Raw genomic sequence first — 111,785 nt, forward strand, 5'->3', positions numbered from 1 at the left:
TAGTCCAGCCCGGGCGGTGGTTGTCCCGGGGTAAGGGTGTAGGACGCAGGGTAGGCAAATCCGCCCTGCACGTAGTCTGAGACCTGATGCCGAGCCGATTGTGGTGAAGTGGATGATCCTATGCTGTCGAGAAAAGCCTCTAGCGAGTTTCATGGCGGCCCGTACCCTAAACCGACTCAGGTGGTCAGGTAGAGAATACCGAGGCGTTCGGGTGAACTATGGTTAAGGAACTCGGCAAAATGCCCCCGTAACTTCGGGAGAAGGGGGGCCATTCCTGGTGATCCGATTTACTCGGTGAGCTGGGGGTGGCCGCAGAGACCAGCGAGAAGCGACTGTTTACTAAAAACACAGGTCCGTGCGAAGCCGTAAGGCGATGTATACGGACTGACGCCTGCCCGGTGCTGGAACGTTAAGGGGACCGGTTAGTCAAGATTCGTCTTGGCGAAGCTGAGAACTTAAGCGCCAGTAAACGGCGGTGGTAACTATAACCATCCTAAGGTAGCGAAATTCCTTGTCGGGTAAGTTCCGACCTGCACGAATGGCGTAACGACTTCTCGACTGTCTCAACCATAGGCCCGGTGAAATTGCACTACGAGTAAAGATGCTCGTTTCGCGCAGCAGGACGGAAAGACCCCGGGACCTTTACTACAGTTTGATATTGGTGTTCGGTTCGGCTTGTGTAGGATAGCTGGGAGACTGTGAAGCAGGTACGCCAGTACTTGTGGAGTCGTCGTTGAAATACCAGTCTGGTCGTGCTGGATGTCTAACCTGGGTCCGTGATCCGGATCAGGGACAGTGTCTGATGGGTAGTTTAACTGGGGCGGTTGCCTCCTAAAGGGTAACGGAGGCGCCCAAAGGTTCCCTCAGCCTGGTTGGTAATCAGGTGTTGAGTGTAAGTGCACAAGGGAGCTTGACTGTGAGACCGACGGGTCGAGCAGGGACGAAAGTCGGGACTAGTGATCCGGCGGTGGCTTGTGGAAGCGCCGTCGCTCAACGGATAAAAGGTACCCCGGGGATAACAGGCTGATCTTCCCCAAGAGTCCATATCGACGGGATGGTTTGGCACCTCGATGTCGGCTCGTCGCATCCTGGGGCTGGAGTCGGTCCCAAGGGTTGGGCTGTTCGCCCATTAAAGCGGTACGCGAGCTGGGTTTAGAACGTCGTGAGACAGTTCGGTCCCTATCCGCTGTGCGCGTAGGAATATTGAGAAGGGCTGTCCCTAGTACGAGAGGACCGGGACGGACGAACCTCTGGTGTGCCAGTTGTTCTGCCAAGGGCATGGCTGGTTGGCTACGTTCGGGAGGGATAACCGCTGAAAGCATCTAAGCGGGAAGCCTGCTTCGAGATGAGTGTTCCCACCTCCTTGAGAGGGTAAGGCTCCCAGTAGACGACTGGGTTGATAGGCCAGATCTGGAAGCCCTGTAAGGGGTGGAGGTGACTGGTACTAATAGGCCGAGGGCTTGTCCTCAGTTGCTCGCGTCCACTGTGTTGGTTCTGAAACCATGAACAACCCCGTATGGCCACATGCGGTGCGGTTGATTGTTTCATAGTGTTTCGGTGGTTATAGCGTGAGGGAAACGCCCGGTTACATTCCGAACCCGGAAGCTAAGCCTCACAGCGCCGATGGTACTGCAGGGGGGACCCTGTGGGAGAGTAGGACGCCGCCGAACTCCTTTTAGAGCTCTGGCTCTTGGGCACACAAGCCCAAGAGCCAGAGCTTTTTTGCGTTGAGGTAGGGTCAGGGGGCATCGTTGGCTCATTTCCTACTGGAGGCCCCCGGGTGGAGGTCCAGGAGACCCGTGTCCAGACTGACCGGGTCCTCACCATCCCGAACATCCTCAGCATGGCCCGCCTCGTCGGCGTGCCGATCTTTCTGTGGTTGATTCTCAGGCCCGAGTTCGGGGGGCCGAAGAGTGACGGTTGGGCGTTTCTGGTGCTCGCGTTGAGCGGCATCAGCGACTATCTCGACGGCAAGCTGGCCCGTCGGTGGAACCAGATCAGCAGCCTCGGCCGGCTGCTCGATCCCGCGGCTGACCGGCTCTACATTCTCTCGACGCTCGTCGGCCTCACCTGGCGTGAGATTCTGCCGCTCTGGTTGACGGCTGTACTTCTTGCGCGAGAACTGGTTCTCCTGGTGATGGTGGGCATCCTCAGGCGGCACGGCTATCCGCCGCCGCAGGTGAACTTCCTGGGGAAGGCCGCGACCTTCAACTTGATGTACGCCTTCCCGCTGTTGTTGCTCAGTGACGGAAACGGCTGGCTCGCGTCACTCGCTGCGATTTTCGGATGGGCGTTCGCAGGGTGGGGTACAACGCTGTATTGGTGGGCAGGAGTCCTCTACGTGGTACAGGTCCGCCGCTTGGTCCGTGCGGACGCCATGGCCGACTGAGCCCGCCCGTCGGAGAGCGGTGGCTCGATGGCCCGCGGCGGAAAAGTGCGGGACAATCTGGACGGGTGAAGTCGGCTAGACCGTCGTCTCTTCAAGGAGGACGCTTCCGACATGAAGGCCGTCGTGATGGCCGGAGGCGAGGGCACACGCCTTCGCCCCATGACCTCAAGCATGCCCAAGCCGCTCCTGCCAGTGGCCAACAGGCCGATCATGGAGCACGTTCTGCGGCTGCTCAAAAGGCATGGTCTCAACGAGACCGTCGTTACTGTCCAGTTCCTGGCGTCACTGGTCAAGAACTACTTCGGTGACGGTGAAGAGCTCGGGATGGAGCTCAGCTATGCCAATGAGGAGAAGCCACTCGGTACCGCCGGAAGCGTCAAGAACGCCGAAGAGGCGTTGAAGGACGATGCTTTCCTCGTCATCTCCGGCGATGCGCTGACCGACTTCGACCTCACCGACCTCATCAGCTTCCACAAGGAGAAGGGGGCGCTGGTCACGGTCTGTCTGACCAGAGTCCCCAACCCGCTGGAATTCGGCATCACGATTGTCGACGAGGAGGGAAAGGTCGAGCGTTTCCTCGAAAAGCCGACCTGGGGGCAGGTCTTCTCCGACACGGTGAACACCGGCATCTATGTCATGGAGCCCGAGGTCTTCGACTATGTCGAGGCCGATGTGCCAGTGGACTGGTCCGGTGACGTCTTCCCGCAGCTGATGAAGGAGGGCAAGCCGGTTTACGGCTACATCGCCGAGGGCTACTGGGAGGACGTCGGCACGCACGAGAGCTATGTGAAGGCTCAGGCCGATGTACTCGAAGGCAAGGTCGACGTCGAGATCGACGGGTTCGAGATCTCGCCGGGTGTCTGGGTCGCCGAGGGCGCCGAGGTGCATCCGGACGCGGTGCTGCGGGGGCCGCTGTATATCGGGGACTACGCCAAGGTCGAGGCCGGCGCGGAAATCCGGGAGCACACGGTCGTCGGCTCGAATGTCGTCGTCAAGAGCGGGGCCTTTCTGCACAAGGCCGTTGTGCACGACAACGTGTATGTCGGGCAGCAGAGCAATCTGCGCGGGTGTGTGGTGGGGAAGAACACCGACATCATGCGGGCCGCGCGGATCGAGGACGGCGCGGTCATCGGGGACGAGTGTCTGATCGGCGAGGAGTCGATCGTCCAGGGGAACGTGCGGGTCTATCCGTTCAAGACGATCGAGGCCGGCGCGTTCGTCAACACCTCGGTGATCTGGGAGTCGCGCGGGCAGGCGCATCTCTTCGGGGCCCGGGGGGTGTCGGGGATCCTGAACGTCGAGATCACTCCCGAGCTGGCCGTGCGGCTGGCGGGCGCCTATGCGACGACGCTGAAGAAGGGGGCGACGGTCACCACGGCCCGTGATCACTCGCGCGGCGCGCGGGCGCTGAAGCGGGCGGTGATCTCGGCGTTGCAGGCCAGCGCCATCGACGTCCGGGACCTGGAGAACGTGCCGTTGCCTGTGGCGCGGCAGCAGACCGCGCGGGGGAGTGCGGGCGGGATCATGATCCGGACGTCTCCCGGGGTGCCGGACTCGGTGGACATCATGTTCTTCGACGGGCAGGGCGCGGATCTGTCGCAGGCGAGCCAGCGGAAGCTGGACCGGGTGTTCGCGCGGCAGGAGTACCGGCGGGCGTTCCCCGGGGAGATCGGGGACCTGCACTTCCCGGCGAGCGTGTTCGACTCGTACACCGGGTCGTTGCTGCGCAACGTCGACACGTCCGGGATCGCGGACTCCGGGCTGAAGGTCGTCGTGGACGCGTCGAACGGGAGCGCGGGGCTCGTGCTGCCCAGCCTGCTGGGGAAGCTCGGGGTGGACTCGCTGACCATCAACCCGGGGCTCGACGAGTCGCGGCCGACCGAGACGGGGGAGATGCGGCGCAGCGGGCTGGTGCGGCTCGGGGAGATCGTCGCGTCGTCGCGGGCGGCGTTCGGGGTGCGGTTCGACCCCGTCGGCGAGCGGCTGTCGCTGGTCGACGAGAAGGGGCGGATCATCGAGGACGACCGGGCGCTGCTGGTGATGCTCGACCTGGTGGCCGCCGAGCGGCGCAGCGGGCGGGTGGCGCTGCCGGTGACGACGACCAGGATCGCCGAGCAGGTGGCCGCCTACCACGGCACGCAGGTCGAGTGGACGACGACGTCACCGGACGACCTGACGCGGGTCGGGCGGGACGAGTCGACGATCTTCGGCGGGGACGGCAAGGGCGGTTTCATCGTCCCGGAGTTCAGCGGGGTGTTCGACGGGACGGCGGCGTTCGTACGACTGATCGGACTGGTGGCCCGGACTCAGCTGACGCTTAGTCAGATCGATGCGCGGATCCCGCGCGCGCACGTCCTGAAACGCGATGTGGCGACCCCGTGGGCCGTCAAGGGGCTCGTGATGCGCCGGGTCGTCGAAGAGGCCGGAGAGCGCTTCGTGGACACCACGGACGGCGTGCGGGTGGTGGAGACGGACGGGCGCTGGGTGATGGTGCTGCCCGACCCGGCCGAGGCCGTCACCCATCTGTGGGCCGAGGGGCCGGACGACGCCTCCGCGCAGGCCCTGCTGGACGAGTGGTCGTCGGTGGTGGACGGCGCCGGGCGCTGAGCGCCCGTGAGTTGAAACCGTCCCTCACGCGCGCGTGCCGGACAAGTGTCCCCAAGGGGGCCTGTCCGGCACGCCGGTGGGGCCGTTCGGAAGCAGCGCCCGCGACGTGCGACGATGTGCGGCATGCCGCAGCAGCCCCCCGTTCGGAGCACACCCGCGCGCGCGTCGCGTCCGGACGCCTCCATGTCGCTGCTCACCAACGTCATGGACCACAGCCTCGACGAGGGCTACGCCGAGGCCGCCGCGCGCAGGCGCGCTGAGGGAGCGGGCGGTCTGCCCAAGACGCTGCGGGCCAAACTGGGGCTCGCCGGAGGGCTGGTGCTCGCGGCGCTCGTCGTGACCGTGGGCGCGGCCCAGGCGCGCGTGTCGGCCCCCGTGGTGGCCAAGGAGCGCCAGGAGCTGATCGACCGGATCGACCGGGAGACCGAGGCGGCCGACAAGCTGGAGAAGACCGTCGACACCCTGCGGGACGACGTGAGCGCCCGGCAGCGGCAGGCCCTGGAGAACAGCGGCGGCAGCGGTCAGGCCGATCTGGTGGGCATCCTGTCGGGGGCCGTCGAGGTGCACGGGCCGGGCGTCAAGCTCGTCGTCGACGACGCCAAGGAGGCGACGTCGGGCGGCAACGGGAACCCGCGTGAGACGTCCGGTTTCTCGGACACCGGGCGGGTGCGCGACCGGGACATGCAGCGGGTCGTCAACGGTCTGTGGGAGTCCGGCGCGGAGGCCGTCTCCGTCAATGGGCAGCGGCTGACGGCGCTGTCGGCGATCAGGGCCGCGGGGGACGCGATACTGGTCGACAACAAACCGCTGGTGCCGCCGTACACGGTGCTCGCGGTGGGGGACGGGGACAAGCTGAGCACCCGGTTCCAGAACAGCGCCGACGGCCTGTACCTGAACGCGCTCCAGGAGAACTACGGCATTCGGACGGCCATCTCCACGGAGAAGGACCTGCGGTTGCCCGCGGCGCCGAGTGTGACCGTCCGAACCGCACAGCCGAGAAGTGAGAAAGGCACATCGTGATCGCCGTACTGGGCCTCGTCGTGGGAGTCGTGGCCGGCCTGTTGGTCCGGCCCGAGGTTCCGGCGGCCGTCGAGCCGTATCTGCCGATCGCCGTGGTGGCGGCGCTGGACGCCGTCTTCGGCGGGCTGCGGGCGATGCTGGACGGCATCTTCGACGACAAGGTCTTCGTGGTGTCGTTCCTGTCGAACGTGGTCGTCGCCGCGCTGATCGTGTTCCTGGGCGACAAGCTGGGAGTGGGCGCGCAGTTGTCGACGGGTGTCGTGGTGGTCCTGGGCATCCGGATCTTCTCGAACGCCGCGGCGATCCGCCGGCACGTCTTCCGGGCGTGACGCCGATGAGCGAGCAGGATCCGACGCCCGCGCGCGGGCTGCGCAGGGAGTTGCCGCAGGAGGTCGAGCAGGCGCCCGCGCGCGAGGCGGCCGAGCCGTCCGCCGGGCCGGAGCCGACGGGCCGTCAGCGGCTGGTGCAGGGGCTGTGGCCGCCGCGGGTGACGCGGGCCCAGCTGATCGTCGCCCTGCTGCTGTTCGGCCTCGGCTTCGGACTCGCCGTCCAGGTCGCCTCCAACAGCGACAGCGACAACGCGCTGCGCGGCGCGCGCCAGGAGGACCTGGTACGGATCCTCGATGAACTGGACGACCGCAGCCAGCGTCTTGAGGACGAGAAGACCGGGCTCGACAAGCAGCGTCAGGAGCTGGAGAACAGCTCCGACCAGGCCGAGGAGGCCCGGAAGCAGACGATCGAGAAGGAGAGGCAACTCGGCATCCTCGCGGGCACGGTGGCGGCCCAGGGGCCGGGTATCACGATGACCATCGACGACACGAAGGGGACGGTCGAGGCGGACATGCTGCTCGACGCGATCCAGGAGCTGCGCGCGGCCGGCGCGGAGGCGATCCAGGTGAACGGCGTACGCGTCGTCGCCGGGACGTACTTCACGGACGGCGACAACGGAGTGAGCGTGGACGGGAACCAGATCCGCACTCCGTATCGTTTCCAGGTCATCGGCAAGCCCGAGGATCTGGAACCGGCGCTCAACATCCCGGGAGGTGTGGTGCAGACCCTGGAGAAGGAGCAGGCCACCGTCACGGTGGAGCGATCCGACAAGATCGTCGTGGACGCCTTGCGGGCGGCGAAGCAGCCTGACTACGCTCGGTCGTCGTCCCGGTGAACCGGGGGTGCATGGGGGCCGTCCGGCAGGGGCATGAGGTTGCGGGGGGTCGGCGCACCGATCGGGTGGTCGGTGGTGGAAACTGTCTGGTGGATACGGACGTTGTGAAGGTGTCCGGGTCGGCCGGTCTATTGAGTCAGGGTTCGTCCTGCCCCACGGGCGGGTCTGTTTCGGTCAAGGGGAATCGCCCGTGAAGTTGTTTGCGAAGTTGTTCGGCAAGAGCGCGCGAGGAGAGGGCGGCGAGAACGCCACCGCCCGCCATCGCGCACAGCCAGGTGACGAAGGCCAGCGTCCGCTGTTCCGTGACCAGGTGGCTGGGGGTGACATTCCGGGTGGTCAGGGCGCGGCGTCTGTTGACCCTGCGCAGTCCGGCGACATAGGTTTCGGGCAACCGTCAACCTCAAGTGCGGGTGGAGGGTTTTCCCCTATGTCGGCCCTGGTGTGTTCGAGGTGCGGTAACCGCAACGCGGAGAACAGCCGCTTCTGTTCCAACTGCGGCGCTCCGCTGCGTCCGGGCGTGACACCCGAGCGCGCGTCGGAGACGACCTCCACCATCTCCATCTCCGGCCTTGAGGCGTACGACTCCGAGGTCACCGGTCAAACAGCGCTGCCGGCGCTGTCGCCCGAGGCGCAGGCCGCGGTCGAGGCACTGCCGCTGGGCTCGGCCCTGCTGGTGGTGCGCCGGGGCCCCAACTCGGGCAGCCGCTTCCTCCTGGACGGCGACCTGACGACGGCCGGCCGTCACCCGCAGAGCGACATCTTCCTGGACGACGTGACGGTCTCGCGCCGCCACGTGGAGTTCCGGCGCAATGCGGACGGCACCTTCAAGGTCGCCGACGTCGGCAGTCTGAACGGCACCTACGTCAACCGCGAGCGGATCGACGAGGTCGCGCTGAACAACGGCGACGAGGTGCAGATCGGCAAGTACCGCCTGGTCTTCTACGCGAGCCAGCGCGGTTACTGACCCGCCCCGGACTCGTCCGGGGATTTCCCAGGGAAGGTCCATGCTGAGAACACCGAGGGGCGGTGCCGGAGACGGCACCGCCGCCACGGAGGCCGGGCCGATGAGCATCGGTGCCGTGCTGAACGTGCTGCGGGACGAATTCCCCGAAGTCACCGTCTCCAAGATCCGCTTCCTGGAGTCGGAAGGGCTCGTCGAGCCCCAGCGGACCCCCTCCGGGTACCGCAAGTTCAGTCCGCAGGACGTCGAGCGCCTGGCTCGCATCCTGCGGCTCCAGCGGGACCACTACCTGCCGCTCAAGGTCATCAGGGAGCACCTGGAGGCCTTGGAGCGCGGCGAGGCCGTGCCGCTGCCGACCGTGGGCAGGCAGCGGGACGGGGAACCGGTTCCCGACCCCTCCGACGCGCCGACTGTCGCCCGTATCGGCCGGGCCGAGCTGCTGGCCGCCGCCGGGATCGACGAGCGGGAGCTGGCCGAGTGGGAGTCCTACGGCCTCGTCGCCCCTCTGGAGGAGGGCGTGTACGACGCCGAGGCGGTCACCGTGGCCGAGTTGGTCCTCGAACTCGGGCGGTTCGGGATCGAGCCGCGCCACCTTCGGGTGATGAAGGCGGCGGCCGACCGGGAGGCCGGGCTCGTCGATCAGGTGGTCGCTCCGCTGCGGCGCCACCGCAACCCCCAGACGCGGGTCCACGCGGAGGCCCGTACCAAGGAGCTCGCCGGGCTCACCGTCCGGCTGCACTCCGCGCTGGTGCAGACCGCGCTCGGGGTGCGGCTGCCCTGACACGGGCGTTCGCCCTGGGCGGATCGGCCGTCAGGCAGGGGCCCGACTACCCAAACGTCCCGGGCACGGCCTAGGGTTGCTGTGTGAACGAGCTCGATGTCGTAGGTGTCCGGGTCGAAATGCCCTCCAACCAACCGATCGTGCTCCTGCGTGAAGTGGGAGGCGACCGCTACCTCCCCATCTGGATCGGGCCGGGGGAGGCGACGGCGATCGCCTTCGCGCAGCAGGGCATGGCTCCCGCCCGGCCGCTGACCCACGACCTGTTCAAGGACGTGCTGGAGGCCGTCGGCCAGGAGCTGACCGAAGTGCGCATCACCGACCTCAGGGAGGGCGTGTTCTACGCCGAGCTGGTCTTCGCCAGCGGTGTCGAGGTCAGCGCCCGCCCGTCCGACGCCATAGCGCTCGCCCTGCGCACCGGTACGCCGATCTTCGGCAGCGACACGGTGCTCGACGACGCGGGCATCGCCATCCCGGACGAGCAGGAGGACGAGGTGGAGAAGTTCCGCGAGTTCCTCGACCAGATCTCGCCCGAGGACTTCGGCACCAGCAACCAGTGATCGGCACGCCGGACACCCGCCGGTTTCGAAGGTGTCTCGGTTCGGCAATTGCCAGCGGCCAGTGAGAGCGTCCTACGGGATCGGCTCAGCGCATTCGGCTAGCCTTTCCCCGCGGTGGGGTACGGGAAACCACTCCCAGGGTGATTATCACTCGGCGTGCCGAGTGTGGCGATCGTTGACGCACCCCTGGTGACTGCCTACCGTCGAGAAGGCAGGTCAAGGACGGAGGTCGGCGTGAGAAGCAGCGGCGACGGTACGGCTGGGGGTGCCCCCGAACGAGGGTTCGGGGGGAGTGGCCCGTACCGGCTTCACGGCAGCGCGGCCGACCACGCTCCGCAGCGCCCGGCGGTGGTGCCGGGCAGCAGCAAGGGGGCGGTGACGATGGCGTCCGAGGAGATCGGCTACCGGGGCCCGACGGCCTGTGCGGCGGCCGGCATCACGTATCGGCAACTGGACTACTGGGCCCGGACCGGGCTCGTCGAGCCCAGTGTGCGGCCCGCCTACGGGTCGGGGACCCAGCGTCTTTACAGCTTCCGGGACGTCGTCGTCCTGAAGATCGTGAAGCGCTTCCTCGACACCGGTGTGTCGCTGCAGAACATTCGCGGCGCGGTGCGGCATCTGAGGGACAGCGGGTTCCGTGATCTGGAGCGGATGACGCTGATGAGCGACGGCGCGACGGTGTACGAGTGCACCTCGCCGGACGAGGTCCACGCGCTGCTCCAGGGCGGGCAGGGGGTCTTCGGGATCGCCGTGGGCGTCGTGTGGCGGGACGTGGAGAGCGCGTTGTCCGAGCTGCACGGCGAGCGGGTCGACACCGGCGAGACGCTGATCGGGCACAACCCGACGGACGAGCTGGCGAGACGGCGGCATCGGGCGGTCTGAGGCGGTCTGAGGCACGCTGGGGCGGGTGTTTCGGGGTGTGCCGTCCGGGCCGTTGTCAGTGGCGTGGTGCAGCATCGGAGATGTGAGAAACGCGCCGACGGTCCTGCACCTCGACATGGACGCCTTCTTCGCCTCGGTGGAGCAGGCGGCCAAGCCGAGTCTGCGCGGGAAGGCCGTCGTGGTGGGCGGGCTCGGGCCGCGCGGGGTGGTGGCCACCGCGTCGTACGAGGCGCGGGTGTTCGGGGTGCACTCGGCGATGCCCATGGCACAGGCGCGCAGGCTGGCACCCAACGCCGCGTACCTCACACCGCGCTTCGGGGTCTACCGGGCGATCAGCGAGCAGGTGATGGGGCTGCTGCGGGCCCTGTCGCCGCTGGTGGAGCCGCTGAGCCTGGACGAGGCATTTGTGGACCTGGAGGCCGAGGGGGCGGCTTGGGACCGGGCGTCGGCCGAGGCGACGGGCAGCAGGCTGCGGGCGGACATACGGGCGGTCACGGGGCTGACCGGGTCGGTGGGGCTCGCCGCGTCCAAGATGCTCGCGAAGATCGCCTCCGAACGCGCCAAGCCGGACGGCCTGGTCCTGATCGAGCCGGGCACCGAGCGGGCGCTGCTCGGGCCGATGACGGTGCGCACGCTCCCCGGGGTCGGGCCGGCCACCGGGGACCACCTGCGGCGGGCCGGGATCACCACGGTCGACGAGATCGTCGAGGCCGGTGAGGACGAACTCGTCCGGCTGCTCGGCAAGGCGCACGGACACGGGCTGTACGCGATGGCGCTGGCGCGCGACGAGCGGCCCGTGGTGGCCGAGCGGGAGACCAAGTCGGTGTCCGTGGAGGACACCTACGACGTCGACATCCATGACCGGCTGCGGGTCGGGTTCGAGGTGCGGCGGCTCGCGGACCGGTGTGTGAGCCGGCTGCGGGCGGCCGGGCTGTCGGGGCGGACGATCGTGCTGAAGGTGCGGCGCTACGACTTCTCGACGCTGACCCGGTCCGAGACGCTGCGCGGGCCCACGGACGACCCCGCGGTGGTGCGGGAGGCGGCGGCGCGGCTGCTGGAGTCCGTGGACACCACGGGCGGGGTGCGGCTGCTGGGCGTCGGTGTGTCGGGGCTGGCGGACTTCACGCAGGAGGACCTGTTCGCGCAGGCCGCGGAGGAGATACGGGACGAGGAGGAGGTCGTGGAGGCGCCCGGGGAGGAGCCGGCCGACGTGGTGCCCGCCGAGCACCGGTGGCGGCCGGGGCAGGACGTGCGGCACGCCGAGTTCGGGCACGGGTGGGTGCAGGGCAGCGGGGTCGGGCGGGTGACCGTACGGTTCGAGACACCGGCGGACACCGTGCCGGGGCGGGTGCGGACGTTCCGGGTGGACGATGCCGGACTGGAGCCGGCGGAGGCGCTGCCGCTGGTGCCGGGGGAGGCGTGTGTCCAGGGCCTGTGCGGTACGTGAGCCTGAGAGATTCCGGAGCCTGGGCCTGGGGCGGGGGCTGGTGTTCAGGGGGTCGGGTCGTCGCCCGCGATGGTGCCGAAGTCGCGGTCCTCCGGTGGGGTGGGGGCGACGGTGTCCATGCCGTAGTGGTGGTAGAGCTGGAGTTCCTGGGCGGGGGAGAGGTGGCGGCCGACGCCGAAGTCGGGGGCGTCCTTGATGAGGGCGCGGTCGTAGGGGACGTGGAGGGTGCCTTCGACGAGTTCGCTGGTCTCCAGGGGGACGAAGGCGTCGCGGGTGAAGATGCCGGTCCTTATCGCGGCCCACTCGGGGACGCCGGTCGCGTCGTCGAGGTAGACCTCGTCGATCGTGCCGATCTTCGCGCCGTTGCGGTCGTACGCCTTGCGGCCGATCAGGTGGCGCGGATCGATGTCGGTCTGCACGGGCCCTCCAGTGGTCGCAAGTCGGCTGAGATTCGTCGTAAGGACTACAAAAGAACAGAACTGGTCGCGGGGCCACTCGAAGAAGGCGCCGTTGACCTCGCTGGTAGGCTGGAAATGGCTGTCGACCCTGTGCGGGAGAGTCCTCCGGAACATCGGGGGCGCCGAAGGAGCAACTCCTCCCCGGAATCTCTCAGGCTCACGTACCGCATGGACGAGGTCACTCTGGAAAGCAGAGCGGGTGTCGACGGCGTCCGCTCTCACCGACGGTGAAAGCCGGGCGCTCTCGGGCGGCCGGTGAAGCTCTCAGGTTGAGATGACAGAGGGGGAGGCCGTCCGGGCACCCCACAGCCGTGGTGCCCCCGAAGGTCGTCTTGGACCAGGAGGCCCCCCATGACAGCCCCCCGTACGCCGCTCCACGTCCTGGAACAGGGCGTTCCCTTCGAACAGCGCCATATCGGGCCCGACCGGGAGGCCCAGGACAAGATGCTCGCGCAGGTCGGCTACGGCTCGCTGGACGAGCTGACCGCCGCCGCCGTGCCGGACGCCATCAAGAACGTCGCCGCGCTCGCGCTGCCCGGGGCGCGGACCGAGGCCGAGGTGCTGGCCGAGCTGCGGGAGCTGGCCGGCCGCAACCAGGTGCTCGGATCGATGATCGGGCTCGGGTACCACGGGACGTTCACGCCGCCCGTGATCCTGCGCAACGTGATGGAGAACCCGGCCTGGTACACCGCGTACACGCCGTACCAGCCGGAGATCTCTCAAGGGCGGCTCGAAGCGCTGCTCAACTTCCAGACGATGGTGGCCGACCTGACCGGGCTGCCGACGTCCGGGGCCTCGCTGCTCGACGAGGGCACCGCCGCCGCCGAGGCGATGGCGCTGTCGCTGCGGATGGGCAAGAACAAGAAGGGGCTCTTCCTCGTCGACGCGGACGCGCTCCCGCAGACCGTCGCCGTGATCCGGACGCGGGCCGAGCCGACGGGTGTCGAGGTCGTCGTCGCCGATCTCGGCGAGGGGATTCCGGCCGAGGTCGCCGGGCGGGAGATCAACGGGGTGCTGGTCCAGTACCCGGGCGCCTCCGGCGTCGTCCGCGATCTCAAGCCGCTGATCGAACAGGCGCATGAGCTGGGCGCGTTGGTCACCGTGGCCGCCGATCTGCTCGCGTTGACGTTGCTGACGTCGCCCGGGGAGCTGGGGGCGGACATCGCCGTCGGGACCACGCAGCGGTTCGGGGTGCCGATGGGGTTCGGGGGGCCGCACGCCGGATACATGGCCGTGCACGAGAAGTTCGCGCGGAGTCTGCCCGGACGGCTCGTCGGGGTGTCCGTCGACGTGGACGGGAACCGGGCGTACCGGCTGGCGCTCCAGACGCGTGAGCAGCACATCCGGCGGGAGAAGGCGACCAGCAACATCTGTACGGCGCAGGTGCTGCTCGCGGTGATGGCCGGGATGTACGCCGTCTACCACGGGCCCGAGGGGCTGCGGCAGATCGCCTGGAAGACGCACCGGTACGCCACCGTCCTCGCGGAGGGGCTGCGCGGCGGGGGCGTCGAGATCGTCCACCGTTCCTACTTCGACACGGTGCTGGTGCGGGTGCCCGGGGACGCGGCTCGGGTTGTCGACGTCGCTCGGGACGGTGGGGTGAACCTGCGGCTCGTCGACGGTGACCATGTGTCCATCGCCTGCGACGAGACCACCACGCGGGAGCAACTGGCCGTCGTGTGGCGGGCGTTCGGGGTCGACGGGGACGTGGACGCGCTCGACGCGGGCGCCGGGGAGGTGCTGGGCGACGAGGTGCTGCGGCGGGACGAGATCCTGACGCACCCCGTGTTCCACCAGCACCGGTCCGAGACCGCGATGCTGCGGTACCTGCGCAAGCTCGCCGACCGGGACTACGCGCTCGACCGGGGGATGATTCCGCTCGGGTCGTGCACGATGAAGCTCAACGCGACGACCGAGATGGAGCCGGTGACCTGGCCCGAGTTCGGGCAGCTGCACCCCTTCGCGCCGATCGAGCAGGCCGGCGGGTACCTCACGCTCATCCGGGAGCTGGAGGAGCGGCTGGCCGAGGTCACCGGGTACGACAAGGTGTCGCTGCAGCCGAACGCCGGGTCGCAGGGGGAGTTGGCGGGGCTGCTCGCCGTCCGGGCGTACCACCGGGCCAACGGGGACCTCCAGCGGACCGTGTGTCTGATTCCGTCGTCGGCGCACGGGACCAACGCGGCGAGCGCGGTGATGGCCGGGATGAAGGTCGTCGTCGTCAAGACCTCCGAGGACGGGGAGGTCGACGTCGAGGATCTGCGGGGGAAGATCGGGCAGTACCGGGACGAGCTCGCGGTGCTGATGATCACGTATCCGTCGACGCACGGGGTGTTCGAGGAGCACGTGGGGGAGATCTGCGGGCTGGTGCACGAGGCCGGCGGGCAGGTCTACGTCGACGGGGCGAATCTGAACGCGCTCGTCGGGCTGGCCAAGCCCGGTCACTTCGGCGGGGACGTGTCGCACCTGAACCTGCACAAGACGTTCTGCATTCCGCACGGCGGGGGTGGGCCGGGGGTCGGGCCCGTGGCCGTGCGGGCCCATCTCGCGCCCTATCTGCCCAACCACCCCTTGCAGAGCGAGGCCGGGCCGGACACCGGCGTCGGGCCGGTCTCCGCGGCGCCCTGGGGGTCCGCCGGGATCCTGCCGATCTCCTGGGCCTATGTGCGGCTCATGGGCGGGGACGGGCTCAAGCGGGCCACCCAGGTCGCGGTGCTCTCCGCGAACTACGTCGCCAAGCGGCTTGAGCCGCACTACCCCGTGCTCTACACCGGGCCCGGGGGGCTTGTCGCGCACGAGTGCATCATCGATCTCCGGCCGCTGACCAAGGCGACAGGGGTGAGTGTGGACGATGTGGCCAAGCGGCTCATCGACTACGGGTTCCACGCGCCGACCATGTCGTTCCCGGTGGCCGGGACGCTCATGATCGAGCCGACCGAGTCTGAGGATCTTGCCGAGCTGGATCGGTTCTGTGCGGCGATGATCGCTATTCGGGGGGAGATCGAGAAGGTCGGGAACGGGGAGTGGAGTGGGGATGACAATCCGTTGCGCAATGCTCCGCATACGGCTGCCGCGGTGAGTGGGGAGTGGGAGCACGGCTATTCTCGGGAGACGGCTGTGTTTCCCGGTGGGGGGTCTGTCGCCGATAAGTACTGGCCGCCGGTTCGGCGGATCGACCAGGCGTTCGGGGACCGGAATCTGGTGTGTTCGTGCCCGCCGTTGGAGGCTTACGAGGCGTGAATGAGTGAGGGGCTTCTTGCTCCTGGGCCCTTTCCCTTCGGGGGAGGGGCCCTTTCCTTTTTCTATGCCGGGTAGGCGTGTGTCTGGGTTGCCTTCAGTGAGGCCCAGAGTTCGGTGCCGGGGTGGAGGTTCAGTTCTGCGGCGGCTGCTGTGGTCAGGTCGGCTGTCAGGGGGAGGTCGCCTTTCAGGTCGGCTCTGATCTGGTCGCCGTGGGATTCCATGCCGGCTACCTCGCAGTGCCAGAGGTTTCGGGCGCTGGAGGATTCCGGGCGGGTGCGGTGGAGGGTTACCGCGGAAGGGGGGAATGCTACGAATGTCTCGCCGGTGAGGTGTTCTGCCGTGGTGATTTTCTGGCCTGTGGAGAGGGTTACCTCTGTGCCGGTCGACTTTCCTCTGTAGAGGTTCAGGCCCACTAGTTGGGCTATGTACTCGGTTCTGGGGTGGCGGGCTATTTCTGTGGGGGTGCCCTCCTGGACCGTGCGGCCCTGTTCTATGACCACCAGGCGGTCGGCCAGGACCATCGCGTCCAGGGGGTCGTGGGTGACGATGATGGCCACGGCTTCGAACTCTGCCAAGTGGTGGCGGAGTTGGGCTCTTGTCTCCAGGCGGGTTCTCGCGTCCAGGGCCGCCAGGGGTTCGTCCAGGAGGAGTAGGCGGGGGTTGGTGGCCAGGGCTCTTGCCAGGGCTACGCGTTGGGCTTGGCCGCCGGAGAGGTGGCGGGGTTTCTTGTCGGCGTGGGCCGACAGGTTCATGCGGGTCAGCCAGGATTTCGCGGTGGCTCTGGATTGTTGTTTCGTCGCGCCTTGGCATCTTGGGCCGAAGGCGATGTTGTCCAGGGCGGTGAGGTGGGGGAAGAGGAGGTAGTCCTGGAATACGACGCCTACCGGGCGGGATTCCGGGGGGATGTTTTCGAGGGGGTGGCCGTCCAGGTGGAGGTGGCCGGTGGTGAGGGGGAGCAGGCCGGCGAGGGCTCTCAGGGCGGTGGTTTTGCCTGCGCCGTTGGGGCCTAGGAGGGCCAGTACTTCGCCGGGGGTGGCTTTGAGGGTGATGTCCAGGTGGAAGGTTGGGGGGTGGTGGACTGTCAGGTGGGCGTTCAGGCCGGGGTGGGTGGGCATGGGGTCCTGTGTGCGGGTTGGGGGTGGCCGGGGGTTTCCCACCCGCCCACCCGTGCGGGTTTTGTTGTCGGGTGCGGGTTTTACTTGTGGGGGGTTCGGTTGAGTGGCGGGTGCGGTTTTGTTGTGGCTAGGCGCGCAGTTCCCCGCGCCCCTGGGCGGCGATGGTGGTGCGTTTGTTTTTATGTGCCCTGCGTTTAGTTTGTTGCCGTCAGCCAGTTCTCCCTCAGGGCCGCCAGGACTGCTATGGAGACTGCCAGTAGGACCAGGCTCAGGGCCATTGCTGATTCTGGGTTGTTCTGCAAGGCCAGGTAGACGGCCAACGGCATTGTTTGGGTTTTGCCTGGGAAGTTGCCTGCGAAAGTTATCGTTGCGCCGAATTCGCCCAGGGCTCTTGCCCAGGCGAGGACCGCGCCGGCGGCTATTCCGGGGGCGATCAGGGGGAGGGTGATGCGGCGGAAGGCGGTGAAGCGGGTGGCGCCGAGGGTGGCTGCCGCTTCTTCGTAGCGGGGGTCGGCGGCTCGGAGGGTGCCTTCGACGCTGATGATCAGGAAGGGCATGGCTACGAAGGATTCGGCGAGGATGACGCCGGTGGTGGTGAAGGGGAGGGTGAGGCCGAACCACTGGTCCAGCCACTTGCCGACGATGCCGTTGCGACCCAGGGCCATGAGCAGGGCCACGCCGCCCACCACCGGGGGGAGGACCAGGGGGAGGGTGACCAGGGCTCTCAGGAGGGCGCGGCCGGGGAAGTCGACTCGGGCCAGGAGCCAGGCCAGGGGGACGCCCAGGAGGAGGCTCACGGCGGTGGCGGCCGTGGCGCAGAGGAGGGAGAGGCGGAGGGCGTCCCAGACCTCGGGGGTGGTGAGGAGGGCGGGGAGGCTGCGCCAGGGGGTGCGGACGAGGAGGGCGAGGAGGGGGAGGAGGAGGAAGGCCAGGCCGAGGAGGGCCGGGGTGAGGAGGGGGAGGGGGACGGTGGCTCCCCGGCGGGGCTTCACTGGGGGTTCTCCCTGGGGTGTGGCGGGGTCACGGCTGGAGGAAGCCCGCTTCCGTCAGTGTCGTGCGGCCCTCGGCCGAGCGCACCAGCGCGATGAACGCCCGGGCCGCCGTCGCGTTGGGGGCGTCCTTGAGGAGGGCGATCGGGTAGTCGTTGACGGCCTGGGAGGACTCGGGGAAGTCGATGCCCTGGACCTTGTCGCCGGCGGCGTGGACGTCGGTCTTGTAGACGAGGGCCGCGTCCACCTCCTTCAGCTCGACCTTGGTGAGGGCGGACTTGACGTCCTGCTCGTAGGAGACGGGGGTGACCTTGACCCCCGTCGTCGTGAGGATCTTGTCCGCCGCAGCGCCGCACGGCACCGACTTGTCGCACAGGGCGACCTTGAGGCCGGGCTTGGTGAGGTCCTTGAGGGCGGTGATCTTCTCGGGGTTGCCCGGCAGCGTGGCGATCTCCAGCTGGTTGCGGGCGAAGGTGACCGGCGCGGACGCGTTGGCCTTCTTGCCGGTCACCAGCGCCATGGTCTTGGCGCTGGCCGCGGCGAAGACGTCGGCGGGGGCACCACCCGTGATGCTCGCGGCGAGGCTGTCGCTGCCGGCGAAGCTGAAGGCGACCTTGGTGCCGGGGTGGGCCTTCTCGAACTGCTCGCCGAGGGCCGTGAAGCTCTCCTTGAGGGAGGCGGCGGCGAAGACGGTGACGGTGCCGGAGAGCTTGCCGGAGGCCGAGGGCGCCGAGTCCGGCGACGAGCCCGAGGAGTCCGATGAGCACGCGCCCAGCGTCAGCAGGGCGGCTGCTCCCGCGCCGGTCACCTGGAGCAACCGGCGGGTGCGGGGCGCGGGACGGGTCATCACGGGGACTCCTCGGGGACGGTCTGACGGCCGTGATGATGATACTGCCGCATGTGCTAGGCGTACGCCCCTGTTCTCCTCGCGTGAGCTGGCTTGATATGGGTGAATGGCGCGCAGATGCGAGCCTGATGCTTACGTCGTCAGATCGACATGCACATTCGTCGACTTCACCCGCGCCGTCGCTTCCATCCCCACCTCAAGGCCCAGCTCCTCCACCGCCTCCCTGGTCAGCAGTGAGACCAGTCGGTGCGGGCCCGCCTGGATCTCGACCTGGGCCGCGACGTCGCCGAGTTTCACGGCCGTGACGATGCCGGAGAAGGCGTTGCGGGCGGAGGTGTGCGACGGGGTCTCGTCGCCGTCCGACCTCGCGAGTTCGACGGAGAACGCGGCGAGGTCCGTGCCGTCCACGAGGCGCCGGCCGGTGTCGTCGCGGTGCGTGGTGAACCGGCCGGCGTCGGCCCAGCGGCGTGCGGTGTCGGGGCTGACGCCGAGGAGGCGGGCGGCCTGGCCGATGGTGTAGGAGTGCATGGCGTCACGATAGGGGCCGGGCGGGGTCAGCCCGTGTGGACCCTGGGACGGCGGGCGCGGTCGGGTTCGGCCTCGCGGAGGACTTCCCGGGTGACCGGGGCGACCTCGCCCTGGCCGAAGAGGAAGAAGCGGAGGAAGTTGGTGAAGGGGCCGCCCTCGGTCCACTCGAAGTAGATGTGCGGGGTGCGGTCGGTGGAGTCGCGGATGTGCAGGAGGAGGGCGGCGAGGGCGTTGGGGATGGAGGAGTGCTCCAGGGTCAGGACGCGGTAGCGGTTGTGCAGGACCTCGCCGCGCACGGTGAGGCTCGCCTCGAACTCGGAGGGGTCGGTGACGGTGACCTCGACGAAGACGTAGTCCTCCTGGCCGGGGATGTCGTTGTCCTCGCGGATCTGCTCGACCTTCTCGCGGTACTCGGCGATGTCGCGCCGGTCGGGCTCGTTGGCGATGAGGCGGATCTTGCGGCTCGCCATGTCCCGGACGAAACGTTCCGCCATCGGGTCGAGGGTGACGCTCGTGACGCGCAGCTCGAAGGCGCGGGCCAGCCGGGAGAGCAGGGAGAGCAGGATGATGCCCGCGATGAAGCAGGCGCCGATCTTGACGCCGTCCGGGCGTTCGATGACGTTGACGACCGTCGTGTAGAGGAAGACGGCCGAGATGACGGCGAAGCCGATCGTCCAGTTGCGCTGGCCCGCCTTGTGCGCGGCGATGGTCACGGCGATCGCGGCGGAGCTGATGAGGACGAGGACGCCGGTGGCGTAGGCGCCGCCCTGGGCGTCGACGTCGGCGTCGAAGATCCAGGTCACCAGGAAGGCGACCAGCGTGAAGACGATGACCATGGGGCGCACGGCGCGGGCCCAGTGCGGGGCCATGCCGTAGCGGGGCAGGTAGCGCGGCATCAGGTTGAGCAGGCCGGCCATCGCGGAGGCGCCGGCGAACCAGAGGATGGCGATGGTCGACACGTCGTAGACCGTGCCGAAGACGCCGCCGAGGTAGTCGTGGGCGAGGTAGGCGAGCGCGCGGCCGTTGGCCTGGCCGCCGGTCTTGAACTCGTCCTCGGGGATGAGGAGGGTGGTGATGAAGCTGGTCGCGATGAGGAAGCCGCTCATGATCAGCGCGGCGGTGGTGAGGAGCTTCTTGGTGTCGCGGATGCGGCCCGCGGGGTGTTCCTCGGTGTCGCCCGGGTCGCCCTTGACGTTGGGCATGACCGCGACGCCGGTCTCGAAGCCGGAGAGGCCGAGGGCGAGCTTGGGGAAGACGATCAGGGCGACGCCGACCATCGCGAAAACGTTTCCGTGCTCGGTGGTCAGCGCGCTGGACCAGTCGGTGATCACATGGCCGGCCGTGACGACGTGCCACAGGCCGACGGCGACGACCACGACGTTCAGCGCGAGGTAGACGCCGACCAGGACCACCGCGACGCCGATCGCCTCCAGGAACCCCTTGAGGAAGACCGCGCCGAGCAGCGCGACCAGGAACAGGGTGATCAGCATCTGGTGGTCGTGCAGGACGCCGGTGAGGTGGGGGTTCTCGACGAGGTGGGTGGAGGCGTCGGCGGCCGACAGGGTGATGGTGATGAGGAAGTCGGTCGCGGCGAAGCCCAGCAGGGTCAGGACGAAGAGCTTGCCCTGCCAGAAGGAGAGCAGCCGCTCCAGCATCGCGATCGAGCCCTCGCCGCGCGGGCTCTCCTCGGCGACCCGGCGGTAGACCGGGAGCGCGCCCGCGAGGGTGACGATCACGAGGACGATCGTCGCGATCGGGGAGAGCAGACCGGCGGCCAGGGCGGCGATGCCGGGCTGGTAGCCGAGGGTGGAGAAGTAGTCGACGCCGGTCAGGCACATGACGCGGTACCAGGGCTGGCCGTGGTGCGCCGGCTTCGCCGAAGCCGTCGGGCCGTCTGGGCTGGCTGGATTGTCGGGGTCCCCGGGGCCTCCGGAGTCGCCCGGCTTCCCGGTGGACGGCTGACCCTGGTGGCCCTTGCCCATGTCGGACAGGCCCTCCAGCATCCAGGCCCGCAGGCGGCTGGGGGCCGGTCGTTCGGTCGTGGCCATCGGCGTCTGCTCCAGGTGTGCGGCTCGGGGTGTGGCCATCGGGCGGACGGCGGCACCAGCGTAAGCAGAGAGTGACACGCGGGCCTGGGGTTCGGGGGTCGGTGAGCGTCAAGCTTGCGTTAAGACTGGCCTGGTCGGGGCGGGTGCCGGGCTCGTCGGGCGGATTGGGCCGGACGGGGGAGTGGCCACCCAGTGTCATGACGGGTGGAGCTGAGATTTCGTAAAGTTCGCCGCCTGAGCCGAATGTTTCGAACCGGTCTCGGTCGCCGTCCGTGGATCAGGGTGGGGAGCGTTCTCCAACTGGGCTTCTAATTGACCCCGTTCAAGGGGTTGCCTCTCTTCGGAGGCTGTCTCTAGGGTGCGGCATGCAGCGAAGCTTTCTGGATTAGCTCCGAAACTTTCGATCTACCGAGGAGAGCACAATGGGCGACCCGGCACTCTCCCGCCGCGGCTTCCTGGGAGCCTCCGCCGCGGCCGGCCTGGGCATGACGGCGTTGAGCGGTTGCGGCGGTGACTCGGACGGGGGATCGTCCGGGACGACCACCATCGAGTGGTGGAACATCTCCACGACCCAGCCCGCCAAGGACGTCTGGGCGGCGCTGGCCAAGAAGTTCGAGAGCCAGAACCCAGGCGTCAAGATCAAGATCGTTCAGCTGGAGAACGACGCCTACAAATCCAAGATGACGGCGCAGACCGCCTCCGGCAAGCTCCCCGACATCTTCCACACCTGGGGCGGCGGGGTCCTCAAGCAGCAGGTGGACGCCGGACTCGTCGAGGACCTGTCCGAGCGCACCAAGCCCTGGTCCGAGGGCCTGCTGCCGGTCGCGAAGGCGCCGTACCTCATCGACGAGAAGGTGTACGGGATCCCGTTCGACATCGGCATGATCGGGTTCTGGTACAACAAGGCACTGTTCAAGAAGGCCGGCATCGCGGCCCCGCCCACCACCTGGTCCGGATTCCTGGACGCCGTCCGCAAGCTCAAGGCCGCCGGCATCACCCCGCTCGCGCTCGCCGGCAAGGAGAGCTGGACCGGGATGTACTACTGGGCGTACCTCGCGATGCGCACCGCCGGGCTCGACGCGCTCAAGAAGGCCGACGCCGACAAGGACTTCACCGGCGACGGGTTCGTACAGGCCGGCCAGCACCTCCAGGAACTCGTCGACCTCCAGCCGTTCCAGAAGGGATTCCTCGGCGCCGCCTACTCCAGCCCGACCGGGCAGGCCGCGCACGTCGGCAACGCCAAGGCGGCGATGGAGCTGATGGGCCAGTGGGCGCCCACCGTCGAGGCCGACGCGGGCAAGGGCATCGGCGCCGACCTCGGGTTCTTCCCGTTCCCGGCGGTCGAGGGCGGCAAGGGCGCGATCACCGAGGTGTTCGGCGGGGGCGGCGGACACGCGCTGCGCAAGGGCGCCCCGCAGGCGGCCGTCGACTTCCTGAAGTTCTTCGCCTCCGAGGCCACCGACATCGAACTCGTCTCCAAGACCGGGGCGCTGCCGGTCGTGCCCGCCGCCGAGTCCGCGCTCAAGGACCCCAACCTCTCCGCCGTGCAGGCCCAGTTGAAGACCGCGACCGGGTTCCAGCTCTACCTCGACCAGGCGTACGCGCCCGCCGTCGGACAGCAGGTCAACGACAGCGTGGCCGGGCTCATCGCCGGGTCCAAGTCTCCGCAGCAGGTCACCCAGGCGATCACGAAGACCGCCAAGGACGAGCAGTGACCTCGACGTTCGTCAAGGACGACCGGAGCGCCGGGGCCGGTACGCCGTCCCCGGCGCCCGAAAAAGCCCGCGCCCGGCGGAAGTGGGGACACTGGTTCACCGCGTTCGCGTTCCAGGTGCCCGCGCTCGTGCTGTTCGGCGTGCTGGTGCTGCTGCCGATGCTGTTCGCGGTGTACGCGTCCTTCTTCCGCTGGGGCGGGTTCGGCTGGCCGTCCGAGGCGATCGGGTTCGACAACTACACACGGCTGCTGAAGGACGACGTCTTCCTCGGCGACCTGTGGCGCGGGGGCCTGCTGATCGGGCTCTCGGTCGGGCTGCAACTGCCGTTCGCGCTCGCCCTCGCCGTCGCGCTCAACCAGAAGCTGCGCGGGCGCGCCGTCTACCGGATGCTGTTCTTCGCGCCGTACATCCTCTCCGAGGCGATCACCGGCATCCTGTTCGGCATGCTGTTCGCGCCCGACGACGGGTTCGCGGACCAGGTCCTCAGCAATATCGGGCTGGGCGGGCTCGGTGGGAAGTGGTTCTCCGACACCTCCACCGTCCTCGCGACGCTGTTCCTCGTCATGATGTGGAAGTACTTCGGCTTCCACATGATGCTCTACCTCGCCGGACTCCAGTCCATCCCGGCCGAGTTGAAGGAGGCCGCGCTCATCGACGGGGCCGGGCCCTGGGAGCGGTTCCGCCACATCACGCTGCCGCTGCTCGCCCCGACCCTGAAGATCAGCGTGTTCCTGTCGGTGATCGGCGCGATCCAGCTCTTCGACCTGGTCTGGGTCACCACCAGCGGCGGGCCCGACCACCACTCCGAGACCATGGCCGTGACGCTGTTCCAGTACGGCTTCAAGCGCTACCAGGTGGGCTACGCCAGCGCGATCAGCGTCGCGATGTTCGTCATCAGCCTCGTTTTCGCCCTCGTCTACCAGCGCTACGTCCTGCGCCGTGACCTGGAGGGAGCCACCACGACCATGCGAGGAGGCGGCTCATGAAGAAGAACCTGCGCAATCTGCCGGTGCACGTCGTACTCGTCGTGGTCGGCGCCCTGATGGCCGTGCCGCTGCTGTACGCGGTGCTGTCCGGGTTCAAGACCACCGACGAACTCTCCCGCAACCCCGTCGGGCTGCCCGAGAAGTGGGTGACCTCCAACTACACCGACATCCTGGGCTCCAGCTCCTTCTGGCAGATGGTCGGCTCCAGCACCTTCATCGCGATCGTGACGGCCGTGGCGGTGGTCGGGGTGTCGGCGCTCGCCGCGTTCTCCTTCGCCCGGTTCGCCTTCCGGGGGCGCGAGGCGCTGTTCACGCTGTTCACGATGGGGCTGATGTTCCCCTTCGCGGTCGTCGCGCTGCCGCTGTTCCTGCTGCTGCGCTCGCTCGACCTGCTGGACAACCCGCTCGGGGTGATCCTGCCGCAGGCCGCGTTCGGGATCCCGGTGACCATCGTCATCCTGCGCGGCTTCTTCCGGGAGATCCCGGCGGAGCTGGAGGAGGCGGCCACCCTGGACGGCTGCGGGCCGCTCGGGTTCTTCTGGCGGGTGCTGCTGCCGATGGCGCGGCCTGCCCTCGGAACCGTCTCCGTCCTTGCCGTGGTGGGGAGTTGGAACAACTTCCTGCTGCCGCTGCTCGTCTTCACCGACCCCAGCTGGTGGACGATCCCCATCGGCGTCCAGCAGTTCCAGGGCCAGTACTCCGCCGAGTACGCCCGCGTCTTCGCGTACCTGGTCCTCGCCATGGTGCCCGCCCTGGTCTTCTACTCCGTCGCCGAGCGGCAGCTCGTCGGCGGGCTCGCCGCCGGTGCCACCAAAGGCTGACCGGCAACTCATGTACGGCTCACCCCCCTTGAGGAGTCGCACCATGCTTTCGAGCACCCGTCTCAGACTCGCCGGGGCCCTCGCCGCCGCCCTGGTCGCCACCGGGATCGCGAGCGGCCCCGCCGCCCAGGCCGGGGAGCAGCGCCACAAGGCCACCCTCGCCGACCTCGCCCAGCGGCACGGCCGTTACTTCGGCAGCGCCACCGACAACCCCGAACTCACCGACGTCCCCTACACGAAGATCCTCGGTCACGAGTTCGACTCGATCACGCCGGGCAACGGGATGAAGTGGTACGCCACCGAACCCCAGCAGGGCGTCTTCGACTTCACCGCCGGCGACGAGATCGTCAACCTCGCCCGCGCCAACCACCAGAAGGTGCGCGGCCACACCCTCGTCTGGCACAGCCAGTTGCCCGACTGGCTCACCGGCAAGGAGTGGGAGGCGGACGAGCTGCGGGCCGTCCTCAAGAACCACATCCAGACCGAAGTCCGCCACTACCGGGGGAAGTTGTACGCCTGGGACGTCGTCAACGAGGCGTTCAACGAGGACGGCACCTACCGGGAGACCGTCTTCTACAAGACGCTCGGCCCCGGCTACATCGCCGACGCGCTGCGCTGGGCGCGGCAGGCCGACCCGCGCGTGAAGCTGTACCTCAACGACTACAACATCGAGGCCATCGGCCCCAAGAGCGACGCCTACTACAAGCTCGCCAAGGAGCTGAAGGCGCAGGGCGTGCCGCTCGACGGGGTCGGCTTCCAGGCGCACCTCGCCCTCCAGTACGGCTATCCGACGACCCTGGAGGACAACCTCCGCCGCTTCTCCCGGCTGGGGCTCGACACCGCCCTCACCGAGGTCGACGTGCGGATGCTGCTGCCCGCGACCGAGGAGAAACTGGCCGAACAGGCCCAGTGGTACGCCGACATGACCGACGCGTGCCTCGCGGTGCGGCGGTGCGTCGGCATCACGATCTGGGACTACACGGACAAGTACTCGTGGATCCCGGCCGTCTTCCCCGGCGAGGGGGCCGCTCTCCCCTGGGATGAGCAACTGAAGCCGAAGCCCGCCTACTTCGCGCTCCGGAACGCGCTGAAGTAGGGGGGTTTCAGGAGCGGGCTGGTGGTGCGGTGCTGGACCGCACCACCAGTTCCGTGCCCAACTCGACGCGCGGCGCGTCGGGATGCTCGTCGTGCGCCAGGCGCAGGACCGTGCGGACGGCCAACTTGCCCATGTCGGCCAGGGGTTGGCGGACGGTCGTCAACGGTGGGGCGGACCAGCGGACTTCGGGAAGGTCGTCGAAGCCGACCACACTCACCTCCTCCGGGACACGCAGGCCCCGGCGGCGCAGCGCCTCGACCGCGCCGAGCGCCATGCGGTCGCTCGCGGCGAACACGGCCGTCGGCGGATCGGGCAGGTCCAGGAGGGCGTTGCAGCCCGTGAAGCCCGACTCCGACTGGAAGTCGCCCGGGACGACCAGGGACTCGTCCACGGGGACGCCCGCGGCCTCCAGGGCGGCGCGGTAGCCGTCGTAGCGGGCGCGGGAGCACAGGAGTCTCGGCGGGCCCGCGATCAGGCCGATCCTGCGGTGGCCCAGGGCCAGCAGATGCTCCGTCGCGGCGAGGCCGCCGGACCAGTTGGCGGCGCCGATGACGGGGACGCCGTCCGCGTACGTGCCCGTCGGGTCGACGACGACCAGGGGGACGCCGAGGATCCTCAACTGCTCGTGCAGCGTGGGGTCCAGGGCCGAGGTGACCAGGATGACGCCGTCCGAGGCGCGGGCGCGGAGGTTGCGCATCCACTCGCGGGCGTCGCCCGAGCGGCCGTGGATCGCGGAGACGACCGTGCCGACGCCGGCCTGGTGGGCGACCTCCTCCACGCCGCGGATGATCTCCACCGCCCAGGGGCTGCCGAGGTCGTTGAAGACGAGGTCCAGGAGGGCGGCGCTGCGGGTCGTGACGGCCGGGGGGCGTTTGCGGTAGCCGTGCAGGCGCAGCAGTTCCTCCACGCGGGCGCGGGTGGCCGGGGAGACGTCCGAGCGGCCGTTGACCACGCGGGAGACGGTGGGCACGGAGACGCCTGCCTGGCGGGCGATCTCGGTGATCGTCACCTTGCCGTGCGGCTCGGTGTGTCCTTCCGTGCCGGTGTCCTGTGGTGCCATGTCCCCGCCCTCGCTCTGCCTTCGTCTTCCGGTAGCCGAACCGAAACTTCCAGGAGTCTTCCGGAAAAAGGGCGGAGTGGGGAGGGGTGGGGGTGGGGCGGGTTCGGTGCGGCCGGGTGGGGCGCGCGCGTCGGGTCCGGGCGGGGGCGTGCGTCGGGGCCGGCACTCTTCGGTGGCCGGCCCCTCGGGGTGTGTCGGGTGTGCTTCGTCGTCAGGCCGCTGCCACCACCCGGTTGGGGCCCAGCGGGCGGTGCGGGGCGATGACGCTGCCGTCCGGCAGCAGCTCACCGGTGTCCTCGAAGAGGAGGACCCCGTTGCACAGCAGGCTCCAGCCCTGTTCCGGGTGGTGCGCCACGAGGCGGGCGCAGTCTCGGGAGGTGGAGTCGGCTGACGGGCACGGTGGCTGGTGCTGGCACATGGAAGGGATCTTTCGCTCTGTCGTGACGGATGAAGTGACCGGTGCGGTGTGTGGATCGCGTGTCGTGTCGTTCTCGCGGCGTGAAGTGTCGTTCATGGCCGCCCCCGTTGTGATAAGTCGGTCGGAACCCAGTGTTGCTCTACGGGCGTGGATCCGCAGGGATTTCGCGGTACCGCTACTCACAGGTTCATGACGCGTCACTCGCACGGGCGGTTCAGTGCTGCCGCACGGTCACTTCGGATGGTTCGCCCTGGTCACAACGGGCTAGTCCGACAGGGTGAGGTCATGCGGGTGAGCCCAACAGGGGCGCGGGGGGCACCCGGTGGGTGAGGACCGGAAGCAACTCCGCGACGCGGTGCGGGCGATGGGCCGCGATGCCGGGCGGCGCCGGGGCGAGCGGGATCAGGACGTCGGCCGCGGCGAGGTTGCCGCTCGTGCCGTCGGACTCGTGGTCGCCGTGCAGCCAGAGCGTCAGCATGTAGAGGCCGGGGACGGACAACAGGCGGGCCTGGACGGGGAGTTCGATGGACTCGGCCTGGCGCAGGGCGCGTTCGGTGGAGTCGATGTACGGGCCCTCGAAGAAGTGCGAGAACACCCAGCCGTCCGCCGTCAGCCGGGTCTCGGCCGCGGCCACGGCCCGGTCCTGGCAGCGGATCAGGAAGCGCCAGCCGGCCAGCCGGGTCCCGGGCGTGCCCGTGACGCGCTCCAGCACGTGCAGCGGGAGCGGGAGTTCGGGGACCGCCGGGCCCTCGGCGGCCCGCAGGGACGGGGTACGGGCCTCGCGGACGGCGGTCGGGGAACCGAGGGCGGTGAGGACGGAACGCAGGGCGGGCGCGGGAGCCGGGGGGACATGCAGCGGCATGGTGGGTCGCCTCTCATTCGACAGGCAGTGGCGCGAGGGCGGGGGCGGACGGCGCTGTCAGCTCTCGGTGCTCGGGGCATGTGCGGTGTGCTCGGGGCATGTGCGGTCGGAGAGGCAGTGCCGAGGCCGGTGCGTACCGGGGGTGTGAGTGGCCCGTCGTCCGCGGCCTGAACGACTGGGCCCTTCGACCGGGCGCCCACCTTCTCCGCCTGTCGCGGAGTTTATACGATGCGTGTTCGGAGTGGGTTTCGGCTACCCGATCCCTTTCCGCTCCGCAAGTATCCATTCGGTCGGCGATACGACTGAATCATCCCGATTCAGGGTGCCGTTCCCGTCGTTCACCTGGGAAAGTCGCGCCCTCGCGGTCGGCGTATTCCCATCGGTGTTTCTCACGAGTCGCCGAGTTCCGGAAAACCAGTTCCGCGCCCCGGCTGTCGAATGTGTCACCGGTCACTTATGGGGTACTTACGGGGGACGGTCACCAGCCTAGCGGGCCCGACCCGGCGCCGGGGGCGTTATCGATCGTTCCGCTGGGCATCATCCCCCCTGACCCGGGACGCCCGGCGGCCGGGAGACCGGTCCGCCCAGCCGAGGAGGGACACTTCGTATGGGGGAGAAGGTCGTGGCAGGCGCGTTCGACCTGTCCGATCGGCAGCACTACCGCGACAAGCTCCGCCAGTGCCTCGCGGGGCTGGAGCGGCTGCTGGCCGAGCAGCGCTTCGACCGCCCCAAGAACCTCATGGGGCTGGAGATCGAGCTGAATCTCGCGGGCGCCGACGGCGCGCCGAGAATGTTGAACGGGCAGGTTCTCGAACGTATCGCCAGCCGTGATTTCCAAACAGAACTCGCCATGTTCAATCTGGAAGTGAACATCGCGCCACACCGGTTGGGCGGGCGGGTATTCGACCGGCTCGCCGAAGAACTCCGCACGTCGCTGGCATATGCCCATCGAAAGGCCGTCGAAGTCGACGCCGGAATCGTGATGATCGGGATTCTGCCGACGCTCGGGCCCGACGACCTCGTCTCCGCGAACCTCTCCGAGGTCGACCGGTACACCCTTCTCAACGATCAGATCGTCGCCGCCCGGGGGGAGGACTTCACGCTCGACATCCACGGGGTCGAGCATCTGTCCTGCACCGCGAAGTCCATCACGCCGGAAGCCGCCTGCACCTCCGTGCAGCTGCATCTCCAGGTCACGCCCGGACGGTTCGCCGACGTCTGGAACGCCGCTCAGGCCGTCGCCGCCGCGCAGGTCGCCGTCGGGGCCAACTCGCCGTTCCTCTTCGGGCGGGAGCTGTGGCGGGAGTCCCGGCCGCCGCTCTTCCTCCAGTCCACGGACACGCGGCCGCCGGAGCTTCAGGCGCAGGGGGTGCGGCCCCGGACCTGGTTCGGGGAACGCTGGATCAGTTCCGCGTACGAGCTGTTCGAGGAGAATCTGCGGTTCTTTCCGGCGTTGCTGCCGATTCGTGACGACGAGGATCCGCTCGGGGTGATCGCCGCCGGGGGGACGCCGAAGTTGGCGGAGCTCGTGCTGCACAACGGGACCGTCTACCGGTGGAACCGGCCCGTGTACGGGGTCGCCGACGGGGTGCCGCATCTTCGGGTCGAGAACCGGGTGCTGCCCGCCGGGCCCACCATCACCGATGTGCTCGCCAATGCCGCGTTCTACTACGGGGTCGTGCGGGCGCTCGCCGAGGAGTCGCGGCCGATCTGGACTCGGCTGCCGTTCTCCGCCGCCGCGGCCAACTTCGACGTTGCCTGTCGGGACGGGATCGACGCGCGGTTCGTGTGGCCTCGGCGGGGGCGGCTGGGGGGAGTGGCCGAGGTGGACGCGGTGGCGCTCGTGCGGGATGAGTTGTTGCCGTTGGCTGCGGCGGGGTTGGACGCGTGGGGGGTTGAGGCCGTCGATCGGGACTTCTATCTCGGGGTGATCGAGGAGCGGTGCCGGTTGCGGGCCAATGGGGCTACCTGGCAGGTGGCGACGTTTCACCGGGGGGTGGAGGCGGGGTTGTCCCGGGAGGAGGCGTTGGCCGCGACCACTCGGAGGTATGGGGAGTTGATGCGGGTGGGGGAGCCGGTGCATTTGTGGCCTGTGGGGGTGGGGGAGGTGGTGGCTATGGGGTGAGGGTGGGTGTGGGTGTGGGCGCCGGAGGGTTTCTCGCCCCCGCCGCCCCTACCCGTCCCATCCCCCAGGGGCTCCGCCCCTTCAACCCCACCGGGGCTCCGCCCCTGGACCCCGAGGGGTGGGAGGTGGGGCGGGTGGCTTGTGGGTGGGGGAGGCGGTGGTGCGGGGAGGGTGGGGGTGGTGAGTTGGGGGTGAGCGGGAGTGAGTGGTGCGGGGTGAGGGTGGTGGGGTGACGCGGGGGTGGGTGTGGGTGGTGGGGAGGCGGCTGTGGGTGGGTGGGGATCGGCCCTGAAGGGGCCTCGTCCTCAAGCGCCGGACGGGCTGTAGGGGGCTGGGGGAGTGGGGAGGTGCGGGTCGTGGGTGGAGGCCGGCCCTGGACGGGCCTTGTCCTCAAGCGCCGGACGGGCTGGAAAATGCTGGCCGGTGTTCAGGAGTGAGCCTGCGCTGGATGTGTTCGCCAGGGTGAGTGCGTCGGCTTGCGCGCGTCCGTCTGGGCTGGATGAGGGGCTGTGGTGGGGGTGTTTGTTGGGGGGGGAGGGGGGTGCTTGGGGGTGGGGTGGGGGGAATGAGGCAAGCTGGGGGTGTCGTTGGTGGGTGGCTTCTTCGGTTAGGGGCGGAATGGGAATGGGTGGTGTTGTGGAGGGGGAGATGGAGCGGCGGAGGTTGCGGGATGAGACCTTGTTGGTGTTGGGGGTGTCGCTCGGGGCCAGTGGGGTGTCGGCGCTCATTAGTTTTGTGGGGTCCGTTACCAAGCCGGGGGGGCTTGAGGAGCAGACCGCGACGCTCAACGGGTCGGCGGCGCCTGGGCGGCCTTGGCTGGACCTGGCTTGGCAGTTGTTCGGGATTTCGACGGCGTTGGTGCCGGTGGTGTTGGTGGCGCATTTTCTGGTGCGGGAGCGGGCCTCGTTGGGGGTGTTGGGGTTTGACAGGAGGCGGCCTTGGTTCGATCTGGGGTGGGGGGCCGGGGTTGCGGCGGTGATCGGGAGTAGTGGTATCGCGTTCTATCTGGCGGCCCGGGGGTTGGGGTTCAATCTGACCGTCGTGCCGGAGGCGTTGCCGGACGTGTGGTGGAAGTACCCGGTGCTGGTGTTGTCCGCGTTGCAGAACGCGATCCTGGAAGAGGTGATCGTTCTGGGGTATCTGCTGCGGAGGCTGGGGCAGTTGGGGTGGACCCCCGTGGGCGCGCTGGTGGGGAGTTCGGTGCTCCGGGGGTCCTACCACCTGTATCAGGGGATCGGGGGGTTCATCGGGAACATGGTGATGGGGGTTGTGTTCGTTTATCTGTACCGGCGGTGGGGGCGGGTCGGGCCGCTTGTTGTCGCGCATTCGCTGTTGGACATCGGCGCTTTCGTGGGCTACGCCCTGCTCGCCGGGAAGGTCGACTGGCTGCCGACCGCCTGAGGTCAGGCCAGCAGCCGTCCCTCGATGACCGTCACCGCACGGCCCGTGAGGAGGGTGCGGGCGCCGCGCAGGCCCGTGCGGACGCGGCCGGAGCGGGGGGACGCCTGGAGGCCGGTGAGGTCGGCGGCGTCGAGACGCTGCGACCAGAAGGGGGCCAGCGCCGTGTGGGCGCTGCCGGTGACCGGATCCTCGTCGATGCCGACGTTGGGGAAGAAGCAGCGGGAGACGAAGTCGTAGCCGCGGGCGGGGTCCTCGGCGCGGGCGGTGGCGATGATGCCCCGCGAGGAGTAGGCGCCCAGCGCCTTGTGGTCGGGGCGCAGCGCGTGGACGGCCTTCTCGTCGGCCAGCTCCACCACCAGGTCACCGACGTTCGGCCCGGTGTCGAACGCGCTCAGCACCGGTGCCCCCAGCGCCTCGGCGACTCCGTCCGGCACCTCCACCCGGGTCAGCGGGGCCGTCGGGAAGTCCAGGGTGATCGAGCCGTCCTCGGCCGGCGTCGCGGTGAGGACCCCGCTGCGGGTCGCGAAGCGGACGGGACCCTCGTGGGCGCCCGTGGTGTGCAGGACATGGGCGGTCGCGAGCGTCGCGTGCCCGCACATCGCGACCTCGGCGACCGGGGTGAACCAGCGCAGCGCCCAGTCGGCCTCGGCGTCGTCCGCGAGGGGGTGCGCGTACGCGGTCTCCGCGTGGTTGACCTCCAGGGCGATGTTCTGGAGGCGGTCGTCGTCGGGGAAGGAGTCGAGGAGGACCACGCCGGCGGGGTTGCCGGAGAAGGGGCGGTCGGTGAAGGCGTCCACGATTCTGATCTGCATGGACGTGACAGTAGGGGGTCGTGGAGCCGGGGGACCAAGGCCAATGTCGGAGAACTGGACGGAGATCGGGGAACTGGCGGATGGGACCGGACGTTGTGGTGGTAACCGGGGCGAGTGGGTTCGTCGGGACGGCGGCGGTGCGGGCGCTGCTGGAGCGGGGAGCGCGGGTCCGGGCGTTGGTGAGACGAGTGCCGGAGGAGGTGGTCGAGGGCGTCGAATGGGTGGCCGGTGATCTGACCGAGCCGGGTGCGGTGCGGGGGCTGTGCGAGGGCGCGGGGGCCGTTGTCCACCTCGCCTCGTACATCGGGGACGACGAGGCGCTGTGCCGGGCCGTGAACGTGGGCGGGACGCGGGCCGTGATGGCGGAGGCCCGTGGCGCCGAGGTGCGGCGGGTGGTGCAGCTGTCGACGGCCGCCGTGTACGGGGCCGGGCCGCATCGCGGGATCGAGGTCGGTCAGGTGGAGCCCGTGCCGGTGTCCGCCGTCAGCCGCAGCAGGCTGGCCGGGGAGCGGTTCGCGCTGGAGGCGGGAGGCGTGGTGCTGCGGCCCGGACTGGTGCTGGGCGAGGGGGACCGGTGGGTGGTGCCGGGACTCCGTGAGCTGACTCGGCGGGTGCCGGCCCGGTGGGACGGCGGGCGGGCGCTGCTGTCCGTCGTCGACGTGGCGGACCTCGGGCGGCTGATCGCCGCCCTCGCCCTCCCGGAGCCGGGGCGCGTGATCCCGTCGGGGGTCTACCACGCGAGCCATCCGGTGCCGGTGCGGATCGGGGAGCTGATCGCCGGGCTCGTCGCGCGCGGGGAGCTGGCGCCGGTGCCCGAGGTCGACTGGCCGTGGGAGGTGTGTCTGGAGCGGTTCCGGGCGAGTGGAGGGCGGGCGAGCGAGCGGCAGTTCGCGCTGGTGGGGCGGGATCACTGGTACGTGAGCGAGGAGGTGTGGCGGGTCGCGGGGTGCGATCCGGGGGAGCGGCCGGGGTGAGTCGGGGCCGGGGGCCGGGGTGAGTCGGGGGCGAGCTGGGTGGTGGCCGGGCTGAGCCCAAGGGTGAGTTGAGGTGGGCGCGGGGCTGAGCCCAAGGGTGAGCTGGGGTGGGCGCGGGGCTGAGCCCAAGGGTGAGCTGGGGTGGACCCGGGTTGGGGTGTGGCTGAGGCCCCTGGGGCTCGTACGACGTCAGGGTGGTCGTACCGGCGCGGGCAGGGGCCCCTGCGTCAAGGGGTCATGCGCTCACGTACTCCGCCAGGTGTTCGCCCGTGAGGGTCGGGGCCTTGATGAGGTCGGCCGGGGTGCCTTCGAAGACGATGGTGCCGCCGTCGTGGCCGGCGCCGGGGCCGAGGTCGATGATCCAGTCGGCGTGGGCCATCACCGCCTGGTGGTGCTCGATGACGATGACCGACTTGCCGGAGTCGACGAGGCGGTCCAGGAGGGCGAGGAGTTGTTCGACGTCGGCGAGGTGGAGGCCGGCTGTGGGTTCGTCGAGGACGTAGACGCCGCCCTTGTCCGACATGTGCGTGGCGAGCTTCAGGCGCTGGCGTTCGCCGCCGGAGAGGGTGGTGAGGGGCTGGCCGAGGGTGAGGTAGCCGAGGCCGACGTCCGTGAGGTGGCCCAGGACGCGGCTCGCGGTGGGGACGCGGGACTCGCCGTCGGCGAAGAACTCCGCCGCCTCGGCGACCGGCATCGCCAGCACCTCGCTGATGTCCTTGCCGCCCAGGTGGTAGTCGAGGACGGCCACCTGGAACCGCTTGCCCTCGCAGTCGTCGCAGACCGTCGCCACGCCCGCCATCATCGCGAGGTCCGTGTAGACGACCCCGGCGCCGTTGCAGGTCGGGCAGGCGCCCTCCGAATTCGCGCTGAACAGCGCCGGCTTGACCCCGTTGGCCTTGGCGAACGCCTTGCGGACCGGCTCCAGCAGGCCCGTGTACGTCGCCGGGTTGCTGCGGCGCGAGCCCTTGATCGGGGCCTGGTCGACGGAGACGACGCCGGCGCCGGGCGGGACCGAACCGTGGATCAGGGAACTCTTGCCGGAGCCCGCGACGCCGGTGACGACGGTCAGGACGCCGAGGGGGACGTCGACGTCGACGTCGCGCAGGTTGTGCCGGTTCGCGCCCCGGATCTCCAGGGCGCCGGTGGGCTCGCGGACCGTGTCCTTCAGCCGGGCGCGGTCGTCGAGGTGGCGGCCGGTGAGGGTGTCCGCCTTGCGCAGGCCGGCGACCGTGCCCTCGTAGCAGACCGTGCCGCCCGCCGTGCCGGCGCCGGGGCCGAGGTCCACGACGTGGTCGGCGATCGCGATGACCTCCGGCTTGTGCTCGACCACGAGGACCGTGTTGCCCTTGTCGCGCAGGCGCAGCAGGAGGTCGTTCATCCGGCGGATGTCATGGGGGTGCAGGCCGGTCGTCGGCTCGTCGAACACGTACGTCACGTCGGTGAGGGACGAGCCGAGGTGGCGGATCATCTTGACGCGCTGGGCCTCGCCGCCGGAGAGGGTGCCCGAGGGGCGGTCCAGGGAGAGGTAGCCGAGGCCGATCTCGTCGAACGAGTCCAGGGTCTGGCCGAGGGCGGTCAGCAGCGGGGTCACCGAGGGGTCGTCGAGGGTCCGGACCCACTGGGCGAGGTCGCTGATCTGCATCGCGCAGGCGTCCGCGATGCTCACGCCGTCGATCTTCGAGGAGCGGGCGGCCTCCGTCAGGCGGGTGCCGTCGCAGTCGGGGCAGGTCGTGAACGTGATCGCGCGGTCCACGAACTCCCTGATGTGCGGCTGCATCGCCTCGCGGTCCTTGGCGAGCATCGACTTCTGGATGCGCGGGATCAGGCCCTCGTACGTCATGTTGATGCCCGCGATCTTCATGCGGGTCGGCTCCAGGCGCAGGAACGCGTGCAGCTCCTTCTTCGTGAACCTCTTGACCGGCTTGTCCGCCGGAAACAGGCCCGACTCGGAGTACATGCGGTAGCTCCAGCCGCCGGTCTTGTAGCCGGGGACCAGGAGCGCGCCGTCGTCGAGGGACTTCTCCTCGTCGAACAGCTGCGTCAGGTCGAAGTCCGTGACCGAACCCCGGCCCTCGCAGCGCGGGCACATGCCGCCCTGGATGCTGAACGAGCGGCGCTCCTTCACCGTCTGGCCGCCGCGCTCGATGGTCACCGCGCCCGCGCCGCTGATCGAGGCGACGTTGAACGAGAACGCCTTCGCCGGGCCGATGTACGGCTTGCCGAGGCGGCTGAAGAGGATCCGCAGCATCGCGTTGACGTCCGTGACGGTGCCGACCGTCGATCTCGGGTCGGCGCCGAGTCTCTGCTGGTCCACGATGATCGCCGTCGTCAGGCCCTCCAGGACGTCGACCTCGGGGCGGGCGTGGTTCGGCATGAAGCCCTGGACGAACGCGCTGTAGGTCTCGTTGATCAGGCGCTGCGACTCCGCCGCGACCGTGCCGAAGACCAGGGAGCTCTTGCCGGAGCCCGAGACGCCGGTGAACACCGTCAGGCGCCGCTTCGGGATCTCGACGCTGACGTCCTTCAGGTTGTTCACCCGCGCGCCGTGCACCCGGATCAGGTCGTGGCTGTCGGCGGCGTGCGGCTTCGTCATCGAGGCTCCCTCTGCGGCTGTGCGGTGGCTGTGGGGCCAGGCTAGGCGCGGGGTGGGGGTGGGCGCTTCTCGATTCCTGACCGGTGCGGGCCGGTTCAGCTCGGTTCAGCGGACGACGCGCTGGCGCAGGTAGACGACCCCCGAGACGAACGTCCGGGTCTCGACGAGTTCCAGGTTCACCTGGCGCTCGTTCCGGGCGTAGAACGGGGTGCCGCCGCCTACCAGGACGGGGTGGATCTTGGGCCGGTACTCGTCGATCAGGTCCGCCTCGGCCGCCGCTGCGGCGAGGTCCGCGCCGCCGAGCGCGATGGCACCCTCGCCGGGTTCGGCCCGCAGCCGCTCGATCTCCTCGGCGACGGTGCCGGTCGCCAGGCGGGCGTTGCCCTCCACGGCCGTGAGGGTGCGCGAGAACACCACCTTGGGCAGGGGCCGCCACAGCGCGATCCACTCCCGCGTCGCCTCGTCGGGGTCCGGGTCCCGGTCGGTCTCCCAGTACAGCATCGTCTCGTACAGCCGCCGGCCCATCAGGTGGACGCCGACGCCCCTGATCTGGTCGATCGCGAAGCGGAAGAGACCGTCGTCGGGGCCCGTCCACGCGAAGCCGCCGTCCGGGCCGACGATGTAGCCGTCGAGCGAGACGCCCATCGAATAGAACACGGTGCGCATGGCGGGCCTCCTTGATGCCGGGGTTCGAGAGTAGGACCGCCGGGCGGGGCGGAACTCATCGGTGGGCGTCGGCAGGCCGATGCGCAGGTGTTCGACGAGGCCGGGGGCGGCGGTGGCGGCCGGTGATCTCGTGGCACGGACCGGGGCCGGTGTTGAGTGGGTCGCTTTCGTTCGGCGTCTGTATGGCGCGGGCCTGTCCTGCCGGACCATTCTGGAGCTGATGCTGTGCCACGGCACGTGTTTGTCGCCGGGCCATTCGAGCCGCGACGGTGTGAAGGTGGGGGCTCATGGGGGCCGACATCGAGCGGTTGGCGGCGCAGGTGCGTGATCTGCATGTCGCGTTCGACAGTGGGGAGTGGAAGCCGAGCCCGGCTGAGTACGCCTGCGCCGTCCAGATTCTGGAGGCTGTTGCCACGGGGCCTCTGAGTGAGGCGATCGTTCAGGGGCTGGGGTTGGTGGCTTCTGGCGGGGGGCTGGCTGAGGAGTCTCGTTTTGGGCCTGCCGCGGTCACCTGTGCTGTCTGCCTTCGGCGTTCCGTCGACCCGAACTCCTTGGGCGGCAGGCAGGTTCGGGAGAGCTTCCTCGATCTGCTGCGGAAGATGACGGGTGGTCCGGGGGAAGGGGCGGCGGTCGTGGGGCGTCGGTAACGCGGAGCCGCTTTGGGTCGGGGGTTGTCATGCGATCGGTTCCGATATATCGTTGAAGGGTCGTGATCGGTTGATGGAGGGTTGCCGATCTGGATCGTGAATGGAGTGAGTGGTATGCGGATGCATGGATTTGAGCAGCGAGGGCATGGGGGCGGGTTTGAAGGGCGGCGGGCGGCCTTTGGGCCGTTCGGGCCCGGGGGGCCCGGGTTCGGGCCGGGGGGTGGGCCCTGGGGTGGACGGGGGCGTGGTGGGCCTCGGGGGAGGGCTCGGCGTGGGGACGTGCGGGCCTCGATCCTGGCGCTGCTGAAGGAGAGGGGGATGCACGGGTACGAGATGATCCAGGAGATCGCCGAGCGCAGTGGCGGGGCCTGGAAGCCGAGTCCCGGGTCCGTCTACCCGACCCTTCAGATGCTGGAGGACGAAGGGCTCATCGCCAGCGAGAGCGAGGGCGGCAAGAAGCTGTTCTCCCTCACCGAGGCCGGCCGGACGGCCGCCGAGGACGTGTCCGAGACGCCCTGGGAAGAGGCCACGCGTGGCGTCGACTGGGAGTCGCTGAACGAGATCCGGCAGGCGGGATCCGGGCTGTTCGAGGCGTTCGGGCAGGTCTGGCGGACCGGGAACAAGGAGCAGCGTGAGAAGGCTCTGGCTGTTGTCAACGATGCTCGGAAGAAGCTGTATCTGATCCTCGCCGACGAGGACTGAGTGGGCGGGCGCCCCGTGGGTTTCCGCGGGGCGCCTGTCCGTGTCCGGCGCTGGAAGGTGCGACGGCCCGGCGTTCAAGCCGTCAGCGCCGCCAGCTTCCGCAGGGACTCGTTCAGTGCCGCCGTCGCCGAGTCCTTCAGCTTGCCGGCCATGAGGGAGACCGCCGCGCCGGTGAACTCGCCGTCGATGCGGACGGTCGTGGCGTCGGTGCCGTCCGGGGTGAGGGTGTAGCGGGTGAGGAGGGCGACGGCCATGGGGCCCTTGCCGGTGATGGTGAACGACCGGGCGGGCGTCAACTCGTCGATGGTCCACTCGACTTCGGCGGGGAAGCCCATGAGCTTCATGTTCTCCTGGAAGGTTGCGCCCACCTCCAGTGAACCGGGGCCGCCCTGGGGGAAGTCCGTGTGCGTCGCGTTCCACTCGCCGTAGGCCGGCCAGTCCGTCAGCCGGGTCCAGATCCGCTCCGCCGGGGCCCCGATACGCGCCTCGGCGCTCACTTCGGCCATACGACCACCTCTTCGATTCGGCCAGGGTGCGCGGAACGTAGCCCCGGGGCCCTCAACTTGCAAGACACGGGCGGCCGTTCACCGCAGACGCCGGATCACCGCCGCGTCGAACACGTCCCACGCGCGCGGGTGCGGGCCCTCGTCGTGGCAGTGCCAGGCGGCCCAGAAGAGGTCGGCGGGCAGGGCGTCCTCGGGGGCGTAGACGCGGTACACGTACTGCATGTCGTCGATCGCGGGGAGGGCGACCAGCCAGCTCACGGTCACGAAACGGAACCTCCTCTCTCACTACTGTGACGTGCCGGCCCGGCCGGTGGTTGCCTGTGGGGCGTGCGGAGGCTTCCGCGCGCCCTCTGGGCGGGGCGTCCGTGATGTCCTCCGTAAGGAGGAGATTTCGCTCCGGGTTGTCCGCTCTGTGTGGGAGGCGAAGATGGTTCCTGCCGGGGATGACCCGAGGTGTCCCCCACTGATGGGGTGAGGGGGTGCAGCCCCGTAATTCCCGGCCGACGGTCCATGAACCCGTACCGCTCACCGTGGACGACGTCGCCGGGTTCAGCGCGGAACTGGCGGCGGCGGTCGCCGGTGCGCGGCGCCGGGCGCTGCGGGGGGCCGACCGGCAGATCGACAGCGCGCATCTGCTGCACTCCCTGCTGGAGTACGACCCCGAGGTGCGCGGTGCCTTCGGCGAGGGGGCCCGGGTGGCGCGGGTGCTCGGGTATCTCGTCCAGCGCAGCATCGGCTACGGACTGCGCTGGCAGGGCGGTGTCGAGGACTCCGGCCCGCTGCCCGTCGTCGACGGCGGTTCCGGCGCGCTGCCTGTCGGCGAGGGTTCCGGCCCCCTGCCCGTCGTCACCGTCGACGGGTTCTCGCCGCTGGCCGCCGTCGCGATGGGCGCGGCCCGGGAGCGGGCCCGGCGGCGGGGGGTGGCGCCGGCGCAGGGGGTCGATCTGCTGGCGGCGGTGCTGGCGGATCCGGGGTCGCGGGCCGTGGAGGTGCTGGCGCGGGCCGGGGTGGACGCGGGGGAGCTGCTGGACCGGGTGGAGAAGGGCGAGGTGGGGGACGGGGACGCGTGGGGGTGTTCATAGGGTGGGACAGGAGCTTGGCGGGGTGACGGTGCTGTCGGACGGTGTCATCATGGCCGCGTGGCAAAGGCGAATGGGCTCGGGCTGGGGCTGGCGGTCGTGTCGGCCGTCGCGTTCGGAGGGTCGGGGGTCGCGGCGAAACCCCTGATCGAAGGGGGACTTGAGCCGCTGCACGTGGTCTGGCTGCGGGTGGGGCTCGCCGCGCTCGTCATGCTGCCGGTCGCCTGGCGGTGCCGGGGACTCGTGCGACGGCGGCCCGGACTGCTGCTCGGCTTCGGGCTGCTCGGGGTCGCCGGGGTGCAGGCGTTCTACTTCGGGTCCATCTCCCGGCTGCCCGTCGGCGTCGCCCTGCTCCTCGAATATCTGGCGCCCGCGCTCGTGCTGGGGTGGGTGCGGTTCGTGCAGGGGCGGGCCGTCAGCCGGCGGGCCGTCGTCGGGGTGGTGCTCGCCGTCGGCGGGCTCGCCTGCGTCGTCGAGGCGTGGGCCGGGATGCGGTTCGACGCCCTCGGGGTGCTCCTCGCGCTCGGGGCGGCCTGCTGCCAGGTCGGCTACTTCGTGCTGTCCGACCGGGGCGCCGCCGGGGACGACGCCCCCGACCCGCTGGGCGTCATCGCCTACGGGCTCCTCGTCGGCGCCGCCGTGCTGACGGTCGTCGCCCGGCCCTGGAACCTCGACTGGGCCGTCCTCGGGCGCGCCGCCGAGATGGACGGCGACAGCGTGCCGGGGTGGCTGCTGCTCGGGTGGATCGTGCTGGTCGCGACGGTGCTGGCGTACGCGACCGGCGTCGTCTCGGTGCGGCGGCTGTCGCCGCAGGTCGCGACGGTCGTGTCGTGCTCGGAGGCGGTCGTCGCGACCGTGCTGGCGTGGGTGCTGCTCGGCGAGCGGCTGGGTGTCGCGCAGCTCGCGGGCGGCGCGGTGGTGCTGCTCGGGGCGTTCGTCGCGCAGTCGGCGACGCCCGCGAAGCCGGCTGGGGAACCGGTCGCGGGCGGGCTCCCCGAGCAGGGCTTGGCCGCGCGCGAGACCGCCGTATAGGGTCCCGGCATGCCTTCGACACTCGTTCTTCCGCCTCCGGCCGCCTGAGGCGGGCCCCGGAGAGAATCGCCCGACGCGCCCTGTGAGGCCGCCGGGCCGAACGGTGTTGCCCGCAGACGAAGTCCATGGGCCGCGACCCGGTGAACCCGGGGCGGTCCGCTTCGAATCTGCCGCGCCTCGTGCGCTTCTGCGGAGAAACGCGTGTCTTGTTTTGCTGTGCCCTTCTCGCCCGTCGGGCGTGGGCTGTTCTTCCTGATCGTCGCCGGGATCGCCTGGGGCACCGCCGGGGCCGCCGCCTCGCTGGTCTTCCGGGTCAGTGACCTGGGGGCGGTGGCGCTGTCGTTCTGGCGGTGCGTGATCGGACTCGTGCTGCTGCTCGCCGTGCGGGCGCTGCGCCCCCGGCCCGCCGCGCGCCGGGCGCGGGGTGCTCGGTGGTGGGCGGTGACCGTGGCCGGCGGGGTCGCGCTGGCCGTGTTCCAGACGGCGTACTTCGCGGCCGTCTCCGCGACCGGGCTCGCCGTCGGGACCGTCGTCACCCTCGGCGCCGGGCCCGTGTTCATCGCGCTCGGCGCGCGGCTGCTGCTGGGCGAGCGGCTGGGGGGTGCCGGGCTGCTCGCCGTGAGCGGCGCGCTCGCCGGGCTCGGGGTGCTGTTCGCCGACGGCGGGGGCGGTGCCGTACGGCCCTGGGGCGTGCTGCTCGGGCTGCTGTCCGCCGCCGGGTACTGCGTGATGACGCTGGTCACCCGGCGCTGGGGGAGCCCCGAGGACGCCTCCGGCACGACCGTCGGCGCCTTCGCGGTGACCTCGCTGTGCCTCCTGCCGTTCGCCGCCGGCGAGGGACTGCTGCCGCACACCGCCGAACTCGGGCGCGTGCTCTGGCTCATGGGGTACATCGCGGCCGTTCCCACCGCCCTCGCCTATGCCCTGTACTTCGCGGGCGCGGCCGTCGTGCGCTCGGCGACCGTCTCCGTCGTGATGCTCCTCGAACCGGTGGGCGCGGCGGCCTTGGCGGTCGTCGTCCTCGGGGAGCGGGTCACGGCCGGGACGGTGATCGGGACGGTGCTGATGCTGGGGTCGGTCGCGGGGCTGGCGGTGACCGAGGCGCGGGGGGAGCGGGCGTAGGAGCCGGTGGGGCGGATGCGGGACGCACCCCGCGTCCGTCCCGCCGGGTGTGACGCCCGCGCCCTCAGAGGCCCAGTTTCCGGAAGTCCCAGGAGACCACCTTCTGGGGGGTGAGGCGGATCCAGGCGTGGCGGCCGTCGTGGGGCATGGAGTCCATGTGGAAGTTCTTGCGGGCGAAGCGGGTCTCGACGGCGTCGAGTTCGGCGCGCAGTTCGCCGGTGCGGGGGATCTCGCCGACGAAGTCGACGGTGCCGGAGAGTTCGACGCCGCGGAGCTGGTCGTACTCCTCGCCGGTGTCGACGACGACGGCCACGCGGGGGTCGCGGCGCAGGTCGGTCCAGCGTTTGCTGCGGACGACGGAGTAGAGCCACAGCGAGGTCCCGTCCCAGAGGAACCACAGGGCGCTGACGTGGGGCGTGCCGTCGGCCGAGACCGTGGCGACCCGGCAGGTGCGCTGGGTGTCGAGGAACTCGTCCAGTTCCCCGGGCGTCATCATGATCCTGCGGCCCCGGCGCTGAGTGACAGTCATGCGTCCCCCTCTTCTGTTGGCTTGTTCCGACTTTCCTTTACGTCCGGCCCCGCTCGGATGTCTCACAGGACGCCGAAAGATCCTCTGACGGGGCGTCAGAAAACAGGATGGGCCGCCTTCCTGGCCGACGCAATGGCGGCTACCCTCGCGGGCGTTCCGGAAGCCGGTCCCCGGAAGCCAGTCCCGGAAACCAGGGGGAGATGTGGTTCTCGACGCCGAGAAGACGGTTCTGCTCACGGTGGAGTGCCAGGAGGGCGTGGTGGGCGCGGACGCCGCCCTGCCGCAACTCGCCGCCGAGGCAAGGGAGTCGGGGGCGCTGGCGAACGTCGCCCGGCTCGTCGGCGCGGCCCACGCGGCCGGCGTCCAGGTCGTCCACGCGATCGCCGAACGCCGCCCGGACGGCAAGGGGGCCAGCCGTAACGCCCGGCTGTTCCGGGCCGCCGAGCGGCTGCCCGTCCAGCAGCTCGCCGGTTCGCGCGCGGTGCGGGTCGCCGCCCCGATCGAGGTGGCCGCCCGCGACATCGTCGTCCGCCGACTGCACGGCCTGTCGCCGCTGCACGGCACCGAACTCGACGCGCTGCTGCGGAACCTGGGATGCCGGACGCTGGTCGTCGTCGGGGTGTCGGCGAACGTCGCGATCCCCAACTCGGTGTTCGACGCGGTCAACCTGGGCTACACGGTCGTCGTCGCGTCGGACGCGATCGCGGGGGTGCCGGCCGAGTACACCCCCGCGATGGTCCGCCACAGCCTCGGCTTGGTCGCCACGGTCGCGACCACGGACGAGGTGCTGGCGGGGTGGAACTCCCCTGCTACGCCAGGGTGATGCTGTCGCCGGTCACCGTGATGTTCACGGCCGGCAGCGGCTTCTTCGCCGGACCGCTCTTCACGCTGCCGTCCTCGATGGAGAAGTTGCTCTGGTGGCAGGGGCAGTTGATGACGCCGTCCGCGACGGACTTGACCGCGCAGCCCTGGTGGGTGCAGACGGCCGAGAACGCCTTGTAGGTGCCGGCCGTCGGCTGGGTGACGACGACCTTCTGCGACTCGAAGACCTTGCCGCCGCCCTCGGGGATGTCGGCGGTCGCGGCGAGGGCGTTGCCGCCCGCCGCGCCACCGGTCGTGCCACCGGAGGCCGTCGAGGGGGAGGAGCCGGTCGAGCCGGTGGTGCCGCTGCCGTTCGAGCCGGTCGCCGCCGACGAGTCGTCGTCGGAGCTGCCGCACGCGGTGAGCGCGACGGCGAGGCCCGCCGCTCCGGCCGCCGTCACGACGGCACGACGGGCGGGGCCTGACACGGAATTCAGCGGTGCGCTGGTCATGCTGACGCTTCCCTTCGGGGGGTGGTTTCTCGGGATCCGCCCGGAGGTACGGTTCACGGCCGCGAACCGTTCAGCGCGGCCCGCGATCCGGACGTGCCGCGATACTCGCGTGTGCGCGGTCGGGCGGGCGTAAGCCAGAGCTGTCGTCGAGCTGTCGGCCCGCCCTCGGTAACCTGGGCGGATGCTCAAGGACGTCACCGCCACCCGCTACATCACGCCCCTGCGGGAAGGCGGTTCGCTGCCCGGACTGGTCGAGGCCGACGACTTCGGGACGTACGTCCTGAAGTTCACCGGCGCGGGGCAGGGCCGCAAGACGCTGGTCGCCGAGGTGGTCTGCGGCGAACTCGCCCGGCGGCTGGGGTTCAGGATGCCGCGCCTGGTCACCGTCCAGCTCGACCCGGTCCTCGGGCTCGCCGAGCCCGACCAGCAGGTGCAGGAGCTGATCCGGGCCAGCGGCGGCACCAACCTCGGGATGGACTTCCTCTCCGGCGCGCTCGGCTTCGACCCGCTCGCGTTCGAGGCGGACGCCGAGGAGGCCGGCCGGATCGTGTGGTTCGACGCGCTGATCAACAACGTCGACCGGTCCTGGCGCAACCCCAACCTGCTCGTGCACCGCGACGAGCTCTGGCTCATCGACCACGGCGCGACGATGATCTGGCACCACAACTGGCCCGCCGCCGAAGCCTCCGCCGCCCGCCCGTACGACGCGAGCGACCACGCGCTGATCAGCTTCGGCCCCGACCTCGCGGGCGCCGCCGCGGAGTTGGCCCCGCAGGTCACCGCCGACCTCCTCGCCGAGGTCACCGCCGAGATCCCGGACGCCTGGCTGGACGGCGAACCCGGCTTCGACGACCCGGACGACCTGCGACGGGCGTACGCGGCACCGCTGCTGGCGCGGGCGGCCGACATCCACACGCGCGTGAAGGGGATCAGCGCATGACCGAGCACCTCACCCACATGGCCGGACAGCTCACCGAGCGGCACATCACCCGCTCCGGGCAGGGCGCCGCCGGGGACGTCTACGAGTACGCGCTGCTGCGGATCGTCCCGCGCGTGGAGCGCGGGGAGTGCGTCAACGCGGGCGTGCTCGTGTACTGCCGCGCCAAGGGGTACGTGGGCGCGCGGACGCATCTCGACGAGACGCGGCTGCTGGCGCTGGACCCGCGCGTCGACGTCGAGGGCGTCAAGGCGGCGCTGGGGGCCGTGGAGCGGGTCTGCGAGGCGGCCGGGCAGAGCGCCGGGGACGATGCCGGGCGGCGGTTCCGGTGGCTCGTCGCGCCCCGGTCGACCATCGTGCAGCCGGGGCCCGTGCACACCGGGCTGACCGGGGATCCGGCGGCCGAGGCGGAGCGGTTGCTGGATCTGCTGGTGAGGTGATCCGGCACACCCGTCCGGTGTCCCGTTGACACGGAGTGCCAGGGCTTCTAGCGTCACGGGTGGCGAAGGTACTAAGCGGTTGCTCACTGAATTTCAGAGCCGCGATTTTCTCAAGGCGAGTTTTCTCAAGGGCGAGGAGAAGCAGCACATGTCCACCACTGAACAGCGCGTCGCGATCGTCACCGGCGCGGCGCGCGGGATCGGCGCCGCCACCGCCGTACGGCTGGCCGCCGAGGGCCGCGCGGTCGCCGTGATCGACCTGGACGAGACCGCCTGCAAGGACACCGTCGAGCAGATCACCGCGGCCGGCGGCAGGGCGATCGCCGTCGGCGCGGACGTCTCCGACGAGGCGCAGGTCGAGGCCGCCGTCGCGCGCGTGGCCGCCGAACTCGGCGCCCCGACGATCCTCGTCAACAACGCGGGCGTGCTCCGCGACAACCTGCTGTTCAAGATGAGCGTGTCCGACTGGGACACCGTCCTGAACGTCCACCTGCGCGGCTCGTTCCTGATGACGCGCGCGGTGCAGAAGCACATGGTCGACGCCGGGTTCGGCCGGATCGTCAACCTCTCCTCCTCCTCGGCGCTCGGCAACCGCGGCCAGGCCAACTACTCCGCCGCCAAGGCCGGGTTGCAGGGCTTCACCAAGACCCTCGCCATCGAACTGGGCAAGTTCGGCATCACCGCCAACGCCGTCGCCCCCGGCTTCATCGCCACCGAGATGACCAAGGCCACCGCCGACCGCGTCAAGATGGACTTCGACGAGTTCAAGAAGGCCGCCGCCACCCAGATCCCCGTCCAGCGGGTGGGTGAGCCGGAAGACATCGCCAACGCCATCGCGTTCTTCACCGGCGAGGCGGCCGGATTCGTCTCCGGCCAGGTCCTGTACGTCGCCGGCGGCCCGCTCGACTAGGAAGCACCGAAGCCATGACTGTGGAACTCTCCGGCAAGGTCGCGCTCGTCACGGGCGCCAGCCGAGGCATCGGGTACGGCATCGCCGAGGCGTTCGTCGCGCGCGGTGACCGTGTCGTCATCACCGGCCGCAACGAGGACGCCCTGAAGGAGGCCGCCGAGAAACTGGGCGCCGACCGGGTGCTCGCCGTCGCCGGCAAGGCGCACGACCTCGACCACCAGAGCGAGGTCGTCGAGCGCGCGATGGAGGCGTTCGGGCGCATCGACCACCTCGTCAACAACGCCGGTACCAACCCGGTGTTCGGGCCGCTCGCCGACCTCGACCTGAACGTCGCGCGCAAGGTCTACGAGACCAACGTGATCTCCGCGCTGGGCTTCGCGCAGAAGACCTGGCACGCCTGGCAGAAGGACAACGGCGGCGCGATCGTCAACATCGCCTCCGTGTCCGGGATCTCGCCCTCGCCGTTCATCGCCGCGTACGGCATGAGCAAGGCCGCGATGATCAACCTCACCCAGCAGCTCGCGCACGAGTTCGCGCCCCGGGTGCGGGTCAACGCGATCGCGCCGGCCGTCGTGAAGACCAAGTTCGCCGAGGCCCTGTACGAGGGGCGCGAGGCGGAGGCCGCCGCCGCGTACCCGCTGGGCCGCCTCGGGGTGCCGTCCGACATCGGGGGGACGGCCGCCTTCCTGACGTCCGACCAGTCGGACTGGATCACCGGGCAGACGCTCGTGGTGGACGGCGGGATCTTCCTGAACGCCGCTGTGGGGGGATGAGTCCGGCCGGGCTCTCAAGAAGGTTCGAGGGCACGGCAGTCGGTCCACTGAAGGCGCCGCTCCTGGTCACGGGGGCGGCGCCTTCGCCGTTGCCTCCGGTTCCCGCTCTGATCCCCGAGTGAATAGGTGTACGAGGAACCGGTTCATCATGCGCCGCTCTGCGGTAGGGTCTCGCGCCAACCCCCCTTGGTACGGCTGATCGAGGAGCGTGCGCGTGTTCAAGAAGAGAAGCCTGCGGGGTGTGGCGGCGATCGCCTCCCTCGGGATGGTCGCGGGCTGCGGTTACCTCTCCGACAGCGGATCCGGTGACCAGGGCCCCATCGTCGTGGGCACCACCAGCGCGCCCAGCACACTCGACCCCGCCGGATCCTGGGACGGTTCCTGGGAGCTGTTCCGCAACGTCTACCAGACGCTCCTCGCCTACCCGAACGGGGCGACCGCGCCCGAGCCGGACGCCGCCAGGAGCTGCGCCTTCAGCGCCGATCACCGCACCTACCGCTGCGAGCTGAAGGACGGGCTGAAGTTCTCCAACGGCGCGAAGCTGGACGCCGAGGCCGTCAAGCACTCCGTCGACCGGATCCGCGCGATCGGCGTCCAGACCGGCCCCGCCGGGCTCCTCGGCAGCCTCGACAAGGTCGAGACCAGCGGGGACAAGGAGGTCGTCTTCCGGCTCAACAAGCCCGACGCGACCTTCCCGTTCGTCCTCGCGACCCCCGCGCTCTCCCTCGTCCCGCCCGTCGACTACCCCGCCAACTCGCTGCGCAAGGACACCCGGGTCATCGGCTCCGGACCCTACCGGCTCGACTCCTACGCGCAGGGCGAAGAGGCCGTCCTCGTGCGCAACTCCTCCTACAAGGGGCTCGCCGACCGCAAGAACGACGCCGTGACCATCCGCTACTTCCAGGACTCGGCCGCCATGGTCAAGTCGCTGCGCGAGGGCCGGATCGACATCACCTACCAGGGGCTCGCCGCCGACGACGTCGTCTCGCTGGAGACGAAGAACGACGAGAACAAGGGACTCGAACTGCACGAGGGCGCGGGCAGCGCCATCAACTACCTCGTCTTCAACCCCAAGGACCCGGCCGCGAACGACATCGCCGTCCGCAAGGCCGTCGCCCAGACCATCGACCGCGCGGCCATCGCCCACAAGGTGTACCAGGACACCGTCGAACCGCTGTACTCCATGGTCCCGCAGGGGTTCACCGGGCACACCACGCCCTACTTCGACGTCTTCGGCGAACCCGACCCCGGCAAGGCGAAGAAGATCCTCGACGAGGCCGACGTCAGCACGCCCGTGCCGCTCACCCTCTGGTACACCACCGACCGCTACGGCTCCGACACCGGGCTCGAATTCAAGGAGATCAAGGCCCAGTTGGACGGGTCCGGGCTGTTCCGGGTCACCCTCAAGAGCCGGCCCTGGAACACGTACGTCGTCGGCTACGAGAAGGGCGAGTACCCGGTGTTCGGGCGCGGCTGGCAGCCGGACTTCCCCGACCCCGACAACTTCATCGCGCCGTTCGTGGGGCAGCGCAACGCTCTCGGGACGCCGTACGACGTCAAGCGGATCACCGATGTGCTGCTGCCGCGCTCGCGAGAGCAGAGCGACCGGGCCGAGGTCGTCAAGGACTTCCAGGAGGCGCAGCGGCTCCTCGTCGAGGACGTGCGGCTGCTGCCGCTGTGGCAGGGCAAGCAGTACCTCGCGGCCGACGAGGACATCGCGGGCGGGGAGCGGTCGCTGGACCCGGCGACGATCATGATGATGTGGGAGCTGTCGCGCAAGACGAGCTGGTGAGCGGAGGGGTGGGGGCGGTTGTCAGTGGGCGGCGGTAGGTTCTGGAGACAGGAAGACACCGCACGACCGAAGGACGTTGACGTGACCGACACCGCCATGCTGCCCGAGTCCTGGCGCGGGGTCCTGGGGGACGAGCTGCAGCAGCCCTACTTCAAGGAGCTGACCGAGTTCGTCGAGGCCGAGCGGGAGAAGGGGCCCGTCTATCCGCCCCGCGAGGAGGTCTTCGCCGCGCTCGACGCCACGCCGTACGACCAGGTCAAGGTCCTGATCCTCGGTCAGGACCCCTACCACGGGGAGGGGCAGGGGCACGGGCTCTGCTTCTCCGTCCGGCCCGGGGTGCGGATCCCGCCGTCCCTGCGGAACATCTACAAAGAGCTGAACTCCGAGCTGGGGCTGCCGATCCCGGACAACGGGTACCTCATGCCCTGGGCCCAGCAGGGGGTGCTCCTCCTCAACGCCGTCCTCACCGTCCGTGGCGGTGAGGCCAACTCCCACAAGAACAAGGGGTGGGAGAAGTTCACCGACGCGGTGATCCGCGCGGTGGCCTCCCGGCCCGATCCCGCCGTGTTCGTGCTGTGGGGGGCCTACGCCCAGAAGAAGGCGCGTCTCATCGACGAGGCCCGCCATGTCGTGGTCCAAGGGGTCCATCCCTCGCCGCTCTCCGCCAAGGGGGGCTTCTTCGGATCCCGGCCGTTCACCCAGATCAACGAGGCTGTGGCCGCGCAGGGGCACACGGCCATCGACTGGACCATTCCGAATCTGGGGAGCTGAGGGTTTCGAGGGGGCGGGGACGGGGGCTCGGCTGAGGGCGGGACCGGCGGGGGTGGTTCGCCGCGCGGGTTGAGGGCGGGGGCCGGTGGTCTGGGGGTGCTCTCCGCCCGGGAGGGCTGGGGCGGGCGGTCGCGCGGTGGACGGGGCTGGGGGCGGGACGGCTTGTGGGGTCGGCCCGCTCTCTGCGCCGCGGGCCGGCCTTGGTGCCGGGCGCTGCCCTCTGCGTGCCGGGCGGCTCCAGGGGGTTTGCTTGGGCGTCGGGCTGGTTGTGGGGGCGGCTCCGTGCCGGGTTTTCGTTGGGGCCGACCCGCTCTCCCCGCATCAGGGGCTCGCCCTTGTGCCAGGGCGCTGCCCTCTGCGTGCCGGGTGCTCGTCGGGGGCGCCCGCTCCCTGCGTCGGGGTGGGGTGGGTTGCCTCTGGTGGTGGGTGGCTTGTCGGGGTCGGTCGGTGTCGCCTGACCGGGATCTTCGGTGGGGGCGGTTAGGTTCGGGGGGAGGGATGGCTGATTCGGGTCTGGAGGGTGCGGTGGTGGAGCGGCGGGAGCAGGCGGTGTCGGACGCGTTGTCGACGCGGATCGGGCAGGTCGTGATGCTGCATCGCGGGGGTGACCGGGAAGAGGCGCGGGACCGGCTGCTGGCGTTGTGGGCTGAGGTGGGGGAGGACGGGGCGGTGGTCCATCGGTGCACCCTCGCGCATTATCTGGCCGATACGCAGGACGATCCGTCCGATGAACTCGCCTGGGATCTGCGGGCGTTGACGGCCGCCGAGGAGAGTCCGGGGGACGTCCGGTCCCTCTATCCCTCGCTGCATCTCAATCTCGCCGCCGACTACGAGAAGCTGGGGCGGCCCGACGCGGCCCGTACACATCTGCGGGCGGCCCGGGTCGCGGCGCGGGGCCTCGGGGAGGACGGGTACAGCGCCGGTGTGCGTGAGGCGATCGAGCGGCTTGCGGTCCGGTTGGGGGAGGGGGAAGGGGAGTCCTGGGGGCCGTGGGGGCCCTGGGGGTCGTGACCAACTCCATATGGATCGGGTAGCCGAGCGGTAGCGGACTGTCAGCGCTTGCCCCTAGGCTTGTCCGCATGTCCCCCGATCCTGGTGCCCCTGGTTCCGTGCGGTCCGCAGCCGAGTTGAACGAGCGGATCAGGTCGTTGTGGCTGCGCGCGGGCGGCTCGCTGTCCGCGAACGAGCGTGCGGAGTATGAGCTGTTGGTGGTGGAGTGGGCCGAGGCGATACGGGGCGAGGTCGTCGAGGCGGCTTGAAGAGCGGAGGGGGCGTGAGGTCTGTCTTCCCTGGCGTGGGTGCACGGCCTCACCTGCCGCCCGCCACCCGTAGCACCGCCCCCGTCGCGTACCCCGCCTCCTCCGACAGCAGCCAGGCCACCGCCCCCGCGATCTCCTCGGCCCGCCCCGGCCGCCGCAGCGGAATCCCGGCCGCCGCGCGATGCGCCCGCCCGGGATCGCCCATCGCCGCGTGCATCTCCGTGTCGATCATCCCCGGCGCGACGGCGTTGACCCGGATCCCGGACGGCCCCAGCTCCTTGGCCAGCCCGACGGTCAGCGCGTCGACGGCCGCCTTGGTCGCGGCGTAGTGGACGTAGTCACCGGGGCTGCCGAGGGTCGCGGCGGCGGACGACACGTTGACGACGGCCCCGGCGCCGCGCGGCGCCATCAACTGCGCGGCCCGGCGTGAACACAGCAGCACGCCAAGGAGGTTGACGTCCACGACGCGTCGCAGATCGGCGGTCGCGGCGTCCGCGAGCGAGCCCAGCGGGCCGGTCACCCCCGCGTTGTTCACCAGCCCCGTCACCGGCCCGAGTTCACCCTCGGCGACCTCGAACAGCCGCTCCACATCGGCCTCGACGGACGTGTCCCCCCGCACGGTGACGGCCCGGCCCCCGGCCTCCCGCACATCCTCGGCCACCTTCTCCGCCGCGTCCGCGTCCCGCATGTACCCGATCACCACCCCGTGCCCCTCGGCACCCAGCCGACGGCAGATCGCCGCCCCGATCCCCCTGCTCCCACCTGTGACGACAGTGACCCACGACGACATCGACGAACCTCCGGCAGTACGACAGCGACGATCACCCTAAGCGGCGGGCGCGGACGGCGCGCCCTCGCCCGCATGCGGTCGTTCGTTCGGCGCGCGCAGGTGGGCCAGCACCTCGTCGTCGACGTCGTACGGCCGCTCGTCCGGCAACAGGGCCGTCGCCGCGTCGAGTCGGCCCGCCCGTACGTGCGAGTGGACCTCCTTCGCCAGGCCGGTGACGTCCTGGATGCCGACGATCCACTCGTCCGCGTAACGGCGCACCGCCTCGCCGGAGAGGCCGAGTTGGAGGGAGCGGTGGGGCAACGGGGCGAGGCGGAGGTTGCGTTCGGGGTCCCACTGGACACGCGCCGGGGACTGCCTCAACTGCCGTTTCCAGGAAGGCTGGTCGGCGTGGAGGGCGGGGACGTAATGGGAGAGGCACGCGTTGCGCAGGGCCCACTCGAAGCCCTCGCGGGTGATCTCGATCGCGAGGACGGTCTCCTGCCCCTCCTTCTCGGCCCAGCCGCAGCGGTACATCATCCACAGGAAGGACGGCTTGATCCAGGTCATGCGCTCACGGCTCCAGGCCGCCGGGAAGCGGCCGTCGCGGGCGGCCGGGAGGCCGAGGGCCGGGCGGTACGCCTGGTAGACGGTGAGGGTGGAGGCGGTCTGACGGGCTCGGATCTGGTGTTTCGGGTGCTGCATGGGTTCAGGGTGCTCGGCGCCGGGCCCGGGGGCCAGTGAATATCGACTCGGGGACAGTTGCGGGCGGTCCTCTTGGCGTGGTGGGCAAGGTCGTCAACACTCGGGCCATGACCCAGCGTGTGGAACTCGCCGCCGTGATGGACCGGTTGGCCGTCGACGAGCTGATCACCGACTATGCGAGGGCGGTGGACGACGCCGAATGGGCGTCGTACGAAGGGCTGTTCGTACCGGAGGGGCGGGCCGACTACCGGTCGGCCGGGGGGATCGAGGGAAGAGCGGCGGAGGTGGCCGGATGGCTCGCCGAGAGCCTGACGTTGTTCGGGATGCGGCAGCACCTGATCGTCAACAGACGCCTCAGGTTCGGGCAGTTGGAGCAGGATCTCGGGGACACGGCGCGGGTGGAGGCGGACTACGTCAACCCGATGCGGTTCGCGAAGGGTGAAGCGGCCGGGGGAGTGCCCGACTTCGTCGCCGGGGGGAGGTACGCGTTCGGACTCGTGCGGACGTACGACGGGTGGCGGTTCACCGAGGTCGTCGTCGAGGAGAAATGGCGGAGGCTGTCCGAGCGTCCTCTGTCCTAGATCGCGGCGTCCCCGCACACTGGAGGCATCTCTACAGGGAGGCGACGCATGACGACCCACTGGCTCGCCTCCCCTCGCCGCCGTACGGGACTCGCGGTGCTCGCCGGTGCCCTGCCCGTGCTCGCCTTTCCCGCGCCCTCGCTCTGGTGGTGGGCGTACGGGGCGCTGGTGCCGTGGCTGCTGCTCGTGCGGACCGCGCCGAGCGGGAGGCGGGCGCTGTACGAGGGGTGGGCCGGGGGGTTCGGGTTCATGCTGGGGATGCACCACTGGTTGCTGCCCAGCCTGAACGTGTTCACGTTCGTGATCGCGGGGTTGCTGGGGGCGTTGTGGGCGCCTTGGGGGTGGGTGGTGCGGCGGTTGCTGGGCGGGGAGTACGACAGGCGCCCCGGCCGTAAAGAGGCCGCCGTCGCCCTCGTCGTCCTGCCCTCCGGCTGGCTCGCCGTCGAACTCGTCCGCTCCTGGCAGGGGCTCGGTGGGCCCTGGGGCATGCTCGGGGCCAGCCAGTGGGAGGTGGGACCGGCGCTGCGGCTCGCGTCGGTGGGGGGTGTCTGGCTGCTGACGCTGCTCGTCGTGGCGGTGAACACGGCCGTCGCGCTGCTCGTCGCGGCTTCCGTGCCGTGTGCCTCCGCCGATCGAGCCTCAGCCTCCCGGACGTCCGACGACCTCACCCCCGTCGATCCCACCCCCTCGCCCCGCCCTCTCGCTCTCGCTGCCCTCCTGGCCCTCGCAGTCCTGACCGTGGCCGTCTCTGTGGCGGCCCCCCGCCCCGAGACCACCGGCCGCGCGCGCATCGCCCTCGTCCAGGCCGGTGTCGTCGACGGTCCCGACCGCCGGTTCGAGCGGGAGGAACGGCTCACCCGGGAGCTGGTCGGGCAGGACGTGGATCTGATCGTGTGGGGGGAGAGCAGTGTCGGGTACGACCTGAAGGACCGCCCTGACCTGGCGAAACGCCTGGCGGCACTCGCGGGGGCGACCGGCGCCGACCTGCTCGTGAACGTGGACGCGCGCCGCTCGGACCGCCCCGGCATCTACAAGAGCTCGATCCTGGTCGGACCGGACGGTCCGACCGGTGACCGGTACGACAAGATGCGGCTGGTGCCGTTCGGGGAGTACATCCCGGCGCGTTCGCTGCTCGGCTGGGCGACGTCCGTGGGGAAGGCGGCCGGCGAGGACCGGCGGCGCGGCACCGCGCAGACCGTGATGGAGGCGGGCCCGGAGCTGCGGTTCGGCCCGATGATCTGCTTCGAGACGGCGTTCCCGGACATGAGCCGCAACCTCGCGCGCAAGGGCGTCGACCTCCTCGTCGCCCAGTCCTCGACGTCGTCGTTCCAGCACAGCTGGGCCCCCGCGCAGCACGCCTCGCTGGCCGCGCTGCGCGCCGCCGAGACGGGCCGGACGTTCGTCCACGCGACGCTCACCGGCGACTCCGTCGTCCACGGCCCGGACGGCCGGCGTATCGGGCGGGCCCTCGGGACCAGCGTGAGCGGGACGGCCGTGTACGAGGTTCCGCTCTCCGACAGCCTTACCGTGTACGACCGTTACGGCGACTGGGCGGTGTACGCGGCGCTCCTCGCGCTCGCCGGGTACGCCGTCAGCGTCCTGCGGGGGCGGACACCTCGCGCACGACCCGCTCGCACAGTTCGTGAGTCGCCAGCGCGTCCCGTGCGCTGAGCGTCTTGCCCGCGCGGACGGCGTCCAGGAACGTCAACACCGCCTGCTCGATGCCGCGTTGGCGGGCCACCGGGACCCAGTCGCCGCGCCGTCGCACGCTCGGCTGGCCCTTGTGGTCGATGACCTCGGCGAGGTTGACGACCTGCCGCTTCGTGTCCTGCCCGGAGACCTCCAGGACCTCCTCGTTCGACCCGCTGAGCCGGTTCATCACGCCGAGCGCGGTGAAGCCGTCGCCCGCGAGCTGGAGGACGACGTGGTGCAGCAGCCCGTCGTCGAGGCGCCCGCGCACGGTGACGTCCTCGATCTCGCCCGGCACGAGGAACCTCAGCGTGTCGACGACGTGGATGAAATCGTCGTACACCATCCGGCGCGGCTCCTCCGGGAGCCCTATGCGGTTCTTCTGCATCAGGATCAGCTCGCGCGGGTGGTCGGCGCACTGCGTGTACCCGGGCGCGTGACGCCGGTTGAAGCCGACGGCCAACGAGACGCCGCGCTCCTCCGCCAGCTCCACCAGCCGTACGCAGTCGGCGAGTTCGTACGCCAGCGGCTTGTCGACGTACGTCGGGACGCCCGCTTCGAGCAGCCGCGTCACCAGCTCCGGGTGGACGGCGGTGGGGGCGTGCACGAACGCGGCGTCCAGGCCCTGCGCGAGGAGGTCGTCGAGGCCGAGGTGGGCGCGGCCCGGCGGCAGCCGCAGGGACGCGGCGGCCTCGTCCAGCGTCGCGGGCGTACGGGTGTGCAGGTGCAGATCGACGTCGGGCAGCGCGCCGAGCACCGGCAGGTACGCCTTCCTCGCGATGTCACCGAGTCCGATGCAGCCGACCTTCACGCGCGCTCCTCACCTCGTCGTCTGCTGCGCAGCATACGGCGGGCGCCAGTCCGCGATCCCGTCGAAGCCCCGCAGGAACAGTGCCGGGCCGGCCGCCGACAGCGCCGTCATCGCCGCGTTCCGTACGGCCGTCGTCCCCCGGCCCCGCAGCATGCCGAGCCGCCCCGCGCGTACGGCCCTCCGGGCGACGGCCGTCGTCCTCGGGAGGCGGGCGGCCGTGTACGCGTGCAGGTCGTCGCGGGTGTGGGCGAGGACGACGGCGTCCTCGATCGCCTGGTTGCCGCCCTGGCCGAGCGTCGGCGGCATCGCGTGCGCGGCGTCGCCGAGCAGGGCGACCCGGCCGCGGTGGAAGGCGGGGAGGGGGACGGCGATCTGGTGCACGTCGTGCCGCAGGACGTCCTGGGGGCGGGCGGCGGCGAGGAGTTGGGGGACGGGGGCGTGCCAGTCGCCGAACTGGCGCTGGAGTTCGGCGCGTTCGTCGTTCGCGCGCTGGCCCTTGGGGGCTCGGGCGGCTGCGTACGCGTAGACGCGGCCGTCCTTCAGGGGGTGTGAGCCCCAAAGGCGGCCTCGGCCCCAGGTCTCGTGCGAGGTGAACTCCACGCCGGGCAACGGGAGTAGCAGGCGCCAGGTGGTGAAACCGGCGTATTCGACGCCGGGTTGGTCCGGGAAGAGGGCGCGGCGGACGGAGGAGTGGACGCCGTCCGCCGCTACGACCAGGTCGGCCTCCAACTCGCCTTGCGGTGTGGTTACTTGGGCCGGTCGGGTGGCGTCGCCCGGGTCGGTGAGGGTGGCGGGGGTGTTCGTGCGGATGGCGTCCGGTGGGAGGAGGGCGGCGAGGGTGTCCACGAGGGTGGTGCGGGGGAGGAGGACGAGGGGGCCGCCGAAGCGGGTCTCGGCGGAGCGGGCGTCGGAGCGGGAGAGCCAGCGGCCACCTGGGGTGCGTAAGCCGCCGTCGCCCTGCCAGGCGGCCAGGTCGCGGATTCGGTCGCCTACGCCGAGGGTGTCCAGGGCGCGCAGGGCGTTGGGGGCGAGGGAGATGGCGGTGCCGGCCGGGGTGAGGGCGGGGGTGCGTTCGAGGACGGTGATGTGGGCGCCGGTGCGGTGGAGGGCGGCTGCTGCGGTGAGGCCGCCTATGCCGGCGCCGATGATGAGGACGCGCATGGTTTCTCCGTTGGCTGTAGGGCGTTGACTACAGGTGTAGTTACTGGGGTGACTGTACTACGGGTGTAGTGGGCGGCGTCCATGGCTTAGGTTCCGTTCATGCCTGCGGACACCGGACTTCCCTCACAGCTCCCCTCGCGACTTCCCTCGCGTGCCGATCTGATCGCCGACGCCGCCCTTGCCCTTCTCGCCGAGCGGGGGATGCGGGGCCTCACCCATCGCGCCGTCGACGAGGCGGCCGGGCTTCCGCAGGGGGCCACCTCGAATGTCGCGCGTACCCGGCAGGCGTTGCTCGAACTGGCGGTGCGGCGGCACGCTGAGCGGGAGGCCCGGGTGCTCGGGATCGGTGAACTGCCCGGCGCGGGGGAGGGGTTGGACGTGCTGGCCGACGCGCTGGCCGTCGCCGTCCACCGGTTGATGAGCGGGGAGCGGGCGCTGCTCGTCGCCCGGTACGAGCTGGCGCTGGAGGCGACGCGGCGGCCCGAGTTGCGGGAGTTCTACGACGCGACCGGGGGTCGATTCCGCGACGCGCTGCGGGAGTTGGTCGTCGCGGCGGGGTCGGGGGAGCCGGAGCGGCACGTGCTGTCGCTGGTGGCGTGGGCGGAGGGGGTGATGTTCTCGTGCGTGGCGGGGGCGTTCGCGGTGCCGTCGGTCGGTGAACTTCGGCGCGGGGCGCGGGAGTTGCTGCGGGGGATGCTGGGGCGGTGAAAAGGAGTGGGCCGGGTGGGGTGGTGTCCGGGATCATGGCCGCATGAGCAGCCAGCGCACCGAGCCCGCCCAGAACGCGTCCGAACGGGACATGCTGGAAGGGTGGTTGGAGTATCACCGGCAGACCCTCGCGTGGAAGTGCGAGGGGTTGACCGACGAGCAGTTGCGCACCGCCGCCGTCCCGCCGTCGGAGCTGTCCCTGCTGGGGCTGGTGCGGCACATGGCCGAGGTCGAGCGGGGCTGGTTCCGCAAGGTCCTCGTGGGCGACGATCCGGGGCCGATCTACTACAGCGACGCCGATCCTGACGGCGAGTTCCACGTCGGTGACGGTGACACCTGGGCTGAGGCGTACGCGACCTGGCAGGGCGAGATCGAGGTGGCCCGCGAGTACGCCGGGCGGTTCGAACTGGACGATCTGTCGCAGGGCGAGAGCCGGTTCACGGAGGAGCCGTTCAGTCTGCGGTGGATCTATACGCACATGATCGAGGAGTACGCCCGGCACAACGGGCATGCGGATCTGCTGCGCGAGCTGATCGATGGGGCTACCGGGGAGTGACGGGGGTTGGGGCGACGGGGGTGGTAAGGGAGTGACGGGGTGATGCGGTAACGGTTGCCGGGGCTGCGGGGCTGCGGGGCTGCGGGGCTGCGGGGCTGCGGGGCTGTGCTGAGTTGCCGGGGCTGTGCTGAGTTGCCGGGGCGGCAGGGCTCCGTCGGGGTGCCGGGGCGGTGGGGTGACGTCAGCCGCCGCCGACGTGAGCCGTCCGTACGGGGCAGGAGATCACTCGTGCGGGGCAACCTCCGCTTGTCCACCGCACCTCCCGGCGCCGGAGCCGACAGAGTTGCGCGGGTGCACCGTACGACGACTACCGCGACCCTGCTGGTGACCGTCGCCGCCTCCGCTCTCACCGGATGCGTGACCGTCCAGCACCACCCGCCCGCTCCCGGCGCCTCCGCCGTCCCCTCCGTGCCCCCGCTGCCCCGCCCCGACGGGAAGGCGCGGGCGAGGGTGATCCAGGCGCCGGCGCGGGAGGCCCTTGAGATGGTCGCCCCGTCGAACACGACGCCCGCACCCCGGGAACGTGCCCAGGAACGCGAACCGGAGGCACCGCCTCCCGCCCGCCCCCACGACGACCCGCTCCCGAAACGACGCTCCCATCCTCACCGCCCCACCACCCCCCACGACCCTGCCGCCCCCCGCATCGAGATCCCCGACGTCGAGTCCGAGGTCCGCCGCAACACCGACGTCTGCGCCCTCGGCCGCCAGTACGGCGGCTGGCGCAACGACAGCCCGGAGGCCCGCATCTGCGACCAGGCGTACGGGAGGTAGACGCGGGGCAGGACAGCGGGACGGCTTCACCCCGGTCCACCGTCGGTCCGCCCCGCCGACGCCACGAAGAAGGCCCCCTTCCAGAGCCCGGCGAATTCCAGGGGTCGTAGCAACACAGTGATCAACTGGCTGTCGCCAGGAGTTTGGCGAGACGCTCGGCTGGGGTTTCCCAGTCGAGCGTTTTGCGTGGGCGGCTCCGGGATCGGTGGAGGCTCTATGCGCTGACTCCAGCCGCCGGTTGGGGCTGGTGTTGAGCGTAGTGGTTGGTCTCGTGCTCGTGGGGCGGGATGTCTCCGATCGCGGTGTGGAGGCGCTGGCTGTTGAACCAGTCGACCCATTCCGCGGTGCTGAGTTCGACGTCGGCGAGGCTGTGCCAGGGCCTGCGGGGCTTGATCAGCTCGGTCTTGCAGAGGCCGATCTGGGATTCCATGAGCGCGTTGTCCAGGGCGTCGCCGACGGTGCCGATCGAGGCGTCGATACCCGCCTCCATCAGACCCGGAGCGGTTCATATTCACGGTGCGCAAGCTGAATGGTCTTGAGTCCCCGCTCAGTTCCAAGCGGCGAGCAGGTCTTCCGGGGTGAGGGTGGTGATCCCTTCCGCGGTGCAGCCGCTGCGGGCCACCGCGAGCAGGGGGGTGTCGTGGTCGGCTCCGGGAAGCTGGGAGCGATGGGTGATCAGGCGGGCCAGGTCGCGCTGGTCGAAGGGCTTGTTCTCAAGCCATTTGATGGATCCGGTGAAGGTGATCTTCTTTGCGATGGGGGAGCGGTCGGCGCCGATGAGGTCGATCTCCGGGTCGTTGGTGCGGGTCCAGTAGCCTCCGACGACGCCGGTGCCCTCGGGGAGCCAGTCGTCGGCCAGGCGCCAGAGGGCTTCGCGGATGACGGGTTCGATGGCGCGCCCGCGCCAGGATGTCCAGCTTGTTCGGATGGAGTCGAGAACGCGGTCGCCGCGGCCGCGTTCGACGGCGGGGATGCCGGGGCCGATGAAGGAGAGCCAGAACCTCAGGTAGGGGTCGTCGATGCGGTAGCGCGTCTCGCGGCTCGGCTTGGTGGACAGGGGGAGTTCGGCGGCGACCATGCGGCGGCCGGTGAGGAGTTCCAGGGAGCGTTTGACGGAGCCTGGGTGGAGGCCGCCGGCGGCTCGGCCGATGAGTGTGAAGGTGCGTTCGCCGTGGCCGATGGCGCTGAGGACGGTGCGGGCTTGAGCTTCGGTGGGGAATTCGGCGGCCAGGGCGCGCTCGCCGCTTACGAGCAGTGCGGAGGTGGGCCGGGTGAGGGCCTGTTCGAGGTAGTCCCACAGGCCGGCGCCGTGGGGCCATTCCTCCAGGATCAGGGGAAGGCCGCCCGTGATGAGGTGAGCGTCGAAGGCGTCGGCCGGGGCCAGGTCGAGCATGGAGGCGACGTCGTGGGGGGTGAGAGCGGGGACGACCAGCTCGGTGCCACGCTGATAGAAGGGGCGTCCGTAGGTGTTGAGCTGTTCCATCATGGCGATGTCCGAACCGATGAGGATCAGCAGGACCGGGAGTTTGGACAGGGTCCGGTCGAAGGACTTCTGCAAGGCTCCCTCGAAGCTGGCGTCCTCACGCACGAGATAGGGCATCTCATCGAGTACGACAATGCTGGGTGCGTCGGAGGGCAGAGCGGTGGCGAGCAGGCTCAGGGCCGCATCCCAGCTCTGTGGTGTGGCGAAGTCCGAGAAGCGGCCGGCGTCAGGCAGGGTGGACGCGGCCAATTCGGCTGTGAAGCCCGCCAGGTCCTCGTCTCGGGAGCCGCCGATGGCGGTGAAGAAGACGTGCGGAAGCCCTGCTCGTTCCAGGAACTCTTCTACGAGCCGCGACTTGCCTACCCTTCGGCGCCCGCGGATCAGGATGGCGCGGCCCGGTCGTCCGCCTCTGCTGCCCGCCTGCACCGTGCTCAGCAGGTCTCGCAAGAGACCGAGTTCGGACCGGCGCCCGATGAAGCCGTTCACGATGCACTCTCCTCGACGTGACTACCTTCAATGATAGTCTCATCGGCGAGAGTAATGTGCCAGTGCGCATCGGCATGGCAGCTGACGAGATGGGCGGCCTCGGCGGGATCGACACCCACATCGATCTCCACCCTGCCGCGGTCATCGACGGCATCGGCGCCTACGGGGGTCGAGGTGGTCCGGCCGGACCGCGAAGCGGGGCGGGACAACGGCAAGTCCGACCCGATCGACGCCTGCGGGGCCGCGACTGCCCGTGCTGTCGGCAACCCGAAGTCCCGCAACGGGAGCGTGGAGGCGATCCGGGCCCTGCGGTGGTCCGCAAGAGCGCGGTCAAGGCCCGCATCCAGACGATCAACCAGATCCGGACCCTGATCGTCACCAGTACGCGGCAATGGTCATGCTGAAGCCGAGATATGCCGGGATGTAGAGCCAACCGGCCCATCCGCCCCCAGCCCGTTGGAGTGGGCCATCCCGACTACCTGGAGGCGATGGTCGCGACCAGGCAGACCACGCTGGCGGCGGTGAGCACCAGCCGGACGGGCCACCTTACCGTCGGCTTGACCAGCACGTAGTCCGGTTGGCTTCCGTTGCGCAGGAGCGCCGCGGCTTCGCGTCCATGCAAGGCCATCGCTGGTGCCCTCGGCGCCAACCAGCTCAAGGCGACAGCCGCAGGTGGCAGGACGTCGAGAGGGGGTGCGGCGACGTCATCGTGGCCGCCGCGCCGGCGGTGGCGACGAGCAGCCCGGACCCGGGAAGGCTCTCGCCGACCGTGTCCGGACCCTCCTGGATCGCCTCAACCTGAGCTGACCCGCTCCGCCGACGCACACGTCCTGGTGGGGGGGTATCCCGCCTCCCCGGTGGGAGATGAGTGGGAGATGATCATGGAGTGGTGATGCGGTCAGGCGCTAGGAAATGCCAGGTAGCGCTACATGTGTGCACTGCGTCAGCCCGCTGATTCGGCCGCGTGCGGGCTCAGCACACCCGCGCTGACCAGGGCGATGATGACGATGCCGAGGGCGACGCGGTAGTAGACGAACGGCATGAAGCTCTTGGTCGAGATGAACTTCATGAACCAGGAGATGACGACGTAGCCGGAGACGAAGGCGATGCCGGTGGCGAAGATGGTGGGGCCCCAGGCGACGTGGTCGTTCTCCAGGGCGTCCTTCGTCTCGAAGAGGCCGGACGCGAGGACGGCGGGGATGGCGAGGAGGAAGGAGTAGCGGGCGGCGGCCTCGCGCTTGTAGCCCATGAAGAGGCCACCGGTGATGGTGGCGCCGGAGCGGGAGACGCCGGGGATGAGCGCGCACGCCTGGCAGAGGCCGAAGATGAGGCCGTCCTTGACGCCCAGGTTCTCCAGCGCCTTGCGCTGCTTGGGCGCCCGGTGCCGCCCCCCTGTCTCGTCGCGCGCGGCGAGGCGGTCGGCGACGCCCATGACGACGCCGATGACGATGAGCATGGTCGCGGTGATCCGCAGATCGCGGAACGGCCCCTCGATGTGCTCCTTGAGGGTGAGCCCGAGGACGCCGATCGGGATCGAGCCGACGATCACCAGCCAGCCCATCTTGGCGTCCTGGTCGGCCCGCATCTCCTTGTTGACCAGCGACTTGAACCACGCCGCGAGGATCCGCCCGATGTCCTTGCGGAAGTAGATCAGCACCGCCGCCTCGGTACCGATCTGTGTGATCGCGGTGAACGCGGCACCGGGGTCCTCCCAGCCGGAGAACGCCGCGGTGAGCCGCAGGTGCGCGCTGGAGGAGACGGGAAGGAACTCGGTCAGCCCCTGGACGAGTCCGAGGATGAGGGATTCAAACCAAGACATGAGGTTACGGAGTCCAAGTGCCGATCGGGAGCAGACGGTAACGGCGACGACGGCCGCCGACGACACGGCAACGCGCCGCGCGCGGAGATCAACGGGTGCAGGGGGCAGCGTAGCGCCCCGAAGCGACAGGCCCGGCACAGGGGGATCCCAGGGGGATGACTCGTACTGATCAGCCGATTGTCGACCTGTTGACCCATCCGCCCGCCGCCGCATACGTTGCTGACCAGAGAAAGCGCTTGCTGCGACGACCGCCGGCCCCACCGGCGACCGCCGCCCCCGCTCGCGCGTACGGTCGCCAGTCCGAGGAGTGCTGATCACCCCCATGCCCCCGACCACTCCCCTCGACGGCCGCAGAATCCGCGCCGCCGTCATCGGCACCGGCGCCATCGCGCGCGGCTCCCACCTGCCCGCGCTGCGGCAGCTCGCCGACGACATCGAGGTCGTCGCCGCCGTCGACATCGACTCCGCCGCCGTCGAAGCCTTCTGCGCCGAGGGCGGGGTACCCCACCCGTACACCGACCTGGAGCTGATGCTCGCCGAGCAGCGCCCCGACCTGGTCACCATCTGCACCCCTCCCACCCTGCACCGCGCCCAGAGCCAGGCCGCGCTGCGCGCCGGCGCCTGGGTGCTGTGCGAGAAACCGCCCGTCCTGACCCTTGCCGAGTACGACTCCGTCGCCGCCGGGGAAGGCGCGGAGTCGGGCCCGTACTCCTCCATCGTTTTCCAGCACCGTTTCGGTTCAGGGACCCGGCACGTCCGCCGGCTCCTCGCCGAGAAGGCGCTCGGCCGCCCCCTCGTCGCCCACTGCCAGACCACCTGGTACCGCGACACCGCCTACTACGCCGTGCCCTGGCGCGGACGCTGGGCCACCGAGGGCGGCGGACCCGCCATGGGCCACGGCATCCACCAGATGGACCTCCTGCTCGACCTGCTCGGCCCGTGGAGCGAGGTCCGCGCGATGGCCGGACGGCTCGTGCACGACGTCGAGACCGAGGACGTCTCCACCGCGCTCCTGCGCTTCGACAACGGCGCGATGGCGACCGTCGTCAACAGCGTGCTCAGCCCCGACGAGGTCAGCCGGATCCGCATCGACTGCGAGCGCGCGACCGTCGAACTCGTCCACCTCTACGGGCACTCCAACGCCAACTGGACGATCACCCCCGCCCCCGGGGTCTCCGAGGAGGAGCTGGCGTCCTGGCTCGACTTCGGTGCGGACGTGCCGAGTTCGCACCTGGAGCAGCTGCGGGAACTCGTCGCGAGCATGCGCGCAGGTCAACGGCCGCGGCTCAGCGGGGAGGAGGGGCGGGCCAGCCTCGAACTCATCAGCGCGCTCTACAAGTCGGCGTTCACCGATGTCACCGTCCGGCGCGGGGAGATCGGCGCGGGCGACCCGTACTACACCGCGCTGCACGGAGGCGCGCCCGGCTGGGCGCCCGAGGAGGGAACCGCGTGAGCCAGGGACTGCGTGTCGTCCACGCGCACGGCGACCACATCACCGTCACCGAACCCGTCACCGGCGTCGAACTCCTCTCGTACGTCTACCGCGCCGAGGCCGACTGGGAGGCGCCCAAGCCGTACGTCCACCCGCTGCGCACCCTCGCCGGCGACGTCGTCACCGACTACCGGCCCAACGACCACCGCTGGCACAAGGGGCTCTCGCTGACCGCCTCGCACCTGTCCGGCGCGAACCTGTGGGGCGGCAACTCCTATGTCCACGGCGAGGGTTACCTCGCGCTGCCCGAGCGGGTCGGGTCGATGCGGCACACCGGGTTCGACGAGGTGACCGCCGACGGCGACCGCGTCGTCATCGCCGAGCGGCTGACCTGGCACCCGTACGACGGCGCGCTGTGGGCCGAGGAGGCGCGGCGGGTCGAGGTGCACGACGTCGACCTCGACTCCCGGTCCTGGGCGCTCACGTGGACGAGCGCCATCACCAACCGGCGTGCCGAACCACTGCTGTTCGGCAGCCCCACCACCGCCGGGCGCGAAATGGCGGGCTACACCGGGCTGTTCTGGCGCGGGCCGCGCGCGTTCCGTGACGGCCGCATCATCGGGCCCGACGGGGAAGGGCCCGCACTCATGGGCACGCAGGGGCCGTGGCTCGCGGTCTCCGGCGAGCACGACGGCGCCGACGGGCACGCCACGGTCGTCATCGCGCACGCGCCCGAGAACGCCGGCGGGCATCCCGCGCACTGGTTCGTCCGCAACGACCCCTTCGCCGCCCTCGCTCCCTCCTGGGCCTTCTTCGAGGAGCTCGAGCTGCCGCCGGGCGAGACCCTGACCCGGCGCTACCGGGTCGTCGTCGCGGACGGGGCCTGGGAGCGGGACGACATCGCCAAGTACCTCGAGGAGCGGCCGTGGTGAACGGGTTCCCGGGGCTGCCGGGCGGGGTCGGGGTGTCCCGGCTGTGCGTGTACGACTGGCCCGCCGCCGACGGGCTCCACGGCGGAACTCCCCATATGCACCTGGCCTGTTCGGAGGGGTACGTCGTCACCGGCGGCCGGGGAGCGGTCCAGACGCTGACGTCGTCCGGCTACGAGGAGACCGTTCTGGAGCCGGGGACGATCGCCTGGTTCACCCCCGGCACCATCCACCGCCTCGTCAACGAGGACGACCTCCAGATCACCGTCCTCATGCAGAACTCCGGTCTCCCCGAGGCGGGCGACGCGGTCCTCACGCTGCCCCCGCAGTACCTGACGGACCCCGAGACCTACGCCTCGGTCACCCGCATCCCCCTCGACGCCCCCCGCGCCGAGCAGGAGCAAGTGGCCCGCACCCGCCGGGACTTGGCCCTGGAGGGCTACCGAGCCCTCCGCGCCTCCCCCGACTCCCTGACCGCCTTCCACGAAGCCGCCGCCGCCCTCGTCCGCCCCCGCCTCGCGGAATGGCGCGAACGCTGGCAACAAGGCGCCTCGGCCGCCGCCCAGGCCACGGGCGACCAACTCGAACGCCTCGGCCGGGGAGATGCCTCCCACCTGCGCGACGCCGTTGTCCGCGCCGAACAGCCCGCCGAGCGGGGGAAGTTCGGAATGTGCGGGCGGCTGGACGTGTACAAGCTGGAGGGCTGACGGGGAAGTCGCCGGGGGAGACCCCGGCGACAAGGCCGTCTGGCACGACCTCTGGTCCTCCCTCTGCCACCAAGGGGACGTCTACAGCGCGAGCTTCGCCGCCCTGCCCCTGCTCGTCGGCATAGCGACGGGCCGCGCTCCCGGAGACCGGGCCGAGGCGGTCCTCATGGCGGGCCACATCGCGGGCGCCGCCGACGCCGGGCAGTGGGCCCGGTACGCGCCCCATTTCGCCGAACTGATCCCCGTAGCCCGGGACCTCCTCGCCGAGGCGCCGCCCCTCGACTCCGGTACTTTCGTCTATCACCTCCAGGGACTCCTCGCGTTCGAGGGCGTCCCCGTGTGGTCGACCGAACTGGAGCTGCTTCTGGACGAGTTCGAGGTCGAGTGTCCTGACTGCGGGGCGGGGTCGGCCGTGTGCCTCGGGCTCGACGCCGACGACCTCGATGTCGAACTCTTCGCGGCGGACCCCGCCGAACTGACGGGCATCGGGGCACGGTTGCACGCGTTCGCCGTGGACGGCGGGCAGGGCGAGGTGGCGGTGAGGGGGTGAGGCTGCCGGGTGGTGAGGGGCGGTTGCCCGTTCTCAGGCCGGGGACGGGCCCGACACCGTCCAGCCCGGGGTCTGGGGGTGGGCGGTGAGGTCTTCGTGGGAGATCTCGTGGCCGCAGGTGGCGCAGGTGAGGCGGGGGTGGAGTTCGTGGCCGCAGGTGTGTTCGAGGAGCATGGGGCGGTCGGGGCGGAGGTAGCGGTCGCCCCAGGTCATGAGGGTGATGAGGACGGGTTCGAGGTCGAGGGCGGCCTGGGTGGGGCGGTAGTCGTGGCGCGGGGGGCGGTCGGAGTAGGTGTGTTTCGTGAGGACGCCGGCGTCGACCAGGCGGCGCAGGCGGGCCGAGAGGACGTCGCGGGGGGCGCCGATGTTGCGGATCAGCTGGTCGAAGCGGCCGTTGCCCAGAAGGACCTCGCGGAGGATCAGGAGGGCGTACTTCTCGCCGACGAGGTCGAGGGCGCCGGCGATGGAACAGGGGCGGGGGTTTTTCGGGGCGGCCATGAGGGTCAGTTTAGGTGAGGGTTTGGATTTCAAACTTTGCTGGTCATCGGCGCACCCGTGGGAGTACGGTGAGTTTGGAATTCAAACTTACTCGACTGGAGGCACCCATGCGTGACGCCGTCATCGTCGAAGCCGTCCGCACCCCCGTCGGCAGGGGCAGGCCCGGCGGCGCCCTGGCGCACGTCCACCCCGTCGAACTCCTCGCCCACACCCTGCGCGCCCTGGCCGACCGCAGCGGCGTCGACCCCGCGCTTGTGGACGACGTCATCGGCGGCACCGTCGACCAGGTCGGCGAGCAGGCCGTCAACACCACCCGGTACGCCGTCCTGTCCGCCGGCTACCCGGAGTCCGTGCCGGCCACGACGGTGGACCGGCAGTGCGGCTCCTCCCAGCAGGCCGTGCACTTCGCCGCGCAGGGCGTGATGGCCGGCGCCTACGACCTCGTCGTCGCCTGCGGGGTCGAGTCGATGAGCCGGGTCCCGATGTGGTCGAACGTCCTCGACGGCACGGACCCCTTCGGCCCCGGCATCGCCCGCCGCTACCCGCAGGGCCTGGTCCCGCAGGGCATCAGCGCGGAACTGATCGCCGCCAAGTGGTCCCTCACGCGCGCGCGGATGGACGAGTTCGCCGCGCGGTCCCACCACAGGGCCGCGACCGCGTGGGAACGGGGCCGTTTCGACGTCGAGGTGGCCCCGCTGGACGGCGTCGCCCGGGACGAGTCCGTGCGCCCCGCCACCACCCCCGAGATCCTGGCCGGCCTCAAGCCCGCCTACTACGACCCCGCCTATGCCGAACGCTTCCCCGAGATCGAGTGGAACGTCACCGCCGGCAACGCCAGCCCCGTCAACGACGGCGCCTCGGCCGTCCTGATCGCCTCCGCCGAGACGGCCGCCCGCCTCGGTCTGCGCCCCCTCGCGCGCCTGCACAGCTTCGCCGTCACCGGCGACGACCCCCTCCTCATGCTGACCGGCGTGATCCCGGCGACGGAGAAGGTGCTGCGCAGGGCCGGCCTGACCCTCGCGGACATCGACCTCTTCGAGGTCAACGAGGCGTTCGCCAGCGTCGTCCTCGCCTGGCAGCAGGAGACCGGCGCCGACCTCGCCAAGGTCAACGTGGACGGCGGCGCCCTCGCCCTCGGCCACCCCCTCGGCGCGAGCGGCACCCGCCTGACGACGACCCTGGTCCACTCGATGCGCGAGCGCGGCGCCCGCTACGGCCTGCAGACCATGTGCGAGGCGGGCGGCATGGCCAACGCGATGATCCTGGAGGCCGTCTGATCCGACCCCGAGGGGTCACTTCCCGCGCAGGTGGTGCCGCTTGCGCCAGGCCAGCACCGCCCCCGCCACCGACGGCAGCGCGATCGCCGCCACGGCGATCAGGAACACCGGCGAGGTCGGCGACGAGGCCCGCGCCCCGGCGACGACGTACGCGGCCGTGTTGGGCACCGACCCCAGCGCGGTCGCGAACAGGAACGGGAACCAGCGGATCCGCGACACGGAGGCCCCGTAGTTCGCGAGCCAGAACGGCATCCCCGGGAAGAGCCGCGCCGCCAGCATCGAGCGCAGCCCGTGCCGGCTGAGCTGCCCGTCCGCCGCCCGCAGCAGCCGCCCGCGCAGCAGGGGCCGCAGCGCGTCCTGCCCCAGCGTCCGCCCGAGCCCGAACGCGAGCCCCGCGCCGAGCACCGTGCCCGCGAGCGTGGTGACGAGCCCCACCTCCCAGCCGAACAGCGCGCCCGCCGCCAGGTTCAGCAGCGGCCGGGGCACGAACGCGACCGTGCACAGCCCGTACGCCACCGTGAAGACGACGGCGGCCGACGCGCCCGTCAGCTGCGGCGGCCAGCCGTCCTGGAGGAGCCGCTGCGGCTCGAAGAGCAGCACGCATGCCCCGGCCGCCGCGAGCAGCGCGACCAGCAGCGCGAAACGGGACCAGGGCGACAGCAGCACGCGCGCGAGACGCCCTGCGGCGGCGGGCACGGGGACGACGAGCTCAGTGGCGGCGGCCGGGGGAGCGGCCAGGGCGGTGCCCCCAGAGCTGGTGGTGGCATCGAGCATCCCGTGACGGTAGCTCACCGGGCTGTCTGATCGCTTTATGGGCCTCGTCACCGAGGCGACGCTGAACGGGCCCGCGCGGAAAACCGTTCGACGCGTGCCGGAACGTCGACGATGATCGAGCACATGTTCCGGTACGCCTTCCACCTCGCAGCATCCGCCGTCGCGGATGCCCCGAAGGCTGCCGTCGCGTACGTCCTGGCCGCTGTCGACGGCGCCCGAAGCTGACCCTCCCCGGACAGTCCGGCGGACCCCGTGAGGGGAGGGTCGGACGGACATCCGGGGTCCCGTTTCTCTCCGCTCACGGACACGCTTCGAGGTACACAGCCATGGCGAAGACCGCCTACGTACGCACCAAGCCGCACCTCAACATCGGCACCATGGGTCATGTCGACCACGGCAAGACGACCCTGACCGCCGCCATCACCAAGGTCCTCGCCGACCGGGGCACCGGCACCTTCGTGCCGTTCGACCGCATCGACCGCGCCCCCGAGGAGGCCGCGCGCGGCATCACCATCAACATCTCGCACGTCGAGTACGAGACCGACACCCGCCACTACGCGCACGTCGACATGCCCGGCCACGCCGACTTCGTCAAGAACATGATCACCGGCGCGGCCCAGCTCGACGGGGCGATCCTCGTCGTCTCCGCGCTCGACGGGGTGATGCCGCAGACCGCCGAACACGTGCTGCTCGCCCGGCAGGTGGGCGTGGACCACATCGTCGTCGCCCTCAACAAGGCGGACGGCGCGGACGAAGAGCTGGCCGAACTCGTCGAGCTGGAGGTCCGCGACCTGCTCACCCTGCACGGGTACGGCGGCGACAGCGCGCCCGTCGTGCGCGTCTCCGGACTCAAGGCCCTTGAGGGCGACCCCCGTTGGGTCGCCGCGATCGAGGCGCTGCTGGACGCGGTCGACACGTACGTGCCGATGCCCGAGCGGTATCTCGACGCGCCGTTCCTGATGTCCGTCGAGAACGTCCTCACCATCACCGGACGCGGGACGGTCGTCACCGGCGCCGTCGAGCGGGGCACCGTCCGCGTGGGCGACCGGGTCGACGTGCTCGGCGCCGGCGTCGAGACCGTCGTCACCGGTGTCGAGACGTTCGGGAAGCCGATGGACGAGGCGCAGGCCGGGGACAACGTCGCGCTGCTGCTGCGCGGGGTGCCCCGGGACGCGGTCCGGCGCGGGCACGTCGTCGCGGCGCCGGGGAGCGTGGTGCCCAGGCGCCGGTTCACGGCGCGGGTGTACGTGCTGTCCGCGAAGGAGGGCGGCCGCACCACGCCGATCGCCACCGGGTACCGGCCGCAGTTCTACATCCGCACGGCGGACGTCGTCGGCGACGTCGACCTCGGGGACGCCGCCGTCGCGCGGCCGGGGGAGCGGGTGGACATGACCGTCGAACTGGGGCGGGACGTGCCGTTGGAGGCCGGTCTCGGGTTCGCCGTCCGCGAGGGCGGCCGGACCGTGGGCGCCGGAACGGTCACCGCCGTCCTGGACTGACGTCCACCAGGCACAATGAGCGGGTGAACCCCGAACCCGTTCCCGTCTTCCGTGCCGTCGACCATGGGTTCGCCAAGCTCATGCCCGATGTGGACCGGGCCCGGGCCTGGCTGCTCACGGTCGACGGCGCACCCCAGTCGTACGTCGACCTCGACGCCCCCGAGCACCTGGAGTTCGAGTACGTGAGGCGGCTCGGCCACGCGCTGGACGTCCTCGTGGACGGCGGCACCCCGGACGTCGTCCACCTCGGCGGCGGCGCCCTCACCCTGCCCCGCTACCTCGCCGTCACCCGGCCCGGCGCGCGGCAGCAGGTCGTCGAGTTCGACCGAGGGCTCCTCGACCTGGTCGTCGAGGAACTGCCGTTGCCGGACGGCGAGTTCACGCTGCACGCGGCCGACGCGCGCGCATGGCTCGCGGCGGCGCCGGACGCGTGTGCCGACGTGATCGTCGGGGACGTGTTCGGCGGCTCGCGGGTGCCCGCGCAGGTCACGTCGAGCGGGTACGTCCGTGAGGTGGCGCGGGTGCTGCGGGGCGACGGGGTCTACCTCGCCAACCTCGCCGACAGCGCCCCGTTCGACTTCCTGCGCTCCCAACTCGCCGGGTTCGCCGAGGAGTTCACGGAACTCGCGGTCGTCGCGGAACCGGCGGTGCTGCGCGGGCGGCGGTTCGGGAACGTCGTCCTCGTCGCCGCCCGCAGGCCGCTCGACCTGCCCGCGCTGGCCCGCCGCACCGCGTCCGACGCCTTCCCCGCGCGGGTCGAACACGGGCCGGGGCTACGGAAGTTGATCGGCGGCGCACGGCCGGTGCGGGACGCGGACGCGGTGCCGTCACCCGAACCGCCCGAGGGGGCCTTCGGGGTCGGATGACCCCGGCCGGCTCAGGCCGGGGTCTCCACGGCGGCCGGCGCTTTCTCGGGACGCCGCGTCAGGTTCCGCACGTCCGGCACGCACAGCACCGCCGCCGTCACCACGACGACCGCCACCGCGCACCCCCACAGCGCGGACGACCGCCCGAACGCCGACTCCGCCGGGCCCGCGAGGGCCAGCGCGACGGGGACGAGGGCGACGGAGCCGAACCAGTCGTAGGCGGTGACGCGGGACAGCTTCTCCTCCGGGATCTCCTGGTGGAGCGCGGTCATCCAGCTGACCCCGAACACCTCGACCGTCAGCCCGCTGAGGAACATCACCGCGCACAGCACCGCGACCGGCGCCGCAACCGCGAGGGCGGCGGCCGGGAGGGCGTACGGGAAGACGCACAGGGTGCCCACGAGCAGGAGGCGCCCAGGACGCCAGCGCGTCATGAGGAGAGCGCCGGCGACCGTGCCCGCGCCGAAGAACCCGAGCGCGACGCCCCAGGGGCCGGCGCCGCCCAGGTCGTCGCGCGCGACGAGCGGGCCGTACACCGAATCGGCGGCGCCCACCAGGGCGTTGGCGATCGAGAACTGGAGCACGATGCCCCACAGCCAGGGCCGGCTGCTGAACTCCTGCCAGCCCTCCCGGAGATCCGCCAACAGGCCCTGAGACGTGGTGCGTTCGGGGATGTGGCTGACGTCGAGGAACGCCCGCAGCGCGCCCGCGACCGCGAAGGCGGCGGAGTCGGCCGCGAGGACCCAGCCGGGGCCGATCGCGGCGACCATCGCCCCGCCGAGGGCCGCCCCGCCGAGCGCCGCGCCCTGCATCGCCGTCCGGTAGAAGGCGAACGCGCGGCCCGCCTGCGCCCCCGAGACCGAGGACAGGAGCATGCCCTCGGACGCCGGGCCGAAGAACGCCTGGCCGGTGCCGCCGAGCGCGGTCAGCACCATCATCTGCCACAGCCGGGGCTCGCCCAGCAGGACGAGCGCGGCGAACGCGCCCTGCGAGAGGAAGTTGACGGCGTTCGCGGCGACCATGACCCGGTGCCGGGGCAGCCGGTCCGCGACGGCGCCGCCGATCAGCAGGAACAGCACCAGCGGGAGCGTCCTGGCCGCCGCGACCAGGCCCACGTCACCGCCGTCGCCGCCGGTTTCGAGCACCGCGAACGCGGCGGCGATCAGGGCGCCCTGCGAACCGAGGTTCGTCACGAACGCGGCGGCGGTGAGGAGCGTGTAGTTGCGGCCGGCCCAGGCGGGACGGCGGCTGTGGGGGAGGGGAGGGGCGGCTCGGGTCACCGGGCGACTATCGCGGCCGGGCATGCGGGCCGACAACCGGATTATCGGACCGCACCTCCCTATGTCCGCCGCCGGATCAGCCCTCCACCGGATCCCCGTGCAACCGCACCGTGCTCAGGATCTTCATGATCGTCGCGTCCGGCACCTCGTCCTTGACGCCCTTCGCCGTGGACAGCGTCCACGACACGAAGTCGCCCTTGGAGTTCTTGAAGCCGAACGTGATCGCCTTGCCGTCCGCCGAGCACTTGCCCTTCTGCGGGTTGTTCGCCGAGCGCGCCCAGCCGTAACTGCCCGCGATCCCGGCGGCCGTGGTGTACGGCGTGCCCTTCTGATCGAAGGTGATGCTCTTCTTGTCGGGCTGCGTGTACCCGCCGAACACCCACCACGCGGGCGTGTTGACGGCGATCTCGTCGGTGTTCTTGGCGCCGGACGCGCCCTTCGTGCCGGTCACGCCGAGCCGGTGGTCGCTGGTCTTGCCGTCCTTGTCCGGGTCGGACGTGCACCACTTCGGCTTGAGCGCGGCCGTGCCGGTCATGATGACGGAGTCGTAGCCGGTCGGCTTGGCCTTGTCCTCCCACTCGTAGCCGAGCGCCGTCCCGGGCGGCTGCACCTCCCAGTCGGCCGGCACGTCGAACGCGGTGCCCCACTTGGGATTGATGACGACCTTCCACCCCGCGATCGTCGGCTTCTCCTCGCTGTCGCCGCCGCGCGGGTTGCTCCCGGCGGCGCCGGACGCCGGCGGCGAGGCCGGCGCGGACGGCGCGGACGGCGAGGAGCTGGGGTCGCTCTTGGCCTCGGTCTTCTTCTCGCCGTCACCGCCGAGCACCATGAACCCGGTCACCGCCGCGGTCAGCACGACCGCCGACGCGGAGATGATCGCGACCATCTTCGTCCGGTTCCGGCCGCCCCTCCCGCCGCCCGGCTGCGCCTGCGGGGTGCCCGCCACCGTCGGCGCCCCCCAGGCGGGCTGCTGACCGTAAGGGCCGGGCTGGCCCGGCTGTTGGTACCCGGCCTGCTGGTACGGGTTGGGCTGCTGGTAGCCCGGCTGCTGGTACGGATTGTTCTGCGCCTGCGGGTTCTGCTCTCCCCCGGGCGGCTGCTGTCCTTGCCACATGCGGAGAAACCCTAGTGGCGCGGGGGACGCCTTTCGGCCACCACCCCCGGACGCTCACGGTTCGATCACGACTCGGACGGTTCGTACGCCCGCACGGTCGTCATGATCCGCCGCACGGTCGCGTCGGGCACCTCGTCCCTCACGTCCCGCACGCCGACGAACGTCCAGGACGCGAGCGTGCCGCCGGGCAGCCGGAACGCGAACGTCGTCGCCTTGCCGTCGTAGTCGCACTTGCCCGGCTTGTCGACGCCGTGCGAGCGGGCGGTGACGACGCTGCCGGTCAGGCCGGACGCGGAGGTGAAGGGGGTGGCCGCCTCCGTCGTCACCTTGTCGTGGTCGGGCTGGGTGAAGTCGCCGTAGACCCAGGTCTCGGCGTCCTTGCGGGCCGCCGCCTCGGCGGACTTCGCGGTCGGCTCGCCGCGGGTGCCGGCCATCGCGAGCGCGGTGTCGTCCGTGCGGCCGTCGCGGTCGTCGTCGGACGTGCACCACTGGCGCTCCAGGTACGCGGGCGCCTTCACGGCGGCCAGCGGCTTGTCCTGCGGGTCGTCGTTCTCGGAGACCCAGGTGATCCAACTCGTCTTCTGGGGCGCCCAGGTGGCGGGGACGTCGAAGGCGACGCCGATGGAAGGGTTCACGACGGTCTTCCAGCCGGCGACGGTCGGTTGGCGGGGGTCGGGGCTGGTGGAGGCGGCTGCGGTGGTCGTCGGGTCGTCGTCGCCGTTGCTGCTGCTGTTGCGGAGGAGCAGGGCGCCGGTGACCGCGCAGGCGACGACGACTGCCGCGACCGTGAGGGCGAGTGCGCGGGTGCGGCGGGGTTTCGCGGGCTGGGGCGCGGGCTGAGGTTCGGGCTGCCGGTAGGGGTTCGGCTGGTGGTAGCCGGGCTGCTGGTACGGGTTGTCCTGCCCTCGCGGGTGCTGCTGGCCCCCGGGCGGCTGCTGTCCTTGCCACATGGGCGGCAAGCATAGGCCGACGATCACACCGCTCTGGCCGCCGTTCACTACTCGTGGGTAACATCAGGTCCATGAGCGCTGACCAGATGTCCATCGGCGAGATGCTCGCCGCGACCGTGCCCATGGCCCGGACCCTCAACCTGGAGTTCGTGGAGACCGCCCCGGAGCGCGCCGTCGTCGCCCTCCCCGACCAGGGCGACTTCCACAACCACGTCGGCGGCCCGCACGCCGGCGCCATGTTCACCCTCGGCGAGTCCGCCAGCGGCGCCATCGTGCTCGCCGCCTTCGGCGACCAGCTCACCCGCGCGGTCCCCCTCGCGGTCAGCGCGCAGATCTCCTACAAGAAGCTCGCGATGGGCCCCGTCACGGCGACGGCCGTCCTCGGCCGCCCGGCGGCCGACGTCGTCGCGGAACTCGACCGGGGCGAGCGCCCCGAGTTCCCGGTGACGATCGAACTCCGGCGCGCGGACGGGGCGGTGACGGGGGAGATGACGGTGGTGTGGACGCTGCGGCCGAACAACTGATCACGCGGCCAGCCGCCCGCCCCCGGTCCCCTCCTCGAACCCGGCCACGAACTCCTTCAGCCACGCCGTGAACTCCGGCCCGAGATCGTCCCGCGCGCACGCCAGCCGGACGACCGTCCGCAGGTAGTCCGCCTTGTCCCCGGTGTCGTAGCGCAGCCCCTCGAAGACGACGCCGTGGACCGTGCCGTCCGCCGCGAGTTCCTGGAGCGCGTCGGTGAGCTGGATCTCGCCGCCCCGGCCGGGCGGGGTGCGCTCCAGGACGCCGAAGACGGCCGGGTCGAGGACGTACCGCCCGATCACGGCGTACCGGCTGGGCGCGTCCTTCGGCGCGGGCTTCTCGACGAGCCCGGTGACGCGGACGACGCCGTCCTCGCCGGTCGGCTCCACGGCCGCGCAGCCGTAGAGGTGGACCTGCTCCGCCGGGACCTCCATGAGGGCGACGACGCTGCCCGCGTACCGCGCGCGGACGTCCAGCATCTCGCTCAGCAGGTTCTCGCGGGCGTCGATGAGGTCGTCTCCGAGGAGGACGGCGAAGGGCTGGTCGCCGACGTGGTGACGGGCGCACAGGACGGCGTGGCCGAGGCCGAGCGGGTCGCCCTGGCGGATGTGGTGGATGTCGGCGAGGCGGGCGGGGTCGCGCACGGCGTCGAGGCGGACGGTGTCGCCCTTCGCGGCGAGGGCCTGCTCCAGCTCGAAGGCGTGGTCGAAGTGGTCCTCGATCGCGCGCTTGTGACGGCCGGTGACCATCAGGACGTCGTCCAGACCGGCCGCCGCGGCCTCCTCCACGACGTACTGGATGGCCGGCTTGTCGACGACCGGAAGCATCTCCTTCGGGGTCGCCTTCGTCGCGGGCAGGAAGCGGGTGCCGAGGCCGGCGGCGGGGACGACGGCCTTGCGGACGGCAGGTACCGGGGTGCGGCGGGGGGTGGTCATGCGGTCATGCTGGCCCGCCGGCCTGGGAGTTCACCGAGAGTGGGATCGGAGAGAGCTGTGGATGTGGCTCCGGGGCGAGCGCTCAGCAGCCTTACGGCGTACGGGAGTTGAAGATTTCGTGTGCCATCCACCGGGCGCGGCCACAAGTTGAGGGCTGCCTTCCGTGGCATATGCCGCCGATATCGAATGCCGGTGCGGATACCGCCGGTAACTTATCTGAAATTCCGGCTGTTTGAACTTGGGTCACTCGAACTTCTTGTTTCCTGTGAGGCATACGTGCGAAGGTAAGCGTCCCTTAAGAGGGGCCGGTTCAGGCCAAGGGGGCTGATCCGGCCACAGGTACGCACCAATCACGCACCTGCTTTTCCGGCGGGCACTTTTCCGTGGCCCAGCGCCGGCTTGGAAGGAAATGGTTCCGTGCAGTCGCCCAACCCACCCCGTCCGCCCTACCCGCCCCGCCCCGGCTGGCACCCCGGTGACTCCGACCGCCACCTCGCGGCCCAGTTCACCGCCCCCGGCGGCGACGCCTCCCGCGCCGTGGCACTCCTCCTCGCCCGGCACTGGCGGGCCGCCCACGACTACGCGGAGATCTGCCTCGCCGCCCGTGGCGAGTCCGCGCAGCTCGTGGCTGCCGCGGCCTTCCACCGTGTGCTCGGCAGGCTGGCCGGCGGACGCTCCGGCGGCGCGCTGCGCCCCCAATTGCTCGTCGCCGTACGGGACATCGTGCGGGAATGGGCCGGCGCCGACGCCGTCCCCGACGCGCTGCCGGAACTCGGCAAGACCATCGGCGGACGCGGACTGCGCGTCGCGCGCACCGGAACACCGGAAAGGCGACGGCTCGCGGAGCGTGCTTTCCGCACCCTTCCCGCCGCCTCCCAATGCCTCTTGTGGCACGCGGAAGCGGAAGCCGAACCCATATCCATACCCGCCGGTCTGCTGGGCGTCGACGAGTTGACGGCGACCGCCGGACTCCGCGAGGCGCGCACCCAATTCCGGGCGGGCTGCGTCCGCGCCCACCGCGAACTCGCCCCCTCCGACGAATGCCGCTTCTACAACCGCCTCCTCGACGTCCCCCTGCGCCGTGGCGGCACCCTCCTGCCCGACGTCCGCGACCACCTCGCCGCCTGCCGCCACTGCCGGCACGCCGCCGAGCAACTGAGCTTCTTCGACGACGCGTTGGACATCCTCCTCGTCGAGACCGTGCTCGGCTGGGGCGGCCGTCGCTACCTGGAGTCCCGGCCCGGCCGAGGGGGTGCGCACCGGCCCGTCGCGGGGCCCGTCCCCGGGGGCAGACATCGGAGCGCCCGCATCGTCGACCTCGCCGGGCGCCGCGCCAAGGCCGCGCTGATCGGCGCCGGGGTCACCTCCCTCGTCGTGCTCGCGAGCGTCCTCGTCGGGCAGGGCCTGACCGGCGGTGACGGGGTTCCCGCGTCCCGGGCCACCTGGGGGGCGCCCGTCGGCGGGCCCGACTTCCCGGCGGAGTCCGACGGGTCGCGGCCGTCCGTGTCCGCGTCCGGGGCCGCCTCGCCCGCCTCCGTCGAGCAGCAGCCCGCCGGGGTCGCCCACGGGCGGCTGTTCGCGCCGTCCGTCGGACTGTGCCTGGACAGCGAGGGCGGGCACGCCGTGGAGGGGGCGCGGGCCGTGCTCGCCGGCTGCTCCGGCGCGGCCTCGCAGCAGTGGTCGTACCAGGCGGACGGGCTGCTGCGGAGCGTGGCCACGCCGACGCTGTGCCTCGCCGCCGACGCCGACGGGCATCAGGGGTCGGCCGTGCTCGCCGGGTGCGTCGTGCACTCCGGGGAGGTGTTCTTCGACCTCACCGTGCGGGGGGAGTTGTTGCTGCGGCGGGGCGGGGGGCTCGTGGTGGCGCCCGGGGAGAGCCGGGAGGGGATGGGGGTCGTGGTGACCGAGCGGGACGGGTCCGCCGGGCAGCGATGGGTGTTCGACTCGTCCTCGGCCGGGTCCGATGCCGGATCCGGTGCCGGTGCTGGTTCCGGTTCTGTCGGGGGCCGGGTGGTGCCGGGGCCGTCCGGCGGGGACGCGCCCGACGCGCTGCGGCCTCAGGCGGGGCCGGAGAGGAAGGGGGCCGGGGAGTCGCAGGGTTCGGAGGGGGATCCTGCGGCTCCCGGGGCCGCCACGCCACCGCCGGCCGGAACGCCGGACGCGCCCGCCGAACCCCGGTACCACACGCGGATCGCGCAGGTGGGGGCGCCCGGTGGGGAGCAGGCACCGGCTTCGGAGCCGGAGCCGGTGCCGGTGAGTGAGCCCGTGGGGCAGGTGGTGGCGACGCTGGAGAAGCCGGTGCGGCGGGTCACCGAGAGGGTGTCCGGCGTGGTCGGCGGGCTCGGTCTGGGGGCGCCCGGGGTCTGACCCGGGGCGGGGGCGGTTTGCCGGGTTCGTGGTGTGTCTGACGGATTGTCAGCTCGGTGTCGGCGCATAGTGCCGTGCAGGACCGGACGTGTGTGGTCCGCCCCGCGCACCGAAGGAGTGACGTCCCGTGTCGGACCCCACGCCCACGCCCACCCCCGCCTCCGCCCCTGCCCCCGCTCCCGTCTCCCGGCGAGCCGCCCTGATCCTCCTGACGGCCCTCGGCCTCGCGTCACCCACGTACGCGTGGGCCGTCGATACGGAGCCGACCCGTGGCCAAGGCCCGGACGGTACAGCGGCATCCCATGGCCAACGCCTGGACCGAACAGTGCCCCGCGTCGAGCGTCTGCTGTCCCAGCTCACCCTCGACGAAAAACTCTCCCTCCTGCACGGCGCCCCCGACCCCGCCTCCCTCGGCCAGGCCGGCCACCTCCCCGGCGTCCCTCGCCTCGGCATCCCGCCCCTGCGCCTCGCCGACGGCCCGGCCGGCGTACGGGTCGCCGCGCCCGCGACCGCGCTGCCCGCCCCGGTCCTCCTGGCCTCCGCCTTCGACCCCGGCCTCGCGCGCCGCTACGGACAGGTCATCGGCCACGAGGGGCGGGCCCTCGGCCAGGACGTGCTGCTCTCCCCGATGGTCAACCTCCTGCGCACCCCCTACGGCGGCCGCGACTTCGAGACGTTCACCGAGGACCCGCTGCTCGCCGCCGACCTCGTCGCCGCCGAGATCCGGGGCATCCAGGACGAGGGCCTGATCGCCACCGTCAAGCACTTCGCCCTCAACAACCAGGAGGCGGACCGCGAGCGGGTCGACGTCCGCGTCGACGAACAGACCCTCCACGAGGTCGAGCTGCGCGGCTTCGAGGCCGCCGTCGAGGCCGGCGTCGGCTGTGTCATGGGCGCCTACAACAAGGTCGACGGCACCTACGCCTGCGAGAACGCGCACCTCCTCACGGACATCCTGCGCGACCGCTGGGGCTTCACCGGCTGGGTCATGACCGACTGGTCCGCCGCCCACAGCACCGGCCCGGCCCTGCGCGCCGGACTCGACATGGAGATGCCGGACGGCACGTACTTCGGGGCGGCGCTGAAGGCGGCCGTCGAGCGCGGCGAGGTGCCCGAGGCGTACGTCGACCGGGCGGTGCGGCGGATCCTCACCGTCCGCGAGCGGTTCGGCCACCTCGACGAGACGCCCCGCCCCGTCCGCGACGCCGCCGCCGGGGCCGCCGTCGCCCTGGAGGTCGCCAAGGCCGGCGCCGTCCTGCTGCGCAACGAGAACGGGACCCTGCCGCTGCGGGCCGGCGGATCGCTCGCGGTGATCGGGGCGAGCGCGGACTACCCGTTCGTCAGCGGTGGGGGCAGCGCGCACGTGGTCAGCGCGGGGGCGGAGAGCCCGCTGGCGGCGCTCAGGAGGCGGCTGGGGGAGGTGGCGTACGCGCTCGGCGAGGACCTGTTCGGGAAGGCGATCCCGGACGCCGGGTTCGACAGCGAGGGACAGCGCGTCGAGGCGGGCTGGGTGCACGAGGGTTCGCTCGCCGGGGACGGGGAAGAGCGGACGTTCGTCCTGCACTACACCGGCTCCCCGGTCAGCCGTCCCGACGTCCTCCTCGACGGCGAGGAGCTGTTCCCGCAGGCGCCCGGCTGGGGCGAGTACTTCGTCGGCGGCCTCACCACCACCGCCCCCGACGGCCTCAACGTCCGCCGCGCCACCCGCCGGCTCGCCCCCGGACCCCACACCCTCAGGATCACCGCGCACGAGGCCCAGCTCTTCCGCCTGCGCCACATCACCGCCGCCACCCGCGCGCGGGACGTCGCCGAGGCCGCCGAGGCCGCACGCGCCGCCGAACAGGTCGTCCTGTTCGCCTACGAGGACGCCAGCGAGTCCCTGGACCGCGCCACACTCGCCCTCCCCGGCAACCAGGAGCGCCTGATCGAGGCGGTGACGGCGGCGAACCCGCGCACCACCGTCGTCCTCAACACGTCGTCCGCGACGGCGATGCCCTGGCTGGCGCGGACCGGCGCCGTGCTCCAGATGTACTACCCCGGCCAGGAGGGCGCCGCCGCGACGGCTGCCGTCCTCACCGGGGACTGCGACGCGGGCGGGCGCCTCACGCAGACGTTCCCGGTCGACGACGCCCACCACCCCGTCGCCGGCGACGCGCGCCGCTACCCCGGCACGGACGGGGTCGTCGCGTACACGGAGGGCGTGCACGCCGGTTACCGCTGGTACGACGCACAGGGCGTGCGCCCGCTGTTCTCGTTCGGGCACGGGCTCTCCTACACGACGTTCGCGTACACCGGCCTCGCGGTACGCGCGGACGGGCGCGGCGGCGTCGAGGCCGAGTTCACGGTCGTCAACACGGGCGCGCGCGACGGCGTCGACATCCCGCAGGTCTATGTGGGCCCGTCGCCGGACGTACGCGTCGCGCAGGCGGTGCGGGTGCTCGCCGGGTACCGGCGGATCGCGCTGAAGGCGGGGGAGCGGCGGCGGGTGAGGATCGGGGTGGCGGCGCGGACGCTGTCGTCGTGGGACCCCGGCGCGGGCGGCTGGGTGCTCGGGACGGGGGCGCGGACCGTGTGGGTGGGGGCGTCGGCGGGGGAGCTTCGGCTGACGGCGGAGGTGGTGGTGCGGCCCGTCGCGCCCGTGCGCGGACGGTAGGCTCGCGGGGATCATCGACGTCCAACGGAAGGAACCCGGCGGTGCACGTCCAGGAGTGGCTCGACTCGGTGCCTCCGGTCGCCGTCTACGCCGTGGTGGGGCTGGTCATCGGGCTGGAGAGCCTGGGCATCCCGCTGCCCGGCGAGATCATCCTCGTCTCGGCGGCCCTGCTGTCCTCGCAGCACGCGGGCGTCAACCCGCTGATCCTCGGGGCCTGCGCGACCGTCGGAGCCGTCGTCGGCGACTCCATCGGGTACGCGATCGGCCGCAAGGGCGGACGGCCGCTGCTCGCGTGGCTCGGCCGGAAGTTCCCCCGGCACTTCAGCGAGGGGCATGTGGCGACCGCCGAGCGCTCCTTCCAGAAGTGGGGCATGTGGGCCGTCTTCTTCGGCCGTTTCGTCGCCCTCCTGCGGATCTTCGCCGGGCCCCTCGCGGGCGTCCTGCACATGCCGTACTGGAAGTTCCTCACGGCCAACGTCCTCGGCGGCATCGCCTGGGCCGGCGGCACCACGGCCGTCATCTACTACGTCGGCATCGTCGCCGAGGGCTGGCTGAAGAAATTCTCCTGGCTGGGCCTGGTCCTCGCCGTCCTCATCGGCCTCACCTCGATGCTGGTCCTCAAGCGCAAGGCGAAGCGGGCCCAGCAGGAGCCGGAGGCGGTCGCCGCCGAGTGAGGCGGCTATTCGGTGTGCACCGCCTTGTGCGCCTTGGCGAGTTCGGCGTACGACGTGCCGTTGAAGGTGACGCCCTGGCGCTCCTCGTCGGTCAGCTCGCGCCGCACCTTCGCGGGCACCCCGGCGACCAGGGAACCCGGCGGCACCACCGTCCCCTGCGTGACCAGCGCCTGCGCGGCGACCAGTGAACCCGCCCCGATCACCGCGCCGTTGAGGATCGTGGCGCCCATCCCCACGAGGCAGTCGGCCTCGACGGTCGCCCCGTGCACGACCGCGTTGTGGCCGACGGAGACCCGCTCGCCGATCGACACCGGGAACCCGGGATCGGCGTGCAGGGTCACGTTGTCCTGGACGTTCGCCTCGGCGGCGACGGTGATCGACTCGACGTCGCCGCGCAGGACCGCGCCGTACCAGACGCTCGCGCCCGCGCCGAGCGTCACGTCGCCGATCACGGACGCCGTCGGGGCGACGAACGCCGCCGGGTCGATCCTCGGCTCCTTGCCCCCGATGCCCGTGATCAGAGCCTTGTGCGTCATCGCCGTCTCCTCGTGTCGGTCGGTGTCACCGCACCGTACGCCACCGGGTGGGGTGAAGATCACAGCGCGGGTGCCTGCGGGGACGACTACGGTGGGCGCGTGCCGAAGCCCAAGAACACGTTCTCGTCCTGGCGGGGCCGTCTCGCCCAGCGCGCCGTGCACGCCGGGTGGGAGTGGGTGCGGCGCACGGGTTCGGTGACCGCCGAGCGCCCCGGCCGGCTGCGCTTCGGCGCGATCGGCGAGCACACCCGCCTCGCCTTCCCGCTCGGCACGGTCTTCGGCGAACCCTGGATCCACCTCGGCTCCCACTGCATCGTCGCCGAACAGGTCACCCTGACGGCCGGTCTGATGCCCGGCCTCGACCTCGGCGCCGAGCCCATCCTGCGCATCGGCGACGGCGTCGTCCTCGGCCGGGGCAGCCACGTCATCGCCGACACGACGGTCACCATCGGCAGCGACTGCTACTTCGGCCCCTACGTCTACGTCACCTCGACGAACCACTCCTACGACGACCCCCACGAGCCCATAGGCAAGCAGTGGCCCCGCATGGAGCCCGTCGAGATCGGCCCCGGCTGCTGGATCGGCACCGGCGCCGTGATCCTGCCCGGCGCCCGGATCGGCCGCAACGTGGTCGTCGCCGCCGGCGCGGTCGTCCGGGGCGAGATACCCGACCACGCGGTGGTCGCCGGCGCGCCCGCGCGCGTCGTCCGCCGCTGGACCCCCGCCGAGGGCTGGCAGCCGCCGCTGCGGACGCCCGCGCCGGTGCCGATCCCCGAAGGGGTCACCTCCGAAGAGCTCGTCGCGCTCTCGGAGCTGGACGAGGAGGCGGTCGCCGGGCTCTCCCGGCTCTCGGGGCCGGAGTCCGAGGGCGGCCGTTAGACTCGGCGCTTCCCAGTACCGGCCCCTGAAGTGGATGAGACGTGGCGGACCTCGAACTGCTGACCCAGTACCTGGCGCGCAACGTCAAGCACTGGCGGGCGGTACGCGGCTTCACGCTCGACGTGCTCGCCGCGCGGGCCGGGGTGAGCCGGGGGATGCTCATCCAGATCGAGCAGGCCCGCACCAACCCCAGCATCGGCACGGTCGTCAAGATCGGCGACGCGCTCGGCGTCAGCATCACGACCCTCCTCGACCACGAACAGGGCACGAAGGTACGGATCGTGCCCGCCGAGGACGCCGTACGCCTGTGGCACACCGACGCCGGCAGCTACAGCCGCCTCCTCGCGGGCACCGAGGCGCCGGGGCCCGTGGAGCTGTGGGAGTGGAAGCTCATGCCGGGCGAGAGCAGCACGTCCGAGCCGCATCCCGCCGGGACCGTCGAACTCCTCCACGTCACCTCCGGGGAACTCACGCTCACGGTCGACGACACCGAGTACCGGGTCCCCGCCGGCGCCAGCGCCACGTTCGACGCCAACAGCCCCCACACGTACGGGAATCAGGGTGCCGTGCCCGCGACGCTGGTCCTCGCGGTCTCGGTGCCGCCGGTGTCCTGAGCCGCTGTTACCGTGCGTCCATGCGCGCACCCATCGGAGACTTCGACACCGCGACCCCCGCCCCCGACTGCCTCGACGACCTCGTCGTCCCCGTCGCCGACGCCGTCCGCGGCTGGTCCGCGAGCGTGCCCGCCGAGCAGATCCTGTACGTCGAGACGGACCCGGAGTGGGCCGACACCGCCGCCTTCGTCCAGCACTACGGGCCGGGTCTGCTGGAGCAGTCCGCCAACTGCGTCGTCGTCGCGGGCAGGCGGGGCGGGGAGACGACGCTGGCCGCGTGCCTCGTGCCGTCCGCCACGCGGGTCGATGTGAACGGGGTCGTGCGGCGTCAACTCGGCGCCCGCAAGGCGTCGTTCGCGCCGATGGAGACGGCGGTGGGGGAGTCCGGCATGGAGTACGGGGGGATCACGCCGATCGGACTGCCCGTGGAGTGGCCCCTGTTGGTGGACGCGGCTGTGGTCGAGCTGCCGTGGGTGCTGGTGGGGAGCGGGCGGCGGCGGGGGAAACTGCTGGTGCCGGGGAAGGCGTTCGGGGAACTGCCGGGGGCGGTCGTGGTGGAGGGGTTGGGAGTTGGGGCCTGAGGGGCCCGCGCGCTCGCGTGCTGAGTGGTCAACGGCGTTGGTGGTGCCCCGAGTTCAGGTCCGCATGTGGTGCGCCAGCGTCAAGTGGGGGTCTGTCAGGCCCGGTTGGGGTGCCGGGTCCGCGTGGACCAGGGCCGCCGTGAGGCGGGGGACGGCGTGCAGGAGGGCGTGTTCCGCGTCGACGGCGATCGCGTGGGCCTGACGGACCGTCACCTCGCCGTCCACGACGACCGACACCTCCGCGCGCAGCCGGTGGCCGATCCAGCGCAGCCTCAACTCACCGACGTCCCGCACCCCTCGGACGTCCCGCAGGGCCGTCTCCGCGCGGTCCGTGAGGGCCGGGTCGACGGCGTCCATGACGCGCCGGAACACCTCGCGCGCGGCGTCGCGCAGGACGAGGACGATCGCGGCGGTGATCGCCAGCCCCACGACCGGGTCGGCGAGCCGCCACCCCAGCGCCGAGCCGCCCGCGCCGAGCAGCACCGCGAGCGAGGTGAACCCGTCGGTGCGGGCGTGCAGTCCGTCGGCGACCAGCGCCGCCGAGCCGATCTCGCGGCCGACCCGGATGCGGTACCGGGCCACCCACTCGTTCCCGGCGAACCCCGCCAGCGCGGCGACGGCCACCGCGCCGACGTGCTCGACCGGACGCGGCTCCAGCAGCCGCCCCAGCGCCGCCCAGCCGGCGAACGCCGCCGACGCCGCGATCGTCAGCACGATCACGATGCCCGCCAGGTCCTCCGCCCGCCCGTAGCCGTACGTGAAGCGCCGCGTGGCCGCACGCCGGCCCAGGACGAACGCGATCCCGAGGGGGAGTGCCGTGAGCGCGTCCGCCCCGTTGTGGACGGTGTCCCCGAGGAGGGCCACCGAGCCGGAGAGGGCGACGACGACGGCCTGGAGCGCTGTGGTCGCGCCGAGCACGGTGAGTGAGATCCACAGGGCGCGCATGCCGCGTGCGGAGGACTCCAGGGCCGGGTCGAGTTTGTCGGCGGTCTCGTGGGAGTGGGGGCGCAGGAGGTGGGCGAGGCGGTGGCGGAGGGGGCGCGGGTGCTCGTGGGCGTGCGCGTGGTGATGTCCGTCGTCGCCGTGGTGCTCGTGCCGTTCGTTCATAGGGGCCCCTTCCCTCGCCTCACTCTGGACGTACCCCGCGCGGAGCCGCATCATGTGCGTATGAGCGCACGCATGCACCTGTCACCTGCACATCATGCGCACCCACACACCCCCGGCGAGGAACAGATCGCCCTCGCCGCCGAACTCCTCGCCCTCCTGGGCGACCGCACACGGCTCACGCTGCTGCACGCGCTGACCGAGGGCGAGGCGGACGTCGGGACCCTCACCGAGGTGTGCGGGGCGGCCCGGCCGGCGGTCAGCCAGCACCTCGCGCGGCTGCGGCTGGCCGGTCTCGTGGGCACACGCAAGGAAGGGCGGCGGGTGATCTACTCGCTGCGCCACGGGCACCTGGGACGGCTGGTCGAGGAGGCGCTGAACGTCGCAGACCACCGCATGCGCGAGGCTCAGTAGTGCTCGGCGCTGCCCAGGTACTGCTCCGCGAACGCCGCCGCGGCGGTGGGGGAGGTGAACAGGCGGCGCAGGCGCGCGAAGGAGGTGCCCGCGCGGAAGGGGTCGCCGGTGGCGGAGCCGTGGTACAGCTCGGAGAGCCACTGGGAGAACTCCTGGTAGTCCCAGACGCGGCGCAGACAGGTGTCCGAGTAGTCGTCGAGGCCGCGGCCGTCGCCGCGCAGGAGGTAGGCCACCAGGGCGTCGCCGAGGAGGAACGCGTCGTGGAGGGCGAGGTTGAGGCCCTTGGCGGCGATCGGGGCGATCAGGTGGGCGGCGTCGCCGGCGAGGAAGAGGCGCCCGTAGGACATGGGCTCGACCACGTAGTCGTGCAGGTCGAGGACGCGTTTCTCGATCAGCTCGCCCTCGGTCAGCGAGGGCGCGCCGGCCGCCGCGAGACGGGTGCGCAGCGCCGCCCACACGCGCGCGTGCGACCAGTTGTCCGGGTCGTCCCCGGGCGGGCACTGGAGGTAGTAGCGGGTCACCTCGGAGCTGCGGGCCATGTGCCCGGCGAACCCGTCGGGATGCACCCCGAACAGCACACAGTCCGACGACGGCGGCGCCTGCGCGAGCAGCGCCAGCCAGCCCACGCCGTAGTCGTGCCGCGCCACGCGCGCGTGCCCCTCCGGCACCGCCGCCCGGCTCACCCCGCGCGCGCCGTCCGCGCCGACCACGAAGTCGCAGTGCAGCAGCCGCCGTTCACCCGTCTCGGCGTCCGTGTACGACACCGTCGGGCGCGCGCTCGCCAGCCCCTCGATCCCGACGTCCCGCACACCGAAGCGGGCGTCCCCCGCGCGGACGTCCACGTACTCCCGGACCAGGTCCGTGACCAGCGACTGCTGCGGGTAGACGTAGTGGTGACGGCCGGTCAGCTCGCCGTAGGGGAAGCGGTAGCCCGCCCCGCCGAACCGGAACTCGCACGCCGTGTGCCGCGCGGCCCGCTTGAGGAGCTGGTGCCCGAGCCCGCGCCGGTCCAGCGCGAGGACGGCCCAGTCCTCCAGCACGCCCGCGCGCGGGCGCTGTTCGATGACCGCCCTGCTCTCCGCCTCCAGCACCACGCAGTCCACCGACGCGGCCCGCAGGAGCGTGCCGACGGTGAGACCTGCGGGACCCGCGCCGATGACGACGACCGGAACGCGTTCGGGGGACGGTGAGTTCACCCCGCCATTATGGACAGCGGGTCTGACAGCGGCCTCCGCCTACCGGCCCAGCCTGGGGATCTCGATCGCCGGGCAGCGGTCCATGACCATGTCGAGGCCCGCCGCACGCGTCCGCGCGTACGCGTCCTCGTCGACGACGTCCAGCTGGAACCACACCGCCTTCGCGCCCTTCGCCACCGCGTCGTCGGCGACCGCGCCCGCGAGGTCGCTGTTGACGAAGACGTCGACGACGTCCACGTCGAACGGGATCTCCGCGAGGGACGCGTAACCGGGCTCCCCGTGGACCGTCTCCGCCTTCGGGTGCACCGGCACGACCCGCTTGCCGAACCGCTGAAGCACCTCGGCGACCCGGTACGCGGCGCGCGCACGGTTCGTCGACAGCCCCACCACCGCCCACGTGTCGCCGCTCTCGGTGAGGATCGTGCGGATCGTCGCGTCGTCGCCGTACACGGTCGGCCTCCTGGAAGCGCGGGTGAACCTGTCTGTCGTGCCAACCACGAGGGAGGGCGGGTGATTCCACGGACCCGGCACGCGCCCGGTCCGCCTCGCCTCGCGCGCGTACGGCCGCGCGTACACGGGGAACACGCCACCGCTGTCTGTTTCCCTGCCATTCCCCGCCTTTCCGCCCCATCGGACTGCACGCGGGCCCCCGGCCGCCTACGCTCACCCCGTGCTCCGCATCATCGACGCCCGTACCGGCGAGTCCGTCGCCGCAGCCCCTGTCCGCCGCGGTCTGACCCGGGTCGAGGCGCACGCCTCCGGGTACGGCACCGGATCGCTGAGGGTGCTGCTCGTCGCCGACCTCCTCGTGCGCGCGCTGGAACTCGGCGGCACCCCCGTGTGGGCCCTGCTCACCGGCGCCCGCGAACAGGACGAACTGCGGGCCGGCGCGGCGGCGCTCGGCGCACGGCCCTTCGAGGACAGCAGGGACGTCGGCGCCGGCCTCGGGGAGGCCCAGGTGGTGCACGTCGCCCGCGACGACGACCCCGTCCCGGCCGGCACGCTGCTCACCGTGGCCCCCGTGGAGGGCCTGACGAGCCCGCCGACGGCCCCGGACGCCGACCCGGCGGTCCTGCGCCTCGCACTGCTCTCCGCACGCCGCCAGACGCCGCTGAGGCTCGACGCGGACACCCTGGACCAGGCCCGCGACACCCTCGCCCGCTGGCGCCACGCCGTCGCCGACTGGGCCCGCAGACCCTCACGCCCGGTCCCCGACACCGTCCGCACACAGCTCCGGCACGCCTGGGACGACGACCTCGACGTCCCGGCGGTCCTGCGCACCCTGCGCGCCGTCGAGACCGACCCCGCCCTCCCCGACGGCGCCCGCTTCGAGACGTACGCGTACGCCGACCGTTTCCTCGGCCTCGACCTCGCCCGCGACCTGGGGAGCACGACATGAACGGCCCGCGATCCGGGGAGTCCGACATGAACGCCCGAAGCGACGGCGGCCCCGGCGCCCGCGAAGACGACCACCACGCGCACACGAGCGCCGGGGATGCCCCATCGGCGGTGCCCACCCACGCGCACGCGAGCGCCGGTCCCCTGCGTCGGCTGGTCGTCCTGCGGCACGCCAAGTCCGCCTGGCCCGACGGCGTCCCCGACCACGACCGCCCCCTCGGCCCGCGCGGACTGCGTGACGCCCCCGCCGCCGGCCGCGCCCTCGCCGAGGCCGACTGCCTCCCCGACCTCGCCCTGTGCTCCACGGCCGAGCGGGCGCGCCGCACCTGGGAGCTGGCCTCCGCCCAGTGGGCCACCCCGCCCCCGGCCCGCCACGACCCCCGCCTCTACGGGGCCGACGTCCCCGGCCTCCTGGACGTCGTCCACGAGACCCCCTCCGACGTGGAGACCCTGCTCCTGGTCGGCCACAACCCCGGCCTGGAGGACCTGGTCCTGACGCTGGCGGGCGACGCCGTGGACGACGCCCTGGAGCGCGTCGCCGAGAAGTTCCCCACCTCGGCGATCGCGGTCCTCGCGTGGCACGCGCCCACCTGGCACACGCTCGCGCACGGAACGGCACTCCTGACATCCGTGACGGTCCCCCGCGGGAAGAAGCCCCGGCCGGCCGGCGACTAGGCTGACCGGATGCAGGACGAGTACCGCACCGTCGCCCGCGCGGGCGTCCACGAGACCGAGGTCAACCGCTCACGCTTCCTGTGCGCACTCGCTCCGGCGGCCACCGAGAAGGCCGCCCAGGACTTCATCGCGGCCGTCCGCAAGGAGCACGCCGACGCCACGCACAACTGCTGGGCGTACGTCATCGGCGCCGACGCCTCCGTCCAGAAGGCCAGCGACGACGGCGAACCGGGCGGCACCGCCGGGCTCCCGATGCTCCAGATGCTGACCCGCAGGGACATGCGGTACGTCGTCGCCGTCGTCACCCGGTACTACGGCGGCGTCAAGCTCGGCGCGGGCGGACTCATCCGGGCCTACGGGGGCGCCGTCGGCGAGGCCATCGACACGCTCGGCACCCTCACCCGCCGCCGCTTCCGCCTCGCCACCCTCACCGTCGACCACCAGCGCGCCGGCAAACTCCAGAACGACCTGCGCGCCACCGGCCGCGAGGTCCGCGACGTCCGCTACGGCGAGGCGGTGACGATCGAGATCGGCCTCCCCGACGCCGACGTCCCCGCCTTCCGGGGCTGGCTCGCGGACGCGACGGCGGGCACGGCGGGGTTCGAGCTGGGCGGAGAGGCGTACGGGGACGTGTGAGACGCGGCGGGGGCTCGCGAAGGCCGGTGTGAGGCCCGGTGCCGGTGTGACCGCCCGTGATGTCAGACCCGGCCGTTAACCTCGGGGACCATGAGGTTCCTGCACACTTCCGACTGGCATCTGGGCCGTGCGTTCCACCGGGTGAACATGCTCGGCGCCCAGGCCGAGTTCATCGCCCACCTCGTCGCGACCGCGCGTGAACGCGAGGTCGACGCGGTGGTCGTGTCGGGAGACGTGTACGACAGGGCGGTCCCGCCGCTCGCGGCGGTGGAGCTGTTCGACGACGCCCTGCACCGCCTCGCCGGCCTCGGCGTGCCGACGGTGATGATCTCCGGCAACCACGACTCGGCCCGCCGCCTGGGCGTCGGCGCCGGACTGATCGACCGCGCGGGCATCCACCTCCGCACGGACCCGGCGTCGGCGGGCACCCCGGTGCTCCTGCGCGACCCGCACGGGGACGTCGCCCTCTACGGCCTGCCCTACCTCGAACCGGCGCTCGTGAAGGACGAGTTCGGCGTCGACAGGCCCGGCCACGAGGCGGTCCTCGCCGCCGCCATGGACCGCGTCCGCGCCGACCTCGCCACCCGCGCGCCCGGCACCCGTTCCATCGTCCTCGCGCACGCCTTCGTGACCGGAGGGCAGCCCAGCGACAGCGAACGGGACATCACGGTCGGCGGCGTCGCGGCCGTCCCGGCGGGCGTCTTCGACGGCGTCGACTACGTGGCCCTGGGCCACCTGCACGGCGCGCAGACCCTCACCGACCGCGTCCGCTACTCCGGCTCGCCCCTGCCGTACTCGTTCTCGGAGTCGACGCACCGCAAGAGCATGTGGCTGGTCGACCTGGACGCGGACGGCGCGGTGACGGCCGAGCGGATCGACTGCCCCGTCCCGCGCGCGCTGGCCCGCCTCAGGGGCACCCTGGACGACCTCCTGGCGGACCCGGAACTGGCACGGCACGAGGACGCCTGGGTGGAGGCCACCCTCACCGACACCGTCCGCCCCGCCGACCCCATGGCCCGCCTGACGGCCCGTTTCCCGCACACCCTGAACCTCGTCTTCGCCCCCGACCGGGCCCCCGAGGACCCCGAGGCGTCCTACGCGCGCCGCCTCGCCGGCCGCACGGACCAGCAGATCGCGGAGGACTTCGTGACCCACGTGCGCGGAGCGGCCCCGGACACCGACGAACAGGGCGTGCTGGCGGCGGCGTTCGACGCGGTGCGCGAGGACGAGACCCTGCGGGAGGTGGCCCGATGAGGCTCCACCGCCTGACCCTCACCGCCTTCGGCCCCTTCGGCACCACCCAGACCGTCGACTTCGACGCCCTCTCCACGGCCGGCCTGTTCCTCCTGCACGGGCCCACGGGCGCCGGCAAGACGTCCGTCCTGGACGCCGTCTGCTACGCCCTGTACGGCTCGGTCCCGGGCGCCCGGCAGAGCGGCCAGGGCCTCACCCTGCGCAGCGACCACGCGGCGCCCGAGGTGCGCACGGAGGTCGTCCTCGACCTGACCGTGGCGGGCCGCCGGCTGGAGATCACCCGGCAGCCCCCGTGGGAGCGTCGCAAGAAGCGCGGCGCGGGCACCACGCTCGACAAGGCCCAGACCTGGCTGCGCGAGCACAAGGCGGGCACCTGGCAGGACCTCAGCCGCTCCCACCAGGAGATCGGCGAGGAGATCACCCAGCTCCTGGGCATGAGCCGCGAACAGTTCTGCCAGGTCGTCCTCCTCCCGCAGGGCGACTTCGCGCGGTTCCTGCGCGCGGACGCCGAAGCCCGCGGCAGACTGCTGGGCCGCCTCTTCGACACGCAGCGCTTCGCCGAGGTCGAGCGCCGCCTGGCCGACCGCCGCCGCACGGCGGAGACCCGCGTCAAGGACGGCGACGCGGCCCTCCTCGCGGACGCCCACCGCATGCAGCAGGCCGCCGGCGGCGCCATGGACCTCCCGGACCTCACCCCCGGCGAACCGGGGCTCGCGCAAGCCGTCCTCGCCGCCGCCGCGATCGCCCGCAGCACCGCCCGCGAACAGCTCACGATCGCCCACTGCGCCCGCACGGCGGCCGAGTCCGCCCAGACGGCCGCCCAGCGCGCCCTGGACGACGTACGCGAACTCGCCCGCCTCCAGCGGCGCTTCGCCGAGGCGCAGGCCCGTGCCGCCCTCCTCCAGGAGCGCTCCGGCGCCTACGAGGAGGCGCGCGCCCGCATGGAGCGCTCGCGCAAGGCGGAGGCGGTCAAGCCGGCGCTGGACCTGCGCGAGGCCGCCGACGCCGAACACCGCAGGGCGACAGCCGACGAGGCACGCGCGCGTGCCGCACTCCCCGCGCCCCGCACCGAGGCCGAGGCGCCCCTCACGGAGGCCGACGCCGTCTCCCTCACCGCCGCCGCACGCCGCACCACCGAGGAACTGGGCGGCCTGGAGTCGGCCCGCAGGGCGGAACACCGGCTCACCGCACTCGTCACCGAACGCACGGCCCTGGACCGCCAGGAGCGCGCCGACGCCGCCGACCTCACCGAGGCGGAAACCTGGCTCGCCGGCTGGGACACCACCCGCGCGGCCCTCCAGCGGCGCGTCGACGCCGCCCAGGACGCCACGACCCGGGCTGAACAGCTCGCCGGCCGCCGAGACCCCGTCCGCAAGCGGCTCACCGCCGCCGAACTCCGCGACCGCCTCGCCGTGGACGTCGACGCCGCCCAGGAACGCGCCCTCGCCTCCGCGAAGGCCGCCCAGCAGGCCCGCGCACACTGGCTCGACCTGCGCGAACAGCGCCTGGAGGGCATCGCCGCCGAACTCGCCGCGAGCCTCGTCGACGGCGCCCCCTGCGCCGTCTGCGGCGCCACCGAGCACCCCGCGCCCGCGCGCAAGGACGCCGGACACGTCGACCGCGCGGCGGAGGAACGCGCCTACGCCGACTCCCAGCACGCGGCACAGGCACACGAGCAGGACGAACAGCGCCTCCACCACGCCCAGCAGGCCCTGGCCGCCGCCTCCGCCGAGGCCGGCGACACCCCGACCGCCGCCCTCGCCGCCGAAGCGGACGACCTCGAACGGCAGTACGCGCACGCGCGCCGGGAAGCCTCCGACCTCCACCCCGCCCGCGAGGAACTGCGCCACGCCGAGCAGGAACACGCGCGCCGCAGCGCCGTCCAGCGCGACGCGGCCGTCCGCGTCGCCTCCCGGCTCGGGCAGCGCGAGAGCCTGGAGCGCGAACAGGCCGCGCTGGAGGAGGAGCTGACGCGGGCCCGCGGCACCGCCGCGAGCGTCGCCGCACGCGCGGCCGACCTGGAGCGCCGGGCGGAGCTGCTGACCGGCGCGGCGGACGCCGTCCGCGCGGCCGAGGAGAGCGCCGGGCGCCTCAAGGACGCCGACGGCCGCCTCGCCGAGGCCGCCTACCGCGCGGGCTTCACCACCCCCCGCGAGGCCGCCGACGCCCTCCTGGCCCCCGACGTCCACCGCGACCTGCAACACCGCCTGGACGCCTGGCAGGCCGAGGAGGCGGCCGTCCGCGCGGTCCTCGCCGAACCCGCGACGGCCGCCGCAGCCCAGCGCCCGCCCGCCGACCTCACCGGCGCCGAACGTGCCGCGTCCGCCGCCGCCGAGGCACTGCGCCGGGCCGCCTCCGCACGGGACGCCGCCGCCCGCCGCTGCGAGGAACTGGACCGCCTCTCCGCGCGCGCGGCCGACGGCGTACGGCGCCTCGCGCCGCTGCGCCGGGAGTACGACCGGGTGGCCCGGCTCGCCGGGCTCACGGCGGGCACCTCGGCGGACAACGAACGCAAGATGCGCCTGGAGGCGTACGTGCTCGCCGCCCGCCTCGAACAGGTCGCCGCCGCCGCGACCGCACGGCTCCAGCGCATGTCGGCGGGCCGCTACACCCTCGTCCACTCCGCCGACCGCTCGGGGCGCGGGCGCAGCGGGCTCGGGCTGCACGTCGTGGACGCCTGGACCGGGCGCGAGCGCGACACCGCGACCCTGTCCGGCGGGGAGACGTTCTTCGCGTCCCTCGCGCTCGCCCTCGGCCTCGCCGACGTCGTCACCGACGAGGCGGGCGGGGTGCGCCTGGACACCCTCTTCATCGACGAGGGCTTCGGCAGCCTCGACGACCAGACCCTCGACGAGGTCCTGGACGTCCTGGACTCACTGCGCGAACGCGACCGCAGCGTCGGCATCGTCAGCCACGTCGCCGACCTGCGCCGGCGCGTCCACGCCCAACTGGAGGTGGTGAAGGACCGCACGGGGTCGACGCTGCGCCGGCGCGGTCACTGACCGAGCGCGCGCCGGGGCAGGGGCGAGGAGTACACGACGCTCGTCGTCACCGACCCGAGCGCGCCGATCTTCCCCGACACCTCCTCCAGGTGCCGCATCGAGCGGGCGGCGACCTTGATGACGAAACAGTCGTCGCCCGTCACGTGGTGCGCCTCCAGGATCTCCGGGGTGACCGCCACCAGGTCGTGGAACGGCTTGTAGTTGCCGTTGGGGTACCTCAGCCGCACGAACGCCAGGATCGGCAGGCCCAGCCGCTCCGGGTCGACGACCGCCGCGTACCCCTGGATCACCCCGGCCTCCTCCAGCCGCCGCACCCGCTCCGTCACCGCGCTCGGCGACATCGACACGGCGCGCGCGAGGTCGGCGAACGAGGCGCGGCCGTCACGCTGGAGGACGTCGAGGATGCGCCAGTCGGTGGCGTCCGGGGAATACGCGGTCATGGAGCCAGAGTGGCGGGGAATCCCCGGCAGAACAAGATCAGGACCGGGGAACCCGCCTTCAAGGCCGGCGTCACCGGCCGTAGATTTCTCGCCATGACGACGACCACGAACCCCGTACTGCGCACCGCGCCCGCCGCCCCCGCCGAAGCCGCCGCCTACTTCCGCGCGAGCCTCGCCTTCCACGCGGACGTCTCCGACGTCGCCGCCGCGCTGCCCACCGACGAGTTCGTCGTCCTCGACTCCCGCTCCACCGAGGCGTGGGACCAGGGGCACATCCCCGGCGCGATCCACCTGCCGACCGCCCTCATCCCCGAGCAGGCGGACCGACTTCTCGACAAGAGCGTGCCGGTGGTCACCTACTGCTGGGGCCCCGGCTGCAACGGCGCCACCCGCGCCGCCCTCGCGCTCGCCGAACTCGGCTACCAGGTCAAGGAGATGCTGGGCGGATTCGAGTACTGGGTGCGCGAGGGCTTCGCGTTCGAGACGTGGGAAGGGGCGGAACGCCGAGTCCCCGATCCGCTGACCGCACCTGCCGATTCCGGCGACTGCGGCTGCTGACCGGGGACTTGACGAAGCGTCAACAACCCTTACAGAGCTGCCAGTTCATCCACCAGGTCGTCCAGGCCCAGGGAGCCCTGGGACAGGGCCGCCATGTGCCACGCCTTCAGGTCGAAGTTCTCGCCGTGGCGCTCGCGGGCCTTCTCGCGGCCCGACAGCCAGGCACGCTCGCCGAGTTTGTAGCCGATGGCCTGCCCGGGGATGGTCAGGTAGCGGGTGAGTTCGCTGACCACGAAGTCGGCGGGACGGCTGCTGTGCGCGAGGAAGAACTCCTCCGCCAGCTCCGGCGTCCACCGCTCGCCGGGGTGGAACGGCGAGTCGGCCGGGATCTCCAGTTCCACGTGCATGCCGATGTCGATGATGACGCGGACCGCGCGCATCATCTGCGCGTCGAGGTAGCCGAGACGTTCCTCCGCGTCGGCCAGGAAGCCGAGTTCGTCCATCAGCCGCTCCGCGTACAGGGCCCAGCCCTCCGCGTTGGCGCTCACGATGCCGACGGTCGCCTGGTAGCGGGACAGGCTCTCCGCGACGTGCACCCACTGCGCGAGCTGCAAGTGGTGCCCGGGGACGCCCTCGTGGTACCACGTCGACACCAAGTCGTAGACGGCGAACCGGGTCTGACCCATCGTCGGGAGCCAGGTGCGGCCCGGCCGCGAGAAGTCCTCCGACGGACCCGTGTAGTACGGCGCCGCCGCGGTGCCGGGCGGCGCGATCCGCGACTCCACCTTCCGTACCCGCTCGGCGAGTTCGAAGTGCGTGCCGTCCAGGGACTCGATCGCGCCGTCCATCACGCCCTGCAGCCAGTCGCGGACCTCCTCGACGCCCTCGATGTGCCGGCCGTGCTCGTCGAGGTGCGCGAGCGCCACCCACGGCGTCGCCGCGCCGGGCAGGATCTTCTCGGCCTCCTTCTTCATCTCGCCCAGCAGCCGGTGGTATTCGGCCCAGCCGTACGCGTACGCCTCGTCGAGGTCGAGGTCTGTGCCGTTGTAGTAGCGCGCCATGCGCGCGTACCGCTCACGGCCGGCGACGTTCGGCGCGCCCTCGATCGCGGGCGCGTACACCTCCCGCATCCAGTCCCGGAGTTCGACGACCGCGGCCGTCGCCTCCCGCGCTGCGGCGTCGAGTTCGGCGCGCAGCGCGTCGGGACCGGCCGCCGCGAAGTCCTCGAACCAGCCGCGCCCCTCGCCCGTGTCGATCCACTCGCCCAACTGCTCGACGAACGTCGCCGTCGGCCTCGGGCCCGCGAACAGCTTGCGCTCCAGGCCGAGTTCGAGGGATTCACGGTAGCCGCGCAGCGCCTCGGGGACCGCGCGCAGGCGCTCGGCGATCGCCGACCAGTCCTCCTCGGTGTCGGCCGGCGTCACCGAGAACACCTCGCGCACCTGCAGCACGAGCGTCCCCAGGTTGCCGACCGAACGCAGTTCCTCCCCGGCCTCCAGGACGGCGAGCTGGGCGGTCAGCCGCTCCCGCAGCAGGCGCGCGCACCGCCGTTCCACACCGCTGTCCGCGCCGGGCCTGCGCTCCGCCTCGTCCAGCGCGGCCAGCGTCTCCCGCGCGAGCCGCGCCAGCGCCTCCTGTCCTGCGGGGGAGAGGTCCGGCATCCGGCGCGAACTCTCCTTCACGCCGAGGAAGGTACCGGTGACCGGATCGAGGGCGACGAGACCGTCGACATACGCGTCGGCGACCTGGCGGGGCAGCGGGCTGTTCGTCTCTGACATGCGGACATCCTCGTACGAACACCGGTGCCACGTCAGCCCGGTTTGCCCGCGCGCAGGGCGAAGGCGGCCGGATTTCGCTGAGAGCCAAGGGAGTTGGCCGGGGCCGACGGGATGCCCCGCCCGCCGGATCACTCGCGGCCGATGCGTTCCCCCGTGCGCAGTTCGGACGGCAGCGTCTGGAGGGTGAGCCCGTCGAGGCGGGCCGTGATGACGAGGGTGCCCTCCTCGATCTGGTAGTCGAGGGGCAGACCGAGGGAGCGCATCGCGGCGACCATGGCCGTGTTGCCGGAGCGGGTCACCGCGTAGACGCTCTCGCCGCCCGTCTCGACGGCCATCCGGACCAGCCGGCGCAGGAGTTCGCCGCCGATGCCGCGCCCCTGCCAGTCGTCCTCGACGAGGAGGGCGACCTCGGTCTCGTCGCCGTCCCACAGGAGGTGGCCGAGGCCGACGACGCGCCCGGAGGCGGTGCGGACGGCGAGCGTGCGGCCGAAGCGGGGGCTGAGGAGGTGGTTGAGATAGCGGTCGGCGTCGTGGACGGGCCCGTGGTAGCGCATCGTGAGGGTCCGCTGCGAGCACCGCTCGTGCATCGCCTTCGCGGCCTCCAGGTCGGCCGTGTCGGCGCGGCCGACGGTGATGTCGTTGCCCTCGGGGAGCGTCAGGACGTCCTGGCCGCGCGGCACGCGGGGGCCGAGACGGGTGTCCAGTTCGACCAGCGCGCGGGCGCGCGCGAACTCGGTCGGGGTGAACGGCAGGTACGGCCGCTCCACGGTGATCACTCCGCCTTCCGGCGCCCGCAGGCGCAGCACTGTCTCCTCAAGGACCCCCTCGGCCGGCACGTCGTGCGCGCCGGGCAGCGAGCGGATCGTGCACCGGCCCAGCAACTGCCGCAGCGCCAGGGGGAGTTCCGCCGCGTCGAGGGCGGTACGGGTGGCGAGGCCGAGGACCCGCGTGGGCGCGTCGACCAGGTCGTGGGCGTCGGCCCGCTCGATCCAGGTGGCGCTACCACCCGCCTGTGCGAGCGCGCGGGTGATCTCGGCGGCCGTCAGCGTGCCCGGTGAGCGCAGCAGGAACTCGTCGACCGTGTCCTCGCCCAGCGGGTGCGTCTGGAGGCTCAGGATGTCCACCCGGTGCCCGGCGAGGGCGGCGCACAGCGCGGCCAGCGAGCCGGGCGCGTCCTTCACGGTTGTCCGCATGCGCCACAGCGTGCTCGCGCCGGGGTCGGCGGGGACGGGGGCTGGGGCTGGGGCGTCCCCGGCGGGCGGCCGGGGGCCGGTATCGACCCCGGGCGGCGCGGGTTCGTGGCCCGCTGATCGCCACGCGCGCGTGGCCGCCTCGACGGCTGCGTGGACGGCCGCGAGGAGCGCGGCGAGGACGCGGGTGACGGCAGTCGGCTTCCGATTCATGCATCCACTGTGAAGGAAGGGTGTTGCGTGATCACGAACGTACTGTGACCGATGAGTAAATGCTCATTCCGTATTTTCGGCACCAAGGGGCTGTTTCACGCCAAAAAGGGCACGGGGCACCGCGCACCGGGGGATGACGCCGGTACGCGGCATGCCGACGAGCTTAGGGGACCCGCGCCCTACTGGCCGACCCGTCCCGGCTGAAGCACCTGTGTGAACAGGACAGTTCCGTCCGACTCGCGCAGCCGGACCGTCAACTCCCCGCTGTCGCCGTCGATGTCGACCTCGCCGAAGAACTGGTAACCCAGGGCCGGCGACACGTTCGCGGTCGCCGGCGCCTTGACGAACACCCGCTCCGGACCGAACGTGCCGTCCAGATCATTGGCCGGAAACGCACCCGCGTTGAGCGGCCCGGAGACGAACTCCCAGAACGGCTCGAAGTCCTTGAACGCCGCCCGCGACGGCTGGTAGTGCTGCGCCGAGGTGTGGTGCACGTCGGCGGTCAGCCACACCGTGCCCGTGATCCGGCGGTGCTTGACGAACCGCAGCAGCTCCGCGATCTGCAGCTCGCGCCCGAGCGGCTTGCCCGGGTCGCCCTGCGCGACGGCCTCGAAGTTCGGCTTGCCCTCCACCGGGTCCGGGACGACGAGCCCGAGCGGCATGTCGGCGGCGATCACCTTCCACACCGCGCGCGAGCACGCCAGCTCACGCTTCAGCCACTCCAGCTGCTCCCGGCCCAGGATGCCCTGCGGGTCGGTCGTCTGGACGTCCGTCGAGTTCGCGTTGCGGTACGTGCGCATGTCCAGCACGAACACGTCCAGCAGCGGACCGTGCCGCAGCACGCGCTGCACCCGGCCCTGCTTCGCGCCCGGCTTCAGTGTCGAGACGGGGAAGTACTCGCTGAACGCCCGGCGCGCGCGGGCCGCGAGCACGTCCACGCTCTTCTCCGTGTAACGCGGGTCCGAGTCCGTGATCACCTCGCCGGGGTACCAGTTGTTGCGCACCTCGTGGTCGTCCCACTGGATGATCGACGGGACCTGCGCGTTGAACTTCCGCAGGTTCTGATCCAGGAGGTTGTAGCGGAAGTTGCCCCGGTACTCCGCCAGCGTCTCGGCGACCTTCGACTTCTCCTCGGTCACCAGGTTGCGGTACAGGCTGCCGTCCGGCAGGGCCTGCGTCGCCGCTACGGGTCCGTCCGCGTAGATGTTGTCGCCGCTGCACAGGAAGAAGTCCGGGTCCAGCTTCGCCATCGCGTCGTAGATCCGGTAGCCGCCGATGTCCTGGTTGATGCCCCAGCCCTGCCCGGCCAGGTCGCCCGACCACAGGAACTTCACGCCCTTGCGGCGCTTCTCGGAGACCGTGCGGAACGTGCCCGTCACGGGCTCACCGGTGCGGCGCGGGTCGTCCGGGTCCGCCAGTAGCACCCGGTAGTGGACCTGCTCGCCCGACGGCAGCCCGTGCAGCCGCGTCGTGCCGGTGAAGTCCGTACCGGCGCCCAGCAGCGGCCCGTGCCACCGGCGCGCGTTCCTGAACGACTCCGTCGCCGCCGTCTCCACCACCATCCGCGCGGGCCGGTCCGACCGCACCCACACCAGCCCCGAGTGCGCGCCGACGTCCCCCGTCTGCACACCCCACCGCGCGCCCGGCCGCCCCGACAGGGCGAACGCCGGCGCGGCACCCAGGGCACCGGGCAGGGACAACGCCGCCGAAGCGGCGAGCGAACCGCGCAGGACACCGCGGCGGCTGGGGGAGGGGAGGGGGAGAGGGGGCATGACTGGGCCTCCGGTCAGGGGAAATTGGGGGGGGCGCAGTCAGACCTACTGGGGGTGGGGGACGGGTTTGGAAATGGGGGGTGAACGGAGGGGCGATGGGGGGAGTGGCTTGGGGTGCGGGGCGGGCGGGAGGTGTCGGGGGCGTCGGGACGGGACCGTAGCGTCGTGACGGGGCGGCCCGGCGTTGGAACGGGACTGTAGCGTCGTGACGTGACGACGGGTCCGTGCCGTCGTGGCGACGGGTCCGTACCGTCGTGATGACGATACGGACCCGTCCCGACGTCACCCGCCTTCGCTCAGCGGCTTCCGTCCAGGATCACCCGTGCCACCAGCGCCGGGTCGTCGCTCATCGGGCAGTGGCCGCAGTCGGGGAGGCGGATCAGCCGGGCGCGGGGGATGACCTGCTTCGCGCGGACGCCCTGGCGGCGCAGGAGGATACGGTCCTTGGCGCCCCAGGCGATGGTGACGGGGAGGTCGGGGACGTCGTCCGTGAACCGGACGGAGCCGCCCGCGCGAAGGGTGTCGTCGAAGCCGGTGGCGCCGGCCAGCGCCAGGGCCTCGGCGACGACCGCCTCGGGGGCGCGGCGGCCGGGGTGGGCGTAGATGGTGCTGACCAGGGCCGCGCGGCCGGCGACCGAACGGGACAGGGACTCGACCATGGGCAGCGGCATCGCGCGGGCGAGGCGGCGCATCGTCAGCAGCACCGTGAAGGCGTACCGGCGTTCCGCCTCGGACCAGAACCCGGCGGGAGCCAGGGCCGTGACGGACCGTACGAGGTGTTCGCGGCCCAGTTCGAGGGCGATGAGCCCGCCCAGCGAGTTCCCCGCGACGTGCGGCCGCTCAAGGCCGAGCGCTTCGCAGAACGCCGCGAACACGGCGGTGGTCGTCGGCAGGTCGTACGTGAGCCCGTCCGGCAGCCCCGGGGACGCGCCGAAGCCGGGGAGGTCCACGGCGATGACGTCCCGCTCGGTCGCCAGGATGTCCACCACCGGGTCCCACGCCTGCCGGTGGTGCCCGATGCCGTGCAGCAGGAGCAGCGGCTCCCCGTGCCCCACGCGCGCGTAGGACACGGTCACGGGCTGCGGCCCCCGCGCGGAGGGGACCTTGAAGGAGACGGTGGTGGGCATCGGGGCGCTCCTCGTCCGGATGGGTTGGCGAGACTCCGTGGACAGCTTGTCAGCTGTTGCTACCGGCGGGTAGCCCCCGGGGTGCGGGAGAGGCCCGAGATCCCCGTGGTTCCTGGGCGAAAGCGGTTTCCCCCATTGGTATTGACCAAGGTGGGGGGCCGTCCTATGGTCGCTGACAAGTGAAACAACCTTTAATAAACAAGGGCGCGTAAAGGGCCCGGCGATCGCGGGGGCGGGGCGGAGGACAGGGTGGGGACCACACAGCTCGAAACGGTGCCGGAGCCGAAGTACTGGCACCTGCGGACGGTGCTCAGCGAGGCACTTGACTCCGAGTTCACGGTGGGGGAGGTGCTGCCCAACGAGCGCGAACTCGCGGCCCGGTTCGGCGTCGCCCGCGCGACGCTCAGGCAGGCGCTGGAACAGCTCGAACTGGAGGGCCGGCTGCACCGCAGGCGCGGCGTCGGCACCACCGTCGCACCCCCGCGCGTGGGCGTCGAGGTCGGCCCCGACGGACCGGCCTGGCCGGACGCGTCCGACGACACCTGGCAGCCCGTCGACAGCGACCTGAGCACACCGCCGGCAGCCGTCTCCACCGCCCTCGCGCTCCCACGCGGCATCGCGGTCCACACGGTCCGCCGCTCGCGCGTCTCCCACGGCCACCCCGTGGCCGCCGAACTCCTCTACGTCCCCGAGTCATCCGTCCCCGGCCTGCACCTCCCGGACGCACCCTCGGGCCCCGCCCGCGCGCGTGCCGTGCTGCGCGAACTCCAGCACCTCGACCTCGTCGCACAGAACCGCTCCGTCGAACTCGGCTCCGCGCGCGCGGACGACGCGAAGCAACTCGACCGCCTCCCCGGCGCGCCCGTCCTCGTCGTCACCACCCACTTCACCACCCCCACCCGCCTCGCCGCCCTCTCCGTCGCCACCTACCGCGCTGACACGTGCCGCTTGACCTTCGGCGCGACGGGCGGGGTGGAGATCGAGGAGGGGGCGGCGTAGCGGTCCGCGTGGCGGGCCGGAGCGCGTGGGGCGGGTCGCGGCCCGCCCCACGGACAGGCGGACGTCTGACGGGGGACGGTGTCGCAGTCCGCGTCGTAGTCGGCGTGTCACTCGTCCGTGGGGTCTCATCCCGTCCGGGAACTCACCCGGAAAGCCCCGCGTTTCCCGGGCAACCGACCAAGCACCCCGGCCTTCGACCTCGCCCGCTCACCGCCCCGGCCCTCACCGCCCCGTCCCCCGCCGTCCCGTCACCGTCCCCTCCACCGCGAAGAACTCCTCCTCCACGTGGTCCAGCGCGAGGCGCAGCGCGCCGGTGGCCACCGATGCCGTGCCCAGGGTGGAGAGGGTGACGTCGGGCGGGCGCAGGCAGTAGCGGGCGAGTTCGTCGCGGAGCGGGGCGAGGAGGTCGGCGAGGCCGGTGGTGGCACCGCCGATGACGACCAGCTCGGGGTCGAGCGCGAGGACCAGCGCCGCGACGTCGTGGACGAGCCGCCGGAAGAACCGGTCGACGGCCGCCCGCGCACCGGGGTCACCGGCGTCCGCGCGCGTGAAGACGTCCGTGACCGCCTGATGGTCGAGCGGGGGCAGCGGCTCGTCCGTCGTCGACAGCAGCGTCTCCGGCGTCACCTCGCGCCCCAGCAGGTGCAGCGCCCCGATCTCCCCGGCCGCCCCGCCGTACCCGCGGTGCAGCCGCCCGCCGATCAGCGAACCCGCCCCCGGACTCAGCCCCGCGAGGACCAGCACCACGTCGTCGGACTCGGTCGCGGCCCCCTTCCAGTGCTCGGCCACGGCCGCGGCGTTGGCGTCGTTCTCCACCAGTACAGGGCACCTGAACGACCGGCTCAGCCGCTCACCCAGCCGCAGCCCCGTCCACCCCGGCAGCGCGGCGCACAGCCGCACCGTGCCGTCCGCCCCGACGATCCCCGGCGTCCCGACCCCGACGGCCCGCAGCGCCCCGCGCGGCACCCCCGCCCGCCGCAGCAGCTCGGCGACGACCGTACGCGCGCGCTCCAGCCGCTCGTCCGCCGGCGCCGTCCCCGCGACCGCCCTGCCGTGCGCCCCCAGCACCCGCCCGTCCAGGTCCGCCACCACCGCCGACACCCGGTGCGCCCCGATGTCCAGCCCGAGCAGGTACCCGGCCTCCGCGCGGAACCGGAACCGCCGTGCCGGCCGCCCCTGCCGGCGCACCACCGTCACGTCGGCGGCCTCCTCGACGACCAGCCCCGCCGCGACCAGGTCCTCCACGACCCCCTCGACCGTCGGCCGCGACAGCCCGGTCACCCGCGTGACCTCCGTCAGCGTCGCCCGGTCCGCCGCCCGCAGCGCGTGCAGCACCACCGCGGAGTTGATCCGCCGCAACAACGACGGGTCCCCACCGGTCAGCCGCCCCACGCGAGTCCTCCCAGCCAGTCGGGTGTGGGCGGGATCGTACTCGCGCCGACGGGACACCGGCGACCGGCCGGAACCGGGAGCCCCAGGTTCTTCACCGGGGCGCCACGAACCCCGACTCGTACGCGGCGATCACCGCCTGGGTCCGGTCCCGCGCCCCCACCTTGGCGAGCACCGCGCTCACATGGGACTTCACCGTCTCCGCGCCCACCACCAGCACCCCGGCGATCTCCGCGTTCGACAGCCCCCGCGCCATCAGCCGCAGCACCTCGCCCTCCCGCTCGGTCAGCCGCGCCGACTCCAGCCGGTCCCCGGCGTCCCCGCCCCCGTACGAGGCCGCCAGCTTCCGCAGCGACGCCGGGAACAGCAGCGACTCCCCCTCGGCCACCAGCCGCACCGCCTGCACGATCTCCGCCGGCCGCGCCCGCTTCAGCAGGAACCCGTCCGCGCCCGCGCGCAGCGCCTCGTACACGTACTCGTCGTTCTCGAACGTCGTCACCACCACGACCTTCGGCGGCACGTCGACCGCCTTCAGCAGGGCCCGGGTCGCCGCGATCCCGTCGAGCAGCGGCATCCGCACGTCCATGGCGACGACATCGGGCCGCAACCGCCGCACGAGCGGCACGACAGCCGCCCCGTCGGCCGCCTCCCCGACGACCGTGATGTCGGGCTGGGCCTCCAGCACGGTCCGCAGCCCCGCGCGGACCAGGGGTTCGTCGTCGACGAGCAGAACAGTGACCGGCATCCCGCCAGCCTAGTCAGCTCCCCAAGGGCAGCTCCGCGCGCACCCGCCAGTCCCCGGCGTCCGGCCCCGTGGACGCCTGGCCGCCCAGCAGGGCGGCGCGTTCCCGGATGCCGCGCAGGCCACTGCCGCCGCCGGGGCCGGGGATGTGCGCCGTCAGCGGGTTGCGCACCTCAAGGCGGAGCACGCCGGCCTCGACGTCCACGCGGACCCGCACGGGTACCGGGCCCGCGTGCCGCAGGACGTTCGTCAGGGCCTCCTGGAGAATCCGGTAGCTCTCGCGGGACACCGGCCCCGGCACCGTCTCCAGCGGCCCCGACAGCCGCGCGTCGACCACGGCGCCGGACGCCCGCGCCGAGTCGAGGAGCCGGTCCGCCTCCGCGAGCGTGGGCCGACCGCTCGCCGGCCGCGCCGACTCCCGCAGCACCCCGAGCACCCGCTCCAGGTCCTCCAGCGCCGTCCGCCCGGTCTCCTCGATGGCCTCCAACGCCCGCGCGGTGAACGCCGGATCACCCGCCGCACGCGCGGCGCCCGCCTGCACGACGGCCACCGTCAGCGCGTGCCCGATCGAGTCGTGCAGCTCCCGCGCGATCCGTGTCCGCTCCAGCAGCAGCTCCGTCCGCTCCTCCAGCGCCGCGAACCGCTCGGCGGCCGACGGGCCGAGCAGCGCGCGGGCGGCGGCCGTGACGAGCAGACCGAGGCCCACGACCGCGCCGTACATCGCCAGCAGCGGCAGCGGCACCAGCAGGGCGTACGCCCCGTGCGGGGACAGCGCGCCGAGGACCGGGACGTCGCCGTCCGTGTACCCGAGCGCCAGGCGGACCAGGGTGTACGCCACCATCAGCGCCCACACGCACACGTAGGACACCAACGCCCCCAGCGCCAGGCGCACTTCGAGCCAGACGACCGTCCGCAGCCGGTCCCGCCAGGTCCTCGACGGGGCGACGGAGAACCCGGGGTCCTTCTCGCCCGGCGTGAGCATCCACTGGGCCTGCACGCCCTCGCCCGTCCGCACCCCCGCGACCAGACCGGCCGGGATCACGAACAGCGCGACCAGCCACGGCCGCCGGGGATCGATGAACATCCACACGCTCACCACGAGCATCGGCACCCACAGATGCAGGAGCCGTGTGTACGTCGTCCCCCGCCGCAGCGGGCTCCAGAACCGGGCCATGCCGCCATCGTGACAGGCCCCACCGACAACGGGCCTCCCCCGGGCGGGGGAGACGGTTCCCGCCCCCGGGGGAAGCCCCTGACCAGGCGTCACGGCGAAGGTGGTGGACATGACCACCATCGACGTCCGCGATCTGACCAAGGTCCACGGCACCCGCCGCGCCGTGGACGGACTCACCTTCCGCGTCCCGCCCGGCCGCGTGACCGGCTTCCTCGGCCCCAACGGCGCCGGGAAGTCCACCACGCTCCGGCTCCTGCTCGGCCTCGACCGCCCGACCTCCGGCAGCGCCACCCTCGACGGCCGCCCCTACGGCGCGCTCACCGAACCCCTGCGCCACGTCGGCGCGCTGCTCGACGCGCAGGCCCCGCACGGCGCCCGCACCGGCCGCGACCACCTGCGCGTGCTCGCCGCGAGCAACCGCATCCCCGCGCGCCGGGTCGACGAGGTCCTGGAGGAGACCGGCCTCGCCTCCGCCGCGAACCGCCGCGTGCGCACGTACTCCCTGGGCATGCGCCAGCGCCTCGGCATCGCCGCCGCGCTGCTCGGCGACCCCGCGGCCGTCCTCCTGGACGAGCCCTCCAACGGCCTCGACCCGGAAGGCATCGTCTGGATCCGCGGCCTCCTGCGCCGCCTCGCGGGCGAGGGCCGCACGGTCCTGGTCTCCAGCCACCTCATGGCCGAGACCGCCGCCTACGCCGACCACCTCGTCGTCCTCGGCCGGGGCCGCCTCCTCGCCGACACCCCGCTCAAGGAGTTCGTCCACGCACGCGTGCACCCGCGCGTCCGCGTCCGCACGTCGGACCCCGCCGCCCTCGCCGGTGCGCTCGCCCGCGCGGGCCACCAGGCCGACGAACACCCCGACGGGCACTGGACCGTGCACCACGCACGCGTGGACGACGTCGGCCGCCTCGCCTCCGACGCGGGCGTCCCCCTCCTCGAACTCGCCGCCGAGGAGGGCACGTTGGAGCAGGCGTACTTCGATCTGACCGCAGGCGAGACCGAGTTCACGGCACACCGCTAGGAGCCCCGCATGTACGTTTCCGCTCTCCACGCCGAATGGCTCAAGATCCGCACCCTGCGGTCCCTGGTCGTCACCCTCGCCGTGATCCTCCTGGCCACCGTCGGCTTCTCGGCGCTGGCCGGCCTGGACGCCGGCGTCGAGGACCCCCTGTTCACCACTTACTTCGGCGTCAGCTTCGGCCAGATCGCCGCCGTCTCCTTCGCGGCGACCGCGACGGCGGCGGAGTTCCGCGACGGCGCCCTGCGCGTGTCCCTCGCGGCCGTGCCCGACCGGACGCGCTGGTTCGCGGCGAAGGTGACGGCGATCGGGCTGCCGGTGCTCGCCGTCGGCCTCCTGACCGGCGTCGCCGTCCTGCCCCTGGGTTCCGGACTGACCTGGGCCGAAGGGGTCCGTGGCGCCGTCGGCTGCGCGCTCTACCTGACCCTGATGGCGCTGCTCGCCGCCGGGCTCACGGCCGTCCTGCGCAGCGGAGTCGCGACGCTCGGGATCCTCGTCCCGTTCCTGCTGCTCGTGTCGTTCGTGATCGGCGACATGTCCGGGACGGTCGCGGACTGGCTCCCCGACCGGGCCGGGCAGGCGGCCCTCCACAGCGACCCGGCCGTCAACCCCTGGCTGGGGCTCCTGGTGACGGGCCTGTGGAGCGCGGCGGCACTGGGCGCGGGGGCGTGGCGGGTGCGGAAGCGGGACGCGTGAACGTTTCCCCTCCGGGGCGACGGGCGTCAGCCCTCCGCCGCCTCCCGCAGCCGCGCGAACTCCTCCGCCATCGTCGCCGCCGTCCAGTGCGCGTTCAGCCCGCTGGGGTTCGGCAGGACCCACACGCGCGTGTCGCCGATGACCCGTTCCTGCGGCCCCACGCGTGCGTGCCGTTCGCCGAAGGCGGCGCGGTAGGCGGTGATGCCGACGACCGCGAGCCAGCGGGGCGCGAGCTGGGTGACCTTGGCGGTCAGGACGCGCCCGCCCTCCTGGTACTCCTCGGCGGACAGCTCGTCGGCACGCGCGGTCGCGCGCGCGACGACGTTCGTGATGCCGAGCCCGTACGACAGCAACTCCTCCTGCTCCGCCGGTGCGAGGAGGCGGGGCGTGAAGCCGGAGAGGTGCAGGACGGGCCAGAAGCGGTTGCCGGGACGGGCGAAGTGGTGGCCCGTCGCGGCCGTCAGCAGGCCCGGGTTGATGCCGCAGAACAGCACGCGGAGGCCGGGCGCGGCCACGTCGGGGACGAGGCGGTCGCGCGCGGCCTCCAGCTCGGCCCGCGTGAAGCGGGTCAGAGGATCGCTCCGGGGGCGTAACCGGCCGCCTCGGGGCGCTGCTTGACGATCTCCTCGATCCGGGCGACGACCACCGCGACCTGGTCGGCCGCCGCGCCCGTGAAGGACAGCTTGTCGGCCATCAGGGCGTCGAGCTGCGCGCGGTCCAGGGGGATGCGGTCGTCGGCGGCGAGCTTGTCGAGGAGTTCGTTGCGCTCGGCACCCCGCTCGCGCATCGCCAGCGCCGACGCGACCGCGTTCTCCTTGATCGCCTCGTGCGCGACCTCACGGCCCACGCCCGCGCGGACGGCGCCCATCAGGACCTTCGTCGTCGCCAGGAACGGCAGGTAGCGGTCCAGCTCGCGCGCGACGACGGCCGGGAACGCGCCGAACTCGTCCAGCACCGTCAGGAACGTCTCCAGAAGGCCGTCCAGGGCGAAGAACGCGTCCGGGAGGGCGACCCGGCGGACCACCGAGCACGACACGTCGCCCTCGTTCCACTGGTCGCCGGCCAGCTCGCCCGTCATCGACGCGTACCCGCGCAGGATGACCATCAGGCCGTTGACGCGCTCGCAGGAACGCGTGTTCATCTTGTGCGGCATCGCCGAGGAGCCGACCTGGCCCGGCTTGAAGCCCTCCGTGACCAGCTCGTGGCCCGCCATCAGGCGGATCGTCTTCGCCAGCGAGGACGGGGCCGCCGCGAGCTGCACGAGGGCCGTGACGACCTCGTAGTCCAGCGAGCGGGGGTAGACCTGGCCGACCGACGTGAACGCCTGCGAGAAGCCCAGGTGACCGGCGATCCGGCCCTCCAGCTCGGCGAGCTTCGCGGCGTCGCCGCCCAGCAGGTCCAGCATGTCCTGGGCCGTTCCGACCGGGCCCTTGATGCCGCGCAGCGGGTAGCGGCCCAGCAGCTCCTCCACGCGCGCGTACGCCACGAGCAGTTCGTCCGCCGCCGTCGCGAAACGCTTGCCCAGGGTCGTCGCCTGCGCGGCCACGTTGTGCGAGCGGCCCGCCATCACCAGTTCGCCGTACTCCGAGCTGAGCTTCGCCAGGCGCGCGAGCACCGCGACCGTACGGTCCCGGATCAGCTCCAGCGACAGCCGCACCTGCAGCTGCTCGACGTTCTCCGTCAGATCCCGGGACGTCATCCCCTTGTGCACCTGCTCGTGCCCGGCGAGGTCGTTGAACTCCTCGATCCGCGCCTTCACGTCGTGCCGGGTGACCTTCTCGCGCTCGGCGATCGACGCCAGGTCGACCGTGTCGAGCACCCGCTCGTAGTCGGCGATCGCCCCCTGCGGCACCTCGATCCCGAGGTCCTGCTGCGCCTTGAGCACCGCGAGCCAGAGCTGCCGCTCCAGCCTCACCTTGTGCTCGGGCGACCACAGCGTGGCCAACTCGACGGAGGCGTACCGTCCGGCGAGGACGTTCGGGATACGGGGCTTTGCGGGAGCGGAAGTCACGTGACCAGATTCTACTGGCGATTCACGCAGGCCAGGCCCGGGGTGGGGTTGGTGGGAACGTACGAGATGGCGGTCACTCGTACGGCAACAGCTCCGGGTGTTTCGGGGCGCGGCCGTCGCCCGAGGAGCGGCCGGTGAGGCGGCGGGCTATCCAGGGGAGGAGGTGTTGGCGGGTGAAGCGGAGGTCGGCGGTGCGGCGGGCGGTCCAGGTGGGCGGGGGAGTGGGTGGCAGGGGGGTGCGCCAGTCGGGGTCCTCGGCGGGGTGGCCCAGGGTCTGCCAGACGGCTTCGGCGACGCGGCGGTGGCCCTCGGCGGTGAGGTGGAGGCGGTCGACGTCCCAGAGGCGGGGGTCCGCGAGGGAGGGGGCGGCGTAGAGGTCGACCACCAGGGCGCCGTGCTTCGCCGCCAGCGTGTCCACGTGGTCGAACAGTTCCTCCATGCGCGGGCGGAACCGTTCGAGGACGGGGCCCTGGCGGCCGGGGCTGCGCATGAGGACGAGCTGCCGGCAGCCGGGGGTGAGGCGTTCGACGGCCTCCGTGAGGAGGTCCTTGACGCGGACCATGTCGCACTTGGGGCGCAGGGTGTCGTTGAGACCGCCGACCAGGGTGATGACGTCCGCGCCCATGCCGGCGGCGACGTCCACCTGCTCCTCGACGATCTGGCCGATCAGCTTGCCGCGCACGGCGAGGTTGGCGTACCGGAAGCCGGGCACCTGTGCGGACATGCGGGCCGCGAGGAGGTCGGCCCAGCCCCGGTAGGTGCCGTCGGGCAGGAGGTCCGACATGCCCTCGGTGAAGGAGTCGCCGACCGCGACGAGGCTGGTGTACGGGGAAGTGGGTTTCGTCTGCATGGCGTCAGCGATGGTAACCCCGGGGCATACCCGCCGGTCGGTCACCCCGGTGCCCAAGGCAACCGACCTCACCGGCCCCAACGACCCCATCAGCCCGACGCCAGCCTCTACCCGCGCCGCCCCCTCACGCCCGCTGCCCGAACAGCTCCCGCAGCACGTCCTCCATCGTCACCATCCCCGCCAGCCTCCCGTCCTCCTCCATGACCGCGGCGAGATGCGTCCGGCTGCCCCGCATCGCCGTCAGCACATCGTCCAACGGCGTGGCCTCGCGTACGCGCGCGATGGCCCGCAGGTCCCGCAGCCGGAACGGCATGTCCCTGGGGGAGGCGTCGAGCGCGTCCTTGACGTGGAGGTAGCCGACGATCCGGCGCCCTTCGTCGACGACGGGGAACCGGGAGAACCCGGACTCGGCGGACAGTTGCTCGAGCCCTTCGGGAGTGACGCCCACGCGCGCGTAGACGACGCGTTCGAGGGGCAGGACGACGTCCCGGACCGGACGGCGCCCCAGTTCGAGGGCGTCGTGCAGCCGCTCCTGCGCACGGTCGTCGATGAGCCCGGCCTCGCCGGCGTCCTTGACGATCTGGGCCAGCTCGGCGTCGGAGAAGGTCGCCGTGACCTCGTCCTTGGCCTCGATCCGCATGAGCCGCAGCAGCGCGTTGGCGAAGGCGTTGATCGCGAAGATCACCGGCCGCAGCGCGCGCGAGAGCGTGACCAGCGGGGGCCCGAGGAGCAGCGCGCTGCGCACGGGTTCGGCGAGCGCGATGTTCTTCGGCACCATCTCGCCGAGCAGCATGTGCAGGTAGGTCGCGAGCACCAGGGCGATCACGAACGACACCGCGTGCCCGGCCCCGGAGGGCACCCCCACCGCGTGGAACACCGGCTCCAGCAGATGTTCGATGGCGGGTTCGGCGACGACACCGAGGACCAGCGTGCACAGCGTGATCCCGAGCTGCGCCGCCGCCATGAGCGCGGAGACGTGCTCCAGCCCCCACAGCACACTGCGCGCCCGCCGGTCGCCCTGCTCGGCGTAGGGCTCGATCTGGGAGCGCCGCACGGAGATCAGCGCGAACTCGGCGCCGACGAAGAACGCGTTCACGACGAGCGTCGCGAGGCCGATCAGCAACTGGATCGCGGTCACCGCGAGTCCCCCGTCCCGTGAGAAGTCCCGTGAGGTGCCCCATGACGCGCTCCGTGAAGCGCGTCGTGCGGCTCCTCCAGAGGCGGCCCCTCCGGACGCGGCTCCGACAGCGGCGCGCGCAACAGCACCCGCGCCGCCCGATGCCCCGCCGCGTCCACGACGTCCAGCCGCCACCCGGCGACGTCGAGGCTGTCGCCGACGACCGGGATGCGCCCCAGCTCGGTCGCCACGAGGCCCGCCAGCGTCTCGTAGGGCCCCTCAGGGGCCCGCAGGCCGACGCGGGCGAGCTGATCGGTGCGGGCGGCCCCGTCGGCCGAGTAGAGGGCGCGTCCGGCCTCGTCGGTGCCCGCGGGGGCGAGGTCGGGCGTCTCGTGCGGGTCGTGCTCGTCACGGACCTCGCCGACGACCTCCTCGACGATGTCCTCCAGCGTCGCGACGCCCGCCGTGCCGCCGTACTCGTCGATGACGACGGCCATCGTCCGCTTGCCGGAGAGCCGGTCCAGGAGCCGGTCGACGGTCAGCGACTCGGGGACGAGCAGCGGCTCGCGCATGATCTCGGCCACCGACACGCGCGCGCGCCGCTCGGCGGGCACGGCCAGCGCGTCCTTGATGTGGACGGTGCCGACGACCGCGTCGAGGCTGCCCCGGTAGACCGGGAACCGCGACAGACCGCTCGCCCGGGTCGCGTTCGCGACGTCCTCGCAGGTCGCCTGCGCCTCCAGGGCCATCACCTGCACGCGCGGGGTCATCACGTTCTCGGCGGTCAGGTCGGCCAGGTTCAGCGTGCGCACGAACAGCTCGGCGGTGTCGGCCTCCAGGGCGCCCTCCTTCGCGGAGTGCCGGGCCAGCGCCGCCAGCTCCTGCGGCCCGCGCGCGGCGGCCAGCTCCTCGGTGGGCTCGACGCCCGCCAGGCGCACGATCCGGTTCGCCGTGTTGTTGAGATGCGTGATGAACGGCCGGAACGCGGCGCTGAACCAGCGCTGCGCGTTGCCGACGTTCTTGGCGACGGCCAGCGGCGAGGAGATCGCCCAGTTCTTCGGCACCAGCTCGCCGACGACCATCAGGAACACCGTCGACAGCGCCGTCCCGATCACCAGGGCGACCGACCGCGACGCCCCCTCGGGCAGCCCGGCCGACTCCAGCGGGCCGGAGAGCAGCTTCGAGATCGACGGCTCGGCGAGCATGCCGACGACCAGGTTGGTGACGGTGATGCCGAGCTGCGCGCCGGAGAGCTGGAACGTCAGGTTCCGGACGGCCTTGAGGGCGCCGGCCGCGCCCCGCTCGCCGCGCTCCACCGCCCGCTCCAGCTCGCTGCGCTCGACGGTGGTCAGCGAGAACTCGGCGGCGACGAAGGCCCCGCACGCGAACGACAGCAGGACCGCCACCAGCAGGAGGAGTACTTCGGTCATCGGGTCACCTCCGTCCCATGGTCGGCCAGGGCGGGGCGGAACGCGCGGTGTCGGACGCGCCGGAATCGGGTACTGGGAGGCTCGCCCATGGGCGGACGCTCACACCTTTCGTGGAAG

The 111,785-nt window shown here is 71.6% G+C and carries 108 protein-coding genes, 2 rRNA genes and 1 riboswitch (1 of these 111 running past the window's edge); of the genes, 64 read left to right on the forward strand and 46 right to left on the reverse strand.

Translation table 11 applies throughout. The features are described 5' to 3' along the window. The 12 genes from IAG44_RS33630 to IAG44_RS33685 all read left to right on the forward strand — a co-directional run. Positions 1-1,468 (forward strand): 23S ribosomal RNA (locus IAG44_RS33630); it begins 1,654 nt to the left of the window's first position. Between the two features lie 85 nt (positions 1,469-1,553). Next, positions 1,554-1,670: ribosomal RNA gene (gene rrf / locus IAG44_RS33635) — 5S ribosomal RNA — on the forward strand. Positions 1,671-1,780: 110 nt separating this feature from the next. Beyond that, positions 1,781-2,389 carry a cardiolipin synthase ClsA gene (gene clsA, locus IAG44_RS33640; protein ID WP_187750846.1) on the forward strand — a complete coding sequence of 203 codons (609 nt, stop codon included), beginning with the start codon at positions 1,781-1,783 and terminating at the stop codon, positions 2,387-2,389. A 111-nt stretch (positions 2,390-2,500) separates the two neighbouring features. Further along, positions 2,501-4,996 carry a mannose-1-phosphate guanyltransferase gene (locus IAG44_RS33645; RefSeq protein WP_187750847.1) on the forward strand — a complete coding sequence of 832 codons (2,496 nt, stop codon included), beginning with the start codon at positions 2,501-2,503 and terminating at the stop codon, positions 4,994-4,996. Positions 4,997-5,119: 123 nt separating this feature from the next. Next, entirely contained in the window at positions 5,120-6,016 is an 897-nt protein-coding gene (locus tag IAG44_RS33650; protein WP_246562226.1) for a DUF881 domain-containing protein, read from the forward strand. Continuing rightward, complete coding sequence (locus tag IAG44_RS33655) at positions 6,013-6,345, forward strand: small basic family protein (protein ID WP_003977440.1); 333 nt, start codon at positions 6,013-6,015, stop codon at positions 6,343-6,345. The genes IAG44_RS33650 and IAG44_RS33655 overlap by 4 nt, the downstream gene beginning before the upstream one ends. A 5-nt stretch (positions 6,346-6,350) precedes the next feature. After that, the gene (locus tag IAG44_RS33660) at positions 6,351-7,181 is read left to right on the forward strand and encodes a DUF881 domain-containing protein (RefSeq protein WP_187750848.1); all 831 of its coding nucleotides are present in this window, start codon (positions 6,351-6,353) and stop codon (positions 7,179-7,181) included. Between the two features lie 82 nt (positions 7,182-7,263). After that, positions 7,264-8,145, forward strand: coding sequence for an FHA domain-containing protein (locus IAG44_RS33665; protein ID WP_187752951.1), 882 nt, complete (start codon positions 7,264-7,266; stop codon positions 8,143-8,145). A 40-nt stretch (positions 8,146-8,185) separates the two neighbouring features. Next, entirely contained in the window at positions 8,186-8,923 is a 738-nt protein-coding gene (ftsR, locus tag IAG44_RS33670) for a transcriptional regulator FtsR (protein ID WP_187750849.1), read from the forward strand. A gap of 83 nt (positions 8,924-9,006) precedes the next feature. Continuing rightward, positions 9,007-9,480 (forward strand): bifunctional nuclease family protein, encoded by a 474-nt coding sequence (locus tag IAG44_RS33675; RefSeq protein WP_055634823.1) that lies wholly within the window; start codon positions 9,007-9,009, stop codon positions 9,478-9,480. A 234-nt stretch (positions 9,481-9,714) separates the two neighbouring features. Continuing rightward, positions 9,715-10,362: a MerR family transcriptional regulator gene (locus IAG44_RS33680; protein ID WP_187750850.1), complete on the forward strand. Its 648-nt coding sequence runs from the start codon at positions 9,715-9,717 to the stop codon at positions 10,360-10,362. Between the two features lie 82 nt (positions 10,363-10,444). Beyond that, on the forward strand, positions 10,445-11,809 hold the full coding sequence (locus IAG44_RS33685; RefSeq protein ID WP_187750851.1) for a DNA polymerase IV: 1,365 nt from the start codon (positions 10,445-10,447) through the stop codon (positions 11,807-11,809). 44 nt (positions 11,810-11,853) lie between these two features. On the opposite strand, the gene IAG44_RS33690 is transcribed toward IAG44_RS33685, so the two are convergent. After that, a complete protein-coding gene (locus tag IAG44_RS33690) occupies positions 11,854-12,228 on the reverse strand; it encodes a PRC-barrel domain-containing protein (protein WP_187750852.1) in 375 nt (124 codons plus the stop codon). Between the two features lie 122 nt (positions 12,229-12,350). Next, a riboswitch (glycine riboswitch) is annotated at positions 12,351-12,444 on the forward strand. Between the two features lie 174 nt (positions 12,445-12,618). On the opposite strand from IAG44_RS33690, the gene gcvP reads away from it, so the two are divergent. After that, complete coding sequence (gcvP, locus tag IAG44_RS33695; protein WP_187750853.1) at positions 12,619-15,504, forward strand: aminomethyl-transferring glycine dehydrogenase; 2,886 nt, start codon at positions 12,619-12,621, stop codon at positions 15,502-15,504. Between the two features lie 62 nt (positions 15,505-15,566). Here gcvP and IAG44_RS33700 read toward each other — a convergent pair whose 3' ends face one another. The 5 genes from IAG44_RS33700 to IAG44_RS33720 form a co-directional block, all read right to left on the reverse strand. Beyond that, on the reverse strand, positions 15,567-16,619 hold the full coding sequence (locus IAG44_RS33700; protein ID WP_187750854.1) for an ABC transporter ATP-binding protein: 1,053 nt from the start codon (positions 16,617-16,619) through the stop codon (positions 15,567-15,569). Positions 16,620-16,813: 194 nt separating this feature from the next. Further along, positions 16,814-17,611 (reverse strand): molybdate ABC transporter permease subunit, encoded by a 798-nt coding sequence (modB, locus tag IAG44_RS33705; protein WP_187750855.1) that lies wholly within the window; start codon positions 17,609-17,611, stop codon positions 16,814-16,816. A 28-nt stretch (positions 17,612-17,639) separates the two neighbouring features. Then, on the reverse strand, positions 17,640-18,455 hold the full coding sequence (gene modA / locus IAG44_RS33710) for a molybdate ABC transporter substrate-binding protein (protein ID WP_187750856.1): 816 nt from the start codon (positions 18,453-18,455) through the stop codon (positions 17,640-17,642). A gap of 132 nt (positions 18,456-18,587) precedes the next feature. Continuing rightward, on the reverse strand, positions 18,588-18,983 hold the full coding sequence (locus IAG44_RS33715) for a TOBE domain-containing protein (protein ID WP_187750857.1): 396 nt from the start codon (positions 18,981-18,983) through the stop codon (positions 18,588-18,590). Positions 18,984-19,009: 26 nt separating this feature from the next. Then, the gene (locus IAG44_RS33720; RefSeq protein ID WP_187752952.1) at positions 19,010-21,031 is read right to left on the reverse strand and encodes an APC family permease; all 2,022 of its coding nucleotides are present in this window, start codon (positions 21,029-21,031) and stop codon (positions 19,010-19,012) included. A 422-nt stretch (positions 21,032-21,453) separates the two neighbouring features. Between IAG44_RS33720 and IAG44_RS33725 the strand changes: the two genes are divergently transcribed. The 4 genes from IAG44_RS33725 to IAG44_RS33740 are packed head-to-tail and all read left to right on the forward strand — an operon-like array spanning position 21,454 to position 25,649. Beyond that, positions 21,454-22,746 carry an extracellular solute-binding protein gene (locus IAG44_RS33725; RefSeq protein WP_187750858.1) on the forward strand — a complete coding sequence of 431 codons (1,293 nt, stop codon included), beginning with the start codon at positions 21,454-21,456 and terminating at the stop codon, positions 22,744-22,746. Beyond that, positions 22,743-23,732, forward strand: coding sequence for a carbohydrate ABC transporter permease (locus IAG44_RS33730; protein WP_187750859.1), 990 nt, complete (start codon positions 22,743-22,745; stop codon positions 23,730-23,732). Before IAG44_RS33725 ends, IAG44_RS33730 begins: the two co-directional genes overlap by 4 nt. Continuing rightward, positions 23,729-24,553, forward strand: a complete 825-nt coding sequence (locus IAG44_RS33735; protein WP_187750860.1) for a carbohydrate ABC transporter permease — start codon at positions 23,729-23,731, stop codon at positions 24,551-24,553. Before IAG44_RS33730 ends, IAG44_RS33735 begins: the two co-directional genes overlap by 4 nt. Before the next feature lie 43 nt (positions 24,554-24,596). Further along, the gene (locus tag IAG44_RS33740; RefSeq protein ID WP_187750861.1) at positions 24,597-25,649 is read left to right on the forward strand and encodes an endo-1,4-beta-xylanase; all 1,053 of its coding nucleotides are present in this window, start codon (positions 24,597-24,599) and stop codon (positions 25,647-25,649) included. A 7-nt stretch (positions 25,650-25,656) separates the two neighbouring features. On the opposite strand, the gene IAG44_RS33745 is transcribed toward IAG44_RS33740, so the two are convergent. The 3 genes from IAG44_RS33745 to IAG44_RS33755 form a co-directional block, all read right to left on the reverse strand. Next, on the reverse strand, positions 25,657-26,709 hold the full coding sequence (locus IAG44_RS33745) for a LacI family DNA-binding transcriptional regulator (protein WP_187750862.1): 1,053 nt from the start codon (positions 26,707-26,709) through the stop codon (positions 25,657-25,659). Between the two features lie 211 nt (positions 26,710-26,920). Beyond that, the gene (locus IAG44_RS33750) at positions 26,921-27,127 is read right to left on the reverse strand and encodes a DUF5999 family protein (protein WP_187750863.1); all 207 of its coding nucleotides are present in this window, start codon (positions 27,125-27,127) and stop codon (positions 26,921-26,923) included. Positions 27,128-27,410: 283 nt separating this feature from the next. Further along, complete coding sequence (locus tag IAG44_RS33755) at positions 27,411-27,989, reverse strand: hypothetical protein (protein WP_187750864.1); 579 nt, start codon at positions 27,987-27,989, stop codon at positions 27,411-27,413. 607 nt (positions 27,990-28,596) lie between these two features. On the opposite strand from IAG44_RS33755, the gene IAG44_RS33760 reads away from it, so the two are divergent. Together IAG44_RS33760 and IAG44_RS33765 are read left to right on the forward strand one after the other, a co-directional pair. After that, positions 28,597-30,114, forward strand: a complete 1,518-nt coding sequence (locus IAG44_RS33760) for a glutamate-cysteine ligase family protein (RefSeq protein ID WP_187750865.1) — start codon at positions 28,597-28,599, stop codon at positions 30,112-30,114. A gap of 618 nt (positions 30,115-30,732) precedes the next feature. After that, positions 30,733-31,515 (forward strand): CPBP family intramembrane glutamic endopeptidase, encoded by a 783-nt coding sequence (locus tag IAG44_RS33765; protein ID WP_187752953.1) that lies wholly within the window; start codon positions 30,733-30,735, stop codon positions 31,513-31,515. A 2-nt stretch (positions 31,516-31,517) separates the two neighbouring features. On the opposite strand, the gene IAG44_RS33770 is transcribed toward IAG44_RS33765, so the two are convergent. Then, the gene (locus tag IAG44_RS33770; RefSeq protein ID WP_187750866.1) at positions 31,518-32,327 is read right to left on the reverse strand and encodes a PhzF family phenazine biosynthesis protein; all 810 of its coding nucleotides are present in this window, start codon (positions 32,325-32,327) and stop codon (positions 31,518-31,520) included. Positions 32,328-32,407: 80 nt separating this feature from the next. Between IAG44_RS33770 and IAG44_RS33775 the strand changes: the two genes are divergently transcribed. Then, entirely contained in the window at positions 32,408-33,301 is an 894-nt protein-coding gene (locus IAG44_RS33775) for an NAD-dependent epimerase/dehydratase family protein (protein ID WP_187750867.1), read from the forward strand. 235 nt (positions 33,302-33,536) lie between these two features. Here IAG44_RS33775 and IAG44_RS33780 read toward each other — a convergent pair whose 3' ends face one another. Then, the gene (locus IAG44_RS33780) at positions 33,537-35,894 is read right to left on the reverse strand and encodes an ATP-binding cassette domain-containing protein (RefSeq protein ID WP_187750868.1); all 2,358 of its coding nucleotides are present in this window, start codon (positions 35,892-35,894) and stop codon (positions 33,537-33,539) included. 105 nt (positions 35,895-35,999) lie between these two features. Further along, a complete protein-coding gene (locus IAG44_RS33785) occupies positions 36,000-36,560 on the reverse strand; it encodes a dihydrofolate reductase family protein (RefSeq protein WP_187750869.1) in 561 nt (186 codons plus the stop codon). Between the two features lie 287 nt (positions 36,561-36,847). On the opposite strand from IAG44_RS33785, the gene IAG44_RS33790 reads away from it, so the two are divergent. Beyond that, positions 36,848-37,207 carry a hypothetical protein gene (locus IAG44_RS33790; protein WP_187750870.1) on the forward strand — a complete coding sequence of 120 codons (360 nt, stop codon included), beginning with the start codon at positions 36,848-36,850 and terminating at the stop codon, positions 37,205-37,207. A 114-nt stretch (positions 37,208-37,321) separates the two neighbouring features. Next, entirely contained in the window at positions 37,322-37,909 is a 588-nt protein-coding gene (locus IAG44_RS33795) for a PadR family transcriptional regulator (protein WP_187750871.1), read from the forward strand. A gap of 74 nt (positions 37,910-37,983) precedes the next feature. Here IAG44_RS33795 and IAG44_RS33800 read toward each other — a convergent pair whose 3' ends face one another. Then, entirely contained in the window at positions 37,984-38,415 is a 432-nt protein-coding gene (locus IAG44_RS33800) for a type II toxin-antitoxin system Rv0910 family toxin (protein ID WP_187750872.1), read from the reverse strand. Positions 38,416-38,493: 78 nt separating this feature from the next. Then, positions 38,494-38,673, reverse strand: coding sequence for a hypothetical protein (locus tag IAG44_RS33805; RefSeq protein WP_187752954.1), 180 nt, complete (start codon positions 38,671-38,673; stop codon positions 38,494-38,496). 221 nt (positions 38,674-38,894) lie between these two features. On the opposite strand from IAG44_RS33805, the gene IAG44_RS33810 reads away from it, so the two are divergent. The 3 genes from IAG44_RS33810 to IAG44_RS33820 all read left to right on the forward strand — a co-directional run bounded on the left by IAG44_RS33810 (position 38,895) and on the right by IAG44_RS33820 (position 41,648). Continuing rightward, positions 38,895-39,497: a Clp protease N-terminal domain-containing protein gene (locus IAG44_RS33810; protein ID WP_425508484.1), complete on the forward strand. Its 603-nt coding sequence runs from the start codon at positions 38,895-38,897 to the stop codon at positions 39,495-39,497. A 57-nt stretch (positions 39,498-39,554) separates the two neighbouring features. Next, the gene (locus IAG44_RS33815; RefSeq protein ID WP_187750873.1) at positions 39,555-40,526 is read left to right on the forward strand and encodes an EamA family transporter; all 972 of its coding nucleotides are present in this window, start codon (positions 39,555-39,557) and stop codon (positions 40,524-40,526) included. A 216-nt stretch (positions 40,527-40,742) separates the two neighbouring features. Further along, positions 40,743-41,648, forward strand: coding sequence for a DMT family transporter (locus IAG44_RS33820; protein ID WP_246562229.1), 906 nt, complete (start codon positions 40,743-40,745; stop codon positions 41,646-41,648). A gap of 64 nt (positions 41,649-41,712) precedes the next feature. Here IAG44_RS33820 and IAG44_RS33825 read toward each other — a convergent pair whose 3' ends face one another. Then, positions 41,713-42,177, reverse strand: a complete 465-nt coding sequence (locus tag IAG44_RS33825) for a pyridoxamine 5'-phosphate oxidase family protein (RefSeq protein ID WP_187750875.1) — start codon at positions 42,175-42,177, stop codon at positions 41,713-41,715. Between the two features lie 202 nt (positions 42,178-42,379). On the opposite strand from IAG44_RS33825, the gene IAG44_RS33830 reads away from it, so the two are divergent. Further along, positions 42,380-43,000, forward strand: a complete 621-nt coding sequence (locus IAG44_RS33830) for a cysteine hydrolase family protein (protein ID WP_187750876.1) — start codon at positions 42,380-42,382, stop codon at positions 42,998-43,000. On the opposite strand, the gene IAG44_RS33835 is transcribed toward IAG44_RS33830, so the two are convergent. After that, positions 42,987-43,490: a Rieske (2Fe-2S) protein gene (locus tag IAG44_RS33835; RefSeq protein WP_187750877.1), complete on the reverse strand. Its 504-nt coding sequence runs from the start codon at positions 43,488-43,490 to the stop codon at positions 42,987-42,989. The genes IAG44_RS33830 and IAG44_RS33835 overlap by 14 nt on opposite strands. A 181-nt stretch (positions 43,491-43,671) precedes the next feature. Between IAG44_RS33835 and IAG44_RS33840 the strand changes: the two genes are divergently transcribed. The 8 genes from IAG44_RS33840 to IAG44_RS33875 all read left to right on the forward strand — a co-directional run bounded on the left by IAG44_RS33840 (position 43,672) and on the right by IAG44_RS33875 (position 50,372). Next, entirely contained in the window at positions 43,672-44,430 is a 759-nt protein-coding gene (locus IAG44_RS33840) for a HipA family kinase (RefSeq protein WP_187750878.1), read from the forward strand. Between the two features lie 17 nt (positions 44,431-44,447). Further along, positions 44,448-44,867, forward strand: coding sequence for a DUF3037 domain-containing protein (locus IAG44_RS33845; RefSeq protein WP_187752956.1), 420 nt, complete (start codon positions 44,448-44,450; stop codon positions 44,865-44,867). Between the two features lie 148 nt (positions 44,868-45,015). Next, positions 45,016-45,777 carry a 3-oxoacyl-ACP reductase FabG gene (gene fabG / locus IAG44_RS33850; RefSeq protein WP_187750879.1) on the forward strand — a complete coding sequence of 254 codons (762 nt, stop codon included), beginning with the start codon at positions 45,016-45,018 and terminating at the stop codon, positions 45,775-45,777. A gap of 14 nt (positions 45,778-45,791) precedes the next feature. Next, entirely contained in the window at positions 45,792-46,550 is a 759-nt protein-coding gene (locus IAG44_RS33855) for an SDR family oxidoreductase (RefSeq protein ID WP_187750880.1), read from the forward strand. Between the two features lie 265 nt (positions 46,551-46,815). After that, positions 46,816-48,342, forward strand: coding sequence for an ABC transporter substrate-binding protein (locus tag IAG44_RS33860; RefSeq protein WP_425508538.1), 1,527 nt, complete (start codon positions 46,816-46,818; stop codon positions 48,340-48,342). An 81-nt stretch (positions 48,343-48,423) separates the two neighbouring features. Further along, positions 48,424-49,113 carry a uracil-DNA glycosylase gene (gene ung / locus IAG44_RS33865; protein WP_187750882.1) on the forward strand — a complete coding sequence of 230 codons (690 nt, stop codon included), beginning with the start codon at positions 48,424-48,426 and terminating at the stop codon, positions 49,111-49,113. A gap of 525 nt (positions 49,114-49,638) precedes the next feature. After that, on the forward strand, positions 49,639-50,124 hold the full coding sequence (locus IAG44_RS33870) for a hypothetical protein (RefSeq protein WP_187752957.1): 486 nt from the start codon (positions 49,639-49,641) through the stop codon (positions 50,122-50,124). A gap of 68 nt (positions 50,125-50,192) precedes the next feature. Beyond that, positions 50,193-50,372: a hypothetical protein gene (locus IAG44_RS33875; RefSeq protein ID WP_187750883.1), complete on the forward strand. Its 180-nt coding sequence runs from the start codon at positions 50,193-50,195 to the stop codon at positions 50,370-50,372. A gap of 49 nt (positions 50,373-50,421) precedes the next feature. Here the strand turns inward: IAG44_RS33875 and IAG44_RS33880 are convergent, their stop codons facing one another. Continuing rightward, on the reverse strand, positions 50,422-51,162 hold the full coding sequence (locus IAG44_RS33880) for an SDR family NAD(P)-dependent oxidoreductase (protein WP_187750884.1): 741 nt from the start codon (positions 51,160-51,162) through the stop codon (positions 50,422-50,424). Between the two features lie 36 nt (positions 51,163-51,198). Then, positions 51,199-51,843 (reverse strand): DUF4291 domain-containing protein, encoded by a 645-nt coding sequence (locus tag IAG44_RS33885; protein WP_187750885.1) that lies wholly within the window; start codon positions 51,841-51,843, stop codon positions 51,199-51,201. Between the two features lie 107 nt (positions 51,844-51,950). On the opposite strand from IAG44_RS33885, the gene IAG44_RS33890 reads away from it, so the two are divergent. Beyond that, a complete protein-coding gene (locus tag IAG44_RS33890) occupies positions 51,951-52,424 on the forward strand; it encodes a nuclear transport factor 2 family protein (protein ID WP_187750886.1) in 474 nt (157 codons plus the stop codon). 48 nt (positions 52,425-52,472) lie between these two features. Beyond that, a complete protein-coding gene (gene lnt / locus IAG44_RS33895; RefSeq protein WP_187750887.1) occupies positions 52,473-54,095 on the forward strand; it encodes an apolipoprotein N-acyltransferase in 1,623 nt (540 codons plus the stop codon). Here lnt and IAG44_RS33900 read toward each other — a convergent pair. After that, on the reverse strand, positions 54,016-54,924 hold the full coding sequence (locus IAG44_RS33900) for a Gfo/Idh/MocA family protein (RefSeq protein ID WP_187750888.1): 909 nt from the start codon (positions 54,922-54,924) through the stop codon (positions 54,016-54,018). The genes lnt and IAG44_RS33900 overlap by 80 nt on opposite strands. Positions 54,925-54,933: 9 nt before the next feature. Next, complete coding sequence (locus IAG44_RS33905; RefSeq protein ID WP_187750889.1) at positions 54,934-56,085, reverse strand: FAD-dependent monooxygenase; 1,152 nt, start codon at positions 56,083-56,085, stop codon at positions 54,934-54,936. Between the two features lie 99 nt (positions 56,086-56,184). On the opposite strand from IAG44_RS33905, the gene IAG44_RS33910 reads away from it, so the two are divergent. From IAG44_RS33910 to IAG44_RS33920, 3 genes are all read left to right on the forward strand, one after another. Then, entirely contained in the window at positions 56,185-56,793 is a 609-nt protein-coding gene (locus tag IAG44_RS33910) for a TetR/AcrR family transcriptional regulator (RefSeq protein ID WP_187750890.1), read from the forward strand. A 43-nt stretch (positions 56,794-56,836) separates the two neighbouring features. Further along, positions 56,837-57,349: a DinB family protein gene (locus IAG44_RS33915; RefSeq protein WP_187750891.1), complete on the forward strand. Its 513-nt coding sequence runs from the start codon at positions 56,837-56,839 to the stop codon at positions 57,347-57,349. 291 nt (positions 57,350-57,640) lie between these two features. After that, positions 57,641-58,120 carry a hypothetical protein gene (locus tag IAG44_RS33920; RefSeq protein WP_187750892.1) on the forward strand — a complete coding sequence of 160 codons (480 nt, stop codon included), beginning with the start codon at positions 57,641-57,643 and terminating at the stop codon, positions 58,118-58,120. Between the two features lie 214 nt (positions 58,121-58,334). Here IAG44_RS33920 and IAG44_RS33925 read toward each other — a convergent pair whose 3' ends face one another. Together IAG44_RS33925 and IAG44_RS33930 are read right to left on the reverse strand one after the other, a co-directional pair. Next, the gene (locus IAG44_RS33925) at positions 58,335-58,610 is read right to left on the reverse strand and encodes an integrase core domain-containing protein (protein ID WP_187750893.1); all 276 of its coding nucleotides are present in this window, start codon (positions 58,608-58,610) and stop codon (positions 58,335-58,337) included. A gap of 57 nt (positions 58,611-58,667) precedes the next feature. Continuing rightward, on the reverse strand, positions 58,668-60,089 hold the full coding sequence (locus IAG44_RS33930) for an ATP-binding protein (protein WP_187750894.1): 1,422 nt from the start codon (positions 60,087-60,089) through the stop codon (positions 58,668-58,670). 17 nt (positions 60,090-60,106) lie between these two features. On the opposite strand from IAG44_RS33930, the gene IAG44_RS33935 reads away from it, so the two are divergent. Further along, positions 60,107-60,493, forward strand: a complete 387-nt coding sequence (locus IAG44_RS33935) for a hypothetical protein (protein WP_187750895.1) — start codon at positions 60,107-60,109, stop codon at positions 60,491-60,493. Between the two features lie 539 nt (positions 60,494-61,032). On the opposite strand, the gene IAG44_RS33940 is transcribed toward IAG44_RS33935, so the two are convergent. Then, positions 61,033-61,908, reverse strand: a complete 876-nt coding sequence (locus IAG44_RS33940; RefSeq protein WP_187750896.1) for an undecaprenyl-diphosphate phosphatase — start codon at positions 61,906-61,908, stop codon at positions 61,033-61,035. Between the two features lie 322 nt (positions 61,909-62,230). Here IAG44_RS33940 and IAG44_RS33945 point away from each other — a divergent pair, with 322 nt between their 5' ends. The 4 genes from IAG44_RS33945 (at position 62,231) to IAG44_RS33960 (ending at position 65,526) form a co-directional block, all read left to right on the forward strand. Further along, on the forward strand, positions 62,231-63,361 hold the full coding sequence (locus IAG44_RS33945; protein ID WP_187750897.1) for a Gfo/Idh/MocA family protein: 1,131 nt from the start codon (positions 62,231-62,233) through the stop codon (positions 63,359-63,361). Next, complete coding sequence (locus IAG44_RS33950) at positions 63,358-64,272, forward strand: DUF6807 domain-containing protein (RefSeq protein WP_187750898.1); 915 nt, start codon at positions 63,358-63,360, stop codon at positions 64,270-64,272. Before IAG44_RS33945 ends, IAG44_RS33950 begins: the two co-directional genes overlap by 4 nt. Continuing rightward, positions 64,269-64,976, forward strand: a complete 708-nt coding sequence (locus tag IAG44_RS33955) for a cupin domain-containing protein (protein WP_425508539.1) — start codon at positions 64,269-64,271, stop codon at positions 64,974-64,976. The genes IAG44_RS33950 and IAG44_RS33955 overlap by 4 nt, the downstream gene beginning before the upstream one ends. 166 nt (positions 64,977-65,142) lie before the next feature. Next, entirely contained in the window at positions 65,143-65,526 is a 384-nt protein-coding gene (locus IAG44_RS33960; protein ID WP_187750900.1) for a hypothetical protein, read from the forward strand. A 33-nt stretch (positions 65,527-65,559) separates the two neighbouring features. Here the strand turns inward: IAG44_RS33960 and IAG44_RS33965 are convergent, their stop codons facing one another. Then, a complete protein-coding gene (locus tag IAG44_RS33965) occupies positions 65,560-66,024 on the reverse strand; it encodes a winged helix-turn-helix transcriptional regulator (RefSeq protein WP_187750901.1) in 465 nt (154 codons plus the stop codon). Between the two features lie 107 nt (positions 66,025-66,131). On the opposite strand from IAG44_RS33965, the gene IAG44_RS33970 reads away from it, so the two are divergent. After that, entirely contained in the window at positions 66,132-67,301 is a 1,170-nt protein-coding gene (locus tag IAG44_RS33970) for a thiolase family protein (protein WP_187750902.1), read from the forward strand. 15 nt (positions 67,302-67,316) lie between these two features. Here IAG44_RS33970 and IAG44_RS33975 read toward each other — a convergent pair whose 3' ends face one another. Then, complete coding sequence (locus IAG44_RS33975; protein ID WP_187750903.1) at positions 67,317-68,075, reverse strand: TVP38/TMEM64 family protein; 759 nt, start codon at positions 68,073-68,075, stop codon at positions 67,317-67,319. A 326-nt stretch (positions 68,076-68,401) separates the two neighbouring features. On the opposite strand from IAG44_RS33975, the gene tuf reads away from it, so the two are divergent. Continuing rightward, positions 68,402-69,574, forward strand: a complete 1,173-nt coding sequence (gene tuf, locus IAG44_RS33980; protein WP_187750904.1) for an elongation factor Tu — start codon at positions 68,402-68,404, stop codon at positions 69,572-69,574. An 80-nt stretch (positions 69,575-69,654) separates the two neighbouring features. Further along, a complete protein-coding gene (locus IAG44_RS33985; RefSeq protein WP_187752958.1) occupies positions 69,655-70,440 on the forward strand; it encodes a spermidine synthase in 786 nt (261 codons plus the stop codon). 11 nt (positions 70,441-70,451) lie between these two features. Here IAG44_RS33985 and IAG44_RS33990 read toward each other — a convergent pair whose 3' ends face one another. The 3 genes from IAG44_RS33990 to IAG44_RS34000 all read right to left on the reverse strand — a co-directional run bounded on the left by IAG44_RS33990 (position 70,452) and on the right by IAG44_RS34000 (position 73,784). After that, on the reverse strand, positions 70,452-71,744 hold the full coding sequence (locus IAG44_RS33990; RefSeq protein WP_187750905.1) for an MFS transporter: 1,293 nt from the start codon (positions 71,742-71,744) through the stop codon (positions 70,452-70,454). A gap of 52 nt (positions 71,745-71,796) precedes the next feature. Continuing rightward, positions 71,797-72,834 carry a DUF8017 domain-containing protein gene (locus IAG44_RS33995; protein ID WP_187750906.1) on the reverse strand — a complete coding sequence of 346 codons (1,038 nt, stop codon included), beginning with the start codon at positions 72,832-72,834 and terminating at the stop codon, positions 71,797-71,799. Between the two features lie 65 nt (positions 72,835-72,899). Further along, positions 72,900-73,784 (reverse strand): DUF8017 domain-containing protein, encoded by an 885-nt coding sequence (locus IAG44_RS34000; RefSeq protein ID WP_187750907.1) that lies wholly within the window; start codon positions 73,782-73,784, stop codon positions 72,900-72,902. Positions 73,785-73,870: 86 nt separating this feature from the next. Here IAG44_RS34000 and IAG44_RS34005 point away from each other — a divergent pair, with 86 nt between their 5' ends. Then, entirely contained in the window at positions 73,871-74,308 is a 438-nt protein-coding gene (locus tag IAG44_RS34005) for a DUF4442 domain-containing protein (protein ID WP_187752959.1), read from the forward strand. On the opposite strand, the gene galU is transcribed toward IAG44_RS34005, so the two are convergent. After that, entirely contained in the window at positions 74,309-75,241 is a 933-nt protein-coding gene (gene galU, locus IAG44_RS34010) for a UTP--glucose-1-phosphate uridylyltransferase GalU (RefSeq protein ID WP_187750908.1), read from the reverse strand. It lies immediately after the preceding gene. A gap of 417 nt (positions 75,242-75,658) precedes the next feature. On the opposite strand from galU, the gene IAG44_RS34015 reads away from it, so the two are divergent. The 3 genes from IAG44_RS34015 to IAG44_RS34025 all read left to right on the forward strand — a co-directional run bounded on the left by IAG44_RS34015 (position 75,659) and on the right by IAG44_RS34025 (position 80,935). Then, positions 75,659-77,608, forward strand: coding sequence for an RICIN domain-containing protein (locus tag IAG44_RS34015; protein ID WP_187750909.1), 1,950 nt, complete (start codon positions 75,659-75,661; stop codon positions 77,606-77,608). Between the two features lie 325 nt (positions 77,609-77,933). Further along, the gene (locus IAG44_RS34020; protein WP_246562233.1) at positions 77,934-80,261 is read left to right on the forward strand and encodes a beta-glucosidase; all 2,328 of its coding nucleotides are present in this window, start codon (positions 77,934-77,936) and stop codon (positions 80,259-80,261) included. 41 nt (positions 80,262-80,302) lie between these two features. Next, positions 80,303-80,935 (forward strand): DedA family protein, encoded by a 633-nt coding sequence (locus tag IAG44_RS34025; protein WP_187750910.1) that lies wholly within the window; start codon positions 80,303-80,305, stop codon positions 80,933-80,935. Positions 80,936-80,940: 5 nt separating this feature from the next. On the opposite strand, the gene IAG44_RS34030 is transcribed toward IAG44_RS34025, so the two are convergent. Then, positions 80,941-81,471, reverse strand: coding sequence for a gamma carbonic anhydrase family protein (locus tag IAG44_RS34030; protein WP_187750911.1), 531 nt, complete (start codon positions 81,469-81,471; stop codon positions 80,941-80,943). A 99-nt stretch (positions 81,472-81,570) separates the two neighbouring features. Between IAG44_RS34030 and IAG44_RS34035 the strand changes: the two genes are divergently transcribed. Genes IAG44_RS34035 through IAG44_RS34045 form a run of 3 tightly spaced genes read left to right on the forward strand, consistent with a single transcriptional unit; the run spans position 81,571 to position 83,545 of the window. Beyond that, complete coding sequence (locus IAG44_RS34035; RefSeq protein WP_187750912.1) at positions 81,571-82,350, forward strand: acyltransferase; 780 nt, start codon at positions 81,571-81,573, stop codon at positions 82,348-82,350. Positions 82,351-82,391: 41 nt separating this feature from the next. Continuing rightward, a complete protein-coding gene (locus IAG44_RS34040) occupies positions 82,392-82,964 on the forward strand; it encodes a helix-turn-helix domain-containing protein (RefSeq protein WP_187750913.1) in 573 nt (190 codons plus the stop codon). A gap of 20 nt (positions 82,965-82,984) precedes the next feature. Continuing rightward, positions 82,985-83,545, forward strand: coding sequence for a YbaK/EbsC family protein (locus tag IAG44_RS34045; RefSeq protein WP_187750914.1), 561 nt, complete (start codon positions 82,985-82,987; stop codon positions 83,543-83,545). A gap of 54 nt (positions 83,546-83,599) precedes the next feature. Here IAG44_RS34045 and IAG44_RS34050 read toward each other — a convergent pair whose 3' ends face one another. Continuing rightward, positions 83,600-84,652 (reverse strand): cation diffusion facilitator family transporter, encoded by a 1,053-nt coding sequence (locus tag IAG44_RS34050; RefSeq protein WP_187750915.1) that lies wholly within the window; start codon positions 84,650-84,652, stop codon positions 83,600-83,602. 60 nt (positions 84,653-84,712) lie between these two features. Here IAG44_RS34050 and IAG44_RS34055 point away from each other — a divergent pair, with 60 nt between their 5' ends. Further along, a complete protein-coding gene (locus tag IAG44_RS34055) occupies positions 84,713-85,063 on the forward strand; it encodes an ArsR/SmtB family transcription factor (protein WP_246562239.1) in 351 nt (116 codons plus the stop codon). Here IAG44_RS34055 and IAG44_RS34060 read toward each other — a convergent pair. Further along, the gene (locus IAG44_RS34060; RefSeq protein ID WP_187750916.1) at positions 85,057-86,259 is read right to left on the reverse strand and encodes a 4-hydroxybenzoate 3-monooxygenase; all 1,203 of its coding nucleotides are present in this window, start codon (positions 86,257-86,259) and stop codon (positions 85,057-85,059) included. The genes IAG44_RS34055 and IAG44_RS34060 overlap by 7 nt on opposite strands. A 39-nt stretch (positions 86,260-86,298) precedes the next feature. Next, positions 86,299-86,709, reverse strand: a complete 411-nt coding sequence (locus tag IAG44_RS34065) for a CoA-binding protein (protein ID WP_187750917.1) — start codon at positions 86,707-86,709, stop codon at positions 86,299-86,301. A gap of 220 nt (positions 86,710-86,929) precedes the next feature. On the opposite strand from IAG44_RS34065, the gene IAG44_RS34070 reads away from it, so the two are divergent. The 5 genes from IAG44_RS34070 (at position 86,930) to IAG44_RS34090 (ending at position 93,224) form a co-directional block, all read left to right on the forward strand. Further along, a complete protein-coding gene (locus tag IAG44_RS34070) occupies positions 86,930-87,658 on the forward strand; it encodes a hypothetical protein (RefSeq protein WP_187750918.1) in 729 nt (242 codons plus the stop codon). 26 nt (positions 87,659-87,684) lie between these two features. Beyond that, positions 87,685-88,332: a SixA phosphatase family protein gene (locus tag IAG44_RS34075; protein ID WP_246562240.1), complete on the forward strand. Its 648-nt coding sequence runs from the start codon at positions 87,685-87,687 to the stop codon at positions 88,330-88,332. 9 nt (positions 88,333-88,341) lie between these two features. Further along, entirely contained in the window at positions 88,342-88,968 is a 627-nt protein-coding gene (locus tag IAG44_RS34080) for a YigZ family protein (protein ID WP_187750919.1), read from the forward strand. Between the two features lie 90 nt (positions 88,969-89,058). After that, on the forward strand, positions 89,059-90,222 hold the full coding sequence (locus IAG44_RS34085) for an exonuclease SbcCD subunit D (RefSeq protein ID WP_187750920.1): 1,164 nt from the start codon (positions 89,059-89,061) through the stop codon (positions 90,220-90,222). Continuing rightward, entirely contained in the window at positions 90,219-93,224 is a 3,006-nt protein-coding gene (locus IAG44_RS34090) for an AAA family ATPase (protein WP_187750921.1), read from the forward strand. Before IAG44_RS34085 ends, IAG44_RS34090 begins: the two co-directional genes overlap by 4 nt. Here the strand turns inward: IAG44_RS34090 and IAG44_RS34095 are convergent. Then, positions 93,218-93,664: an Lrp/AsnC family transcriptional regulator gene (locus IAG44_RS34095; protein WP_187750922.1), complete on the reverse strand. Its 447-nt coding sequence runs from the start codon at positions 93,662-93,664 to the stop codon at positions 93,218-93,220. The two genes, IAG44_RS34090 and IAG44_RS34095, sit on opposite strands and share 7 nt — an antisense overlap. A gap of 93 nt (positions 93,665-93,757) precedes the next feature. Here IAG44_RS34095 and IAG44_RS34100 point away from each other — a divergent pair, with 93 nt between their 5' ends. After that, complete coding sequence (locus IAG44_RS34100; RefSeq protein ID WP_187752963.1) at positions 93,758-94,222, forward strand: rhodanese-like domain-containing protein; 465 nt, start codon at positions 93,758-93,760, stop codon at positions 94,220-94,222. Between the two features lie 29 nt (positions 94,223-94,251). On the opposite strand, the gene IAG44_RS34105 is transcribed toward IAG44_RS34100, so the two are convergent. The 4 genes from IAG44_RS34105 to IAG44_RS34120 form a co-directional block, all read right to left on the reverse strand. Beyond that, positions 94,252-95,940, reverse strand: a complete 1,689-nt coding sequence (locus IAG44_RS34105) for a DUF885 domain-containing protein (protein ID WP_187750923.1) — start codon at positions 95,938-95,940, stop codon at positions 94,252-94,254. A 128-nt stretch (positions 95,941-96,068) separates the two neighbouring features. Further along, on the reverse strand, positions 96,069-97,343 hold the full coding sequence (locus IAG44_RS34110; protein WP_187750924.1) for a GNAT family N-acetyltransferase: 1,275 nt from the start codon (positions 97,341-97,343) through the stop codon (positions 96,069-96,071). Between the two features lie 179 nt (positions 97,344-97,522). Next, positions 97,523-99,115, reverse strand: a complete 1,593-nt coding sequence (locus tag IAG44_RS34115) for an alkaline phosphatase D family protein (RefSeq protein ID WP_187750925.1) — start codon at positions 99,113-99,115, stop codon at positions 97,523-97,525. 296 nt (positions 99,116-99,411) lie between these two features. Beyond that, positions 99,412-100,242, reverse strand: a complete 831-nt coding sequence (locus tag IAG44_RS34120) for an alpha/beta fold hydrolase (protein WP_187750926.1) — start codon at positions 100,240-100,242, stop codon at positions 99,412-99,414. A gap of 249 nt (positions 100,243-100,491) precedes the next feature. Here IAG44_RS34120 and IAG44_RS34125 point away from each other — a divergent pair, with 249 nt between their 5' ends. Beyond that, complete coding sequence (locus IAG44_RS34125) at positions 100,492-101,241, forward strand: GntR family transcriptional regulator (RefSeq protein WP_187750927.1); 750 nt, start codon at positions 100,492-100,494, stop codon at positions 101,239-101,241. A gap of 222 nt (positions 101,242-101,463) precedes the next feature. Here the strand turns inward: IAG44_RS34125 and IAG44_RS34130 are convergent, their stop codons facing one another. From IAG44_RS34130 to IAG44_RS34140, 3 genes are all read right to left on the reverse strand, one after another. Then, on the reverse strand, positions 101,464-102,633 hold the full coding sequence (locus tag IAG44_RS34130) for an ROK family transcriptional regulator (RefSeq protein WP_187750928.1): 1,170 nt from the start codon (positions 102,631-102,633) through the stop codon (positions 101,464-101,466). Positions 102,634-102,724: 91 nt separating this feature from the next. After that, entirely contained in the window at positions 102,725-103,375 is a 651-nt protein-coding gene (locus IAG44_RS34135; RefSeq protein ID WP_187750929.1) for a response regulator, read from the reverse strand. 13 nt (positions 103,376-103,388) lie between these two features. Further along, the gene (locus IAG44_RS34140; protein ID WP_187750930.1) at positions 103,389-104,546 is read right to left on the reverse strand and encodes a sensor histidine kinase; all 1,158 of its coding nucleotides are present in this window, start codon (positions 104,544-104,546) and stop codon (positions 103,389-103,391) included. A 109-nt stretch (positions 104,547-104,655) separates the two neighbouring features. Between IAG44_RS34140 and IAG44_RS34145 the strand changes: the two genes are divergently transcribed. Further along, positions 104,656-105,567, forward strand: a complete 912-nt coding sequence (locus IAG44_RS34145) for an ATP-binding cassette domain-containing protein (RefSeq protein ID WP_187750931.1) — start codon at positions 104,656-104,658, stop codon at positions 105,565-105,567. A gap of 9 nt (positions 105,568-105,576) precedes the next feature. After that, a complete protein-coding gene (locus IAG44_RS34150) occupies positions 105,577-106,260 on the forward strand; it encodes an ABC transporter permease (RefSeq protein ID WP_187750932.1) in 684 nt (227 codons plus the stop codon). Positions 106,261-106,286: 26 nt separating this feature from the next. On the opposite strand, the gene mug is transcribed toward IAG44_RS34150, so the two are convergent. The 5 genes from mug to IAG44_RS34175 all read right to left on the reverse strand — a co-directional run bounded on the left by mug (position 106,287) and on the right by IAG44_RS34175 (position 111,668). Beyond that, positions 106,287-106,832 (reverse strand): G/U mismatch-specific DNA glycosylase, encoded by a 546-nt coding sequence (mug, locus tag IAG44_RS34155; RefSeq protein WP_187752964.1) that lies wholly within the window; start codon positions 106,830-106,832, stop codon positions 106,287-106,289. Further along, positions 106,829-108,271: an adenylosuccinate lyase gene (purB, locus tag IAG44_RS34160; protein ID WP_187750933.1), complete on the reverse strand. Its 1,443-nt coding sequence runs from the start codon at positions 108,269-108,271 to the stop codon at positions 106,829-106,831. Before purB ends, mug begins: the two co-directional genes overlap by 4 nt. A 73-nt stretch (positions 108,272-108,344) precedes the next feature. Further along, positions 108,345-109,121, reverse strand: coding sequence for an SGNH/GDSL hydrolase family protein (locus IAG44_RS34165; protein ID WP_187750934.1), 777 nt, complete (start codon positions 109,119-109,121; stop codon positions 108,345-108,347). 124 nt (positions 109,122-109,245) lie between these two features. After that, positions 109,246-110,259, reverse strand: coding sequence for a hemolysin family protein (locus tag IAG44_RS34170; protein WP_187750935.1), 1,014 nt, complete (start codon positions 110,257-110,259; stop codon positions 109,246-109,248). After that, entirely contained in the window at positions 110,256-111,668 is a 1,413-nt protein-coding gene (locus tag IAG44_RS34175) for a hemolysin family protein (RefSeq protein ID WP_246562242.1), read from the reverse strand. The genes IAG44_RS34170 and IAG44_RS34175 overlap by 4 nt, the downstream gene beginning before the upstream one ends. Positions 111,669-111,785: the final 117 nt, after the last annotated feature.

Origin of the sequence: Streptomyces roseirectus (assembly GCF_014489635.1) — a bacterium.
Lineage (GTDB): Bacteria > Actinomycetota > Actinomycetes > Streptomycetales > Streptomycetaceae > Streptomyces > Streptomyces roseirectus.

Excerpts from the sequence above, each read along its gene's own strand:
- IAG44_RS33645 (WP_187750847.1), top strand. The coding sequence starts at position 2,501 with ATGAAGGCCGTCGTGATGGCCGGAGGCGAGGGCACACGCCTTCGCCCC.
- IAG44_RS33650 (WP_246562226.1), top strand. The coding sequence starts at position 5,120 with ATGCCGCAGCAGCCCCCCGTTCGGAGCACACCCGCGCGCGCGTCGCGT.
- IAG44_RS33660 (WP_187750848.1), top strand. The coding sequence starts at position 6,351 with ATGAGCGAGCAGGATCCGACGCCCGCGCGCGGGCTGCGCAGGGAGTTG.
- ftsR (WP_187750849.1), top strand. The coding sequence starts at position 8,186 with ATGCTGAGAACACCGAGGGGCGGTGCCGGAGACGGCACCGCCGCCACG.
- gcvP (WP_187750853.1), top strand. The coding sequence starts at position 12,619 with ATGACAGCCCCCCGTACGCCGCTCCACGTCCTGGAACAGGGCGTTCCC.
- IAG44_RS33700 (WP_187750854.1), bottom strand. The coding sequence starts at position 16,619 with ATGCCCACCCACCCCGGCCTGAACGCCCACCTGACAGTCCACCACCCC.
- modA (WP_187750856.1), bottom strand. The coding sequence starts at position 18,455 with ATGACCCGTCCCGCGCCCCGCACCCGCCGGTTGCTCCAGGTGACCGGC.
- IAG44_RS33715 (WP_187750857.1), bottom strand. The coding sequence starts at position 18,983 with ATGCACTCCTACACCATCGGCCAGGCCGCCCGCCTCCTCGGCGTCAGC.
- IAG44_RS33720 (WP_187752952.1), bottom strand. The coding sequence starts at position 21,031 with ATGGCCACGACCGAACGACCGGCCCCCAGCCGCCTGCGGGCCTGGATG.
- IAG44_RS33725 (WP_187750858.1), top strand. The coding sequence starts at position 21,454 with ATGGGCGACCCGGCACTCTCCCGCCGCGGCTTCCTGGGAGCCTCCGCC.
- IAG44_RS33735 (WP_187750860.1), top strand. The coding sequence starts at position 23,729 with ATGAAGAAGAACCTGCGCAATCTGCCGGTGCACGTCGTACTCGTCGTG.
- IAG44_RS33740 (WP_187750861.1), top strand. The coding sequence starts at position 24,597 with ATGCTTTCGAGCACCCGTCTCAGACTCGCCGGGGCCCTCGCCGCCGCC.
- IAG44_RS33745 (WP_187750862.1), bottom strand. The coding sequence starts at position 26,709 with ATGGCACCACAGGACACCGGCACGGAAGGACACACCGAGCCGCACGGC.
- IAG44_RS33750 (WP_187750863.1), bottom strand. The coding sequence starts at position 27,127 with ATGTGCCAGCACCAGCCACCGTGCCCGTCAGCCGACTCCACCTCCCGA.
- IAG44_RS33755 (WP_187750864.1), bottom strand. The coding sequence starts at position 27,989 with ATGCCGCTGCATGTCCCCCCGGCTCCCGCGCCCGCCCTGCGTTCCGTC.
- IAG44_RS33760 (WP_187750865.1), top strand. The coding sequence starts at position 28,597 with ATGGGGGAGAAGGTCGTGGCAGGCGCGTTCGACCTGTCCGATCGGCAG.
- IAG44_RS33765 (WP_187752953.1), top strand. The coding sequence starts at position 30,733 with ATGGGAATGGGTGGTGTTGTGGAGGGGGAGATGGAGCGGCGGAGGTTG.
- IAG44_RS33770 (WP_187750866.1), bottom strand. The coding sequence starts at position 32,327 with ATGCAGATCAGAATCGTGGACGCCTTCACCGACCGCCCCTTCTCCGGC.
- IAG44_RS33775 (WP_187750867.1), top strand. The coding sequence starts at position 32,408 with ATGGGACCGGACGTTGTGGTGGTAACCGGGGCGAGTGGGTTCGTCGGG.
- IAG44_RS33780 (WP_187750868.1), bottom strand. The coding sequence starts at position 35,894 with ATGACGAAGCCGCACGCCGCCGACAGCCACGACCTGATCCGGGTGCAC.
- IAG44_RS33785 (WP_187750869.1), bottom strand. The coding sequence starts at position 36,560 with ATGCGCACCGTGTTCTATTCGATGGGCGTCTCGCTCGACGGCTACATC.
- IAG44_RS33790 (WP_187750870.1), top strand. The coding sequence starts at position 36,848 with ATGGGGGCCGACATCGAGCGGTTGGCGGCGCAGGTGCGTGATCTGCAT.
- IAG44_RS33795 (WP_187750871.1), top strand. The coding sequence starts at position 37,322 with ATGCGGATGCATGGATTTGAGCAGCGAGGGCATGGGGGCGGGTTTGAA.
- IAG44_RS33800 (WP_187750872.1), bottom strand. The coding sequence starts at position 38,415 with ATGGCCGAAGTGAGCGCCGAGGCGCGTATCGGGGCCCCGGCGGAGCGG.
- IAG44_RS33825 (WP_187750875.1), bottom strand. The coding sequence starts at position 42,177 with ATGACTGTCACTCAGCGCCGGGGCCGCAGGATCATGATGACGCCCGGG.
- IAG44_RS33835 (WP_187750877.1), bottom strand. The coding sequence starts at position 43,490 with ATGACCAGCGCACCGCTGAATTCCGTGTCAGGCCCCGCCCGTCGTGCC.
- IAG44_RS33840 (WP_187750878.1), top strand. The coding sequence starts at position 43,672 with ATGCTCAAGGACGTCACCGCCACCCGCTACATCACGCCCCTGCGGGAA.
- IAG44_RS33845 (WP_187752956.1), top strand. The coding sequence starts at position 44,448 with ATGGCCGGACAGCTCACCGAGCGGCACATCACCCGCTCCGGGCAGGGC.
- fabG (WP_187750879.1), top strand. The coding sequence starts at position 45,016 with ATGTCCACCACTGAACAGCGCGTCGCGATCGTCACCGGCGCGGCGCGC.
- IAG44_RS33855 (WP_187750880.1), top strand. The coding sequence starts at position 45,792 with ATGACTGTGGAACTCTCCGGCAAGGTCGCGCTCGTCACGGGCGCCAGC.
- IAG44_RS33860 (WP_425508538.1), top strand. The coding sequence starts at position 46,816 with ATGGTCGCGGGCTGCGGTTACCTCTCCGACAGCGGATCCGGTGACCAG.
- IAG44_RS33875 (WP_187750883.1), top strand. The coding sequence starts at position 50,193 with ATGTCCCCCGATCCTGGTGCCCCTGGTTCCGTGCGGTCCGCAGCCGAG.
- IAG44_RS33880 (WP_187750884.1), bottom strand. The coding sequence starts at position 51,162 with ATGTCGTCGTGGGTCACTGTCGTCACAGGTGGGAGCAGGGGGATCGGG.
- IAG44_RS33885 (WP_187750885.1), bottom strand. The coding sequence starts at position 51,843 with ATGCAGCACCCGAAACACCAGATCCGAGCCCGTCAGACCGCCTCCACC.
- IAG44_RS33890 (WP_187750886.1), top strand. The coding sequence starts at position 51,951 with ATGACCCAGCGTGTGGAACTCGCCGCCGTGATGGACCGGTTGGCCGTC.
- lnt (WP_187750887.1), top strand. The coding sequence starts at position 52,473 with ATGACGACCCACTGGCTCGCCTCCCCTCGCCGCCGTACGGGACTCGCG.
- IAG44_RS33905 (WP_187750889.1), bottom strand. The coding sequence starts at position 56,085 with ATGCGCGTCCTCATCATCGGCGCCGGCATAGGCGGCCTCACCGCAGCA.
- IAG44_RS33910 (WP_187750890.1), top strand. The coding sequence starts at position 56,185 with ATGCCTGCGGACACCGGACTTCCCTCACAGCTCCCCTCGCGACTTCCC.
- IAG44_RS33915 (WP_187750891.1), top strand. The coding sequence starts at position 56,837 with ATGAGCAGCCAGCGCACCGAGCCCGCCCAGAACGCGTCCGAACGGGAC.
- IAG44_RS33925 (WP_187750893.1), bottom strand. The coding sequence starts at position 58,610 with ATGGAGGCGGGTATCGACGCCTCGATCGGCACCGTCGGCGACGCCCTG.
- IAG44_RS33940 (WP_187750896.1), bottom strand. The coding sequence starts at position 61,908 with ATGTCTTGGTTTGAATCCCTCATCCTCGGACTCGTCCAGGGGCTGACC.
- IAG44_RS33945 (WP_187750897.1), top strand. The coding sequence starts at position 62,231 with ATGCCCCCGACCACTCCCCTCGACGGCCGCAGAATCCGCGCCGCCGTC.
- IAG44_RS33960 (WP_187750900.1), top strand. The coding sequence starts at position 65,143 with ATGGCGGGCCACATCGCGGGCGCCGCCGACGCCGGGCAGTGGGCCCGG.
- IAG44_RS33965 (WP_187750901.1), bottom strand. The coding sequence starts at position 66,024 with ATGGCCGCCCCGAAAAACCCCCGCCCCTGTTCCATCGCCGGCGCCCTC.
- IAG44_RS33970 (WP_187750902.1), top strand. The coding sequence starts at position 66,132 with ATGCGTGACGCCGTCATCGTCGAAGCCGTCCGCACCCCCGTCGGCAGG.
- IAG44_RS33975 (WP_187750903.1), bottom strand. The coding sequence starts at position 68,075 with ATGCTCGATGCCACCACCAGCTCTGGGGGCACCGCCCTGGCCGCTCCC.
- tuf (WP_187750904.1), top strand. The coding sequence starts at position 68,402 with ATGGCGAAGACCGCCTACGTACGCACCAAGCCGCACCTCAACATCGGC.
- IAG44_RS33985 (WP_187752958.1), top strand. The coding sequence starts at position 69,655 with ATGCCCGATGTGGACCGGGCCCGGGCCTGGCTGCTCACGGTCGACGGC.
- IAG44_RS33990 (WP_187750905.1), bottom strand. The coding sequence starts at position 71,744 with ATGCCCGGCCGCGATAGTCGCCCGGTGACCCGAGCCGCCCCTCCCCTC.
- IAG44_RS33995 (WP_187750906.1), bottom strand. The coding sequence starts at position 72,834 with ATGTGGCAAGGACAGCAGCCGCCCGGGGGAGAGCAGAACCCGCAGGCG.
- IAG44_RS34000 (WP_187750907.1), bottom strand. The coding sequence starts at position 73,784 with ATGTGGCAAGGACAGCAGCCGCCCGGGGGCCAGCAGCACCCGCGAGGG.
- IAG44_RS34005 (WP_187752959.1), top strand. The coding sequence starts at position 73,871 with ATGTCCATCGGCGAGATGCTCGCCGCGACCGTGCCCATGGCCCGGACC.
- galU (WP_187750908.1), bottom strand. The coding sequence starts at position 75,241 with ATGACCACCCCCCGCCGCACCCCGGTACCTGCCGTCCGCAAGGCCGTC.
- IAG44_RS34030 (WP_187750911.1), bottom strand. The coding sequence starts at position 81,471 with ATGACGCACAAGGCTCTGATCACGGGCATCGGGGGCAAGGAGCCGAGG.
- IAG44_RS34045 (WP_187750914.1), top strand. The coding sequence starts at position 82,985 with ATGCGCGCACCCATCGGAGACTTCGACACCGCGACCCCCGCCCCCGAC.
- IAG44_RS34050 (WP_187750915.1), bottom strand. The coding sequence starts at position 84,652 with ATGAACGAACGGCACGAGCACCACGGCGACGACGGACATCACCACGCG.
- IAG44_RS34055 (WP_246562239.1), top strand. The coding sequence starts at position 84,713 with ATGAGCGCACGCATGCACCTGTCACCTGCACATCATGCGCACCCACAC.
- IAG44_RS34075 (WP_246562240.1), top strand. The coding sequence starts at position 87,685 with ATGAACGCCCGAAGCGACGGCGGCCCCGGCGCCCGCGAAGACGACCAC.
- IAG44_RS34080 (WP_187750919.1), top strand. The coding sequence starts at position 88,342 with ATGCAGGACGAGTACCGCACCGTCGCCCGCGCGGGCGTCCACGAGACC.
- IAG44_RS34085 (WP_187750920.1), top strand. The coding sequence starts at position 89,059 with ATGAGGTTCCTGCACACTTCCGACTGGCATCTGGGCCGTGCGTTCCAC.
- IAG44_RS34090 (WP_187750921.1), top strand. The coding sequence starts at position 90,219 with ATGAGGCTCCACCGCCTGACCCTCACCGCCTTCGGCCCCTTCGGCACC.
- IAG44_RS34095 (WP_187750922.1), bottom strand. The coding sequence starts at position 93,664 with ATGACCGCGTATTCCCCGGACGCCACCGACTGGCGCATCCTCGACGTC.
- IAG44_RS34100 (WP_187752963.1), top strand. The coding sequence starts at position 93,758 with ATGACGACGACCACGAACCCCGTACTGCGCACCGCGCCCGCCGCCCCC.
- IAG44_RS34105 (WP_187750923.1), bottom strand. The coding sequence starts at position 95,940 with ATGTCAGAGACGAACAGCCCGCTGCCCCGCCAGGTCGCCGACGCGTAT.
- IAG44_RS34110 (WP_187750924.1), bottom strand. The coding sequence starts at position 97,343 with ATGAATCGGAAGCCGACTGCCGTCACCCGCGTCCTCGCCGCGCTCCTC.
- IAG44_RS34115 (WP_187750925.1), bottom strand. The coding sequence starts at position 99,115 with ATGCCCCCTCTCCCCCTCCCCTCCCCCAGCCGCCGCGGTGTCCTGCGC.
- IAG44_RS34120 (WP_187750926.1), bottom strand. The coding sequence starts at position 100,242 with ATGCCCACCACCGTCTCCTTCAAGGTCCCCTCCGCGCGGGGGCCGCAG.
- IAG44_RS34135 (WP_187750929.1), bottom strand. The coding sequence starts at position 103,375 with ATGCCGGTCACTGTTCTGCTCGTCGACGACGAACCCCTGGTCCGCGCG.
- IAG44_RS34140 (WP_187750930.1), bottom strand. The coding sequence starts at position 104,546 with ATGGCCCGGTTCTGGAGCCCGCTGCGGCGGGGGACGACGTACACACGG.
- IAG44_RS34145 (WP_187750931.1), top strand. The coding sequence starts at position 104,656 with ATGACCACCATCGACGTCCGCGATCTGACCAAGGTCCACGGCACCCGC.
- IAG44_RS34150 (WP_187750932.1), top strand. The coding sequence starts at position 105,577 with ATGTACGTTTCCGCTCTCCACGCCGAATGGCTCAAGATCCGCACCCTG.
- IAG44_RS34165 (WP_187750934.1), bottom strand. The coding sequence starts at position 109,121 with ATGCAGACGAAACCCACTTCCCCGTACACCAGCCTCGTCGCGGTCGGC.
- IAG44_RS34175 (WP_246562242.1), bottom strand. The coding sequence starts at position 111,668 with ATGACCGAAGTACTCCTCCTGCTGGTGGCGGTCCTGCTGTCGTTCGCG.